Source organism: Kitasatospora sp. NPDC101235, from assembly GCF_044767505.1.
In the GTDB taxonomy this organism is placed as follows: Bacteria; Actinomycetota; Actinomycetes; order Streptomycetales; family Streptomycetaceae; genus Kitasatospora.
Genome location: NZ_JBIWNZ010000014.1, coordinates 57,672 through 168,944 on the forward strand (window position 1 = coordinate 57,672; position 111,273 = coordinate 168,944).

103 protein-coding genes, 1 pseudogene and 1 riboswitch (2 of these 105 running past the window's edge) are annotated in these 111,273 nt (G+C 73.9%); of the genes and pseudogenes, 45 read left to right on the forward strand and 59 right to left on the reverse strand.

Annotated elements, in window-relative coordinates; genetic code table 11:
- From ACIRRH_RS23330 to ACIRRH_RS23350, 5 genes are all read right to left on the reverse strand, one after another.
- Positions 1–145, reverse strand: partial view of an SdrD B-like domain-containing protein gene (locus tag ACIRRH_RS23330; protein ID WP_403070585.1) — the start only. 3,191 nt of this gene lie to the left of the window's left edge; 145 of the gene's 3,336 nt are visible here — the first part of the coding sequence; its start codon is at positions 143–145; its stop codon lies beyond the left edge, outside the window.
- Between the two features lie 173 nt (positions 146–318).
- Positions 319–1,446 carry a LacI family DNA-binding transcriptional regulator gene (locus ACIRRH_RS23335; protein ID WP_403070587.1) on the reverse strand — a complete coding sequence of 376 codons (1,128 nt, stop codon included), beginning with the start codon at positions 1,444–1,446 and terminating at the stop codon, positions 319–321.
- A 29-nt stretch (positions 1,447–1,475) separates the two neighbouring features.
- On the reverse strand, positions 1,476–1,820 hold the full coding sequence (locus tag ACIRRH_RS23340) for a DUF4229 domain-containing protein (protein ID WP_403070590.1): 345 nt from the start codon (positions 1,818–1,820) through the stop codon (positions 1,476–1,478).
- A gap of 113 nt (positions 1,821–1,933) precedes the next feature.
- On the reverse strand, positions 1,934–2,461 hold the full coding sequence (locus ACIRRH_RS23345; RefSeq protein ID WP_403070592.1) for a GNAT family N-acetyltransferase: 528 nt from the start codon (positions 2,459–2,461) through the stop codon (positions 1,934–1,936).
- 76 nt (positions 2,462–2,537) lie between these two features.
- Positions 2,538–3,854 (reverse strand): MFS transporter, encoded by a 1,317-nt coding sequence (locus ACIRRH_RS23350; protein ID WP_403070595.1) that lies wholly within the window; start codon positions 3,852–3,854, stop codon positions 2,538–2,540.
- Positions 3,855–3,974: 120 nt separating this feature from the next.
- On the opposite strand from ACIRRH_RS23350, the gene ACIRRH_RS23355 reads away from it, so the two are divergent.
- Positions 3,975–5,021 (forward strand): GlxA family transcriptional regulator, encoded by a 1,047-nt coding sequence (locus ACIRRH_RS23355; protein ID WP_403070598.1) that lies wholly within the window; start codon positions 3,975–3,977, stop codon positions 5,019–5,021.
- Positions 5,022–5,425: 404 nt separating this feature from the next.
- Here the strand turns inward: ACIRRH_RS23355 and ACIRRH_RS23360 are convergent, their stop codons facing one another.
- A complete protein-coding gene (locus tag ACIRRH_RS23360) occupies positions 5,426–5,899 on the reverse strand; it encodes an ATP-binding protein (RefSeq protein ID WP_403070601.1) in 474 nt (157 codons plus the stop codon).
- A gap of 648 nt (positions 5,900–6,547) precedes the next feature.
- Here ACIRRH_RS23360 and ACIRRH_RS23365 point away from each other — a divergent pair.
- Together ACIRRH_RS23365 and ACIRRH_RS23370 are read left to right on the forward strand one after the other, a co-directional pair.
- Positions 6,548–7,114, forward strand: coding sequence for a sigma-70 family RNA polymerase sigma factor (locus tag ACIRRH_RS23365; RefSeq protein WP_403070604.1), 567 nt, complete (start codon positions 6,548–6,550; stop codon positions 7,112–7,114).
- Positions 7,111–8,319 carry a zf-HC2 domain-containing protein gene (locus tag ACIRRH_RS23370; RefSeq protein WP_403070607.1) on the forward strand — a complete coding sequence of 403 codons (1,209 nt, stop codon included), beginning with the start codon at positions 7,111–7,113 and terminating at the stop codon, positions 8,317–8,319. Before ACIRRH_RS23365 ends, ACIRRH_RS23370 begins: the two co-directional genes overlap by 4 nt.
- Before the next feature lie 11 nt (positions 8,320–8,330).
- On the opposite strand, the gene purU is transcribed toward ACIRRH_RS23370, so the two are convergent.
- Positions 8,331–9,197 carry a formyltetrahydrofolate deformylase gene (purU, locus tag ACIRRH_RS23375; RefSeq protein ID WP_403070610.1) on the reverse strand — a complete coding sequence of 289 codons (867 nt, stop codon included), beginning with the start codon at positions 9,195–9,197 and terminating at the stop codon, positions 8,331–8,333.
- A gap of 169 nt (positions 9,198–9,366) precedes the next feature.
- Positions 9,367–9,882 (reverse strand): hypothetical protein, encoded by a 516-nt coding sequence (locus ACIRRH_RS23380; RefSeq protein ID WP_224284990.1) that lies wholly within the window; start codon positions 9,880–9,882, stop codon positions 9,367–9,369.
- A 174-nt stretch (positions 9,883–10,056) separates the two neighbouring features.
- Between ACIRRH_RS23380 and ACIRRH_RS23385 the strand changes: the two genes are divergently transcribed.
- Complete coding sequence (locus tag ACIRRH_RS23385; RefSeq protein ID WP_403070612.1) at positions 10,057–11,358, forward strand: ABC transporter substrate-binding protein; 1,302 nt, start codon at positions 10,057–10,059, stop codon at positions 11,356–11,358.
- A gap of 75 nt (positions 11,359–11,433) precedes the next feature.
- On the opposite strand, the gene ACIRRH_RS23390 is transcribed toward ACIRRH_RS23385, so the two are convergent.
- A complete protein-coding gene (locus ACIRRH_RS23390) occupies positions 11,434–12,600 on the reverse strand; it encodes a hypothetical protein (protein ID WP_403070614.1) in 1,167 nt (388 codons plus the stop codon).
- A 230-nt stretch (positions 12,601–12,830) separates the two neighbouring features.
- Positions 12,831–14,207 carry a transcriptional regulator gene (locus ACIRRH_RS23395; RefSeq protein ID WP_403070617.1) on the reverse strand — a complete coding sequence of 459 codons (1,377 nt, stop codon included), beginning with the start codon at positions 14,205–14,207 and terminating at the stop codon, positions 12,831–12,833.
- A 306-nt stretch (positions 14,208–14,513) separates the two neighbouring features.
- Here ACIRRH_RS23395 and ACIRRH_RS23400 point away from each other — a divergent pair, with 306 nt between their 5' ends.
- Complete coding sequence (locus ACIRRH_RS23400; protein WP_403070620.1) at positions 14,514–15,227, forward strand: bifunctional DNA primase/polymerase; 714 nt, start codon at positions 14,514–14,516, stop codon at positions 15,225–15,227.
- Between the two features lie 449 nt (positions 15,228–15,676).
- Here the strand turns inward: ACIRRH_RS23400 and ACIRRH_RS23405 are convergent, their stop codons facing one another.
- On the reverse strand, positions 15,677–16,369 hold the full coding sequence (locus ACIRRH_RS23405; RefSeq protein ID WP_403070622.1) for a metal-dependent transcriptional regulator: 693 nt from the start codon (positions 16,367–16,369) through the stop codon (positions 15,677–15,679).
- 220 nt (positions 16,370–16,589) lie between these two features.
- Between ACIRRH_RS23405 and ACIRRH_RS23410 the strand changes: the two genes are divergently transcribed.
- From ACIRRH_RS23410 to ACIRRH_RS23420, 3 genes are all read left to right on the forward strand, one after another.
- Positions 16,590–17,354 carry a sugar isomerase domain-containing protein gene (locus ACIRRH_RS23410; RefSeq protein ID WP_403070625.1) on the forward strand — a complete coding sequence of 255 codons (765 nt, stop codon included), beginning with the start codon at positions 16,590–16,592 and terminating at the stop codon, positions 17,352–17,354.
- Positions 17,355–17,680: 326 nt separating this feature from the next.
- Positions 17,681–18,598 (forward strand): DUF4231 domain-containing protein, encoded by a 918-nt coding sequence (locus ACIRRH_RS23415; RefSeq protein ID WP_403070628.1) that lies wholly within the window; start codon positions 17,681–17,683, stop codon positions 18,596–18,598.
- Positions 18,599–18,621: 23 nt separating this feature from the next.
- Positions 18,622–19,518, forward strand: a complete 897-nt coding sequence (locus ACIRRH_RS23420) for an alpha/beta fold hydrolase (protein ID WP_363390214.1) — start codon at positions 18,622–18,624, stop codon at positions 19,516–19,518.
- On the opposite strand, the gene ACIRRH_RS23425 is transcribed toward ACIRRH_RS23420, so the two are convergent.
- From ACIRRH_RS23425 to ACIRRH_RS23435, 3 genes are read right to left on the reverse strand one after another with little or no spacing between them, the layout of a single operon-like run.
- Positions 19,489–20,451 carry a 2-hydroxyacid dehydrogenase gene (locus tag ACIRRH_RS23425; RefSeq protein WP_403070631.1) on the reverse strand — a complete coding sequence of 321 codons (963 nt, stop codon included), beginning with the start codon at positions 20,449–20,451 and terminating at the stop codon, positions 19,489–19,491. The genes ACIRRH_RS23420 and ACIRRH_RS23425 overlap by 30 nt on opposite strands.
- 30 nt (positions 20,452–20,481) lie before the next feature.
- Complete coding sequence (gene fxsT, locus ACIRRH_RS23430; RefSeq protein WP_403070634.1) at positions 20,482–24,489, reverse strand: FxSxx-COOH system tetratricopeptide repeat protein; 4,008 nt, start codon at positions 24,487–24,489, stop codon at positions 20,482–20,484.
- Positions 24,486–25,958 (reverse strand): TIR-like protein FxsC, encoded by a 1,473-nt coding sequence (locus tag ACIRRH_RS23435; RefSeq protein ID WP_403070636.1) that lies wholly within the window; start codon positions 25,956–25,958, stop codon positions 24,486–24,488. Before ACIRRH_RS23435 ends, fxsT (ACIRRH_RS23430) begins: the two co-directional genes overlap by 4 nt.
- A 197-nt stretch (positions 25,959–26,155) precedes the next feature.
- Here ACIRRH_RS23435 and ACIRRH_RS23440 point away from each other — a divergent pair, with 197 nt between their 5' ends.
- Complete coding sequence (locus ACIRRH_RS23440) at positions 26,156–26,356, forward strand: DUF397 domain-containing protein (RefSeq protein WP_403070639.1); 201 nt, start codon at positions 26,156–26,158, stop codon at positions 26,354–26,356.
- A 284-nt stretch (positions 26,357–26,640) separates the two neighbouring features.
- Entirely contained in the window at positions 26,641–26,835 is a 195-nt protein-coding gene (locus ACIRRH_RS23445) for a DUF397 domain-containing protein (RefSeq protein ID WP_403070642.1), read from the forward strand.
- A gap of 48 nt (positions 26,836–26,883) precedes the next feature.
- Here the strand turns inward: ACIRRH_RS23445 and ACIRRH_RS23450 are convergent.
- Together ACIRRH_RS23450 and ACIRRH_RS23455 are read right to left on the reverse strand one after the other, a co-directional pair.
- A pseudogene (locus ACIRRH_RS23450) lies at positions 26,884–27,006 on the reverse strand (N-acetyltransferase); the annotation flags it as partial.
- Positions 27,007–27,055: 49 nt separating this feature from the next.
- On the reverse strand, positions 27,056–27,694 hold the full coding sequence (locus ACIRRH_RS23455) for an NADPH-dependent F420 reductase (protein ID WP_403070645.1): 639 nt from the start codon (positions 27,692–27,694) through the stop codon (positions 27,056–27,058).
- A gap of 77 nt (positions 27,695–27,771) precedes the next feature.
- Here ACIRRH_RS23455 and ACIRRH_RS23460 point away from each other — a divergent pair, with 77 nt between their 5' ends.
- Both ACIRRH_RS23460 and ACIRRH_RS23465 read left to right on the forward strand, forming a co-directional pair.
- Positions 27,772–28,143: a winged helix-turn-helix transcriptional regulator gene (locus ACIRRH_RS23460; protein WP_403070648.1), complete on the forward strand. Its 372-nt coding sequence runs from the start codon at positions 27,772–27,774 to the stop codon at positions 28,141–28,143.
- A gap of 150 nt (positions 28,144–28,293) precedes the next feature.
- On the forward strand, positions 28,294–28,812 hold the full coding sequence (locus tag ACIRRH_RS23465) for a hypothetical protein (protein WP_403070650.1): 519 nt from the start codon (positions 28,294–28,296) through the stop codon (positions 28,810–28,812).
- 43 nt (positions 28,813–28,855) lie between these two features.
- On the opposite strand, the gene ACIRRH_RS23470 is transcribed toward ACIRRH_RS23465, so the two are convergent.
- The 9 genes from ACIRRH_RS23470 to pdxH all read right to left on the reverse strand — a co-directional run bounded on the left by ACIRRH_RS23470 (position 28,856) and on the right by pdxH (position 41,820).
- Positions 28,856–29,569 (reverse strand): aminoglycoside N(3)-acetyltransferase, encoded by a 714-nt coding sequence (locus tag ACIRRH_RS23470; RefSeq protein WP_403070653.1) that lies wholly within the window; start codon positions 29,567–29,569, stop codon positions 28,856–28,858.
- A 158-nt stretch (positions 29,570–29,727) separates the two neighbouring features.
- On the reverse strand, positions 29,728–32,133 hold the full coding sequence (locus ACIRRH_RS23475) for an FxsB family cyclophane-forming radical SAM/SPASM peptide maturase (protein WP_403070655.1): 2,406 nt from the start codon (positions 32,131–32,133) through the stop codon (positions 29,728–29,730).
- Between the two features lie 56 nt (positions 32,134–32,189).
- Positions 32,190–32,375 (reverse strand): hypothetical protein, encoded by a 186-nt coding sequence (locus ACIRRH_RS23480; RefSeq protein WP_224285014.1) that lies wholly within the window; start codon positions 32,373–32,375, stop codon positions 32,190–32,192.
- Between the two features lie 370 nt (positions 32,376–32,745).
- Positions 32,746–33,813 carry an aKG-HExxH-type peptide beta-hydroxylase gene (locus ACIRRH_RS23485; RefSeq protein WP_403070658.1) on the reverse strand — a complete coding sequence of 356 codons (1,068 nt, stop codon included), beginning with the start codon at positions 33,811–33,813 and terminating at the stop codon, positions 32,746–32,748.
- 147 nt (positions 33,814–33,960) lie between these two features.
- Positions 33,961–35,166 carry an FxsB family cyclophane-forming radical SAM/SPASM peptide maturase gene (locus ACIRRH_RS23490; RefSeq protein ID WP_403070661.1) on the reverse strand — a complete coding sequence of 402 codons (1,206 nt, stop codon included), beginning with the start codon at positions 35,164–35,166 and terminating at the stop codon, positions 33,961–33,963.
- 35 nt (positions 35,167–35,201) lie between these two features.
- Positions 35,202–39,215: an FxSxx-COOH system tetratricopeptide repeat protein gene (gene fxsT / locus ACIRRH_RS23495; RefSeq protein ID WP_403070663.1), complete on the reverse strand. Its 4,014-nt coding sequence runs from the start codon at positions 39,213–39,215 to the stop codon at positions 35,202–35,204.
- Positions 39,205–40,611, reverse strand: a complete 1,407-nt coding sequence (locus ACIRRH_RS23500) for a TIR-like protein FxsC (protein WP_403070666.1) — start codon at positions 40,609–40,611, stop codon at positions 39,205–39,207. The genes fxsT (ACIRRH_RS23495) and ACIRRH_RS23500 overlap by 11 nt, the downstream gene beginning before the upstream one ends.
- 241 nt (positions 40,612–40,852) lie before the next feature.
- Positions 40,853–41,044 (reverse strand): FxSxx-COOH cyclophane-containing RiPP peptide, encoded by a 192-nt coding sequence (fxsA, locus tag ACIRRH_RS23505; RefSeq protein WP_049656076.1) that lies wholly within the window; start codon positions 41,042–41,044, stop codon positions 40,853–40,855.
- A gap of 143 nt (positions 41,045–41,187) precedes the next feature.
- On the reverse strand, positions 41,188–41,820 hold the full coding sequence (pdxH, locus tag ACIRRH_RS23510; RefSeq protein WP_363390327.1) for a pyridoxamine 5'-phosphate oxidase: 633 nt from the start codon (positions 41,818–41,820) through the stop codon (positions 41,188–41,190).
- 417 nt (positions 41,821–42,237) lie between these two features.
- On the opposite strand from pdxH, the gene ACIRRH_RS23515 reads away from it, so the two are divergent.
- Positions 42,238–43,338 (forward strand): citrate synthase 2, encoded by a 1,101-nt coding sequence (locus ACIRRH_RS23515; RefSeq protein WP_363390257.1) that lies wholly within the window; start codon positions 42,238–42,240, stop codon positions 43,336–43,338.
- Positions 43,339–43,490: 152 nt separating this feature from the next.
- Entirely contained in the window at positions 43,491–44,609 is a 1,119-nt protein-coding gene (serC, locus tag ACIRRH_RS23520; protein WP_403070670.1) for a phosphoserine transaminase, read from the forward strand.
- 239 nt (positions 44,610–44,848) lie between these two features.
- On the opposite strand, the gene thpR is transcribed toward serC, so the two are convergent.
- Positions 44,849–45,436, reverse strand: coding sequence for an RNA 2',3'-cyclic phosphodiesterase (gene thpR / locus ACIRRH_RS23525; RefSeq protein ID WP_403070673.1), 588 nt, complete (start codon positions 45,434–45,436; stop codon positions 44,849–44,851).
- 46 nt (positions 45,437–45,482) lie between these two features.
- On the opposite strand from thpR, the gene ACIRRH_RS23530 reads away from it, so the two are divergent.
- Entirely contained in the window at positions 45,483–46,001 is a 519-nt protein-coding gene (locus tag ACIRRH_RS23530) for a GNAT family N-acetyltransferase (protein ID WP_403070676.1), read from the forward strand.
- A 52-nt stretch (positions 46,002–46,053) separates the two neighbouring features.
- Here the strand turns inward: ACIRRH_RS23530 and ACIRRH_RS23535 are convergent, their stop codons facing one another.
- Together ACIRRH_RS23535 and ACIRRH_RS23540 are read right to left on the reverse strand one after the other, a co-directional pair.
- Positions 46,054–47,610: an MFS transporter gene (locus ACIRRH_RS23535; RefSeq protein WP_403070678.1), complete on the reverse strand. Its 1,557-nt coding sequence runs from the start codon at positions 47,608–47,610 to the stop codon at positions 46,054–46,056.
- A 92-nt stretch (positions 47,611–47,702) separates the two neighbouring features.
- A complete protein-coding gene (locus ACIRRH_RS23540) occupies positions 47,703–48,137 on the reverse strand; it encodes a MarR family winged helix-turn-helix transcriptional regulator (RefSeq protein ID WP_030235202.1) in 435 nt (144 codons plus the stop codon).
- Positions 48,138–48,260: 123 nt separating this feature from the next.
- Between ACIRRH_RS23540 and ACIRRH_RS23545 the strand changes: the two genes are divergently transcribed.
- Positions 48,261–48,710 (forward strand): VOC family protein, encoded by a 450-nt coding sequence (locus ACIRRH_RS23545; protein ID WP_363390269.1) that lies wholly within the window; start codon positions 48,261–48,263, stop codon positions 48,708–48,710.
- 303 nt (positions 48,711–49,013) lie between these two features.
- Entirely contained in the window at positions 49,014–49,880 is an 867-nt protein-coding gene (locus ACIRRH_RS23550; RefSeq protein WP_403070681.1) for an MHYT domain-containing protein, read from the forward strand.
- An 85-nt stretch (positions 49,881–49,965) separates the two neighbouring features.
- Here the strand turns inward: ACIRRH_RS23550 and ACIRRH_RS23555 are convergent, their stop codons facing one another.
- A complete protein-coding gene (locus ACIRRH_RS23555; protein WP_403070684.1) occupies positions 49,966–51,684 on the reverse strand; it encodes an enoyl-CoA hydratase-related protein in 1,719 nt (572 codons plus the stop codon).
- A 213-nt stretch (positions 51,685–51,897) separates the two neighbouring features.
- Positions 51,898–52,821 carry a DUF4231 domain-containing protein gene (locus tag ACIRRH_RS23560; protein WP_403070687.1) on the reverse strand — a complete coding sequence of 308 codons (924 nt, stop codon included), beginning with the start codon at positions 52,819–52,821 and terminating at the stop codon, positions 51,898–51,900.
- Positions 52,822–52,952: 131 nt separating this feature from the next.
- Here ACIRRH_RS23560 and ACIRRH_RS23565 point away from each other — a divergent pair, with 131 nt between their 5' ends.
- Complete coding sequence (locus ACIRRH_RS23565) at positions 52,953–53,402, forward strand: VOC family protein (protein WP_403070690.1); 450 nt, start codon at positions 52,953–52,955, stop codon at positions 53,400–53,402.
- An 89-nt stretch (positions 53,403–53,491) separates the two neighbouring features.
- Here ACIRRH_RS23565 and ACIRRH_RS23570 read toward each other — a convergent pair whose 3' ends face one another.
- Positions 53,492–54,952: an NCS2 family permease gene (locus ACIRRH_RS23570; protein ID WP_403070693.1), complete on the reverse strand. Its 1,461-nt coding sequence runs from the start codon at positions 54,950–54,952 to the stop codon at positions 53,492–53,494.
- 176 nt (positions 54,953–55,128) lie between these two features.
- Here ACIRRH_RS23570 and ACIRRH_RS23575 point away from each other — a divergent pair, with 176 nt between their 5' ends.
- The 3 genes from ACIRRH_RS23575 (at position 55,129) to ACIRRH_RS23585 (ending at position 58,258) form a co-directional block, all read left to right on the forward strand.
- A complete protein-coding gene (locus ACIRRH_RS23575; RefSeq protein WP_403070695.1) occupies positions 55,129–55,455 on the forward strand; it encodes a DUF2530 domain-containing protein in 327 nt (108 codons plus the stop codon).
- A gap of 52 nt (positions 55,456–55,507) precedes the next feature.
- Positions 55,508–57,970 carry an HAD-IC family P-type ATPase gene (locus ACIRRH_RS23580; RefSeq protein ID WP_403070698.1) on the forward strand — a complete coding sequence of 821 codons (2,463 nt, stop codon included), beginning with the start codon at positions 55,508–55,510 and terminating at the stop codon, positions 57,968–57,970.
- Positions 57,971–58,048: 78 nt separating this feature from the next.
- Positions 58,049–58,258, forward strand: coding sequence for a hypothetical protein (locus tag ACIRRH_RS23585; protein ID WP_403070701.1), 210 nt, complete (start codon positions 58,049–58,051; stop codon positions 58,256–58,258).
- Between the two features lie 49 nt (positions 58,259–58,307).
- On the opposite strand, the gene ACIRRH_RS23590 is transcribed toward ACIRRH_RS23585, so the two are convergent.
- Both ACIRRH_RS23590 and ACIRRH_RS23595 read right to left on the reverse strand, forming a co-directional pair.
- Positions 58,308–61,604 carry a sacsin N-terminal ATP-binding-like domain-containing protein gene (locus tag ACIRRH_RS23590; RefSeq protein ID WP_403070704.1) on the reverse strand — a complete coding sequence of 1,099 codons (3,297 nt, stop codon included), beginning with the start codon at positions 61,602–61,604 and terminating at the stop codon, positions 58,308–58,310.
- 194 nt (positions 61,605–61,798) lie between these two features.
- A complete protein-coding gene (locus tag ACIRRH_RS23595; RefSeq protein WP_403070937.1) occupies positions 61,799–62,680 on the reverse strand; it encodes a DUF3027 domain-containing protein in 882 nt (293 codons plus the stop codon).
- A 491-nt stretch (positions 62,681–63,171) separates the two neighbouring features.
- Between ACIRRH_RS23595 and ACIRRH_RS23600 the strand changes: the two genes are divergently transcribed.
- From ACIRRH_RS23600 to ACIRRH_RS23615, 4 genes are all read left to right on the forward strand, one after another.
- Positions 63,172–64,584 carry an MFS transporter gene (locus ACIRRH_RS23600; protein ID WP_403070940.1) on the forward strand — a complete coding sequence of 471 codons (1,413 nt, stop codon included), beginning with the start codon at positions 63,172–63,174 and terminating at the stop codon, positions 64,582–64,584.
- A 73-nt stretch (positions 64,585–64,657) separates the two neighbouring features.
- Positions 64,658–65,191, forward strand: coding sequence for a hypothetical protein (locus ACIRRH_RS23605; protein WP_403070707.1), 534 nt, complete (start codon positions 64,658–64,660; stop codon positions 65,189–65,191).
- 10 nt (positions 65,192–65,201) lie between these two features.
- Positions 65,202–65,987, forward strand: a complete 786-nt coding sequence (locus tag ACIRRH_RS23610) for a futalosine hydrolase (protein WP_403070710.1) — start codon at positions 65,202–65,204, stop codon at positions 65,985–65,987.
- Positions 65,972–66,826 (forward strand): 1,4-dihydroxy-6-naphthoate synthase, encoded by an 855-nt coding sequence (locus tag ACIRRH_RS23615; RefSeq protein WP_403070712.1) that lies wholly within the window; start codon positions 65,972–65,974, stop codon positions 66,824–66,826. The genes ACIRRH_RS23610 and ACIRRH_RS23615 overlap by 16 nt, the downstream gene beginning before the upstream one ends.
- A 36-nt stretch (positions 66,827–66,862) precedes the next feature.
- Here ACIRRH_RS23615 and ACIRRH_RS23620 read toward each other — a convergent pair whose 3' ends face one another.
- Positions 66,863–67,246 (reverse strand): cold-shock protein, encoded by a 384-nt coding sequence (locus ACIRRH_RS23620; protein ID WP_188300873.1) that lies wholly within the window; start codon positions 67,244–67,246, stop codon positions 66,863–66,865.
- 476 nt (positions 67,247–67,722) lie between these two features.
- On the opposite strand from ACIRRH_RS23620, the gene ACIRRH_RS23625 reads away from it, so the two are divergent.
- Positions 67,723–67,953 carry a hypothetical protein gene (locus tag ACIRRH_RS23625; RefSeq protein ID WP_360494711.1) on the forward strand — a complete coding sequence of 77 codons (231 nt, stop codon included), beginning with the start codon at positions 67,723–67,725 and terminating at the stop codon, positions 67,951–67,953.
- Between the two features lie 19 nt (positions 67,954–67,972).
- Here the strand turns inward: ACIRRH_RS23625 and ACIRRH_RS23630 are convergent, their stop codons facing one another.
- Positions 67,973–68,605: an HAD family hydrolase gene (locus ACIRRH_RS23630; protein WP_403070717.1), complete on the reverse strand. Its 633-nt coding sequence runs from the start codon at positions 68,603–68,605 to the stop codon at positions 67,973–67,975.
- A gap of 98 nt (positions 68,606–68,703) precedes the next feature.
- Here ACIRRH_RS23630 and ACIRRH_RS23635 point away from each other — a divergent pair, with 98 nt between their 5' ends.
- The 4 genes from ACIRRH_RS23635 (at position 68,704) to ACIRRH_RS23650 (ending at position 72,764) form a co-directional block, all read left to right on the forward strand.
- Positions 68,704–69,747, forward strand: coding sequence for a FecCD family ABC transporter permease (locus ACIRRH_RS23635; RefSeq protein WP_403070720.1), 1,044 nt, complete (start codon positions 68,704–68,706; stop codon positions 69,745–69,747).
- Entirely contained in the window at positions 69,744–70,826 is a 1,083-nt protein-coding gene (locus ACIRRH_RS23640) for a FecCD family ABC transporter permease (protein ID WP_403070721.1), read from the forward strand. The genes ACIRRH_RS23635 and ACIRRH_RS23640 overlap by 4 nt, the downstream gene beginning before the upstream one ends.
- Positions 70,826–71,641, forward strand: coding sequence for an ABC transporter ATP-binding protein (locus tag ACIRRH_RS23645; protein WP_403070724.1), 816 nt, complete (start codon positions 70,826–70,828; stop codon positions 71,639–71,641). The genes ACIRRH_RS23640 and ACIRRH_RS23645 overlap by 1 nt, the downstream gene beginning before the upstream one ends.
- 136 nt (positions 71,642–71,777) lie before the next feature.
- Positions 71,778–72,764: an ABC transporter substrate-binding protein gene (locus ACIRRH_RS23650; RefSeq protein WP_403070727.1), complete on the forward strand. Its 987-nt coding sequence runs from the start codon at positions 71,778–71,780 to the stop codon at positions 72,762–72,764.
- A gap of 8 nt (positions 72,765–72,772) precedes the next feature.
- Here ACIRRH_RS23650 and ACIRRH_RS23655 read toward each other — a convergent pair whose 3' ends face one another.
- A complete protein-coding gene (locus ACIRRH_RS23655) occupies positions 72,773–73,570 on the reverse strand; it encodes a DUF6597 domain-containing transcriptional factor (RefSeq protein WP_403070730.1) in 798 nt (265 codons plus the stop codon).
- 72 nt (positions 73,571–73,642) lie between these two features.
- On the opposite strand from ACIRRH_RS23655, the gene ACIRRH_RS23660 reads away from it, so the two are divergent.
- Positions 73,643–74,230 carry a TIGR03086 family metal-binding protein gene (locus ACIRRH_RS23660; protein WP_403070732.1) on the forward strand — a complete coding sequence of 196 codons (588 nt, stop codon included), beginning with the start codon at positions 73,643–73,645 and terminating at the stop codon, positions 74,228–74,230.
- 63 nt (positions 74,231–74,293) lie between these two features.
- Here ACIRRH_RS23660 and ACIRRH_RS23665 read toward each other — a convergent pair whose 3' ends face one another.
- Positions 74,294–75,169, reverse strand: coding sequence for a LysR family transcriptional regulator (locus ACIRRH_RS23665; protein ID WP_403070733.1), 876 nt, complete (start codon positions 75,167–75,169; stop codon positions 74,294–74,296).
- A gap of 174 nt (positions 75,170–75,343) precedes the next feature.
- Between ACIRRH_RS23665 and ACIRRH_RS23670 the strand changes: the two genes are divergently transcribed.
- A complete protein-coding gene (locus tag ACIRRH_RS23670) occupies positions 75,344–75,712 on the forward strand; it encodes a nuclear transport factor 2 family protein (protein ID WP_403070736.1) in 369 nt (122 codons plus the stop codon).
- 28 nt (positions 75,713–75,740) lie between these two features.
- Here ACIRRH_RS23670 and ACIRRH_RS23675 read toward each other — a convergent pair whose 3' ends face one another.
- The 3 genes from ACIRRH_RS23675 to ACIRRH_RS23685 all read right to left on the reverse strand — a co-directional run bounded on the left by ACIRRH_RS23675 (position 75,741) and on the right by ACIRRH_RS23685 (position 78,497).
- Positions 75,741–76,538: a hypothetical protein gene (locus ACIRRH_RS23675; protein WP_403070739.1), complete on the reverse strand. Its 798-nt coding sequence runs from the start codon at positions 76,536–76,538 to the stop codon at positions 75,741–75,743.
- Positions 76,539–76,712: 174 nt separating this feature from the next.
- Entirely contained in the window at positions 76,713–77,771 is a 1,059-nt protein-coding gene (locus ACIRRH_RS23680; protein WP_403070742.1) for a fatty acid desaturase family protein, read from the reverse strand.
- Between the two features lie 120 nt (positions 77,772–77,891).
- Complete coding sequence (locus ACIRRH_RS23685) at positions 77,892–78,497, reverse strand: TetR/AcrR family transcriptional regulator (protein WP_403070745.1); 606 nt, start codon at positions 78,495–78,497, stop codon at positions 77,892–77,894.
- A 93-nt stretch (positions 78,498–78,590) separates the two neighbouring features.
- On the opposite strand from ACIRRH_RS23685, the gene ACIRRH_RS23690 reads away from it, so the two are divergent.
- Positions 78,591–79,472: an alpha/beta fold hydrolase gene (locus ACIRRH_RS23690; protein WP_403070748.1), complete on the forward strand. Its 882-nt coding sequence runs from the start codon at positions 78,591–78,593 to the stop codon at positions 79,470–79,472.
- Between the two features lie 78 nt (positions 79,473–79,550).
- Here ACIRRH_RS23690 and ACIRRH_RS23695 read toward each other — a convergent pair whose 3' ends face one another.
- Together ACIRRH_RS23695 and ACIRRH_RS23700 are read right to left on the reverse strand one after the other, a co-directional pair.
- Positions 79,551–80,162 carry a TetR/AcrR family transcriptional regulator gene (locus ACIRRH_RS23695; protein ID WP_403070750.1) on the reverse strand — a complete coding sequence of 204 codons (612 nt, stop codon included), beginning with the start codon at positions 80,160–80,162 and terminating at the stop codon, positions 79,551–79,553.
- A gap of 103 nt (positions 80,163–80,265) precedes the next feature.
- Positions 80,266–81,039, reverse strand: a complete 774-nt coding sequence (locus ACIRRH_RS23700; protein ID WP_403070752.1) for an SDR family NAD(P)-dependent oxidoreductase — start codon at positions 81,037–81,039, stop codon at positions 80,266–80,268.
- 122 nt (positions 81,040–81,161) lie between these two features.
- Here ACIRRH_RS23700 and ACIRRH_RS23705 point away from each other — a divergent pair, with 122 nt between their 5' ends.
- The gene (locus ACIRRH_RS23705) at positions 81,162–81,797 is read left to right on the forward strand and encodes an NAD(P)-dependent oxidoreductase (protein WP_403070753.1); all 636 of its coding nucleotides are present in this window, start codon (positions 81,162–81,164) and stop codon (positions 81,795–81,797) included.
- Positions 81,798–81,892: 95 nt separating this feature from the next.
- Here ACIRRH_RS23705 and ACIRRH_RS23710 read toward each other — a convergent pair whose 3' ends face one another.
- Positions 81,893–82,801 (reverse strand): hypothetical protein, encoded by a 909-nt coding sequence (locus ACIRRH_RS23710; protein WP_403070756.1) that lies wholly within the window; start codon positions 82,799–82,801, stop codon positions 81,893–81,895.
- A 183-nt stretch (positions 82,802–82,984) separates the two neighbouring features.
- Here ACIRRH_RS23710 and ACIRRH_RS23715 point away from each other — a divergent pair, with 183 nt between their 5' ends.
- Complete coding sequence (locus ACIRRH_RS23715; RefSeq protein ID WP_403070758.1) at positions 82,985–85,486, forward strand: helicase-associated domain-containing protein; 2,502 nt, start codon at positions 82,985–82,987, stop codon at positions 85,484–85,486.
- Positions 85,487–85,504: 18 nt separating this feature from the next.
- Here the strand turns inward: ACIRRH_RS23715 and ACIRRH_RS23720 are convergent, their stop codons facing one another.
- Positions 85,505–85,759, reverse strand: a complete 255-nt coding sequence (locus tag ACIRRH_RS23720) for a hypothetical protein (protein ID WP_224282763.1) — start codon at positions 85,757–85,759, stop codon at positions 85,505–85,507.
- A 125-nt stretch (positions 85,760–85,884) separates the two neighbouring features.
- Between ACIRRH_RS23720 and ACIRRH_RS23725 the strand changes: the two genes are divergently transcribed.
- Positions 85,885–87,522 (forward strand): DNA repair helicase XPB, encoded by a 1,638-nt coding sequence (locus ACIRRH_RS23725; protein WP_403070761.1) that lies wholly within the window; start codon positions 85,885–85,887, stop codon positions 87,520–87,522.
- Between the two features lie 12 nt (positions 87,523–87,534).
- Here the strand turns inward: ACIRRH_RS23725 and ACIRRH_RS23730 are convergent, their stop codons facing one another.
- Positions 87,535–87,696, reverse strand: a complete 162-nt coding sequence (locus ACIRRH_RS23730; RefSeq protein WP_224282761.1) for a hypothetical protein — start codon at positions 87,694–87,696, stop codon at positions 87,535–87,537.
- Between the two features lie 333 nt (positions 87,697–88,029).
- On the opposite strand from ACIRRH_RS23730, the gene ACIRRH_RS23735 reads away from it, so the two are divergent.
- Complete coding sequence (locus ACIRRH_RS23735) at positions 88,030–90,132, forward strand: HelD family protein (RefSeq protein ID WP_403070765.1); 2,103 nt, start codon at positions 88,030–88,032, stop codon at positions 90,130–90,132.
- 87 nt (positions 90,133–90,219) lie between these two features.
- Here the strand turns inward: ACIRRH_RS23735 and ACIRRH_RS23740 are convergent, their stop codons facing one another.
- The 3 genes from ACIRRH_RS23740 to ACIRRH_RS23750 are packed head-to-tail and all read right to left on the reverse strand — an operon-like array spanning position 90,220 to position 92,299.
- Positions 90,220–90,906 carry a copper homeostasis protein CutC gene (locus tag ACIRRH_RS23740; RefSeq protein WP_403070768.1) on the reverse strand — a complete coding sequence of 229 codons (687 nt, stop codon included), beginning with the start codon at positions 90,904–90,906 and terminating at the stop codon, positions 90,220–90,222.
- A 56-nt stretch (positions 90,907–90,962) separates the two neighbouring features.
- Positions 90,963–91,919 (reverse strand): hypothetical protein, encoded by a 957-nt coding sequence (locus ACIRRH_RS23745; protein WP_403070770.1) that lies wholly within the window; start codon positions 91,917–91,919, stop codon positions 90,963–90,965.
- Complete coding sequence (locus tag ACIRRH_RS23750) at positions 91,916–92,299, reverse strand: PadR family transcriptional regulator (RefSeq protein WP_403070772.1); 384 nt, start codon at positions 92,297–92,299, stop codon at positions 91,916–91,918. The genes ACIRRH_RS23745 and ACIRRH_RS23750 overlap by 4 nt, the downstream gene beginning before the upstream one ends.
- 63 nt (positions 92,300–92,362) lie before the next feature.
- Between ACIRRH_RS23750 and ACIRRH_RS23755 the strand changes: the two genes are divergently transcribed.
- Entirely contained in the window at positions 92,363–92,992 is a 630-nt protein-coding gene (locus ACIRRH_RS23755) for a hypothetical protein (RefSeq protein WP_403070775.1), read from the forward strand.
- 228 nt (positions 92,993–93,220) lie between these two features.
- On the opposite strand, the gene ACIRRH_RS23760 is transcribed toward ACIRRH_RS23755, so the two are convergent.
- The 5 genes from ACIRRH_RS23760 to thrC form a co-directional block, all read right to left on the reverse strand.
- Entirely contained in the window at positions 93,221–93,577 is a 357-nt protein-coding gene (locus ACIRRH_RS23760; protein WP_380768895.1) for a hypothetical protein, read from the reverse strand.
- A gap of 102 nt (positions 93,578–93,679) precedes the next feature.
- Entirely contained in the window at positions 93,680–95,302 is a 1,623-nt protein-coding gene (gene groL, locus ACIRRH_RS23765) for a chaperonin GroEL (RefSeq protein WP_045692318.1), read from the reverse strand.
- A gap of 322 nt (positions 95,303–95,624) precedes the next feature.
- Positions 95,625–95,828 carry a cold-shock protein gene (locus ACIRRH_RS23770; protein WP_030289665.1) on the reverse strand — a complete coding sequence of 68 codons (204 nt, stop codon included), beginning with the start codon at positions 95,826–95,828 and terminating at the stop codon, positions 95,625–95,627.
- Between the two features lie 537 nt (positions 95,829–96,365).
- On the reverse strand, positions 96,366–96,644 hold the full coding sequence (locus ACIRRH_RS23775) for a MoaD/ThiS family protein (RefSeq protein ID WP_403070779.1): 279 nt from the start codon (positions 96,642–96,644) through the stop codon (positions 96,366–96,368).
- 36 nt (positions 96,645–96,680) lie between these two features.
- Entirely contained in the window at positions 96,681–98,003 is a 1,323-nt protein-coding gene (gene thrC, locus ACIRRH_RS23780; protein ID WP_403070782.1) for a threonine synthase, read from the reverse strand.
- Between the two features lie 16 nt (positions 98,004–98,019).
- Positions 98,020–98,155: riboswitch (SAM riboswitch) on the reverse strand.
- Positions 98,156–98,303: 148 nt separating this feature from the next.
- Between thrC and ACIRRH_RS23785 the strand changes: the two genes are divergently transcribed.
- Entirely contained in the window at positions 98,304–99,314 is a 1,011-nt protein-coding gene (locus ACIRRH_RS23785) for a glucosyl-3-phosphoglycerate synthase (RefSeq protein WP_403070784.1), read from the forward strand.
- A gap of 322 nt (positions 99,315–99,636) precedes the next feature.
- On the forward strand, positions 99,637–101,193 hold the full coding sequence (locus ACIRRH_RS23790; RefSeq protein ID WP_403070786.1) for a trehalose-6-phosphate synthase: 1,557 nt from the start codon (positions 99,637–99,639) through the stop codon (positions 101,191–101,193).
- Here the strand turns inward: ACIRRH_RS23790 and otsB are convergent.
- Both otsB and ACIRRH_RS23800 read right to left on the reverse strand, forming a co-directional pair.
- Positions 101,180–102,019: a trehalose-phosphatase gene (otsB, locus tag ACIRRH_RS23795; protein WP_403070789.1), complete on the reverse strand. Its 840-nt coding sequence runs from the start codon at positions 102,017–102,019 to the stop codon at positions 101,180–101,182. The genes ACIRRH_RS23790 and otsB overlap by 14 nt on opposite strands.
- An 86-nt stretch (positions 102,020–102,105) precedes the next feature.
- The gene (locus tag ACIRRH_RS23800; RefSeq protein ID WP_224281334.1) at positions 102,106–102,333 is read right to left on the reverse strand and encodes a DUF3263 domain-containing protein; all 228 of its coding nucleotides are present in this window, start codon (positions 102,331–102,333) and stop codon (positions 102,106–102,108) included.
- 102 nt (positions 102,334–102,435) lie between these two features.
- Here ACIRRH_RS23800 and ACIRRH_RS23805 point away from each other — a divergent pair, with 102 nt between their 5' ends.
- Positions 102,436–102,786, forward strand: coding sequence for a cupin domain-containing protein (locus ACIRRH_RS23805; RefSeq protein ID WP_403070792.1), 351 nt, complete (start codon positions 102,436–102,438; stop codon positions 102,784–102,786).
- 91 nt (positions 102,787–102,877) lie between these two features.
- Here ACIRRH_RS23805 and ACIRRH_RS23810 read toward each other — a convergent pair whose 3' ends face one another.
- Positions 102,878–104,158, reverse strand: coding sequence for an extracellular solute-binding protein (locus ACIRRH_RS23810; RefSeq protein WP_403070795.1), 1,281 nt, complete (start codon positions 104,156–104,158; stop codon positions 102,878–102,880).
- Positions 104,159–104,503: 345 nt separating this feature from the next.
- On the opposite strand from ACIRRH_RS23810, the gene ACIRRH_RS23815 reads away from it, so the two are divergent.
- Positions 104,504–105,451, forward strand: a complete 948-nt coding sequence (locus tag ACIRRH_RS23815; protein ID WP_403070798.1) for an ROK family protein — start codon at positions 104,504–104,506, stop codon at positions 105,449–105,451.
- Positions 105,448–106,629, forward strand: coding sequence for an N-acetylglucosamine-6-phosphate deacetylase (gene nagA / locus ACIRRH_RS23820; protein WP_403070801.1), 1,182 nt, complete (start codon positions 105,448–105,450; stop codon positions 106,627–106,629). Before ACIRRH_RS23815 ends, nagA begins: the two co-directional genes overlap by 4 nt.
- Before the next feature lie 68 nt (positions 106,630–106,697).
- On the opposite strand, the gene ACIRRH_RS23825 is transcribed toward nagA, so the two are convergent.
- Both ACIRRH_RS23825 and ACIRRH_RS23830 read right to left on the reverse strand, forming a co-directional pair.
- Positions 106,698–107,696 (reverse strand): hypothetical protein, encoded by a 999-nt coding sequence (locus ACIRRH_RS23825; RefSeq protein ID WP_403070804.1) that lies wholly within the window; start codon positions 107,694–107,696, stop codon positions 106,698–106,700.
- Between the two features lie 175 nt (positions 107,697–107,871).
- Positions 107,872–109,659 (reverse strand): diguanylate cyclase domain-containing protein, encoded by a 1,788-nt coding sequence (locus ACIRRH_RS23830; protein ID WP_403070806.1) that lies wholly within the window; start codon positions 109,657–109,659, stop codon positions 107,872–107,874.
- A 371-nt stretch (positions 109,660–110,030) separates the two neighbouring features.
- Between ACIRRH_RS23830 and ACIRRH_RS23835 the strand changes: the two genes are divergently transcribed.
- Positions 110,031–110,558: a flavin reductase family protein gene (locus tag ACIRRH_RS23835; protein ID WP_224284412.1), complete on the forward strand. Its 528-nt coding sequence runs from the start codon at positions 110,031–110,033 to the stop codon at positions 110,556–110,558.
- A 7-nt stretch (positions 110,559–110,565) separates the two neighbouring features.
- Here ACIRRH_RS23835 and arfB read toward each other — a convergent pair whose 3' ends face one another.
- The gene (gene arfB, locus ACIRRH_RS23840) at positions 110,566–111,000 is read right to left on the reverse strand and encodes an alternative ribosome rescue aminoacyl-tRNA hydrolase ArfB (protein ID WP_403070809.1); all 435 of its coding nucleotides are present in this window, start codon (positions 110,998–111,000) and stop codon (positions 110,566–110,568) included.
- 111 nt (positions 111,001–111,111) lie between these two features.
- On the opposite strand from arfB, the gene ACIRRH_RS23845 reads away from it, so the two are divergent.
- On the forward strand, positions 111,112–111,273 hold the beginning of the coding sequence (locus ACIRRH_RS23845) for a hypothetical protein (protein WP_403070812.1). It continues 336 nt past the right edge of the window; the window shows 162 of its 498 coding nt (coding positions 1–162); its start codon is at positions 111,112–111,114; its stop codon lies off the right edge, out of view.

Below are 111,273 nucleotides of genomic sequence, written 5' to 3' on the forward strand. Positions count from 1 at the left end.
AGGTGTACCGCAGGCTGTAGGTGACGTGCTCGCCGGGCGCCGGATTCGCCCTGTCCACCGTCTTGGTGAAGCTGACGGCGGCTTCGGCGGTCGGGGCGGTGAGGGTGCCGGTGAGCAGCGTGCCCGCGAAGAGGCCCAGGGCCATGGTTATTCGGCCGGCCCTGGACGGGAGTGAGGGTGTTGATCGGAGCGTCCGCATGCCGAAATCTCACCGTTTGTTAATCCGAATGGAGGCACGGCGCGAGAGAAAATGAGTACTTTTCACCCGATTGGAGCAATCTGGACGAAGGGGTGCCACTCAAGGGTGACGCTACGTAATCAGCGCGCCGGCGCCGTGGAGGAGCGCAGCACCAGCGAGGTGGCCAGCGGCGCGACCGGCGCCACCCGCTCCCCGCGCAGCAGGGCCGCCAGCGCGGCCGCGCCCGCCCGGCCCAGCTCCTCGCCGGGCAGGTCCACGGTGGTCAGCGGCGGGGCGAGCAGTGCGGCCACCGCGACGTTGTCCATGCCGACCACCGACAGGTCCTCCGGCACCCGCAGCCCCATCTCGGCGGCGGCCTGGTAGACCCCGGAGGCGACCACGTCGTCGTCGCAGATCACCGCGCGCGGCCGGTCCGTCCGCTCCAGCAGCCGGCCCGCGACGGTCCGCGCCGCCCGGTGGCCGTCGTTCAGGCTCACACCCAACTCCACGACGTCCAGGTCGAGTTCACGCACGGCCCGTTCGAAGGCGGCCTGCCGGACCCGGAAGGTGTACGCGGAGTGGCTGGAGCGCAGCCGGCCGATCCGGCGGTGGCCGAGCGCGGCCAGGTGCTCGACCGCGGCGCGCATCCCGCCGGCCACGTCGAGCTCGACGGTCGGACGCGCCCGGTCGGTGCCGGGGTCGGCGTCCAGGAAGACGGCGGGGGTGTCGGCGGGCAGCTCGCCGAGCTGGCTGTCGTCCGGGGAGCAGATCAGCAGGCCGTCGAAGCGGCCGGCGGTGGCGGCCTCGGCGAGGGTGGCGCTGCCCCAGCCGGAGCTGACCACGACGGCCAGGCCGTTGCGGCCGGCCTCCTCGTGGACGCCTTCCAGCACCCGGCCGAAGAACGGGCCCTGGAGGTTCGGCACGGCCAGCAGGATCATCCCGCTGCGGCCGAGCCGCAGCTGCCGCCCGGCCGCCTGCGGACGGTAGCCGAGGCTGCGGGCGGCCTCCCGGACCCGCCCCCGGGTGGCCTCGGAGACCCGCCGGCCGGCCTCGGCGCCGGAGAAGACCAGGGAGACGGTGGCCTGGGAGACCCCGGCGAGCCGGGCCACGTCCCGCCCGGTGGGCCGGCGGACGGGAGCCGGCCAGGTGCCGAGCGGCCCCTCGACGAGCGGCCCCTCGGCAGGCGCCCCCTCGGCGGGCGGCTGCTCGTACGACGGCTCGGACGGCTCAGGCGGCTCGGGCGGCTCGGAGTCTCGGGTGGCGGGCACGGCGGCTGCGCTCGTGGGCGGGGCCGGGGTCAGCTCTGGCCGGCGGCAGCCGCGCGGGCGGCGTCGTCGGCGGCGTCCTCCTCGGCGTTCTGCGTGGCGATCCGCTCGGCGGTACGGCTGCGCATCCCGGAGACCTTGCCGCTGATCTGCGCGGACATCTCGTCGCGCTGCTTGCTCAGCAGCGCGTAGCTGAGCGGCGCGGAGGCGAGCGCGGCCAGCAGGAACAGGAAGATCATGCCGGCCTCGCCGCTGACCGGGATGATCTGGAAGTGCCCGAGCAGCAGGGCCACCAGCAGGCAGCCGAGGAAGATGCTGACCCGCAGGGAGGTGTAGCGGAGCGTGGCGTGCGACTTCTCCGGGCCGTTGCTGGTCACTCGACACGTCCTTCTTCGTTGCGCTGGGGCGGGTTCTCCAGTCAAGCATGCCTGACGGCCGGAGCGCGGCACGGGTCACCCGGTCCGGCCCGCCCGGCCCGTCCGGGCGGGTGTCAGCGCAGGTCGAACCACATGGTGATGTCGTCCCGGTCGTCCCCGGGGGCGACCCGGATCGCGGCCGGCACCCGGCCGACCTCCCGGTAGCCGCTGCGGGCGTAGAACTGCTCCAGCCCCAGACCTCCGCGCGCGGTGAGCCGCAGCGACTCCAGGCCCCACTCCCGGGCCACCCGCTCGGCCTCGGCGAGCAGCCGGGCGCCGTGACCACGGCCCTGGAAGTCGGGGTGCACCATGACCCGCTTGAGCATCCGCCAGTGCTCCATCGGGCCGAAGCGCATCGACTCGAAGAACAGCACGCCGACCAGCCGGCCCGTCCCGCTCTCGTGCGCGACCAGCAGCCGGTCCGGACCGTCCGGCTCGACCCCGGCGAACTGGTGGTCGGCGGTGTCCCAGACCTCCTCCTCGGTGACCGGCGCCACGAAGCCGACCGCCCCGCCGGCGTTGGTGACGTCGGCCCACAGCCGGACGATGCCCGTCCGCAGGTCGGGGTCGAGCTTCGGGTCCAGGGTGAAGGTGAGCGCCATGGAGCGGAGCCTAGACCTCCGGTACGACAGTCCTTCCGGAGGGACCGTCATCGCCCTCACCTGCGGGGACCGGCCGTCACGGGAGGGCCGGCACCGCCCGGTCGGCCCGCCCGGTGCGCAGCGCCAGGCAGAGCCCGACCGCGACCGCGCACAGTGCGCCGGCGCCGTACCAGGTGAGGTCGTAGTTGCCGAGCGCGTCACGGGCCAGGCCGGCCAGACCGGCGACGACGGCCGCGCCGATCTGGTGGGCGGCGAGCACCCAGCCGAAGACGATCGGGGCGTCCTCGCCGAAGTGCCGGCGGCACAGCGCGACGGTCGGCGGCACGGTGGCCACCCAGTCCAGGCCGTAGAAGATCACGAAGGCGAGGATCGGCGGCTGGAGCGAGCCGGCCAGCAGCTGCGGCAGCAGGAGCAGGGACAGGCCGCGCAGCCCGTAGTAGACGGTCAGCAGCAGCCGGGAGTCGACCCGGTCGGTGAGCCAGCCGCTGAAGACGGTGCCGAGCACGTCGAACAGGCCGATCAGGGCGAGCAGGCTCGCGGCGGTGGTGACGGGCATGCCGTGGTCGTGCGCGGCCGGGATGAAGTGGGTGCCGACCAGGCCGGCGGTGGTGGCGCCGCAGATCGCGAAGGAGCCGGCCAGCAGCCAGAACGCCCGGGTGCGGGCGGCGTCCCGCAGCACCCGCAGCGAGCGGGCCAGCGCGCGGCCGTCGGTGACCGGTGCGGGAGGGGCCTCGGTCGCGCCGTACGGGAGCAGGCCGAGGTCGGCGGGCCGTTCGCGCATCAGCAGCAGGACCGGGACGGCGACGGCACTGGCGGCGAGCGAGACCACGATCACGGCCGAGCGCCAGCCGTGCTGCTCGACCAGCCAGGCGCCGACCGGCAGGAAGACCAGGTTTCCCGCCGCTCCGGCGGCGGTCAGCACCCCGGTGACCAGGCCCTGGCGGGCCTGGAACCAGCGGCCGGTGATGGTGGTGGCGAAGGCGCCGGCCATCGAGCCGCTGCCGAGGCCGACCAGCACGCCCCAGCAGAGCACCAGCTGCCAGGGCTGGCGCATCAGCATGGTCAGCCCGGCGCCGACCGAGATGGTCAGCAGCGCGCAGACCACCACCAGACGCACCCCGAAACGGTCCATCAGGGCGGCGGCGAAGGGGGCGGTGAGGCCGTAGAGCGTCAGGTTGACGGAGGTGGCGCTGGAGATCGTCCCGAGCGACCAGCCGAACTCGTTGTGCAGGGCGTCCATCATCAGGCTCGGCGTGGAGCGGAAGCCGGCCGAGCCGAGCAGGACGAGCAGGGAGACGGCGGCCACCACCCAGGCGTAGTGCACCCGGGGGCGTGTGGCGGGGGCGGGCGGTTCGGAGAGGGACGTGGGGGCGAGGGCGCTGCGTTCGGTCACGCGGACGAGTGTTCCGGGCTGCCCGGAGCCGGACGAGTGGCCTGAATGACAGCTTTCGCAAGAATCGGGCCACAGGCCGCAGTACCCTGGCCCGGACCCACCGACACCCGAGGGGACGGCATGGCACACCTGGTCGCGGTACTCGCCCTGGAGGGCGTGATCGCCTTCGAACTCGGCATCCCCGCCCGCATCTTCGGCGGCGCCAAGGACCCGGCCGGGCAGCCGCTGTACGAGGTGGCCACCTGCACCCTGGACGGGCGGCCGGTCGCCACCAGCGCCGACTTCAAGGTCATGGTCGACCACGGGACCGAACTGCTGGAGCGGGCGGACACGGTGGTGATCCCGGCCTCCGCCGACTCCAGCCCGGCGGTCGCCGACGCCTGCTTCACCCCCGCGCTGGCCGACGCGCTGGCCCGGATCCGGCCCGGCACCCGGCTGCTGTCGATCTGCACCGGCTCCTTCATCCTGGCCGCCGCCGGGCTGCTGGACGGCCGCCCTGCCACCACCCACTGGCGCTACACCGAGCGCTTCGCCCGGCTGTTCCCCCGGGTGCGGCTCGACCCGGACGTGCTCTACACCGACGACGGCGACATCCTCACCTCCGGCGGGGTGGCCGCCGGGGTGGACCTCTGCCTGCACGTGGTGCGCCGCGACCACGGCAGCGCGGTGGCCAACGCGGTGGCCCGCAACTGCCTGGTGCCGCCGTGGCGCGAGGGCGGCCAGAAGCAGTACGTGGAGGCGCCGAGCCCGGTGGACTCCGGCGGCAGCGGCACCGCCGCGGTGCGCGCCTGGGCGCTGGAGCACCTGGACCGGCCGCTGGCGCTGCGGCAGCTCTCCGACCGGGCGGGGATGAGCGTACGGACCTTCACCCGGCGCTTCCGCGAGGAGACCGGCGCCAGCCCCGGCCAGTGGATCACCACCCAGCGCACCGAGCGGGCCCGCCAGTTGCTGGAGCGCACCGATCTGACGATCGACCAGGTCGCCCGGGAGTCCGGCTTCGGCACCGCGGCCTCGCTGCGGCTGCAACTGCGCGGCCGGCTCGACGTTGCACCGAGTGCCTACCGGCGCACCTTCCGCGCCCTCCCCGAGAGCCGCACCGCTCCGGGGAGCCCCGTCGTCCCCGGGAGCGCCGCCGCCCCCGAAAGCCCTGCCCGGCGCGCTTCCTGAGCAAAGCCTGGCAACCGACCGGCTGGTGGCCGAAACTCGTCGCACCTTGGCGACGCGTTGGATGGCGGCAGGCCGCACGCGCCCCGAGCGCGGTACGGCAGGCCGCCATCCAACCGCGGCGCGCAGGCCCTGAACCCGCGCCACACCCTCCGCACTCGCCGAGGAGCGGCCCGCGACCGGCCGTCCGCGGTCCCCCCTGCTGGCACGAATCCCCTGGACAGCAGCACCACGGCGGTGGACGGACGTCCCCTCGGCGTCCCCTCGCGACGGAGCGCCGCACCCAAGCGTGATCAGTCGGATACGTCACGTCAATGGGTAGTCCGAAATTCGGAATGGTTGCGTCACCTTTCGGCCTGTGACCGGCACCGGTGATCGGCACGGCCCGACGGCCGCCGCGAAAGCCGCTATTGCGCCAAAGCCGCCCAGTCCACGTCGGCCAGCGGATCGGCCGGGCGGGCGTCGCTGCCGATCTCGCACCAGACCCGCTTGCCCGAGCCGTCCGGGTACCAGCCCCAGCGCTCGCAGAGCAGCTCGACCAGCTCCAGGCCGCGCCCGTTGGTCGCGTCCTCGTCCGCGCCCGCGTGCCGCGGGGTCGGGGCGGCCTGGCTCGCGTCGGCGACCTCCACCCGCAGCGGGGTGGCCGACCCGCCCTCCAGCGTGCCGTCGGCCACCGGCAGACAGAGCCGCAGGACGGCCGGACAGCCGGTGTGCACCACAGCGTTGGTGACCAGCTCCGAGACCACCAGCACCACCGTCTCGGCCATCGGCGCATCCGGGTCCACCCCGTGGTTCAGCAGCCGCGAGCGCACCCACCGGCGGGCCCGGCCGACCTCGGCGGGGTCAGCCTGCACCGCCAGCTGTACCTGAAGAACCTGCACCGCTCCACCACCCGCACTCGCAGTTCGGCCATAGTCCCGATCGGGCCGGATCGGCCGGCGGGCCCTCGCACGTCGCCCGGCACCACCCGAGCCGTACCCGGGCGCCCGCCCGGTCCGTCCGCCCGCGCCCACTCGTCCGCGCCGTCTCGTCGGTCGGGCACCGGCCGCGACACGAATACGCCTCAGGATGGGCGGGGGGACGGACCGCAGCAAGCGCTTCGGGCATATTCCGGCGATCGGGCGACAGGGCAGTGCATACTGTCCCGCTCACGCTCGCGAGCCTCGTACCGGCGCTCGGCCGGCACCGGGCCGACCAGCCGGTCCCGCAGTCGGGAACCTACCGCCGCGCGCCACCCGCGCCCCGCCCGCCACTCGCGGACCACCCGTGCGACATGGGTCCGGCGGCCCTCGGACAGCGGCACCGACCGACGGTCCCACCGGCCGGCCGTCGCACCGCCGACGATCCGGCCCGGGGGCGGGAGAGTCCGAGCCGAGTTCCGGGCCGGGAGGCCCGAGCCGGGAGGCGCATCCACAGGGACGCCGGTCCACGAGGAACGGTTCCGTTCTTGCCGGAATCGCCCCCGGCGCCGCCCGGCCGCAAGATACCGTTGGGTACGCCAGCGAACCCGGGCAGGAGGGTGGTTCCCGATGGCCACCCCGGAGCGGACCCCGCGCTGGGACGAGCAGTTGCAGCGCCGCCTCACCCGCGGCGAGGAGACGGCGCTCGGCGAACTCTACGACCGGCTCGCGCCGATGGTGCACGGCCTGGCCGGACGGATACTGGCCGACCAGGCGGCCGCCACCCAGCTCACCCGGGAGGTCTTCGCCCACGTCTGGGAGCACCCTGAGGAATACGACCCCGCCCGGGGCACGCTGCGCTCCTGGCTCGGCGCGCTGACCCACCACCGCGCGGTCGAACGGCTGCGGGCACGGCGGGCCGCCGAACAGGCACCGGGCGCGGAGGCCGAGATCCGTGCCGTGGCCACCGCGGCACGGATGCAGTACGTGGTCGACTCCCTGCCCCAACCCCTGCGTGAGACCATCGCGGTGACCTACTACGACGGCCGCACGTACCGCGAGACGGCCCGACTGCTCGGCATCAGCGAGCAGGCCGCCAAGCAGCGGATGCGGCTCGGTCTGGAGCTGCTGGCCACCGAACTGGCCGACGAACGCACCCGCCAGGACGGCACCGGGGACGGGAACGGGGAGACGTGAGCAGCACTGAGGAGCAGCACGACGCCCTGCGCTCGCTGCTCGGCGCGTGGGCCCTCGGCGCCTGCCCGGCCCGCGAGGCCGGCGAGTTGGAACAGCACCTGCGCGACTGCCGGGAGTGCGCCGAGGAGGCGGCCCGGCTGCGCGAGGCGGCCGGCTGGCTCTCCCTGGACGAGCCGCTGGACCAGCCCGGCTCGCTGCGCCAGCAGGTGCTCGACTGGTGCCTGGCCCGCCGGCCGGCCGAACTGCCCGTCCCCGCCTGGGGCGTGCCGTACACGGCGGAGACCGCCAAGCTCGACGCGCTGCTGCGCGACCTCGGCCCGGAGGAGTGGCAGGAGGTGGCCGAACTGCCGTGGCACGGCGGCACCGAGTGGCTGCGCCCGGCCGAGGTGCTGGGTCACCTGACCGCGGTGGACGGCTTCCTGGCGCTGGCGCTCGGTCTGCCCGATCCGGTGCCGGCCGCCCCGGGCCTGCCCGCCGCGCCGGGCGGGCGGCGGGTGCCGCCGCAGGAGCCGGCCGCCGGGCCGACGGTGCCGCGCGTCCCGCCGCAGGGCGGTCCGTACGGCGCGATCACCGCGCGCACCGCCCGGCTGATCGCGGACCAGGGCTGCCTGGCCCCGCAGTCGGTGCGCTCCCGCTGGCGGCGACAGGCCCACGACCTGGTGCGCAGCGCCGCGCTGGTACCGCAGGGCAACACCCCGGTCGACTACGGCTTCGCGGTGCTGCCGCTGCGCGACGCCTTCGTGGACCGCGCCTTCGAGTGCTTCGTGCACGGCGAGGACGTGGCCCGTGCGGTCGCCTACCCGTACGATCCGCCGGCACCGCAGCACCTGCGGCAGATGGTGGAGCTGGTGGTCCGGCTGCTCCCCCGGGCGCTGGCCCGGCTGCGCGCGGCCCGCCCCGAGCACGCCGGGGCGCCGGGTGCACCGGAGGGCGGGGTGCGGACCGCCCGACGGGTGCGGCTGATGGTCGACGGCCCGGCGGGCGGCGAGTGGCTGATCACCCTGGACGGCGACGACGACCGCACCGACCGCCCCGGCGGGCCGACCGGCGAGGAGCCGGTGGCCTCGATGGTCCTGGACGGCCTGGAGCTGTGCCAGCTGGCCGCCGGGCACCGCGACCCGGACCGGCTGCCGGTCGGCGAGCACGGCGACCGGGCCGCGGTCCGCGAGGTGCTGCACGCACTCCCGCTGCTCTCCCGGCCGTAGCGCCCCGGGGCCTACGCGAAGACGACCGTACGGGTCCCGTCCAGCAGCACCCGGTGCTCGCTGTGCCACTTCACCGCGCGGGCCAGCGCCTGGCACTCGACGTCCCGGCCGAGCGCGACCAGCTGGTCGGGGCTGACGTCGTGGGTGACCCGGGCGACCTCCTGCTCGATGATCGGCCCCTCGTCCAGGTCGGCGGTGACGTAGTGCGCGGTGGCGCCGATCAGCTTCACGCCGCGCGCGTGCGCCTGGTGGTACGGCTTGGCGCCCTTGAAGCTCGGCAGGAAGGAGTGGTGGATGTTGATCACGCGGCCGGACAGCTCGGTGCACAGCTGGTCGGAGAGCACCTGCATGTAGCGGGCCAGCACGACCAGTTCGACGTTCTCCTTGGCGATCAGGTCGAGCAGCTGCTGCTCGGCCTGGGCCTTGGTGTCCCTGGTGACCGGGATGTGGTGGAAGGGGATGCCGTAGCTCTCGGTCAGGTCCTGCAGGTCGGTGTGGTTGGAGACCACCGCGGCGATCTCCACCGGCAGGGCGCCGATCCGGGTGCGGTAGAGCAGGTCGTTCAGGCAGTGCCCGAACTTGCTGACCATGAGCACGATCCGCATCCGCTCCTCGGACGGGTGGATCTGCCAGTCCATCCCGAAGGAGGCGCCGATCGCGGCGAAGCTGGCCCGCAGCTTGTCGACGGTGACCGGCTCGGGGGCGGAGAAGTGCACCCGCATGAAGAAGAGCCCGCTGTCGCCGTCCCCGAACTGCTGGCTGTCGATGATGTTGCAGCCGGTCATGAAGAGGTAACTGGAGACAGCGTGGACGATGCCCTGCTTGTCGGGGCAGGACAGCGTGAGGACGTACTGGGCGCTGGCCGGCTGCTGTTCCACTGGGGGTATCCCGTTCTGAGGTCGTGACGTGCGTGGATGGTCCAGCGTGTCACATTCCGGACGGCCGCCGCCCCGCTGCCCGCACTGCGGGACGGCGGCACCCGGCCGCCGTCCCGGTCGGTGCCCGGCCCCGGACCCGGTTGGTGCCGGGCCCCGGACCCGGCCGGTCTCAGACCTGGGTGAGGATGCGCAGCACGTCCAGCGACTTGGGCGCCGCGTCCGGGTCGTCCCCGTCGCCCAGGGCCAGTGCGACGTGCGCCTCGCGGGCGGCCCGGACGGTCTCCGGCCAGCCGGGGTGGCCGAGGTAGGCGGAGGTCGGCGCGTCCGCACCGACCTCGTGCAGCATCTGCACGGCCCGCAGCACCGCGACGTCCATCAGCGCGGCCTCGGCGGAGTCACGGAAGATCGTTCCGACGTACTTCTCGGCCGACCAGCGGTCCAGCCAGGTGTCCTCGACCAGCCGGTAGACGGCGTCGGTCACGTCGCCGTACCCCTCCCGGCCGGTCAGCCAGGTCTCCTGCTGGAAACCGGGGTCGGACAGCATGTGCAGCGCCGAGCGCAGTCGGGCTCGCCAGCGCCACCAGGGCAGGTCGTTGAGCGGCATGCCGCCCATCGTGCTGGAGCGGTGGCCCGGACGAGAAGGGTTTCGGGCGGACCGGTGCGAAGAATCTGTGCTGGCGGACATGGTGAACGATCGTACGTTCCCTGTCTGTTCGTGCTCCACTCGCGATCTACACGCGTACCGCTCCGGATTTCGGCCGCCGTTTGCCGTCCGTTCGCACTTCGGCCCTCTCGGCTTGTGGCGCCGGGGCTTGGCTTGATCCGGTGCGCCGGAGTGCGCCCCAGAGAGGGAATACCGATGACCAGCCGAAGGGACTCGTTCCAGGGCCGTCCCCAGGTCGTGCGACGCCGCCGCCGACGCCCGATCGCAGCCGCGGTGACCGCCGCGGCCCTGCTCCCCGCCCTCTTCTCGGCCACCGCGTGCGGCGGACCGGCCGATGCCTCCACCAGCGGTGACGACCTGACCGTGATGACCTGGGCCCCGTCCGGCACCGCATCCGCCGACCGCCCGGGCATGACCGCGCTCGCCTCCGCCATCGGCCAGGACGTCAACACCAAGGGCGGACTGAACGGCCACCGGCTGCGAGTGCTCACCTGCAACGAGCACAACACCGCGGACGGTGCCCGCGCCTGCGCCCAGCAGGCGGTGGACGCCAAGGTGGTCGCCGTGATCGGCTCCTACAGCCAGTGGGGCGAGGCGTTCATGCCGGTGCTGGAGCGCGCCGGCATCCCGTTGATCGGCGGCTACGGGCTCTCCCAGCCGGAGTTCTCCAGCCCGCTGTCCTACCCGGTGGACGGCGGCATGCCGGCACTGATCGCGGGCAACGGCCGCCAGCTGGTGGACGCCGGCTGCAAGGCCGTCGCCCTGGTCCGCCCGGACACCCCGGCCGGCGACAACCTGCTCGGCTACCTGGGCACCGCGCTGCGGCCGGCCGGGATCAAGCTGACGGACGTCAAGGCGCCCGAGCAGTCCTCCGACTACACCCCGGTGGTCCGCAAGGCGGTCGGCAAGGACGAGCCGGGCAACTGCGTCACCAGCGCCCTGGCCGCCGAGCCGACCGGCAACCTGCTGGACTCCTACCGGCGGCTGAACCCGAAGAACACCCGGATCGCCTCGGTGATCGGCAGCGTCCAGCAGTCGGTGGTGGACTCCACCGGCGGCGACTCCGGCCCGCTGGGCGGCGTCTACGTCACCAGCTGGTACCCGCCGGAGTCGGCGAAGATCTGGGACGGGCTGCGCGCGGTGGTGCGCTCCGACACCACCGGCGGACGCCCCATCGACGTCTCCGACCCGGGCGTTCAGACCACCTGGGTCGCGTACGAGGTGTTCCGGACGGCGGTGCAGAAGCTGGCGGAGGCCGGCCGACCGGTCACCCCGAAGGCGGTCTCCTCGCTGCTGGACAGCGGCGAGGGCATCGACATCGGGATCACCCCGCCGCTGAACTGGGGCACCACCAACATGCTGCCCAGCAGCGGGTCACCGCGGCTGGTGAACACCTGGGTCACCTACCAGGTGGTCAAGAACGGCCGGATGACCCTGCAGCAGCCGGGCTTCGTGGACATCCGCTGGGCGCTCACCGGGGGCCGGCCGCCGGCCTGAGGCGAACCACCCGGGGCGAGGGGGGGACGGCCGGAAGGCCCGTCCCCCCTCCCGTCGTTCACCGGCCGTCGTCGCTCACAGGTCGCCGTCGCTCCGGTTGGGCAGTCCGGTCTGGGCGGCGATCGCGTTCCAGAGCGTGGCGGCCTGCTTCTTCGCGGTGGTCGCGGTGCCGCTGGCCTGGACGGCGTTCTTGTAGTGCTGGTTGTCCTGCTTCTTCGCGTCGCAGGAGCCCTGCGCGTCCTGCGCCCAGGCCGCGTACTCGTCGTCGGCCTGGGCCGAGGCCGTCCAGGCCGCGTTGAGCTGGTCGACCAGCTGCTGGCCGCCGGGCAGCTTGTCGGTCTTCAGCTGGCCGAGCTTGCCCTGGAGCTCGCGCCGCTTGCCGGCCGCGGCGGTCAGCGCCTGCTGGGACTCGGGCAGCTTGTCGCACTTCTGCACCGAGCCGACCGCGGAGACCACCGAGCTGCGGCTGTCGCTCGCGGTGCCCAGCAGGTCTGACAGCGGCTGCGCCTGGGCCTTGACGTCCGGATCGACGGCCGCGCCGGAGCCGCTCGCGCTCGGCGTGCCGGGGCCGACGGCGGTGGTACTGGCGGCGGCCACCGGGGTGGTCTTCTTGGCGTCCTTGGGCTCGTCGCCGCCGCCGGCCAGGACGGCGACCAGGATGCCGGCCGCCGCGCAGCCCGCCACCACGCCGCCGATGATCAGCTTGTTGGACGGGCGTCCGCCGCGGCCCGAGCCGCCCGCCTGGGTCGCGTCGTACCCCTGGTCGAAACCCTGGCCGTAGTCCTGGCCCTGCTCGGGGGCGTAGCCGTGCTGGTAGTCCTGCGCCGGGTAGGCCGGCTGCGCGGCCGGCGGGTAGGCCTGGTACCCCGGCGCGGGCTGCGGCTGCGGGTAGCCGGGCTGGACCTGCCCCGGGTAGCCGGCCGCCTGGGGGTCGCCGACCGGGTACGGCGGCAGGTGCTGGGTCTCCGGGGCCGGATCGGGCTGCGGGGCGCCGTACCCGGGCTGCGGCGCACCCCACGGGGCGCCCTGGCCGGGCACCGGCTGCGCGGGCATGGCCTGGGTCGGCAGCGCGTGCGCGCCCTCGCCGAGGTACTCCGGCTGCCCGGACGGCTGCCCCACCGGCGGCACGGCCGAGTGGGCCTGCGGCTGGCCCGGCTGCCCCTGCGGCTGGCCGGGCTCGGGGCGGAACAGGTCGTCCAGGTTGAAGTCACCGGAGTTCGGGTACGAGCGGCGCTGACTCAACGCGATTCCTCACCTGTGCAGGACCGCGCGCTGACGGCGGACCACATCTCGTCGGTTCTTGGGAGCATCACAGTTCCTTGGACGTCGCGCCCACGCTACCGGTTCGCCTCACCGGGTGACCACGTGGGCGGGACATCCGTCACGCTCCCTGCACAGACGGTCCGTGGGCCGCCCCGGGCTCGGGCCGCACCCGGCCCCAGGGCGAAGCAGGCCCAGGTGACAGGCAGGCCCTAAGCCGCCTCGGCATCCGCCCGGGCATGGAACTCGCGGACCACCCGCTGCTCCCGGTACGGCTCCAGCCGGCGCCGGAACTCGTCCAGGTACTCCACGCCACGGTTGGAGCGCAGCCCGCTCAGCAGCCGGACCGCCTGGGCACCCGTCTCGCAGGCACGTTCCAGGTCCCGCTGCTGGAGCTGGGCGGTGGCCAGCAGGACGAGGTCCACCGCGCGACGCCGGACCCGGGTCGGCGGGTGCAGGTCGAGCGCCCGGCGGGCGTAGTGCTCGGCCTGGCCGGCCTGCTCCAGGTCCCGGTGGCAGTGGGCCAGCTCGTCCGCGAGGTAGGCGTCGTCGAAGTGGGCGATCCAGTCCGGGTCGTCCTCCGGGCGGCGCTTCTCCATCATCTCCAGCGCCCTGGCCGACACCGTCTCGCAGGAGCGGGCGTCGCCGAGCAGGGCGTGGCCGCGGGCCTCGGCGGCGTAGAACATCGCCATCGCCGTCGGGGTGGCCACCGAGCGGGCGCCTTCCTGTGCGGCGCGGGCGAGTTGGGCGATCTCCCGCGGGTTGCCGAGAGTGGCCGCCAGGTGGCTCATCGAGGCGGCCAGCACGTAGCCGCCGTATCCGCGGTCGTCTGCGGCCTGGGCCAGCCGCAGCGCCTGGATGTAGTAGCGCTGGGCGAGCCCGGGCTGCCCGGTGTCCACCGCCATGTAGCCGGCCAGTTCGGTCAACCTGGCCACCGCGGCGAAGAGTTGGCGCCCGGTCTCCTCCCGGTAGGCGCCGCCGAGCAGGCCGGAGACCACCGAGTTGAGGTAGTGCACCACCACCGGACGCACGTGGCCGCTGCCGAAGCGGTGGTCCAGGTCGACCAGCATCGCGGTGGTCGCCCTGACCGCGGCCACGTCGGTCGGACCGACCCGGGGGCCGCCGGCCCGCGCCACCACCGGGTCCGGCGGGGTGATCAGCCAGTCCCGGCTGGGCTCCACCAGCGCGGAGGCGGCGACCGTCGCCCCGGTCAGGAAGTCCCGCCGGCCGACGTCACTGCGCCACAGCTCGCAGACCTGCTCCAGGGCGGCACCGATGGTCGGCGCGAACTGGAGCCCGATGCCGGAGCTCAGGTTCTTGCCGTCCGCCATGCCGATCTCCTCGACCGACACGCTGCGGCCGAGCTTGCGGCCCAGGGCCTCGGCGATCACGGCCGGCGCCTGCCCGCGCGGCTGCTGCCCGCGCAGCCAGCGGGCGACGGAGGTCTTGTCGTACCGAAGGTCCAGCCCGTGCTCGGCGCCGCAGAGGTTGACCCTCCGGGCCAGGCCGGCGTTGGAGCAGCTGGCCTCCTGGATCAGTTGCTGCAGACGCTCGTTGGGCTGTCGTGCGACGAGTGGTCTCGCGGCCATTGGGCTTCGCCTCCCCACACCCTCCGGTCCCGGCCGGCGGGCGACGATTCTGCTGATCTGTTGCCGACTGTCCGACCGTCCAAGGAATCTGACACCAGGTTAGCGATCAGCAACGCCAGCGGGATACCCACGGTGACGAACCGCACCCCCCTTGCGCCCTGGGAAATGCTCCTGTGCGCCCCCGCTGCGCCTGCCCTCGGCCCCTTCAATTCGGTCGACTAACCGGAACGGGTGACATTGCCGGGATGCACCCAACCGGGCGCCATCGGGCCGTAACCAGCCTCACACACGGTAGTTGAGTACCCCGTGGAAGACATCCCCGACGCCGCGGGCCGGAACGAGAAGGCCGCTCCGCCCCCCTTGCTCGCCGAAGCGATCGGCTACGCCGAGACCCGCCACTGGGAGGTGGCGCCGGGCGCCTGGCTGATCGACGACGGCGACGACGACGTCCGCTGTTCCTGCGGTGACCGGCGCTGCACGATGCCGGGCGCCCACCCGCTGGACCCGGACTGGGCGCGGAAGGCGAGCGCCGGTCCCGACGCGGTGCGGCACTGGTGGACCGAGCGGCCGCAGGCGTCGATCCTGCTGCCCACCGGGCGCTCGTTCGACGCCCTGGACGTCCCGGAGACGGCCGGCTGCCTGGCGCTCGCCCGGATGGAGCGGATGGACCTCCAGCTCGGCCCGGTGGTGGTCCAGCCCGCCGCGTCCGGGCGGATCGGGCGACGGCTGCACTTCCTGGTGCTGCCCGGCGCCGCGGCCAGGCTCCCGGAGATGCTCCGCCGGCTCGGCCGGCCGCCCGGCCGGCTGGACCTGGTCGCCCGCGGCGAGGGGGACTGGACGGTCGCCCCGCCGTCCCGGATCGGATCCCTGGGGTACGCCCAGTGGGCCCGCTCCCCCTCCGCGCTCAACCGCTGGCTGCCGGACGCCGCCGAACTGATCAGCCCGCTCGCGTACGCCTGCGGACGCGAGGCGCGCTCGGTCCGCGCCGCCCGGGCCGCCCGGCCGGCGCCGGTGGGCTGAGCCCGGACCGGCTCCGTCCGGCCCCTGGATCTGCCGCCCTCCGCCGATCGGGTGAGGGCGCGCAATGCGCGACACAACGCGCGCGAGTGACGGGCCTTGTCTCCCACCGGAGACGGGGTCCGTCATACGCATGTCCGGATAAGGCTTCCGTGTACCCGCTGATCAACCGGAGAAGCCCCTCGTACGAGTGACAGCACTCAAGGATTGCCATGATCGGCCGAGGGGAGGATTTGCGATGTGTGGGGACGCCGGCAGGGGCGCTCGGACGGGGAAGCCGGGCGGCGGCGGTGGAGGGGAACGGGAGGGACGGGAGGGAACGGGGAGGCGAGCGGGCCCGCTGCACGGGGTACCTCCCGGCCGAAGGCTGGGGGAGAGCAGCGGGCCCGCTCGGCTGTTCGGAGCCGGCGCCTCGAGTTCGGAGCCGGCGTCCGGGGTGTGGAGCCGGCGGCTCAGGCCTGGGCGACGAAGACGTGCTGGGCGATGTCCTTGCCCAGCTCCGCCGCGTTGTCGCCGGTGCCGACCAGCACACCGGCGACGCCGACGTTGACCTTGACCGTGGAGCCCGGCCGGACACCGGCCCGGCGCAGGGTGCTCATCAGCGCGCTGTCGGTCTGGATCGGCTCGCCGATCCGACGGACCACCACGTCGGCCCCGGCGTCGCCCGGCTTGACGGTGTCCAGCGGGACGAGTCCGGCGTCGAAGCCCTCGCCCTCGGCCTTGGTGTCGCCCAGCTCGTCCAGGCCCGGGATCGGGTTGCCGTACGGGGACTGGGTGGGGTGGCCGAGCATGGCGAGCACCTTGCGCTCGACCGTCTCGCTCATCACGTGCTCCCAGCGGCAGGCCTCCTCGTGCACCTGCTCCCACTCCAGGCCGATCACGTCGACGAGCAGGCACTCGGCGATGCGGTGCTTGCGCATGACGCGCACCGCGAGCCGGCGGCCGTCCTCGGTCAGTTCGAGGTGGCGGTCCCCGGCGACCTGGAGCAGCCCGTCGCGCTCCATCCGGCCGACCGTCTGGCTGACCGTGGGCCCGCTCTGTTCCAGGCGCTCCGCGATCCGGGCGCGCATCGGGACGATGCCCTCCTCCTCCAGCTCCAGGATGGTGCGAAGGTACATCTCAGTGGTGTCGATCAGCCCAGACATCGCCGCTGGCTCCGTTCTTCGGTGTCCTCATCGCCAATTCTGACGTACCGGACCGGCAACCGGGCCCGCCCAGGGGCTCCGGAGAGGCGTTTTGTTCCTGTTGACAACGATGCCGCCGGGGCGCGACCGTGCTCGCCGAAGCTTTCTCCACCGGCGGTCTGGACCACCCGGACCACCCCACCCGGCCGGCTCCCCCACCGGCAGAGAGCGAAGGCACCAGATGAACGACCTGGTCGGCAGGTACTTCGACGCCGCCATCGCCCACCTCCAGCGGGTCCGCGAGGAGGAGGCCGACGCCATCGAGGCCGCCGCCGCGCTGCTGGCGGAGGCGATGACCGAGGGTCGCAGGGTCTTCACCTTCGGTGCCGGGCACTCCGCGCTGCCGGCCCAGGACGTGGTCTACCGGGCCGGCGGGCTGGTCCCGGTGAACCTGCTGAACGTGCCCGGGATGGCCGGGGTGACGGTGATGCCCGCGCCGCTGTCCAGCGCGCTGGAGCGGGTCTCCGGGCTGGCCACCGCCGCCCTGGACCTGACCCCGGCGACCGCCGGGGACCTGCTGTTCGTGATCTCGCTCTCCGGCCGCCAGGTGATGCCGGTCGAGCTGGCCCGGTACGCCCGGGACCGCGGCCTGAAGGTGGTCGGGGTGACCTCATTGGCGTACCCGCGGGAGGTGCCCTCGGCACACCCGACCGGCACCTACCTGAAGGACCACTGCGACGTGGTGCTGGACAGCAAGATCGCGGTCGGCGACGGCGAGCTGACCCACCCGGGTGCCGAGACCACCTTCGGGCCGGTCTCCACCATCGTGACCAGCGCACTGATGCAGGCCGTGGTCGCCTCGGCGGTCGGCCGGCTGGCCGACCGGGCGGCCGCCGGGGAGTGCCCCGCGCCGCCGCTGTTCCGCTCCGGCAACGTCCCGGGCGGCACCGAGTGGAACGCCAAGCAGATGGCCGAGAACGCCGAGCGGGTCTTCTACACCTACTGATGCACCTGCCGGGCCCGCACGCACTGATCCGCACGCACTGACACGCACGCACTGATCCGCACCCGCCGGTCCGCGCTCTCCCGCCCGCACCCGGCGGTCGCCCGCGCGCATCCGCCGCCCGCCGCGCGCCCTCGTCACCCCTCTCGCACGCTGGGTGCCGGATCGAACACGGGGAGTACCGGACAACCACCGGGGCTTCCCGGCCACATCCGGCCGCCCCGGCCGTCACCAGGCGTACCGGCGAGCCGCCCGGGGCAGGAGAGCGGTGCGACCGGAGCGACTGGTGGGGGCCGAACATGGCGTCTGTTGCGGGACGGACCGGGTGGATGCGTGAGCGGGACCTGCTGCCCGGGTTCTTCTGGGCCGCCGACGCGGCCTCGCTGCACGGGCAGCGGCGCTCGGTGCGGCTCTCCGCCTGGGAGCTGGTCCTGCTGGTGCTCGCCGCGGCGACCGGCTCGGCCGACGGCGAGCCCTGGGCCTGGTCGGCGGCGGTGGCCTACCTCGGCGCGATCGCCCTGGCGGTGGTGGTCAGCCGGCAGAACCCGCAGGGCCTCTGGTACGAGGGCCGGGCGGCCGCCGAGTCGGTGAAGACGCTGGCCTGGAAGTACGCCGTCCGGGCCGACGCCTACCAGCCGCCGCCGCGCGCCCTGCCGGACGCCGAGGGCCTGTACCACTTCCAGCTCGCCCGGGTGCTCGGCGCGTTCCGGGACAGCCCGGTGGCCGTCCCGGAGGACGGGGCGGGGATCACCCCGGCGATGCGCGACCTGCGCGAGCAGCCGCTGGCGGTGCGCCGCGAGGTGTACCTGGCCGAGCGGATCCAGCTGCAGCACGACTGGTACCGCGCCAAGGCCCGCCACTGCGCCCGCGCCGGGCACTGGGCCGGGGTGCTGGGTGTGCTGCTGCCCGCGCTCGGCCTGGTGCTCGCCCTGCTGCGGGCGCTCGGCGCGTTCGGCTACGACGCGCTGGGCACGGTCTCGGCGGTGGCCGCCTCGGTCACCGCCTGGGCGCAGCTGCGCCAGTACCGGCCGCTGGCCGCCGCGTACGCCCTGGCCGCCGAGGAGCTGGCGCAGATCCAGCGCCAACTCGCCCAGCTGGACCTGGAGTCGATGGAGGCCGAGGAGATCTGGGCCCGCCTGGCCCGGGACGCCGAGGACGCGATCTCCCGCGAGCACACCACCTGGCAGGCCCGCCGGGAGGTGCGCACCACCACCGACCGGGAGCACGCAACCGACCCGGAGCACTGAGGAGGCCGCAGGTGTCGTTACGGATGGTCAAAACGGCGGACGACCGCGCGCTCGCCGTCGAGTCCCTCGGCGACCCGCGCGGCCGTCCGGTGTTCCTGCTGCACGGCATGCCCGGCAGCCGGGTCGGCCCGCACCCGCGCAGCACGGTGCTGTACCGGCTGGGCGTACGGCTGATCTCGTACGACCGGCCCGGCTACGGCGACTCGACCCGGCTGTTCGGCCGCCGGGTGAGCGCGGCGGCCGCGGACGTGCGGACCATCGCGGACGAGTTCGGGCTGGAGAGCTTCGCGGTGCTCGGCCGCTCCGGCGGCGGCCCGCACGCGCTGGCCTGCGCGGCGCTGCTGCCGGAGCGGGTCAGCCGGGTGGCGGTGCTGGTCGGCCTCGCGCCGCGCAACGCGGCCGGCCTGGACTGGTACGCGGGGATGACCCCGTCCAACGTCCGTGCCTACCGGGAGGCCGAGCGGGGGCACGGCCGGATCGCCGACGCGATGGAGTTCCGCTCCCGGCAGATCAAGGACGACCCGGTCCGGCTGCTGAACGGGCTGCGCACCGAACTCTCCGCCGCCGACCGGGAGGTGGTGGCCGACAGCGGGCTGCGGCGGATGCTCCAGAGCAACTACCGGGAGGCGTTCCGGCACGGCGCGGACGGCTGGATCGACGACGTGCTGGCCTTCACCGCCGACTGGGGGTTCGAGGTCGGGTCGGTCCGGGTGCCGGCCTGGCTCTGGCACGGCGCGGACGACCAGTTCTCGCCGGTCGACCACTCCCGCTGGCTGGCCGACCACATCCCGGACGCCGAGCTGTTCCTGGAGCCCGGCGCCGCGCACTTCGGGGCGTTCCGGGTGATGACCACCGCGCTCGCCTGGGCGGCCGGCTGGGGCGGTCCGGGGTCAGCCCTTCGCCGGCGTCAGGGGCGCTGAGCCGCCGAGCACCGCCAGCACGTTGTCCACCGCCAGGCCGCCCATCGCCTGCCGGGTGCGGACGGTGGCACTGCCCAGGTGCGGGGCCAGCACCGCGCGCTCCTGGGCGAGCAGCGCGGACGGGACGGCCGGCTCGTGCTCGAAGTTGTCCACGGCGGCGGCGAACAGCGCGCCGGACTCCAGCGCGGCGGCCAGCGCCTCCTCGTCCACCACGCCCGCGGTCATGCTGACCACCACCGCGCCACGCGGCAGCAGGGCGAGCCGGCGGGCGTCCAGCAGGTGGCGGGTCTCGGCGGTGAACGGGCAGGTGACGACCAGCACGGTGGAGGTGGCGAGCAGTTCCTCCAGCGGTTTCCAGTCGGCGCCCTCGGCCTGCTCGGCCGGCAGTTCACCGCGGTTGTGGTAGCTGACCGGCATGTCGAAGGCGCGGGCCCGGCGGGCCACCGCCCGGCCGATCCGGCCCATGCCGAGCACGCCCAGCGGGGTGCCGGCCAGCTCCAGGCCGAGCAGGAAGTTCGGCGCCCAGGCCCAGGGCTCGCCGGAGCGCAGCAGCCGCTCGCCCTCGCCGAGCCGGCGGGTGGCGGCCAGCAGCAGCGCCCAGGCCATGTCCGCGGTGGCGGTGGTGAGCACGCCGGGGGTGTTGGTGACCAGCACGCCGCGTTCGGCGCAGGCGGCCACGTCCACGTTGTGGTAGCCGACGGCGTGGTTGGCGACGACGGCCAGCTGCGGGCCGGCCGCGTCGAGGAACTCGTCGTCCACCCGGTCGTCCAGGGTGGTGATCACGGCCCGCCGGCCGCGGGCGGCGTCCAGCAGCTCGGCCCGGTCCATCGTCAGGTCGGAGTCGTGGTAGGTGACGGCGTGGTGCGCGGTGAGCCGTTCGATGACGCCGGGGGCGAGGCGCCGGGTGACCAGGACCGGGGGCGGGGTGTTCATGGTTCGGCAGCGTACCCCGCCCCCTCCCGATCAGACCGGCTGCGGCTCCAGGTCGCGATTGATCCGCTTCCAGCCACGCGCGGAGACCGTGTTGGGGTGCTCCTCGCCGACCTGCCGGATCAGTTCGGAGATGGCCCGCGCCCGCAGCTCGGCGGCCTGGGTGTGCCGCCCGCCCGACCGCAGGGTGATCGCCAGGTTGGCCTCGCAGGCCACCGCGTCCGGGTGCTGGGCGCTGTAGCGGTCGCACAGCCCCTGGTAGGCGGCCCGGCCGAGCCGCTCCGCGCGGTCGATCTGCCCGTCGTCGCCGTAGGCGTTGGCCAGGTTGATCATCGCGTTGAGGGTGTACGGGTGCTCCGGCCCGACCGAGCGGGTCAGCCCCTCGACGGTGAGCCGGCCGCGCTCGATGGCGCCCTGGACGTCGCCGCTGCCCCGCAGGTAGATGCCGAGGTTGTTGGCGCAGGCCAGGGTGAACGGGTGCTCGTCGCCGAACAGCCGCCGGTGGCCCTCGAAGACGGTGGAGCACAGGTCGCGGGCGGCCTCCTTGTCGCCGGAGGCGCTGTGGTCGGCGGCCAGGTTGAGCGCGCAGGCGAGCGCGTCGGGGGCGTCGGCGCCGTAGCGCTCCAGGTAGCGCTCGTAGGTCTCCTTGGTGATCCGGCGGGCCTCGGCGAGCTGGCCGATCCGGCGCAGGGAGACGGCCAGCGACTTGGCGTTGCGCAGGTTCTCCGGGAGGTCCGGGTCGAGCACGTCGCCGAGGTCGGAGGTGACCTCCTGGAGCAGGTCCACCGAGCCGCGGTAGTCGCCGAGTTCGCGCAGGTCGCGGGCCAGGTTGGACTTGGTGGACAGGGTGTAGGGGTGCTTGGGGCCGAGGACGGCGGTGCGCCGGTCGAGGGTCTCCTGGTCGAGTTCGCGGGCCGCCTCGCTGTCGCCGACCAGTCGGTAGTCGATCGCCAGGTTGTTCGCCATGGAGAGCGTGCGCGGGTTGTCGTCGCCGAACAACTCGCGGAACTGGTCGAGGATTTCGCGGTCGAGGTCGAGGGCGGCCTGGAACCGGCCGAGCGCCCGGCGGTCGGCGCCCAGCGAGCCGGCCGTCATCAGGGTGTACGGGTGGTGCTCGCCGAGCAGGGCCCGCTGGCGCTCCAGGGTGTCCTCGTCCAGGGCCAGCGCCTCGGCGTAGTTGCCCTGGGAGCGCAGCACGTTGGCGAGCTGGAAGCGCAGCAGCAGGGTCTGCCGGTCGTCCTCGCCGAGCTTGCCGGTCCACTCCGCGTCCAGGGCGTGGCCGAGGTCGCGGGCGCGGTCGAGTTCGCCGCGCTTCCACAGGTAGCGGACCCGGTCGATGAGCAGCTGGCGGGTGTCCGCCTCGTCGCAGTTGTGCGCCTTGGACGGCGACAGGTGCGGCCAGATCTCGTCGAAGGCGGGCCAGTTGGCCGGGTCGTCGGTGTCGCCGAGGACGGGCCGGGCGCCGGTGAGGATGCGGTGCACCTCGTGGACGGCGATCTCCTGCTCGTCGGCGGTCATCCCGGCCCGGATCACCGCCTGGACGAGCCGGTGCACCTGGAAGCTGTTGCTGCCGGCGTCGACCTTGGCCAGCGCGTACCGGCCGATCGCCTGGATCACCTTGCCCAGCATGAACTTGTCGCTGAGGTCGGCGTCGAACTTCACCAGCGCCCGGATCATCTGGTCGCTGTAGAAGAGGTTCATCGAGATCGGCTCGGGCGCGAAGAACGCGCAGAGCTGGAGCAGCCGGACGGCCGCCGGGGACTGCTGGCGCAGCCGTCCGATCGACACGTTCCAGGTCGCGGCGACCGGGGTCGGGTAGTCGGCCGGGCGGCCGACGGCCAGCGCGCGGGCGGCCTCGGCGTGCAGCTGGGAGACGTAGGTCTCCACCGGGGTGCCGGTGGTGTCCAGCCAGGCGGCGGCCACCTCGACGGCCAGCGGCAGGTCGCCGACCGCCTCGGCGACCCGGTCGGCGTCCGGGCGGGAGAGGCTGCGGGCGCGCCGGCACAGGTGCTCGACGCTCTCGCCGCGGGTGAAGACGTCGACCTCCAGCGCCTCGGCGTGCCCGGTCCAGGCCTGGTTGCGGGAGGTGACCAGGATGTGGCCGGAGCCGCCGGGGAAGAACCGGCGGATCTCGGCGGGCTCGTCGGCGTTGTCGAAGATCAGCAGCCAGCGCGAGGTGGGCACGCCGCGCCGCAGCGCCTCCCGGGCCGCCTCGGCGGCCTCGGTGACCGAGTCGCCGACCCGCAGCCCCAGCCGGCGGGCGAGTTCGGCGAGCGCCGGGGCGACCAGCTCGGTCTGCTCGGCGTCGATCCACCAGACCAGGTCGTAGTCGGACATGAAGCGATGGGCGTACTCCAGCGCCACCTGGGTCTTGCCGACGCCGCCGAGCCCGTACAGGGTCTGCGGGGTGGGCAGCACGGCCGCCATGCCGCCGCGCAGTTGGTTGCGCAGCTGTTCCAGGACGGGGGCGCGCCCGGTGAAGGAGGGGTTGCGCGGCGGGACGTCCCACACCGAGGGCTTGCTGCCGGGGAAGCGCGGTCCGCCGTTGGGCGCGTCGTCCAGCGGCACCTCGCCGCGGCCGAGCGCGCGCAGCAGGCTCAGGATCGACTGGTTCTCGTCCCGGCCGACCAGGTCGACCGGGTTGCGGTTGCTGAACGGCGCGGTCAGCCGGACGTCCCCGACGCGGACCGGCAGCAGCTGGCGCCGGGTGCCGGACGGGTCCGAGCTGACCACCGACTCCCACAGCGCCCGGGCCTGCGGGGAACGCTGGTAGGCCGGCGAGAGCACGGCGACCGTCCGGAACGCGGAGTCGATGCCGCGCTCGGTCTCCTCGCGCGGGTCGGTGCCGGCGCTGAGGTCACGGGGCAGCACCCGGAAGCCGGCCCGGGTGAGGACGGACTCGATCCAGTCCGCCCACATCCGGTCCTCGGGGACGTAGGACAGGTAGAGGTCGGCGGGCACGGACGGGCGGCGGCGGGTGAAGGCGTCCACGTAGCGCAGCCGGACGGTCTCGTCCATCGGCGGCAGGCCGGGCGCCCGGCCGTCGGTGAGCATGGAGGTCAGCCGCTCGCAGGCGGCCAGCATCGAGGTCGGGGTGCCGGTCTGGTCACCGAAGGTCGCGAGGATCTCCTCGTAGGCGTAGAACGGCCGGTACGGGATCTCCACCGAGCCCCAGTACTGGGCGAGTTCCTCGCCGTTCAGGCCGGCCGGCAGGCCGTCGAAGCGGACCCGGGCGAGGGCGCGGCCGGCGTCCGCCTTCTCCTTCTCGCCCTCGTCGATGCGCATCGGGACGGGCAGGATGCGGATGTCGCGCTCGCGGTAGCGGTCGTGGATGTGCTGGGCGATCCGGGAGGCGCCGTCGATGGACTGGTCGCTCAGGGTGAAGCAGACCACCAGGTCGTCGGGCATCTGGACGGTGCAGATCTCGGCGATGTCGGACAGGCCGGTGCGGGAGTCGATCAGCACGTAGTCGTAGCGCTTGGCCATGTCGGCCTTGAGGGCGTCGAAGAACTGCCCGCCGTCGAAGCGGTCGTAGAAGATGTCCCAGTCGAGGTGGGTGACGGCCTCGGAGTAGTCGCGGTTGAACTGGCCCGCGGAGAGGAAGTCCAGGCTGCCGGTGGACGGGAAGTACGGCCAGGTGAGCGAGAGCGCGTGCGGGTGCACCCGGGCGAAGTCCAGGTGCCAGCCCTCGGCGTGCTCCACCGGGCGCAGCGCCTCCTCGCGGTACTCGGCGATCAGGTCCATCATGCCGGTGGTGCCGGCCAGCGAGGCCGGGTCGAGGAACGGGTGGAAGAACTTGGCGAGGCCGGGCGCCTCCAGGTCCCAGTCGACGGTGAGCACGCGGAAACCGTTGGCGGCCAGGATCCAGGCGGTGTTGGCCAGCGCCATGGTGCGGCCGGTGCCGCCCTTGTACGAGTAGAAGGTGATGATCCGGCCGTTGCGGTCCTGATCCGCCGCCTGCCGCTCGGCCTCCCGCTGGGCGGCCGGATCGACGGGGGTGAGCCCGCCGAGGCGGAGGTTCCTGGTGCGGTTGTCAGTCATCGCGGTCCTCGTCCTCCCAAGGGCGCCATCCCGTCATCGGGTTCATCGCCGTCGTCGCGGTACGGGTCGTGCTCGCGGTGCGGGTCGTTGCCGGTGTTCCGACTTCGGCGGTGGGTGCGGCCGTTGCCGTTGGTGTTGCCGGTGCTGCCGTTGTCCTGGTCGCCGCCGTCGGGGTCGTCGAAGGGGTCCGCCTGGGCTCCGTCCGATCCGTACCCGCCTCCTCCGCGCCGGAACGCTTCCCGCAGGCTCGGCCGGGGCGGCGGCGGTTCCTCCGGTTCGGCCCGGGTGCGGCCCTCGAACGCGTACTTGGCCTTCATCGCCGCCCGGGGCAGTGCGTCGTCGAAGTCCTCCAGCGTGTGCAGCCCGGTCGGGCCGGTCGCGCCGAGGAAGCTCGGCCGGCTCGCCCGCCGGGTGATGCGCAGCGTCTCGTCGCTCAGGTCGCCCAGCTCGTCCGCACGATCGGCGCACTCCGGGTCGTCGCCGTTGAACGGCTCCAGGATGCTCACCCAGGCGGCCTCCGAGCGGTCGAAGCGCCGGACCAGCTCGCGCCGTCGCGGGTCGCGCAGCGTCCAGCGGTCGAGCAGCAGCAGGCCGGGCGCCTCGGCGTTGCCCTCGATGATCGACTCGACCTCGTCGTCGAACTCGTGCACGGTCGGCTGGAACCCCAACTGCCGGGCCAGCCGCGCCGCGTGCTGGGCGATCGGCGAGCCGACCGGCTGGTACGGGTGCCAGTCGGTGCGCCGCTCGCCGTAGTAGTCGGGGCTGCGGTCGCCGGGCACCTCGTTCTGGTGGTAGGCGAGTACGGAGATCCGCAGCTGCTTGGTCGGGGCGGTGACGTTGAACGCGCTCGGGAGGCCGTTGAACTCCAGCCGCCGCCCCACCGGGATCACCGTCTCCTCGGCGACCTGGACGATCCGGGCTGCCAGCCGGTGCACGGCCAGCTCGTAGGCGGAGCGGAAGTAGCTGAGCTTCATCAGCGCGTACAGGCCCTCGGTGGCGTACTCGGGCCCGAAACTCGTGTGGTTGAACTGGAGTTCACTGGCCACGTTCGGCAGCCGGTAGCGGCTCATCGGCGCCCACAGCACCGGCACGATGCCGCTGGTGCGCTCGTAGTCGAGGTTCGCCGGGTAGACCGGCCGGCGGGTGAAGGCGTGCCATTCCTGGCCGCACGGAACGCTGTTGAAGTACCTCGGGGAGTAGAGGGGCACGAACACCCGGCACGTCGCCAACTCGTCGGACAGCCGTTCGGCCCACAACTCGCCCTGGTGCATGGACTCGTCCATGAAGCCGACCGCGACCCCGTCCGGGACGGTGGTGAGCTGGAGCACCGCCTCGCAGAGGTCCCGGTACAACTGCCTGACCCAGTGGTTCGGATCGCTCGCGCCCCGCGCACCGGCCTTGGGAGTGTGCGCGTAGGAGAGGAAGAAGTACGGCCGGGCGTCGTCCTCGTCCCAGCCCCGGTCAGTCACACGCGCCTCCCCCGGGCCCGTCGGCAACCTGCCTCCCGCAGCCCCCGTGCGGCGGGGCTTCAGTGTAGGAACGACTGACACCCCAATGGAATAGCACAACGTCTCGCACGAATTGACATGACCGAAACGATGCCGCAGTCCGTGCACTGGGAGCAGTACCCTCGTTCCGGCCGCCGCGCACCACCGGGAGGACATCCGTGGACCACCTCGACTGGCAGAGGTCCAGTACCAGCAGCGACAGGGACGACTGGATCGAGATCGCCTCCGAGGGCGACCACGTCTACATCCGGCAGTCCGACGACCCCACCCTCGTCGTCACCACCACCCGCACCAAGTTCAACGCCTGGGTCCTCGGCGCCAAGGCCGGCGAGTTCGACCACTTCGTCGCGGACGCCTGAGCGGGGTGGGGGGCTCGGCCGCACCGAGCCGCCCCCGAGCCGCCCCACACAAAGGCGCGGGCCCCGTTCAACGAACGGGGCCCGCGTGCGCCTGTCACCGATGGCGCCTGAACTCGCGGACGAGCGCGAGCAGGTTGATCAGAGTGCTGGCCGGAACGTTGCCGAGGGAGACCAGGACCTGGCCGTTCATGACGGCCTCCCCGAGCTGGGCGGAGGGCCCCCGCCGATCGGGACTCGTTGGGTTTGATCCAGCACATCCGCTACAAGGTCCAGGGAAGATAGTCATGCACCAGCTCAACTGGCAGAAGTCCAGCTTCAGCAGCGACCAGGCCAACTGTGTCGAGATCGCTTCCGCCGGCGAGCTGGTCTACATCCGCGAATCCGACGACCCTACCCACATCGTCACCACCACCCGCACCAAGCTCCACGCGTGGATCCGCGGCGCCAAGGCCGGCGAGTTCGACCACTTCACCTTCTGAACCCCATCCCTGCGCCCCGGCGATGGGCCGGGGCGCGGGGGCAACGACTCACGCGTCGGGGTGCGCAGGCAGGGCGATCCAGTCCGACCAGGAGATCCCGCGGCCGAGGAAGCGCGGCTGCTCGAACGGCCAGTCGGCGACGATCCACTGCGGCACCAACGCGTCCAGGGCCGCGCCAGTTCCTGCGTCGGTCCGACGCAGGATCGCGGATCAGGAGAGATCAACCCCCCGCGTACTCCAGCGGCGGCGCGATCGCCTGAGCGTCCGCACCTTCACCCACCCACAGGCCGATCAGGAGTGCGGCCGTCGCCTCCAGCAGGCCCGCCCGGTCGAGCCCTCCTCCGTTGACCGGCACGCAGCCGAGGTCGCGGACAAGGGACCGTACCGCTTCGAGAGCCGGTGCATCGTCACCGCAGATCGGCACCGCGAGGGGGCGTCCGCCGAAGACCGGCGGGGTCAACCGCCACACGCTCTCGTGACAGAGGTTGAATGCCTTGACCACGGACGCGCCGGGCGCTGCGGCCGCGATGCGCTCGGCCGCCGAGGGGCCGCCCCAGGTCTCAAGGACGAAGCCCGGCGCGATCGGGTTGGTGCAGTCGATCAGTGTTCGGCCTCGTACGGTGTCGGCCAGGCCGGACACCACGCCGATCGCCGCTGAGTACGGTATGGCCAGCAGCATCGCGTCTTGGCCGTGCTGGGCCGCGTCCCGCAGAGTCCCCGCCTGTGCGCCGATCTGGTCCGCCAGGGCCGCGGCGCGGCCGGTGTCCCGCCCGCCCACCAGTACGTCGTGGCCGGCACGCGACCATCGTGTACCCAGCACCCGCGCCATGTTGCCCGTACCGGCAATCCCGATCCTCATCAGTCCAGCCTCTCGTAGTGATCCCTGTCGTCGGATTCGGGACGACACTAGGAAGCTGCTCGGGCACCATCTGGTAAGTGACCACTGATCAGGGATTCGTCGCCGACTGTCGTGCCCGGCTCGCTTTCGATCTGCTCGCCAACACCTGGAACGCCGTGGTGGTGTGGACGCTACGCGGGGGCCCCGCGCGGCCCGGTGAGCTGCGCGAGCGGATCGGCGGGATCAGTCCCAAAGTCCTTACGGAGACGCTGCGTCGGCTCCAGTTCGACGGATTGGTGGAGCGCCGCGCGTACGCCGGGTCGCCGCCGCGCGTGGAGTACTCCCTCACCGGGTTGGGGCGGACACTGCTGGAGCCGCTCGAAGCGTTCGGCACCTGGGCCTTCGAACACGGCGAAGACGTGATGGCAGCGCGAGAGCAGGCGGAGGAAGCTGGACACAGTCGCGGTTGACGCCGATGGCAAGCGGGCTCGCCAGCCGATCGGACCAAGTACCTTGGGCGCAACCGGGCGAGCGCCTCGCGCGTCGCCCCATGCGTGACGATGCGTTGGATACCCGCGACACGGCTCGGCCGGGTCCTGGCTGCGGGCACCGTCGGGCCGGTGTTTGCCGCGGTCCTGCTGTGGAATGTCCCGCTGGCCGGGCAGTGGCGGGGAGAGCCCGCGCTCACCCAGCTCCTGCTGCAGTCCCCACCTGGGCCGGATCTCTGGGAGAGCTACCCCGGGGGCGCGTATCTGTCCGAGCCGGGGCTCGACGAAGAGGAGTACCGGAACTTCGTGCTCCACGGTAGCGACATCCTGCGCCACGGCTTCTCGCAGGGCGTCAAGCGGTTCGACTCCCCGACCTGGGCCTGGCTCTACTTCCACCGGCGCGTGGCGGACGACGACAAACCGTGGACCTTCCAGCCGGTCGAGCTCCCCGGCAGCTCGAAGGCGGACGAACAATTCTACTCCTGCCTCGTCTACAGCGACTCGGTGAACGGGTGCGAACGCTGGTACGGCCGACTGCGGTACGGCCAGTACGTGGCCGACATTGCTGTGATCGGTCAGGAACAGGCGCCCCATGCCCTCGAACTTCTCCAGCAGGCCGTGCGCGCCACCGACGACCTCATACCGGAATGACAAAGGCATGGGGGCCTTCCTCGGCGCAGGCAGGGAGCCGGGTTCAGGGGCGGCTGCGGCGGAGGACGGACTCGGCGAGGTCGACGGCCTCCCGGACCGGGACGAGGCGGCAGTCGGCGGTGCCGATCCGGGCGGTGGTGATGCCGTGGGCGGTGCTCAGGACCTCGGCGCCGAGGGGGCCGAAGTGGACGTCGTCCAGGTCGGGGGCCCGGAAGGTGGTCCAGCCCTCGGGGCCGACGCAGCGGTACTCGCGTACGGGGACGTCGGGCATGCGGAGGTCGGCCAGGTGGAAGGCGGTCAGGCGGTCCATCGGGACGCCGATCATCAGCACCCGGGCGTCCAGCTCGTAGAGCCGTCCGAGCGGCGACTCCGGGCCGAGGTGGGAGGTCAGCGGGTGGCGCTCGGTGATCTCCCGCGCGAGCCGGCCCACCGCCGCCCAGGAGGTCTGCGGGTGCAGGCTCCGCAGCGCGCCCGGGTGGGTGCGGATCGCCTCCGACAGCACCCCCACGGAGGGCGACGCCGGGGTGGTCGCCGGATCGAAGCGGGGCATCCGGGCCTGGTAGTCGGCCACCTCCACCGGGGAGAGCCCGGCGGTGGCGGTCTGGTGGATGCGGGAGGTGGCGGAGTTCTCGGGCGTGGCGGTGTAGGCGACCAAGGTGCCGTCGGGGCCCAGGACGTCGAGCAGGGCCTCGACCACACCGGCCGCCCCGCCCGGCACCGGTCCGAGGGCGCGCAGGGACGCCTGGACGTGCAGCACCGTGCCCGGGCGGACCCCGAGGTCGACGAAGTCGCGGACGAGGGGGTGGACGGGGGAGGCGACGGCGACGCTGCCGCCGAGGGGTTCGGTGCGGATGGCGGTTCCCCGGGGTTGAGGGCCCCGGGCGAGGGAGGACCCGGGGCGGCGCGAGTGGGAGGTCAGACCCCGGCCCGTTCCCGCCGTGTCCGGTCGGCCGCCTGCTCGGCGGCGGCGGGCAGCGGCAGGGCGAGCCAGGGTGCGACGGTGGCACGCATGCCGTCGGCGAAGCGCAGGCCGGTCCCGGTCAGGGCCCCGGACGACGCCAGCCGCTCCACGGCCTCGGCGGTGTACCGCCGCCAGAGCGCGAACTGTTCGCGCGCCCGGTCGGCGGCCGTGCCCGGCAGTCCGTCGTACACGAGGGTGCGGGTGCCCCAGTACTCGGTGACGGCCAGGTGGGCGTACGTGCCCTGGAGCAGCCCCTCGAACGGCCGGGGGTCGGGCCGCCAGGGGGCGAAGTACAGCGCGGAGTCGGCGCGGTCGTACAGGTCGGTCAGGTCCAGCACCGCGCCGAGCTTGACGTGCTGGAACTCGTGCGCGAGCAGCAGGGCGAGGGTCGGCGCGGTGGCCGGCCGGGCGATGCCGACGGCGCCGTAGGCCTGCCGGGCCGCCGAGCTGACGTCCCGGCCGGTCGGGCCCGGCCGCAACGGGGTGACCGTCGCCAGGCCGGCCCGGATGCCCTCCGCGTACCCGGGCAGGTCCCGCCCGAGCAGTTCCCAGGCCTCGCGCAACGCGCCGGTCCAGTCGAGCAGTTCGCCCTCGGACAGGCGGTCCGCGACGGGGTGGTCGTGGCAGTCGCGCAGCGGGTCGGCGTCCTCCAGGGCGACCGTCCAGCCGTCGGCGAGCCGGACCCGCCGCAGCGGTTCGTCCACCACGGTGTGCACCGAGCCGTCGGACGCCCGCACCTCGAAGCCGTCGGCCCGTCCGGTGACCACGGCCTCGCCGTCGGGTACGGCGATCCGGCCGAGCGTCGGCAGGTGCAGCCACCCGCCCCGCACGGGCACCGCCACCGCGTCCCCCCGTCCGGCCCGCATCGCGGCCGCCGCGGCGAGCGCGGCCAGCGGGCCGAGCCCGACCGGGAGGTCGCCGGCGAGCCGGCGGGCCGCCCAGGCGCGGGCGTACGGGTGGGCGAGCACGGCGTCCACGGCGGCGGGGGCCGCCACGTCGAGCTCCGCCAGCAGGGCCCACGCCTCGGCCCGTCCTTGTCCGGAGGCGTCCCAGGCGGCGGCCAGCATCGCCCGGGTGAGGGCGAGTTGGGAGCGGCCGAGCGCGGCGATGGTCTCCGCGCTCCCGTATCCGCGCGCGAGCTCGTCGAGTTGCGACGGGGTGAGCGCGCCGGGCAGCAGCGGCTCCGCGCCGGGCGCCGGGGCGGTGGCCCCCTGTGCCGGTACGACCGACGGACTCCCGCTCCCCGCAATGCCGTTGATGAACGTCATGAGATCACCGCAGTAGACGGAGGGATGGTCGAAGCTGCCTCCTCCATCGTCGCTCCGATAGCGGTGGGCGTACAGCCCGCCACCGCAGGAGCGGACCACGGAGCAGGCGCGGCAGGCCTCGCTCAGTCCGGCCAGGCCGGACTGGCGGGCGGCGATGCCGGGGTGGCGGGCGAGGTCGTCGAGGCTGTGCGCGAAGACGTTCATCCCGGTGACGGGCGCGCCGTCGTACGCGGTCTTCAGGCTGTCGGCCTGCTCGAAGGTCCCGTCCGTCTCCAGGACCGCCAGGTCGGAGGGCTCCAGGCCGAGCGACTCGGTGAGGCTGGAGAACCCCCGCAGGGTCCGGTGCACGGACTCGAAGGTCCGTACGGCGAACGGGCGCCCGTCCGTTTCCCACAGCCTGTGGACGGTCAGCAGCCAGTCGGCGTACGGGGTGGCGCCCAGCCCGGCGGGGCGCTTGGGCGGTTCGTCCCAGGTGGCGTGCGGGAGCAGGAAGTCCACGGCGGGCGGGCGGAGTTCGGCCAGCGCCCGGTACACGGCCACCGGGTCGTTCCCGACGTCCATGGTGCACAGCAGCCCGGCGAACAGGTGCCGGTACCCGGGCTCGTTCAGCAGCGCGACGGCCCGCAGCACCTGCGGATGGCTGCTGCGCCCGTCGGCGAACCGCCGGTGGCGGTCGTTGGCGGCCTTGTCGCCGTCCAGCGAGATGCCGACCTTGATGTCCTGCTCCGCGAACAGCGAGCAGAAGTCCCGGCTCAGCAGCACGCCGTTGGTGTGGATGCGCAGGTCGAGCGCGCAGCCGGGCGGGAGCGCCGCCCGGAGCGCCCCGGCGGCGCGGCGCAAGCGGTCCGGGCCGGCGAGCAGGGGTTCTCCCCCGTGCAGGACGACCCGGACGGCGGGCAGCCGGTGGGCGGCCGCGTGCTCGCCGATGCGTTCGGCGGCCTTGGCCAGGATCCCGTCCGCGATGACCTTCGGCCGGGAACGCCAGCTGCTGTCCGCGTGCTCGTAGACGTAGCAGTGGTCGCAGGCCAGATCGCACCTGCTGTGCATCTTGACCACGAACTGCGTCAACGGCAGCGGAGTCGACGTCGTCATGGGACTGTTCGGTTCGGTCTGCTCGGTCTGGGTTCCGCTCGGAGTTCCGGGTGGGATCAGATCGAGGAGTTGAAGGCAGCGACCGGCACGAGGCCGGAATCCACGCTGGGGAGCGCGCGCTGGAGGCGGGCGGCGAGTTCTTCCGCGCCGAGCTCGGCGAGATCGGCGAGGGAGGGGCGTTCCGGCGTCTCCTGATGGTCAGTGAGCTTGCCGGCCGGCCTGGTGCTGGTTACCGGGGTCATGTTCGTTTCCTTAGGCGCGGTTTGGACCTGCCGAGGGTGGGTAAGCCCACCCGGTTGCGACCAATGTAGTGCCCGCGAAGACTCCGCGCGGCACCTTGCGCACTCACGTTGGGCTCCCCAGGCGGCCGACGTCGCATGACAGCACGCTGGACCCCAAGAATTCACCCGTTCAGCGGTCGCGCACTTCGCCGTGGCGCACGCCGAAGCGCGTCGGAACCAGCCCCGGGGCGAGCACCTGGACCAGCGCCGGGGCAGGCGCCGCAGACCTCACCCGGACAGGAACCGGGCCGACCACCTAGGCACACCCCGGGAGTGCCCCGGGAAGCACCCGGGCAAGCGCACCATCCGGCCAAGCATCCGGCGCCCGGATTCATTCCCCCGGCTCGCCGAGCTCCCGGACGGCACGCACCAGCTCCCCGGTGAACTCCATGCCGCTCGACGTCAGTTCACCGCAGGCCAGGAGCGTCTTCCCGGCGGTCAGGGTGTGCGTCCGCCAGCGCACGAACTCCCGGTGCGCACGGGCGGCGTCCCCCGCCCCGGCGGCCGCCTCCGCCCGCCAGAAGTCCGCCACGCCCAGGTGGGCGTACGCCCCCTGGAGCAGTGCCCCGGCCGGGCGCAGGTCCGGCCGCCAGGGGGCGTGGTGGACGGCCTGGCCGTTGGGGCGGTGCAGCGGCACCAGGTCCAGCAGGGCGCCGAGTTGGACGTGCAGGAACTCGTGCACCAGGGCCAGCGCCAGCGACACCGGATCGCCCGGCAGCGAAGCCGCCACCGCACCGTACGCCCGCCGGGCGGCAGCGCTGACCGTCGCCCCACCGGGGGCGGGCAGCAGCGGCACGACGGTGGTCACGCAGGCCGCGACGGCCTGCGCGTGACGGCGGTGGCGGCGCACCAGGATGTCCCAGGCCTCGGCCAACCGCTCCTCCCAGAGCGCGAGTTCACCGTCCGACAGCGGACCGGTCGGCCGGCGCCCGTAGTCCACCCGGCGCGGACCGGCATGGTCGACCGACGGCGCCCAGCGCAGCCCGTCGCACTCCAGCGCGAGGGCCGGGCCCGGAACGGGGCGGAGGAACTCGCCCAGCCCGCCGAGCGGAGCGCCCTCCCCCGCCGTCACGCCGCGCAGGCAGTCGGCCGCCCAGGCGTCCAACTCCGGCCGCAGCAGCACCTCTTCCCACCTCGCACGGTCGTCCCGCTGCAACGCCCGGACCCGGGCGTACGCCTCCCGGTAGCCGTCGTGCTCCGGCGCCGCCCGGCGCAGCGCCAGCAGCAGCAGCGCCCGCTTGCTCAACTGCCCGCCGCGCAGCAGCCGGACGGCCTGCGGCCCGCCGCGCGCGCCCGCGATCGCCCGGAACGTCGCCCGGTCCACGCCGTGCCGGGGCAGCCCGTCCGCCCCGCGCGCGTCCGGCACCCAGGCCGCCACCACCTCACCCGTACCCGCCACCGGTCCTCCTCCTCGTGTGTGCGGCTTCCGGCCCGGTCGGCCGGCCCATCGCCCAACCCGCCGGGTCCGCCCGCAGTCTCCCCGCGCCGGGACGGATCAGCCGGACGGCCGCCGGGCATGACCCGGACGGGTGAGCCGAAGCGGCCCTCAGCTCCCCGCGCGCGCCCGCCCGGCCCCCGGCGCGCCCGGCGCCCCCGCCGCCGTCAGCCCCGCCACCCCCGCCCGCAGGCGCCCCGCGATGTGCCGGATCAGCCGGTCCAGGTCCGCGCAGTACACCGACGGGTGCCCGAAGCCGTCGCCCGCGTACCGGTGCGCGTACAGGCCCCCGCCGCAGACCCGGGCCAGCGGGCAGCCCACGCAGACCGGCCCGAGGCCCGCGAGGCCGCGCTGGCGGGCCCGGAAGGCGGGGTGCGCCGCCGCCTCCGCGAAGCCGTGCCGCCACACGTCCAGGCCGGTCCCCGGGGCGCCCTCGTAGGCCACCTTGAGGCTGTCCGCCTGCTCGACCGCCCCGTCCGTCTCGACCACCACCAGGTCGACGGGCGCCAGCCCGACCGCCTCGCTGGCCGCCCGCCCGCCGAGCAGCAGCACCGCCAGCTCCTCGAACAGCCGCACCCCGGTCTCCCGGCGCGGCGCGCCGTACCAGCGGTCGAACGCGGCGATCAGCCACTGCCCGTACGGCGCGGCCTGCGCGCCCGACGGCGGCGCGTCCGCCACCGGCCTCGGCCCGACGCCCGGCGGCGGCTCCCGCCAGGTCGCGTGCGGCAGCAGCAGGTCGAGCCGGGGCGGCGCGAACTCCAGCAGCGCCTCGTAGGTGGCCACCGGGTCCGACGCCAGGTCGACGACGCACAGCAGGCCGGCGAACAGCTCCCGGTGCCGGTCCGAACCGAGCAGCCGCACCGCCTCGGCGGTGCGCGCCCAGCTGCCCGCGCCGGAGGGCAGCCGGCGGTGCCGGTCGTGGGCGGCCCGGGTGCCGTCCAGCGAGACCCCGACCGCGACCCGGTGGCGGTGCAGCACGTCGAGCAGCGCCGGTTCGTCCAGCAGCCGCAGCCCGTTGGTCTGCACGGTGAACCGCACCCGGGGCCCGACGGCCGCCAACTCGCCGAGCAGCGCGTCCAGATGGGCCGCACCGACGAGCAGCGGCTCGCCGCCGTGCAGCACCACGGACACCTCGTCCAACCCGTGCTCGGCCGCGTGCTCGTCGATCCGCCGGGCGGTGCGGCGGACGGTCGCGAGCTCCATCCGCCGCGGCCGCCCGCGCCAGCTCTGGTCCGCCCCCTCGTACACGTAGCAGTAGTCGCAGGCCAGGTTGCACCGACTGTGGATCTTCAGCAGGAACTGCCGGAACGGCACCATGACCGCGAGCCTAGGGCACTTCCGCTGACCGACCGTCACACGTGGGGCGGCTCCACGTCCGAGTCCAGCCGCGTCCCGGCCCGCACCGCGATCGTCGTCGGGTGCTCCTCCCCCAGGGTGACCCGGGCCCGCCGGATGCAGTCCGCCCGCAGGTCCGCGGCCCGCTCGGCGTACCCGAGGGCGGCCAGCGACAGCGAGAGGTTGGAGTTGATGCCGATGGAGTCGTAGTGGTCCTGGCCGAGGGCCTCGGTCATCAGCGGCGCGGCCTCCAGCTCCAGGTCGAGCGCGGCCTGGAGCTCCCCGGCCAGTGACAGGTCGTTGGCGTGGTTCATCATCGCGATCGGGATGTAGAGGTGGTGCGCGCCGAGGACGGTGCGGAACTGCGCCAGCGTGCGGCCGGACAGCTCGCGCGCCTCCGTGGTGCGCCCCGCCAGCCGCAGGTACACCGAGAGGTTGTTGGCGCCGGCCAGCGTCACCGGGTGGTTCTCGCCCAGGTAGTCGCGGTACCGCGCCAGCGCCCGTTCGGCCAGCGGGATCGCCCGCCCGGTGTCCCCGAGCGCGTTGAGGTCGCTGGCCAGGTTGGTGGCGGCGGCCAGGGTGTCGGGGTGCTCGGCGCCGTTGATGTCCAGGTAGCGCTGGTAGATGTCCTCGTCGATCTCCAGGGCCTCGTGGTACCGGCCGGCCCGGCGCAGCGCCACGGCCAGGTTCTTGCGGGCGCGCAGGGTGTCGGTGTGGCTGTCGCCGATGGTCTGCTGGTAGATCCGGACGGTCTCCTCCAGCAGGTCCAGGGCCTCCCGCAGCCGCCCGGTCTCGCGCAGGTCGCGGGCGTAGTTGGAGGCCGAGGAGAGCGCGTAGAGGCTGTGCGCGCCGAGCGCGTCGCGCTGCTGGAGGTAGTTGCTGCGGTGCCGCTCCAGGGCGGCCCGTCGGTCACCGGCCAGGTAGTCGGAGACGGCGAGGTTGTTGGTGATCATCAGGGTCCGCGGGTGGTCCGGGCCGAGGGTGCGCCGGGCGGCGTCCAGGGTGCGGCGGTCCAGCGCCCGGGCCTCGTCGTAGCGGCCGAGGAAGCGCAGGTCGGCGCCGAGGCTGTTGGCGACGGCGAGGGTGTGCGAGTGCTCCGGGCCCAGGGTCGCGGTGAAGCGCTCCAGGATGTCCCGGTCCATCTCGTACGCCTCCTGGAGGGCGCCCTGGGAGCGGCGGATGTTGCTCAGCTGGGTGCGCAGCATGAGCGTCTGGGCGTCGTTGTCGACGTCGAAGCCGGGCCCGCCGTAGCCGTCCTGGCGCCAGTGCTCCAGGGTCCGCCCGGCCAGTTCCCGGCCGGACTCGTGCAGGCTGCGCTTCCACTGGTAGCGGACCGAGTCGATGATCCACTGCCGGACGTCCTCGTCGGCGCTGTCGAGCGCCCCGGACGGCCAGAGGTGGGGCAGGAGTTCGGCGTACTCGGCCCAGTTCACGGGCACGTCCGGGTCGCCGGGGTTGGCGGTGGCGAGCGCGGCGTGGACGACGCCGCGCAGTTCCGCCCGCCGCTCCTCCTCGACCTGGTCCCGCAGCACCGCCTGGACCAGCCGGTGCACGGTGATGGTCTCGCTGCCCTGGTCGGTGCGGGCGAGCCCGAACCGGTTGATGGCGCGCAGGAACTCGCCTATCGCGAGCTTGTCGCGGGGCGCGCGCGGGGGCAGCCGCAGGGCGCGGGTGACGGCCCGGCTGTAGAGCAGCCGCATCGGGATGGCGTCCGGGCCGAAGAAGGCGCAGATCTCCAGGATCTGGGCGGCCGGGGCGTTCATCCGGCGCAGTTCCTCGACCGAGATGCGCCAGGTCGCGGCGGCCGAGTGCGGGTAGTCGGCGGCGCGCAGCCGGGTGCGTTCGAGCATCTCGGTGAGCTCTTCGTCGAGCAGTTCGAGGTAGGTGGCGATCGGCATCGACGTCTCCTGGAGCCAGACGGCGGCCTGGCCGACGGCGAGCGGCAGGTCGCCGAGGCGGTGCGCGACCTGGTCGGCGTCCTCCGACGAGAGGCCGCCGTTGAAGCGGCGCAGCAGCCGGACGCTCTCCTCGCGGAGGAAGACGTCGACCTCCACCAGGCCGGCGTGCCGGGCCCAGCCCTGGTTGCGGGAGGTGATCAGCACGTGCCCGCCGGGGGAGCCGGCCGGCTGCCAGGGGGCGAGCTCCTCGGGGGTGCCGGCGTTGTCGAAGACGAGCAGCCAGCGGCGGTACGGCTGGCCGCGGCGCAGCGCGTCGAGCACGGCGGCGGCGGTGTGCGCGACGTCGTCGCTGGTGGGCACGCCGAGCCGGGGCGCGAGTTCGGCGAGCTTCTGCGGGATGTTGGCGGGTTCCTCGGCGGGCACCCACCAGACCACGTCGTAGGCGGCCTTGAAGCGGTGCGCGTACTCGGCGGCGATCTGGGACTTGCCGGCGCCGCCGAAGCCGTAGAGCACCTGGCTGAGCACGGCGGCGGGACCGCCGGTGAAACGGTTGCGGAGCAGTTCCAGCAGCTTGCCGCGGCCGATGAAGGCGGCGTTGCGCGAGGGCGCCTCCTGGACCTGCGGGGCGGTGCCGGGGAACCGCGTGGGGGTCGCGAACTCTCCGCTGTCGGTGTCGGGTTGGCGGCTGCTGCCGGGCGGCGGGCCGAGTTCGGCGTAGAGCTGGGACTCGGCGCCGACCGCGGAGGAGCGGACCAGGTCGGGCACGGGCTGCCCGGCGAAGGGGCGGGGCACCGGCTCGTCCGGGTCCTGGAGCCGGAAGGCGACCAACGCCGGCGAGCCGGAGGCCAGTTCGCGCCCCTGGAGGAGCTGCCAGACCTCGGCGGCGCGGGGCAGCGCGGTGTACTCGGGCGAGAGCAGCGCGAGCAGCCGGCCCTGACCGTCGACGGGCCCGGCGACCTCCGGCGGCCGGGGACCGGCGTACGGCTCGGCGGCGTTGTGCAGGGAGGTCTGGTAGCCGAAGCGGGTGAGCGTCCCGGCGGCCCACTCGGCCCACATCCGGTCCTCGGGCGCGTAGCTGACGAACACCTGGCGCGGCACCGCGCGGGCGGAGCGCAGGTAGGCGCCGTAGAGCCGGCGGCGGGTCTCGGCGGTGAGCGGGCGCAGGGTGCGGACCCGGCCGTCGGTGATCCAGCCGGCCAGCCGTTCGAAGGCGTTGAGCAGGCTGCGGGCCTCCTGCGGCCGGTCGGCGACGGTGGCGGGCACCTCCTCGTAGGCGTAGAAGGGCTTGTACGGCACCTCGACGTCGGCCCAGTAGCCCGCCCGGCGGTCGCCGGCCAGCCAGCGGCCGAGGTAGGGGGCGAAGGCCTCGCGGGCGTAGTCGCGGCCGGCCTCCAGGCGCTCCTGCTCGGCGTCCTCGACCCGCATCGGCACCGGCAGGACCCGGATCGCCCGCTCCTCGGCCTCGGCGATGGCGCGGGCGGCGTCGACGCCGCCGCGGATGTTCTGGGCGCTGAAGGTGAAGCAGTCCACCACGGTGTCGGGCATCAGGACGGTGCAGATGCCGGAGGTGTCGCTGACGCCGGTGCGGCTGTCGATGAGCACGTAGTCGTAGCCGCGGGCCCAGCGTTCGCGCAGCTCGCGCAGGAACTCGCCGCCGCGGATGTCCCGGCCGTGGTAGAAGCTGCGCCAGTTGAAGCTGGTGACGGCGGCGGCGTAGGCGGCGTTCTGCCGGCCGGCGGGCAGGAAGTCGAGCCGGCCGCCGGGCGGCAGGTCGAGGGCGAGGCCGCAGACGTAGCCGTCCAGCCGCCCGGGCTCGTCCAGCCAGGCGGCCGGGGACTGCCCGACCGGCCCGGCGGCGGAGGGCAGCGCCTGCCTGACGTAGGAGCGCAGCAGGTCGATCAGGCCGTCGGTGGAGTGCAGTTCCGGGTCGACCAGCAGCGGGTGGTAGTAGCGGTGGAGGCCGGGCGCCTCCAGGTCCCAGTCGACGACCAGGACGCGCAGGCCACGGCTGGCGAGGATCCAGCCGACGTTGGCGAGCGCCATGGTGCGGCCGGTGCCGCCCTTGAAGGAGTAGAACGTGACGACCGATCCCGGTCCGCCGCGCTCCAGCTCTGCGCCGGGCTCAGTGGTCATCGTTCTTCTCCCCCCTCAGCGGGACAGCGGTGTCCTTGCCCCGGCTCTGGTGCGGCAGGTCCGTGGAACCCGGGAGGCCCCGGTCGACGCGCGCGGGTCCCCGGAGGGGCCCCGGAGGGCCGGCCGGGATGGCCAGCCCGGGCATCGCCGGGCCGGCGTCCGGGCCGCCGCCCGGGCCGAAGCCGAAGGCGTCGCCGCCATCGTCTCCCCAATCCAGGTTGTCGTCCATGAGCTTGTTCTGAGCGACCGTCACCATGATGGTGAGGTCGGTGTCGAAGCTCTCCCGGCTCACTTTGACCCGGAACAAGTGCTCCAGGTCGCTCCGGCGCAGCCAGTTGCGCCGGAACACGTCGCGCACGCCCGCCCAGAGCGCATCGCGCCCCGGCCCGTCGGCCGGGTCGTCGCTGCCGGTGGGCACCATCACGCCGGTGACCGGGTGGTTCTGTTCGTCGTAGGCGCGCAGCGCCGACCGGTAGCGCTCGCCACCCGCCACCCACGGGTCCACCAGCAGGATGCTGACCTGGCTGTCCTCCCGGGCCTGGTCGAGCTTGTCGGCGAGGGCGGCGTCGATCTCCTCCAGCGTGGTGGTGTGCCCGGCGCCGGTGATCACCTGCTGGGCGCGGGCCGCCAGGGACGGCTGGGTGGGCGGGTGGTACGGCGCCCAGTGCCACGGCTTGGCGCCGTACCAGCCGCCCGTGTACGAGCCTCCCTCGGCGGCGGCCTCCGAGGCGCGCCCGGCCGCGATGAACAGCCGCACCATCCCGGGGGTGGACGCCACGGGCGGCGGCGCCGGGGGCGGGAAGTAGCCGCGCACGGCGCCGAGGTCGAACTCGGGCAGCTCGCCGAGCCGGCGCGCGGCCGCGTCCCGGACCCGCTCCGCGACCACCCGGACGACCTGTTCGTACGCCCCGCCCTGCGCGGTGCGCAGCAGGGCCCGCAGGCCGTACCGGGCGTAGGCCTCGCCCATGTCCGGCTGGGCCCACTGGATCTTGTTCACCTCGTCGGCCAGCCCGCCCGGCTCGACGGGTTCCCAGAGCACCGGGATGAGCGCCGAGATGAGCTCCCCGGTGTCCTCGTGGTGCCGGCGGACCCGGCCGCGGAAGGCGGTCCACTCCTTGCCGCAGTAGAGGCTGGCGAAGTAGGCCGGGGAGTAGAGCGCGATCATGGTGCGGCTGCGGCCGAGCATCGTGGCCAGCTTCTCGGCCCAGTCGTCGCCCAGGCGCAGTTGCTCGGTGTCCCGGTAGGCCAGTTCGTCGACGCGCACGCCCGTGCCGACCAGTCGGCCGAGTTCGTCCCGCAGGTCGTTGAAGAACTGGTTGACGAAGACGTCCTCGGCCTCGAAGTCACGACGCGCGTAGCTGAAGAAGAAGTACGGCCGGTGCTGTTCCTGCTCCATCACCTGTTCCCCCCGTGCCCGACGGTCCGCGACGGCGCTGGTTTCATACCCCAGCATGTCGTGAACTCCACCGCCCACGCTGGCGAGTTGGCGGATTCGGCTGCCTCGTGGGGTTTAGCCGGTGGTCAGGCGCACCAACCCCGGCCGGGGGCGCTCCGGCGCTCGGGGGCGCGCCGACGGGGGCGCGGGCGCCTGCCGGATCGGCGCGCCGGGCCAGGGAGCGCGGGCGCCGGGCGGCGCGCTACCGGTCGAGCGCCGACTGGAAGGCGGCGAGCGGCTCCGCGCCGGGGGTCAGGGCGTCCGCGACCACCCGGCGCAGCAGGTCGCCGAGGACGGTATCGGGCAGGGCGTCGAGTTCGTCGAGCGGCAGGGCGGCGACGTCGACCAGGTCAGAGCCGAGTCCAGCGGCGGTTTCCGCACCGGTGACGCCCATCAGTCCCTCACTCGATCGTGTCGGCACAGCGGGCTGCCGGCCGCAAGTGCATCGACCCAGGTCCGCGACGGGCATCCTACACCCGAGGTGTGACGGTCCATCAGCTCGGCGCGGGCGTGGCGCGGGCCCGTGGGCCGAACGGATCACGGGCAGAGCCGCTCCACCCGCCACCCCGTCGGGCCGGACGGGTCGACGACGTAGCGGAGCCGGTCGTGCAGCCGGTTCTCCCGGCCCTGCCAGAACTCGACGCTCTGCGGGACCACCCGGTACCCGCCCCAGAACGGCGGGACGGGCACGCCCTCGCCCTCCGGGTAGCGGCGCTCCAGCTCGGCGTAGCGCCGTTCGAGGACCTCCCGGCCGCCGACCGGGCTGGACTGCTCGCTGGCCCAGGCGCCCAGCTGGGAGCCGTGCGGGCGGGTGCGGAAGTAGGCGGCGGTCTCGTCCCGGCCGACCTTCTCCACCCGGCCCTGGACGATCACCTGGCGGGCCAGCGCGATCCACGGGAACAGCAGTCCCGCGTACGGGTTGGCGGCCAGCTCGGAGCCCTTGCGGGAGCCGTAGTTGGTGAAGAACACGAAGCCGCGCAGGTCGTAGCCCTTGAGCAGGACGGTGCGCGAGCTGGGCCGCCCCTCGGCGTCGGCGGTGGAGAGCACCATCGCGTTGGGCTCCACCACCCCGGCTTCGTCCGCCTCGTGGAACCAGCGGGTGAACTGGCCGATCGGCTCGGGCGCGAGCTGCTCCTCGACCAGGCCCTCGTGACTGTAGTGCTTGCGCATCACGGTGAGGTCCGGGCCGGGACGGGCCTCCTCGGCCAGGGTCCGGTTGGCGGGGCTCGGGGGCGTCGGCTTGGCGCGATCCGGGGTCTGCACGCCAACATCATCCCGTACGACAAGCAACGGGCACCGCTACCTCCGGACAAACCTCCGTGGGAGATACGGCGACCCGCCACCGCTTGACCGCCCACTCTGCGGGTAATTGTCCTGAACCAGGCGTTTGGTTCCAGGCGTTCCCGGGCACCACCGTGCCCCCGGCGGGAAAGTCAAGCGGGCCCACGGCAAACATCACCACGGTGGTGTATGGCGCAATGCACCCCGTGCCTGTCACCCTGGCACCGAGTGCCAAACACCATTCGGTCACTGGCGCGCCGCCCCACCACGGCGGAGCGCCGATCGCAGAACTGAAGGAGCCGTCGCATGTCCGATTTCGTACCCGGGCTTGAGGGAGTCGTCGCGTTCGAGAGCGAGATCGCCGAACCCGACCGTGAGGGCGGCGCCCTGCGGTACCGCGGTGTCGACATCGACGACCTGGTGGGCAACGTCTCCTTCGGCCACGTCTGGGGCCTGCTGGTGGACGGCAAGTTCAACCCCGGCCTGCCGGCCGCCGAGCCGTTCCCGATCCCGGTGCACTCCGGCGACATCCGGGTCGACGTGCAGTCGGCGCTCGCCATGCTCGCCCCGGTCTGGGGCCTCAAGCCGCTGCTGGACATCGACGCCGAGCAGGCCCGCGACGACCTCGCCCGGGCCGCCGTGATGGCGCTCTCCTACGTCGCCCAGTCGGCCCGCGGCCAGGGCCTGCCGATGGTCCCGCAGAGCGAGATCGACAAGGCCGAGACGGTCGTCGAGCGGTTCATGATCCGCTGGCGCGGCGAGCCGGACCCGAAGCACGTCAAGGCCGTCGACGCCTACTGGACCTCGGCCGCCGAGCACGGCATGAACGCCTCCACCTTCACCGCCCGGGTCATCGCCTCCACCGGCGCCGACGTCGCGGCCGCCCTCTCCGGCGCGGTCGGCGCGATGTCCGGCCCGCTGCACGGCGGCGCGCCGTCCCGCGTGCTCGGCATGATCGAGGAGATCGAGCGCACCGGCGACGCCACCGCCTGGGTCAAGAACGCCCTGGACAAGGGCGAGCGCCTGATGGGCTTCGGCCACCGCGTCTACCGCGCCGAGGACCCGCGCGCCCGGGTGCTGCGCCGCACCGCCAAGGAGCTCGGCGCACCGCGCTTCGAGGTCGCCGAGGCCCTGGAGAAGGCCGCGCTGGAGGAGCTGCACAACCGCCGCCCCGACCGCGTACTGGCCACCAACGTCGAGTTCTGGGCCGCCATCATGCTGGACTTCGCCGAGGTCCCGGCGCACATGTTCACCTCGATGTTCACCTGCGCGCGCACCGCCGGCTGGTCGGCGCACATCCTGGAGCAGAAGCGCACGGGCCGGCTCGTGCGCCCCTCCGCGCGCTACATCGGCCCCGGCCCGCGCCGCCCCGAGGAGATCGAGGGCTGGGACGCCATCACCCACTGACGGATACCGGACGAGCGTCCGGACAGTGCCCCTGAGCAGCGGGTCCGGCTCCGGCCGGGCCCGCTCTCCGGCATCTCGGGGCAACCGGGACCACAGTCTCAGCGGGCGGACTGCCGTACCCCCGCCGAGCCCGCGGCCGGTAGGCTGCGCGCGTGGCTCAGATCCAGATCCCCGCTGACATCAAGCCCGCAGACGGCCGTTTCGGCTGCGGACCGTCCAAAGTGCGCCCCGAGGCCCTGAGTGCCCTCGCCGCCACCCAGACCTCCCTGCTCGGCACCTCGCACCGCCAGGCCCCGGTCAAGAACCTGGTCAAGCGCGTGCGTGAGGGCGTGAGCAGCCTGTTCTCGCTGCCGGACGGCTACCAGGTCGTCCTCGGCAACGGCGGCTCCACCGCCTTCTGGGACATCGCCGCCTTCGGCCTGGTGCGGGAGAAGTCCCAGCACCTGGACTTCGGCGAGTTCTCCTCGAAGTTCGCCTCCTCGGTCAAGGCCGCGCCGTGGCTCGGCGAGCCGACCGTGATCAAGACCGCCCCGGGCACCCACCCGCTGCCGGTCGCCGAGGCCGGCGTGGACGTCTACGGGCTCACCCACAACGAGACCTCGACCGGCGTCGCGATGCCGATCAGGCGCCCGGCCGGCGCGGACGAGGGCTCGCTGGTCCTGGTGGACGCCACCTCGGGCGCCGGCGGCCTGCCGGTGGACGTCACCGAGACGGACGTCTACTACTTCGCCCCGCAGAAGTCCTTCGCTTCCGAGGGCGGCCTGTGGCTGGCCACCTTCTCCCCGGCCGCCCTGGAGCGCGCCGCCGAGATCGCCGGCTCCGGCCGCTACATCCCGCCGTTCTTCTCGCTGCCGACGGCCATCGACAACTCGTCGAAGGACCAGACCTACAACACCCCGTCGCTCTCCACCCTCTTCCTGCTGGCCGACCAGCTGGAGTGGCTGAACGGCAACGGCGGGCTGGACTGGGCGGTCGCCCGCACCGCCGACTCCTCGTCCCGGCTGTACTCCTGGGCCGAGAAGTCCTCCTTCGCCACCCCCTTCGTGGCGAACCCGGAGGAGCGCTCCCAGGTGGTCGGCACCATCGACTTCGACGAGTCGGTGGACGCCGCCGCGGTCGCCAAGGCACTGCGTGCCAACGGCATCGTGGACACCGAGCCGTACCGCAAGCTGGGCCGCAACCAGCTGCGCATCGCGATGTTCCCGGCGATCGACCCGGCGGACGTCGAGGCGCTCACCCGCTGCATCGACTACGTGGTCGAGCAGCTCTGACCCGGTCCCCGACGACACGGCCGAGGGCCACCGCCGACGGGCGGTGGCCCTCTCGCCGTTCCGGGGCAGGGGCCCGACCGGCTAGCGGCCGACCAACGAGCTGATCAGCACGACGACCAGCATCAGCACCAGGGTGCCGGAGACGATGCGCATACGAGTCTTGGGATCCACGGTCAACGAGCGTACCTCCGGCTCACCCCGGACTCCGCCCGGGCCCTGCCCCGGGCCTCCCGGGGGCCTCAGCCCCAGTCCGCCAGCTCCCAGGAGCGCAGCGACTCGTAGTGGGCGAAGCCGCCGTCCAGGTCGCTCTTCATCAGGTGCAGCTCGGCGGCCTCCCACTCCGGTCCCCGGTACTCCGCCAGTGCCGCCGCCAGCGCGTCCAGCTCGGCCGCGGCGACCCGCAGGACGGCCCGCCGGTAGCCGCGGTGGGAGCCGGCCCGGGCCAGGGTGACGTGCGGGTGGAAGGCGAAGTCGTCGGTCTCCCCGGTGACCTCGACGGTGGCCTCGGCGACCGCCTCCGCAAGCCGGCGCAGCGCCCAGGTCTGGCCCTCGACCCCGGCCCAGAGCACCCGGTCGCCGAACCGGCCGGAGCCCGCGATCCGCAGTCGGTGCACCGGGTGCACCTCGGCGACGGCGGCCAGGCCCGTCTCCAGCTCCGGCAGCCGCTCGGCCGGCACCTGGCCGAGGAACGCCAGGGTGAGGTGCCAGCCCTCGGCGGTGGTCCAGCGCAGCCGGTCCGCCCCGGGCAGCCCGCGCACCGGCGCGACCGCGTCGGCGAGCCCCTGCAGTGCCGCGACCGGCGGGATGACCGCCACGAACAGCCTCATGAGCCAATCTTCCCTCGGCGGGCCGCTTGGAGTAGAACGTCTGTCCATGAAGATCCGCAACGGGGGTCCCACGGACGTCCCCGACATCCTCGCCCTGCTCGACGGCGCCGTGGCCTGGCTGGCCGGCCAGGACCGCACCGGCCAGTGGGGCGACCAGCCGTTCAGCACCATCCAGGCCCGGGTCGACCAGGTCTCCTCGTACGCCGCCGAGCCCTTCCTGATCCGCCTCGCCGTGGACGACGACGGCCGCACGGTCGGCTGCTGCGTGCTCTCCGAGGACCGCGGCCGGTGGATCCCCGCCGTGGACGAGCGCGAGCTGTACGTCCGCAACCTGGTCACCGACCGCAGCCGCAAGGGCTCGGGCATCGGCGCGGCGCTGATCGCCGACGCGATCGAGGAGACCCGTCGGCGCGGTATCGGCCTGCTGCGGGTGGACTGCTACGGCGGCGCGGACCGCAAGCTGGTCGCCCGGTACCGGGCGCTCGGCTTCACCGAGACCGAGAGCTTCGAGGTCGAGCAGCCGACCGGCATCTGGCCGGGCCAGGTGCTGGCCATCCGCCTCTGACGCAACGCCGGAAACCCCCGGAGTCGGGACTCCGGGGGTTTCCCGCGATCGGTCAGCAGGCAGTGGCCAGCTCGGTCTTGCGCGCCGGACCGGTCCGCGGCACGAAGGCCACCACCCGGCCGCCGCGGCCCGGGTGCAGGTCGAACCGCACCCGCAGGTCCGCGCTGCGGGCCAGCACCAGGCCGACCACGCCGGCCGCCGCCGCGGACACCAGCCCACAGGCCAGCAGGCCGAGCCGGGGCCCGTACGAGGCGGTCACCCAGCCGACGATCGGGGCGCCGATCGGCGTGCCGCCGGTGAAGACCAGCACCAGCAGGCCCATCACCCGGCCGCGCATCTCCGGGTCGGTGGCCAGCTGGAGCGAGGAGTTGACCGAGGTGTTGAAGCTCAGCCCGAAGACCCCGACCAGCATCAGCAGCAGCGCGAAGGTCCAGTAGTCGGGCGCGAACGCGGCGACCACCTCCAGCGCGCCGAAGGCCAGCGCCGCGCCGACCAGCCGGCGCAGCCGCGGCGCGCCCCGGCGGGCGGCGAGCAGCGCACCCGTCAGCGAGCCGATCGCCATCGCGGTGTTCAGCAGGCCGTACTGGCCCGCGCCCACCTTGAAGGTGTCGTACGCGAAGCCGGAGAGCAGCGTCGGGAAGTTGAAGCCGAAGGTGCCGATGAACCCGGCCAGCACCATCGGCCAGAGCAGTTCGGGCCGCTCCCTGACGTACCGCAGACCCTCGCGCAGCTGCCCCTTCTCGCGGGCGATCGGCTCGGTCGGGCGCAGTTCGGCCTCCCGCATCGCGAGCAGCCCGCCGATCACGGCGGCGAAGGACAGCGCGTTGACGGCGAACGCCCAGCCGCTGCCGACCGCGGCGATCAGCAGACCCGCGACGGCGGGGCCGACCAGCCGGGCGGTCTGGAAGTTGGCGGCGTTCAGGCTGACGGCGTTGGCGAGGTCCTTGGGCCCGACCATCTCGGAGACGAAGGCCTGCCGGGTCGGGTTGTCCACCACGGTGACCAGGCCGAGCAGCAGCGCGAAGGCGTACACGTAGTACGGCGTCACCACGCCGCCGATGGTCAGCGCCGCGAGGCCGGCGGCCAGCAGGCCCATCGCGCCCTGGGTGAAGACCAGCAGCCGGCGCTTGGGCATCCGGTCCGCGAGCACGCCGCCGAACAGGCCGAGCAGCAGCATCGGCAGGAACTGCATGGCGGTGGTGATGCCGACCGCGAGCGGGCTGCCGGTGAGGCTCAGCACCAGCCAGTCCTGGGCGATCCGCTGCATCCAGGTTCCGGTGTTGGACACCACCTGGCCGGCGAAGTAGTAGCGGTAGTTGCGAACGCGCAGTGAGGAGAACATCCCCCCGGGCCGGGTGAAATCGGCACCTGTGGGAGATGAGGCCGAGTGGGTTCGGCCCTGAGCGGCGGAGTCCGCCGCGGTGCGTTCGTCGGGGTCGTCGTCGCCGTTGCCGGGCAGCCCGCTGGGGGCGGGGGCCTGGGCGTCGGCGGCCGCGGGGCTGTCCGCGGCGGGGTCGGTGGTCGGGTCGTCGAGTCGGGTACGGATGGCGGCGGCGCTGGCTGCGGCCGGCGGTGTCACGGTGGTCTCCCCTCGTGGCGCGACGGCCATGGCGGTGGCCGTCGCGCTCCTGGTGTCGGTGGTCGGTCCTGCGGTGATGCAGTGCTCCTTGTCCTTCCGGCGGCTTGCCGGATTCGGTGTGCCTAGAGGTGTGCGAGCTTGTAGAGCACGGGCGCGGCCTCCCTGAGGACGGCCCACTCCTCCTCGTCGAGCCCCTGGGCGAGCTCGGCGAGCCAGACGTTCCGGCGTCGACGACTCTCCGCGAGGATCGTCTCGGCCTGCTCGGTGCTGCTGACGACCACCTGGCGGCGGTCCTCGGGGTGCGGCTCGCGCCGCACCAGCCCCTTCTCCTCCAGCATCGCGACGATCCTGGTCATCGAAGGAGGCTGCACGTGCTCCTTCCGGGCGAGCTCACCCGGCGTCGCCTTCCCGCACCGGGCGAGGGTGCCCAGCACTCCCATCTCGGTGGGACTCAGCGACTCCTCCACCCGCTGGTGTTTGAGTCGTCGGGAGAGGCGCATCGTGGACGACCGCAGCTGACTGATCGCTGCGAGGTCCTGCTCGGACATCTCGGGCATCTCTTTAGCTTACGTCATTACTCTCGCTAAGGAAAATGGGATCCGCCGCCGCGCCGGAGGGTCGCCCCGGTGCCATATTGGTCATGGGCCCCAGCTCTCGACTCCCAGAAGGGCCGACCTGCCATGTCCGACCTCGCCACCGAGCAGTCCGAACGGTCCGAACGGCCGCAGCCGTCCGAGCGGTCCACGCAGAACGGGCCCGGCGACACCGGCTTCGCCCGGCTCGCCATGGTGACCATCGACTGCGCCGACCCGGTCGCGCTGGCCTCGTTCTACGGCGAGCTGCTGGGGTGGGAGACCAGGCACACGGACGAGAACTTCGCGATCCTGGACAACCCCGAGGGCGGCAGCCCGCTGGGCTTCGGGCGGGTGACCGGGTACCGGCCGGAGCCGTGGACGGAACCGGACGGCAGCAAGCACTTCCACCTCGACTTCTACGTCGACGACCTGGACGAGGCCACCGCGAAGGCCCTCGCGCTCGGCGCCACCGAGCCCGCCTACCAGCACGGCCGCACCCTGCGGGTGCTGATCGACCCGGCCGGCCACCCGTTCGGGCTAGCCCCCCTGGAGTAGCCGCCACACGGGTCGGGCGCCCCCACCCAAGGCCTGGGGACGGTGCGCAGACGGTGTCAGGGGTTGGTGCCGGGATCATGCAGGCCACGTAAAGACCCATCCTGACCTGGGACTTCACGAAAAACGCGAACATTGTGCGACCGCCGGGCAGTGGCTACTCTCCCCGATTGTCAGGGGCACCACATGCCAGGCTCCTCCCCGCGGGACCGCGTTCCCGCTCCGGTGCCCGTTGCCGCGCGCCTTCCCCGGCCAGCTGCGTCCGCCCGCGCCCCGGTGCCCTCAACCCTCGTCCAGGGAGCTCTATTGGGTGAGATCCACCATGCCGACCACGGCTGGGTGACACCGGCGGTCTCGTACTTCGTCGCCTGCCTCGGCGCCTTCGTCGCCCTGCGCAGCGCCCGCTGGGCACTCGTCTCCCAGGGCCGCACCCGGGCCGTCTGGCTGCTGTTCGCCTCGACCTCGCTCGGGGCCGGGATCTGGTCCATGCACTTCATCGCGATGCTCGGCTTCTCCGTGACCGGCGCCGAGATCAGCTACCGGCCCGGGCTCACCGTGCTCAGCCTGCTGGTCGCCGTCACCGTGGTCGGCGTCGGGCTCTTCACCGTCGGGTACTGGCGGCACCGCGCCCTGGCACTGCTGGTCGGCGGGCTGACCACCGGCCTCGGGGTCGCCGCGATGCACTACCTGGGCATGGCCGCGATGGTCCTGCCCGGCCGGCTCGGCTACGACCTGCCCACCGTGGCGGCCTCGGTGGCGATCGCCGTGGTCGCGGCCACGGCCGCGCTCTGGGCCGCGCTGAACATCCGGGGCACGCTCGCCGTGCTCTCCGCGGCGCCGGTGATGGGCGTGGCGGTCTGCGCGATGCACTACACCGGCATGGCGGCGCTCTCCGTCCACCTGGACTCCTCACGCTCCACCGAGGACGGCGTGATGGCACTCCAGTTCGTCTTCCCGCTCGGCGTCGGGCTCGGCTGCTACGTCTTCTTCGGCTCCCTGGCCTTCGCCGTCTCGCCGAGCCGGCCCACCTCCCGGCCCCTGCTGGCCGGTCCGGCCGCCCCGCTGCCCCCGCGCGCCCCCGGGGCCGCGTGGGCCGCGCGCACCCCGGGCGGCCCGGACGGCCAGCCGGCCCCGCAGCGGCGGACACCGCCGGGCGGGGCGACCCGGCGCTGAGGCCGGGTACGGGAGCGGGGCCCGAGCGGGCGTCCGGCCGGGCCCCCCACCCCGGCCGGGCGTCGCCCGAGCCCGCCCCCTGCCGCTACGGCTGCCCGGGCCGCCCGAGCAGCCCCGCCACGTGCTCCGGAGTGGCCACCGGGCAGACCTTGTGCACGAAGTCCCGCCGCAGCGCGTGGTACGGCTCGCCCGCCCGGTAGAAGTTGGCGTGCATCCGGCGCAGCTCCTGCGCCCGGTACTCGGCCAGCGGCTTTGCCTCCTCGTCGGCCGCGCGGCGGCGTTTCTTGTCCACCAGCCTCCCGGTGAGCTCCGGCGAGGCGGCGATCCGGGCCGCCTCGCGGGCCACCCAGCGGCGGAACCCGGCCGCGTCCCCGCCGACCGCGCGGTCCACCAGGCCGATCCGGCGGGCGTGTTCGGCGCCGACCGGCAGCGCCTCGGAGGTCAGCCGCTCGGCCTGCTCGGCACCGACCCGGCGGGGCAGGGTGTACGTCCAGTACTCGGAGCCGTACAGGCCCATCAGCCGGTAGTGCGGGTTGAGCACCGCCGACTCGCGGCACCACACCTCGTCGGCGGCGAGCGCCGCCATCAGCCCGCCGGCCGCCGCGTTCCCGGCCAGCGCCGCCACCGTCACCTTGTCCGTCGTGGTCAGCACCGCCTCGACGAAGTCGTCCATCGCGTTGATGTTCTCCCAGGACTCCAGCGCCGGGAAGGCCGCGCCCTGGATGACGTTGAGCTGGATCCCGTTGGAGTAGAAGTCCCGGGGCGCGCCGAGCACCAGCACCGAGGTCGGCCGCTCGGCCGCCTCCCGGTAGGCGGCGAGCAGCCGGCGGCACTGCTCGGTGCTCATCGCCCCGCCCGCGTAGGCGAATTCGAGGAAGCCGACGTCGCCGTCCTCGTGGTAGCGCAGCTCCGACCAGGTCTCCCGACGGCCCGCCCGCTCCGGGCTCACCGGCACCTCGGGGACCCGGTACAGCTCGTCGGCGAGCACCGTGGCGGCCGGCAGCTTGAAGGTGACCGGCCCGCCGGGAGTGCGGCGCGGGCGCAGCTGCGGTATCCACACCGCGCCGTCCACCGTGGCCCGGCAGATCGCGCCGTCCCGGGTGGCCAGCACCGCACCGGGCACCGGGCCGCGCAGCTCGTCCTCGGGGTGGCCGCCGTGCAGGAAGAACTCCCGCCCGTACAGCTCGTCCAGCACGCCGGGCTGGGAGTCGGCGGCGCGCAGCTTGCGCAGCACGGTGGCGGTGTCGTCCTGCTCCCAGTCGATCCGGCGCGCGTCCTGACGCAGGAAGGGCCGCAGTTCGCCGTGCACGTCCGGCCGGGCGTAGTCCAGCGGCTCGGGGGTGAACAGCCCGCCCTCGTACCGCTGGACGGCCAGCAGGACGGCCTCGACGGCGGCGTCGGCGAGCTCGCCCCGGTACAGCTCGCTCTTGCCGCAGGCGGGGACGGGGAACTCGACGGACGCCCAGATGTCGCCGGCGTCCATCTCCGCGACGGCCTGCAGCACGGTGACACCCCAGCGCTCCGCACCCCCGGTGATCGCCCAGTCGAGCGAGGAGGGGCCGCGGTCGCCCTTGGGCCCCGGATGCACGATCAGGACCGTCCGGGTGGACCAGATGTCCTGCGGGACGGCCTTGGTCAGCATCGGGCAGACGACCAGCTCGGGGTCGGTGCGGACCACCGCCGCCCTCATCTGCTCGTCACCCAGGGCGAGTTGGACCGCGACCTGGTGGCCGCGCTCGCGCAGCTCGGTGTGGACGCGCTGGGTCAGGCTGTTGAACGCGCTGGCGATCAGGAGAATGCGCAAGGAGGGCCTCCGGCGGGAACTGGGGTCGCGCGCAGGCGATGAAACCAGGGCATGGACACGTAATGATTACGGTCCGTGCCTGGGCGCCCTACTCTCACGCACCCCGCACACCTGTGCCCCGCGTTTCGCCGGATCTCCCCAAGTCCCCGTTCCGGTGGCGTACCCTCTGCCGCCGCGCCCCGACCCCGTCCCGCTCGGCGCGCGACGCCCGGCTCAGCGCGGGAACGCCCGGCGGGCCCGCCAGGTGGTGTGCTCCCGGGAGACCGCGTCCTCCGCGTCGGCGGCCAGCCGGGCCCAGCGCGCCTCGGCGTCCGGCGCCCGCAGGTCGAGGTCGGACAGCTGGTTGCCGACGTTCTCCAACTCGCGCGCGGCCAGCTGGTAGGCGGCGGCCAGCGGGCCGAGCTGCTTGAGCTGCGTCCAGGCGATGATCGCCGCGGCCGCGGCCGAGGTGGCGCCGAAGACGTGCACCGGCAGCGCACCGGTCGCCTGGGCGACGGCCGCGGCGGCGCCGACGATGATCAGCACCGCGATGCCGAGCCCCCAGGAGACCGCCTGGGAGTCACAGGCCTCGGCCCGGGAGCGATACCAGGTGCGCTGGCCCTCGACCCGGGTGCGCAGGTAGAAGGTGCGCCGGGCGGTCAGGCTCTCAGCACGCTGCCGGCGCATCTCCGGGGTGATCTCGGCGACGCTGCCGGGCGGCACGATCTCCGGGTCCTCGAAGGCCCGCAGCACGTCCTCGACCTGGAGCAGGTAGCCGCGGTCGACGTCCGCGGACTCGGCCGCACCGTCGAACGGCCGGGCCCGGACGGTGTACTTCCAGGCCAGCGTCTTGACCGACTCGGCCGCCGCCCGGGCCTGGTACCAGCGGCCCTGCGGGTTGCTGCGGCGCAGCCGGGACCAGAAGTAGCCGGCCACCAGGAACGCGGCCACCGAGAACAGCGGCCAGATGTCGAAGTCACCCTTGTCGTCCGGGCCGGGGAACGACCCGATCACAGCGGCGATCACCAGCATCGCGATCAGTCCGCGGTACCAGCGCAGCGTCTCGCGCTGGCCGTCCAGCGAGGCCTTGTCCGCCGTCCAGAACAGCTCCGGCAGCAGCTGCGCCTCGACACCCCCCGGCGGATCCTGTTGCACCATCGGTCGAGTCCCCTCCCCCTACTCCGTCCACCCAGTATTCCCACCGCCAACTCGCCTACACAGGCACCTTTTTGACAGCTTCCGACGGCCGGTCATTGCCCGGCCGGACGGTAACCGATATAAACGGTTACATGCCGCTGCACTGGAAGCTCGTCATCGACTGCGCCGACCCGCACCGCCAGGCCGCCTTCTGGGCCGCCGCCCTGGAGTACACGCTGGAGGACCACAGCGCGCTGATCACCCGGCTGCTCGCCGCCGGCGCGGTCGGCCCGGAGGCCCTCACCGAGGTGGACGGCCACCCGGCCTGGCGCTCCCTGGCGGCCGTCCGCCACCCCGAGGACCCGTTCGACCCGGCCTCGGACACCGGCCTCGGCCGCCGTGTCCTGTTCCAGGCCGTCCCCGAGCCCAGGCAGGGCAAGAACCGCCTGCACCTCGACGTCCACCCCGGCCCGGGCGAGCGCGAGGCCACCGTCGCCCGCCTCGAAGGCCTCGGCGCCACCGTCGTCCGGCACGTCAGGGAGCCCGGCGGCCAGTGGACCGTCATGCAGGACCCCGAGGGCAACGAGTTCTGCGTCCACTGACCGCGGGGATCGCCGCGCAAGCCCCCGCCGAAACGCCGCGGCCCCGCCCTCCCGAGCGGGAGGACGGGGCCGCGGGGGGCCGTACGGCGTCAGAGCAGGCCGAGGGCCGGCATCAGGTAGTAGAAGGCGAACACCGCCGCCACCGCGTACATGGGGGCGGGGACCTCGCGGCCGCGGCCGGCGGCCAGGCGCAGCACGCAGAAGGCGATGAAGCCCACGCCGATGCCGTTGGTGATGCTGTAGGTGAACGGCATCATCACGATGGTCAGGAAGGCCGGGATCGCGATCGTGTAGTCGGCCCAGTCGATCTCCTTGACCGAGTTGGCCAGGATCAGGAAGCCGACGGCGATCAGGGCCGGGGTCGCGGCCTGGGCCGGGACCATGGTCGCGAGCGGGGTGAAGAAGAGCGCCAGCGCGAAGAGCAGGCCGGTGACGATCGAGGCGAAGCCGGTCCGGGCGCCCTCGCCGACTCCGGCGGTGGACTCGACGAAGCAGGTGTTGGCGGAGGCCGAGGTGGCGCCGCCGGCCGCGGTGGCGATGCCGTCGACCATCAGGACCTTGTTGATGCCGGGCAGGTCGCCCTTCTCGTCCAGCAGGTGGGCCTCGTCGGCCACGCCGAGGATGGTGCCCATCGCGTCGAAGAAGCACGACATCAGCACGGTGAAGACGAACAGCACGCCGGTCAGCACGCCGACCTTCTCGAAGCCGCCGAACAGGCTGACCTTGCCGATCAGCCCGAAGTCCGGCTCGGAGACCGGGTTGCCCGGCCAGATCGGGACGGTGAGGCCCCACTTGAGCGCCGGGACGTCGGCCACCTTGTCGATGATCACGGCGAGCGCGGTGGAGACCGCGATGCTGATCAGGATGGCGCCGGGCACCTTGCGGATCAGCAGGACCAGGGTGAGCGTCAGGCCGATCACGAAGATCAGCACCGGGAAGCCGAGCAGGTGCCCGTTGCTGCCGAGTTGGAGCGGGACGCTGGTCTTGGCGGCGTCCGGGATGCGGCTGACGAAGCCGGAGTCGACCAGACCGACCAGGCTGATGAACAGACCGATACCGATCGCGATGGCCTTGCGCAGGCCGAGCGGGACGGCGTTCATGACCCGCTCGCGCAGACCGGTGGCGACCAGCAGCATGATCGCGAAACCGGCCAGCACGACCATGCCCATGGCGTCCGGCCAGGTCATCTTGGGGGCGAGCTGGAGCGCCACGATGGTGTTGACGCCGAGGCCGGCGGCCAGACCGATCGGGACGTTGCCGATGACGCCCATCAGCAGGGTGGTGAGACCCGCGGTGAGGGCGGTGGCGGTGACCAGCTGGGCGCTGTTCAGGTGCGCCCCGGTGATGTCCGTGCCGCTGGCCAGGATGATCGGGTTCAGCACCAGGATGTACGCCATGGTGAAGAAGGTGGCGACACCGCCGCGGATCTCGCGCGACAGGGTCGAGCCTCGCTCGCTGATCCGGAAGAAGCGGTCGACGGCGCTCGTGGGGGGCTGCGGTGCGGCGTCGGCGGGTTCGGGCGACTCGGTGGTCGGCTGGACCACAGGCATGCGTGCGTCCTCTGTGGGGGAGCTGAGGAGAGGGAGGGGGACGCCCGGGGCGTCGGTGGCCGGGCGCAGATCCTTAAGTATGGTTTCCCGATCGCACACGCGCTATCTTCGCGCGTAGAGCCTGCACGGGGTCACAGCGCCCGCAAAGCCGCCCACCGCACCGTACGCTAGGCCCCATGCCCAAGACGCCACTGCACCCCTCGCCCCCTCCGCTGGAGGCCAACGACGTCGCCATCGTCGGCGGCGGCACGGTGCTGTGGTTCATCGCCTTCCTCGCCCTGCTCCCCTTCCAGGGCACCCTCTCGGCGCACGGCCACGGCACCTGGCCCTGGATCTGCCTCTCCGGCGGCCTGCTCGGCCTGCTCGGCGTCTGGTACTGCCGCGCCCGGCGGGCCGCCATCGCCCGCAGCCGCGCCGCCGAGGCGGCCGAGCACACCGACGAACACACCGCCGAACGCACGGCCCGGGGCAACGGCCGGAACCCGGCCACCCAGTCGGACTGAATAGTCCTTTAGTAGCACGCATCGGTCATAAGGCACCCGTAGAGTCGGTGCCATGACGCAGCCTGCCCAGCCAGCGGAAGAGCGGCCGACCGACGGAAACCACCCGGACGGAGCACACCCCCTCGGCCTGCTGCCCGGCCGGCGCGGCGGCCTGAGCACCGCCGAAGTGGCCGAACGGGTCGCCAAGGGCCAGGTCAACGACGTCCCGGTCCGGTCCAGCCGGTCCACCCAGGAGATCGTCCGGGCCAACGTCTTCACCCGCTTCAACGCGATCATCGGCGTGATGTTCGGGATCATCCTGATCGTCGGTCCGATCCAGGACGGCCTGTTCGGCCTGGTCATCGTGGCCAACACGGCGATCGGCATCATCCAGGAGCTGCGCGCCAAGAAGACCCTGGACAGCCTGGCCCTGATCGGCGAGGCCCGCCCGCAGGTCCGCCGGGACGGCGTCGTCCAGCAGATCGGCGTCTCCGAGATCGTCCTCGACGACACCGTGCTGCTCGGCATCGGCGACAAGGTGATCGTGGACGGCGAGGTCACCGAGGCGGACGGCCTGGAGATCGACGAGTCGCTGCTCACCGGCGAACCCGACCCGGTCCTCAAGCAGCCCGGCGACCACGTGATGTCCGGCAGCTTCGTGGTCGCCGGCGCGGGCGCGTTCACCGCCACCAAGGTCGGCCGCGAGGCCTACGCGGCCCAGCTCGCCGAGGAGGCCAGCAAGTTCACCCTGGTGAAGTCGGAGCTGCGCACCGGCATCGACAGCATCCTGCGGTTCATCACCTACCTGCTGATCCCCACCGCCCTCGGCCTGATCATCAGCCAGCTGGCCGTCGAGGGCCGGGACTGGCGCGAGGCCGTGCGGCGCATGGTGGCCGGCATCGTGCCGATGGTCCCCGAGGGACTGGTGCTGCTGACCTCCGTCGCCTTCGCGATCGGCGTGGTCCGGCTCGGCCGCAAGCAGTGCCTGGTCCAGGAGCTCCCGGCGATCGAGGGCCTGGCCCGGGTGGACACCGTCTGCCTGGACAAGACCGGCACCCTCACCGAGGGCGGCATGGACGTGGTCGACCTGCGGGTGCTCTCGAACGGGGAGCCCGCCGCCGTCGACAAGGACACCATCAAGCACGCACTGGCCGTGATGGCCGGCGCCGACGCCCGCCCCAACCCGTCCATGCAGGCCGTCATCGACGCGTACGGGCGCGGCGACGACGACGCGGAGGGCATGCCGAAGAGCGGCTGGCGGGTGATCGAGGCGATGCCCTTCTCCTCCGCCCGCAAGTGGAGCGGCGTGCAGCTGCTGGAGCCGCAGGGCGGCGAGGCCAGCTGGCTGCTCGGCGCCCCCGACGTCCTGCTGCCCGCCGGGCACCCGGCGCTGGCCGAGGTGGACGAGCTGGGCGCCCGGGGCCTGCGGGTGCTGCTGCTGGGCCGCACCCCCGTCCCGCTGGACTCCCCCGACCCGGCGGCCGACCTGACCCCGCTCGCCCTGGTGGTGCTCCAGCAGCGGCTGCGCTCGGACGCCGCCGAGACCCTGCGCTACTTCGAGGGCCAGCAGGTCCGGGCCAAGGTCATCTCCGGCGACGCGGCGGTCTCGGTCGGCGCGGTGGCCGGCCACCTGGGCCTGCCCGGCGCCGACCACCCGCTGGACGCCCGCACCCTGCCCGCCGACCCGCAGGAACTCGCCGAGACCGCCGACCGGACCAGCGTCTTCGGCCGGGTCACCCCGCAGCAGAAGCGCCAACTGGTCGGGGCGCTGCAGTCCCGCGGCCACACCGTGGCGATGACCGGCGACGGCGTCAACGACGTGCTCGCGCTCAAGGACGCCGACATCGGCGTGGCGATGGGCACCGGCTCCGACGCCACCAAGGCGGTCGCCCAGATCGTGCTGCTGAACGACTCCTTCGCCACGCTGCCGTCGGTGGTCGCCGAGGGCCGCCGGGTGATCGGCAACATCGAGCGGGTCGCCTCACTCTTCCTGGTGAAGACGGTCTACTCGGTCCTGCTGGCACTCCTGGTGATCTTCACCCACTCGCCGTACCCCTTCCTGCCCCGGCACTCCACCGTGCTGTCCTCGCTGACCATCGGCGTGCCGGCCTTCTTCCTCGCGCTCGCCCCCAACAACGAGCGGGCCCGCACCGGCTTCGTCAAGCGCGTGCTGCGGCTGGCGATCCCCGGCGGCGCCATCGCCGGCACCGGTACCTTCGTCGCCTACACGCTCGCCCGCACCAACCACGCGACCGACCTCAAGGCCGACACCAGCGTGGCCACCCTGACGCTGTTCCTGATCGCCATCTGGGTCCTCGCCATCGTCGCCCGCCCGTACACCTGGTGGCGCCTGCTGCTGATCGGCGCCATGGGCGGCGCCTTCGCCCTGGTCCTGCTGGTCCCCTCGCTGAAGAGCTTCTTCGACCTCTCCCTGGTCGGCTTCCGCGACCCGCTGACGGGCGTCGCCATCGCCGTGGTCTGCGGCATCGCCCTGGAGATCACCTGGCTCGTCATGAAGCGCCGCGGCCTGGAGTGACGCGCCCGGCAACCGGGCACACCGCAACGTGACAAACCCCCGCGCGCAACCGATGATGGCCCCGGAAGGGGGTGCCGGGTGGCGCGCAGGGGTGGGGAGTTGGAGGCGTTCATCGCCTTCCTGGGCGGGTTGCTGGCGGCCGGGTCGGCCGCCCTGGCGATGGCGGTCGTCGGCGTGGCCGTCCGGCCGACGCCCGCACTGCGGACCGCCGCGCTGGTGACGCTCGGCGCGATCTGGCTGACCGCCACCACCACCGTCTACTGGCGGCTGCGGGCACGCACCCGCTGAGCCCGGCAGGCACGCACCCGCCGGGTCCGGCCGGTGCGCGCCGCCGCGCTCAGCCCTCGAAGTCGCGGGCGGCCGAGAGCTCGTAGGCGCGGTCGGGCTCGCTGAGGGCGGCCAGCACCTCGAAGCGGCGGTGCCACTGTCCGACCGACCAGGCCAGCCCGGCGGCGAGGCCCTCCGGGGTGGCCGCGTGCAGCAGGCCGGGCACCGGCGGGACCTCGAACTCGTCGTCCTCGTCGCCGGCCTCGGCCAGCTCCGGGTCGTACGGCGGCTCCGGGGTGTCCGCCCCGGTGTCCCAGCGCCAGTCCACCGCCGCCTCGCCGCCGTCCGGCCCGACGACCAGCAGCTCCTCGTGCTCCTCGTAGGCGACCGGGCAGCCGGGCAGCAGCTCCCGCACCACCGCCGGAACCCGGTGCAGCACGCCCTCGGAGAGCACCCGGCCGCCCGCCACCTCGCTGGCCAGCGACACGTGCAGCCGCTCGGCGAGGTCGGCGGCCAGCGCCGGGGCGACGGGCAGCAGCGGGTACGGGTGCAGCAGCTGGACCAGGTCGGGGGCGTCGGCGACGACCGCCTCGGTGGCGTCCACCACCACGGTGTGGGCCGGCCGGCGCCCGGTGGCCGGGTCCAGTGGCGGCAGCGCCCGCACCACGTCCAGCGGCTCGATCCGCTCCCGGTCCACCCGGGCCAGCGCGGTGTGGATGCCGTGCAGCTGGCGGTGGCCGACCTCGGCGGCCGGGTCGGTCATCCGGTCCAGCACCTCGTCCGGCCCGTGCGGCTCGGCGAGCAGCGCGGCCAGCGTGGTGCGCACCCCGAGCGCGTGCAGGAACTGGTCGTCCAGGGTGGTGCGGGCCTCGTCGTACAGGCCGCGCAGCAGCGGGTCGGCCCCGGCGGCGCGCAGACCGGCCGGCTCGCGGCCCGCCAGCACCGGGTGGTCGCGCAGCCACCACGCGGTGTACGGCGGCAGGTCGGCGTACGAGCCGTCCGGCAGCAGGGTGCGCACCGGATCGACCACGGCGTCCCGGTAGGGCGGGCGGGCCAGCGCGGCGAGCGCCTGCGGCCAGGCGTCGTCGTCCACCAGGTCGAGGTCGCGCACGGCCAGCAGCTCGGCGGCCACCGGCGGGACGCCGACCGCCTCGTCGGCCTGCAGCGCCTCCAGCGCGTCCTCGGCCCACTCGGCGAGTCCGTCCGGCGCCTCGTCCAGCAGGCCGGTGGGGTGGCCGCCGGCCGCGCGGTCGGCCGGGACGGTGGGGTCGAGCCGCTCCAGGTCGTCCGGGTCGAGCACCACGTCCTCGGCGCGCACCAGGACGAAGTCGGCCAGCACGCCGACGGCGGCGAGCACCTCCGGCCCCCAGCGCTCCAGCAGTTCGTCGTCCACCCAGCCGGCGTCCTCCTCGCGGGCGAGCGCGGCGAACGGGCTTCCGGGCAGCACGAGTTCGCCGGCGCGGGCGGGCTCGCCCTCGTCATCGAGCAGCGCCAGCCGGGCCAGCCAGGGGTGGGCGCCCGGCTCCGGGGCGGCGGCCTTCACCAACGCCAGGACGGCGTCGGCGAGTTCGAGAGCCGCGTCCAGGTCGTCCTCGGCCAGCTCGTAGGAGCGGGCGACGGCGGCCCGCACCTCGGGAGTGTCCAGCACCCCGGCCGGGGTGGCGGTGCCGGCGCCGAGCCTGGCCAGCAGCGGGTGGGCGGCCTCGGGGTGGGCCAGCCGCAGGTCGAGCGCGGCGAGCGCGCCCGCGAGCGACTCGGGGTAGCCGGGGAAGGCCGCCCAGTCGGCGTCCTCGGAGGGCAGCAGGACGCGCCGCGGCCCGGTGACCGTCCGCCCGTCCGCGAGCGGAACGGGCAGCGCGCCGAGCGCCTCCGGATCGGCGGCGCCGAGCGCCGCGTACAGGTTGCGCCACCAGGCGGGCTCGCGGTCCAGGCCGCCGAGCTGGTCCACCACCTCGGCCAGCGGCACCCGGCGCACGTTCAGCACCCGCAGCTCGGTGCGGCGCTCCAGGCCGGCCGGCAGCAGCCCGGGGAAGATCGGCGCGAGCGCCTCGACGACCGAGCCGTCCGCGCCCTCCAGCAGCGTCGCGTCCCGGGGCCGCAGGGCGGGCGTGCCCTCCTCGACCGGCGCCGGGTGCGGCAGGAACGGCGTGCCGGGCAGCCGGGAGAGCACCGCGGCGCGCAGCGCGTTGTCCAGCGCGCCCCGGCCGAGCGGGGCCGGGACGAGCCGGAGCGAGCCGAGGTCGGCGCCGCGGGCGCGCAGCAGCTCGGCGTAGCTGTCGGCGGCGCGCTCGGTGAGGAAGTCGGCCAGCGGACCGGGGGCGACGTGCCGGCGGGTGGAGTCCAGCGGGTAGGAGGCGATCAGCAGCGCGGGCAGGCCGACCGGCTCGTCGCTGGGGGTGGGCGCGTGCAGCACGGAGGCGGATCCGGGCCGCTGCGGGGCGCCGTCCGGGCCGACCGGGACGGCCCAGGTGACCGTCCAGTACGGGCGGGCGCGCTCCTCGGTGGGCCGGTCGACCAGCAGTTCGGCGCAGAGCGTGCCGGAGGCGCCGGCGGTCTGCCAGACCGTATGCCGCAGCCGGCCGCCCGTGTCGTCGGTGACGGTGACCTCGGTGACCCCGTCCGGGCCGGTCTCGGCGGCGGCCCGGGTGAGCGTCCGGGTGCCGTCCGGGGTCTCCACCACGACCTCGCGCAGGCCGGGCAGGGTGAGCAGCAGCGCGTCGTCGATCCCGTCCAGCAGGCGGCGGGTCAGGTCCTCGGCGGCGGCGTCCCGCAGCGGCAGCACGACCACCGTGTCGTAGTCCGCCGGGGCCGGACCCTCGGCCGCGAACGGCAGCCGCAGCAGCGGCACGTGGCCGTCCCGGCGGCGCAGCTCGTCGGCCAGCTCGGGCTGCGCCCCGGCCAGCGCCCGGGCCTCGCCGAGCGACCAGCGCACCCCGCCGGTGGCGCTCAGCACGGCGGGCTCGTCGGTGACCGCGAGGACGGCGGCGAAGCCGACCCCGAACCGGCCGACGGCGGGCTCCTCACCGCGCTTGGAGGAGGCGCGCAGGGTGGACAGCGACTCGACGGCGGCCGCGTCCAGCGGGGCACCGGTGTTGGCGGCGGCGAGCACGCCGTCGGCGAGGGTCAGCCGCAGCCGGCCGGGGCCGTGGCCGGCCCGGACCGCGGCGTCGGCCGCGTTCTGCGCCAACTCGACCACCAAGCGGTCCCGGTAGCCGCCGAGCGCCAGCTCCTCCTCGGCGTTGGCGTCCTCCCGGAACCGGGCCGGCGAGGCGGCCCAGGCGTCCAGCACCCGCCGGCGCAGCGCGGCGCTGCCGAAGGGGTCCGCGAGGTGCTCGTCCGTGCCGCTGCCGATGATCCGAGGTTCCACTGGACCTGCCGCCTTCCGCTGCCCTGTTCGTCGTAGGGCATTCTTCCCTGCCCCACTGACTGCTCCCGACCACGGACCGTCGCCCACGGCCCGACGGGCGGCCGCGAAGGGGCCCGGAAAGCACCGCGGCCCGCGCCGGTCGGTCACCGGGCGGGCCGCGGAAGCCTGGGGCCTGAAGACGGGCCCCCCGGGGCTCAGGAGTGGCCGAGCTCCTCGGCCGGGGCGTCGGGTTCGACGGAGCCGGAGGCGCGGTCCGGGTGCAGCGGGAGCGGCTCGACCACCAGCTCGTCCAGGATCAGCTCGGACGGCGCCGGCGGAGCCGGGATGACGGCCGCCTCGGAGTGTCCGCCGCAGCCGTACGCGAAGGAGACGATCTGGCCGTCGGCCGGGCCGAACTCGTTGCCGCACACGCCGAAGGCCTGCCCGAGCGAGCCGCCGATCGGGATCAGGAAGCCGCAGCTCGCGCACGAGGCCGGGGCGGCCTGCGCCATCGCGGTCTGCGAGCCGTGGGACTTCTCCCAGCGCTCGGCGGCCAGGTGCATGCCGAGCCGGGAGAGCACCCGGCTGCGGCCGAGGCCCAGCTCCTCGGCGACGGCGTTGATCCGGGCGCGGGCCGGGGCGGGCTGGACGTGCGGGTCGGTGACGACCAGGTCCTCGTCGTCCGCCAGGGCGACCGCGGAGTTCGGCGCGGGCTCGTCCTCGCCGCTCCAGCCGGGCTCCAGCCGAAGGTCGTCGGCGCCGGTGGGCAGCAGGTCGCCCGGGCCCATGTCGCCGGGGCGCAGCCGGTCGCTCCACGGCACCCACTCGGGGGCGAGGACCGCGTCGTCGCCGGGCAGCAGCACGACCTCGTCCAGGGTGACGTTCTTGGCGCGCGGCGCACGGGCGACGGTGACCGCCCAGTGCCAGCCGCGGTAGGCCGCGTCCAAGCACTCGAAGGTGTGGGTGACGACGCGGTCGGCGTCCGCCTGGACGCCGAGGTGCGGCCCGACGGCCTCCGCCCCGACGGCCTCCTCGGCTGCCCGGCGGGCGAGTTCGACGGCCTCGGCACAGAGCCGGTCGGGGGTACGGCTTCGCATCGCAGCACTCACGGCGTCGATTCTCTCCCAGTTCTTCTGTCGCCCACGGCGTGTTGCCTGTTCCGTCGCGGCTTGGTGTCCCTCGTCCATTCTGCGCGACCGGGAGCCCCCTCGGGTACCGTCCGCGCCGCTCGACCGGCCTGCCGGCGCCCCGGCGCCCCGGCGGGTCGACCCTGGGCAGGCTACCCGCCGGTCGGTGCCCCGGCACAGTCCGGGGCGGACACGGCCGTTCCGGGGCCGCGCCGAACGGAGTCCGGTCCCGCGTCGGCTCGGCGATTCTGGGGCAGGATGGGCTTGTGGCGGACCATGACCCGTCGCAGCACGTACTGCGCGCCCCGCAGGCCGGCAGCCCCGACCGGACGGACGCCGTGCTGCGACAGCAGCCTCCGGTCCCCGGCGCGGACGAACCGCAGCCGGCGGACGCCCCCGAGGCGTCCGCGGCCCCCGTGGACCTGCACAAGGCCGTGGCCCTCGACGCCCCCGACCGGGCCCTGCCGGAGCCGGACGAGGAGGAGGCCCCCGAGCCCCGCCGGCACTTCCTGATCCGCACCGCCTCCGCCGCCGGCTCCCGCACCGGCAAGGTGGTGCACGGCACCGGCCGACGGATCCGCCGGGCCACCTCCGCCGAGGGCGCTGGCGAGTCCGGTCTCGCGAAGCTGATCGAGCTGCACGCGCTCAACTCCTTCGGCGACATGCTGATCACCGTCGCGCTGGCCTCCACCATCTTCTTCTCGGTGCCGACCGGCGAGGCCCGCGGCCGGGTCGCGCTCTACCTGCTGATCACGATGGCCCCGTTCGCCCTCCTGGCCCCGGTGATCGGCCCGCTGCTGGACCGCCTTCCGCATGGCCGCCGGGCGGCCATGGCGATGGCCATGCTGGCCCGCGCGGTGCTGGCCTGGACGATGGCCGGGGTGATCGTCGGCGGCGGCATCGCGCTCTACCCGGCGGCGCTCGGCGTGCTGGTCGCGTCCAAGGCGTACGGCGTGGTGCGCAGCGTGGTGGTGCCCCGGCTGCTGCCGAGCCGGCTGTCCCTGGTGAAGGCGAACTCCCGGGTCACCCTGGCCGGGCTGCTGGCCACCGGCGTGGCGGCCGGGGTGGGCGGGCTGCTGCACCTGATCGGGCCCGGCTGGCCGCTGCGCGGCGCCTTCCTGGTGTTCGTGGTCGGCACCCTGATGGCCTTCCACCTGCCACCCGCGGTGGACTCCGCCAAGGGCGAGCAGCGCGCCGTCCTGCACGGCGAGGTGCACGACGAGGTGCACGACGAGGGCTCGCACCTGGTCCACCGCAGGCCGCCGACGGTCAAGGCCTCGCTGCGCACGGTCGGCCCCTCGGTGATCCTGGCGCTGCGGGCGATGTCGGCGATGAAGTGGCTGGTCGGCTTCCTGGTGATGTTCCTGGCCTTCCTGCTGCGGGAGGAGCCGATCGGCGGGCTGCAGCCGACGGCGGCGCTCGGCCTGGTGGCACTGGCCGCCGGGACGGGCAACGCGCTGGGCTCGGTGCTCGGCTCCTGGCTGCGCACCCGGGGCCCGGAGGCGACGGTCACCGCGATGCTGCTGATGGCGACCTGCGCGACGGCGTCGGCGGCCCTCTGGTACGGCGTGGTGACGGTGGTTCTGGTCGCCGGGGTGGCCGGGATGGCGGCCTCGCTGGGCAAGCTCTCGCTGGACGCCCTGATCCAGCGGGACGTCCCGGAGACGGTGCGGACCTCGGCGTTCGCCCGTTCGGAGACCCTGATGCAGTTGTCCTGGGTGGCCGGCGGCGCGGTCGGCATCCTGCTGCCGCTGAACGGGAAGGTGGGCCTGTCGATCGCCGCCGGGGTGGTCGGCCTGGTGCTGCTGTGGACGCTGCACTCGCTCTTCCGGGTGGGCCTGCGGCGGCACCCGACGGCACCCAGGGTGGCCTGACCGGAGCGGGCCTGCAACACGCGGTGCCGACCCCCGCGTCGCGTGAACGACCAGGCCCGGTAGATTCTGACGTATGAGCCTCAATTCCCGTGCCATCGCCGCCCTCGGCGCCGTCGTCGTGGTCGGCGCCGCCACGGTGGGCACCTCCGTCGCCATCGCCGCCGGCCAGACCGAGCACATCTCCCACCAGGCCACGCTCACGGTCGGCAACTCCTCGGTCGTCGCGCAGCCGCTGTGCTGGAACGGCGGCAGCCCGCTCACCGAGGACCAGCAGCAGCAGTGCCAGGAGGACGCGACCAAGGCCCTGAAGGCCGGCACGCTGCCCTCCTCGGACGTCGTGGGGAGCGACCGGGTCGGCGTCGGTGTCTCGCCGAACGTGGCCGACACGGGCTGGTGGGCCTTCACCAACGGCGGCTCGGCCAACCAGGGCGGCCGTTACAGCATGTTCTCGGCCTCCAAGGGCCAGACCTGGTCCGGCGCCCAGGCGGCGGGCAAGCTGCTGAACTCCAGCGGCAAGACCGTGGTGACCGTGGTCGAGGGCGACCCGAACCAGGAGGCCCCGATCGCCGTCTGGTACTTCCAGCTGAACAGCAAGGACAACAGCTGACGGTCCCGCGATGACCGCGCACGCCGTCACCGACGGCCAGGGCGAGCAGTCGGGCCCCGCACGGGCCCGGCTGCTCGTCGTCGTCGCGGTGGCCGCCGAGGCCGAGGCCGTGCTGCGCGGCCTGCCCGGCGGGGCCACCGCGCTGCCGCTGCCCGGCGGCACTCTGCACCGGGCCGAACAGGTGCCGGTGGACGTGCTGGCCGCCGGGGTCGGCCCGGCCGCCTCCGCTGCCGCCGCCTCCGCCGCGCTGGCGGCCCACCCGTACGCCCTGGCCGTCTCGGCCGGGATCGCCGGCGGCTTCGCCCCGCACGCCCCGGTCGGCGCCACCGTGCTGGCCGACGCGATCGTGGCCGCCGACCTCGGTGCCGAGACCCCCGAGGGCTTCGCCGACGTCACCGAGCTGGGCTTCGGCACCGTCCGGCACACCCCGCCGCCGGCGGCCGTCGCGCTGGCCGCGCAGGCACTGGGCGGCCCGGGCCTCGCCGTCGGCCCGGTGCTGACCGTCTCCACCGTCACCGGCAGCGCCCGGCGGGCCGCCGAGCTGGCCGCCCGCCACCCGGGCGCCGCGGCCGAGGCGATGGAGGGCTTCGGCGTGGCCGAGGCCGCCGCCCGGTACGGCGTGCCGGCCCTCGAACTGCGCACCGTGTCCAATCCGGTGGGCCCGCGCGACCGGGCCGCCTGGCGGATCGGAGAGGCGCTGGCCGCCCTGGAGCGGGCCTTCGCCGCGCTGCCCGTCCACGAACTGGCTGCCTGGCCACGAAACGATCGAGGAGGCCGGCCGTGGCTGAACGGCTGAGCATCGCGTACTCGCCCTGCCCGAACGACACCTTCGTCTTCCACGCCTGGGCGCACGGCCTGGTGCCCGGGGCGGACGCCCCCGAGGTGACCTTCGCCGACATCGACGTCACCAACGGCCTCGCCGAGCGCGGCGAGCTGGACGTGCTGAAGATCAGCTACGGCGCGCTGCCCTGGGTCCTGGAGCAGTACGCCCTGCTGCCCTGCGGCGGCGCGCTGGGCCGCGGCTGCGGCCCGCTGGTGCTCACCCTGCCGGGTGTGGGCTCCCCCGCCGACCTCGCCGGGAAGACCGTCGCGGTGCCCTCCGAGCGCTCCACCGCCTACCTGCTGTTCCGGCTCTGGGCGGCGAAGGCGGTGCCGGGCGGCTTCGGCGAGATCGTCGTCCTGCCGTTCCACGAGATCATGCCCGCCGTCCGGGACGGCCGGGTGGACGCCGGTCTGGTGATCCACGAGGCCCGCTTCACGTACCGGCAGTACGGCCTGCACAGCCTGGCCGACATGGGCGAGGCCTGGGAGCAGGAGACCGGTCTGCCGATCCCGCTGGGCGCGATCGTCGCCAGGCGCTCGCTCGGCGCCGAGCGGCTGCGGGCGATCGGCGACGCGATCCGCGCCTCCGTGCGGCAGGCCTGGGCGGACCCGGCGGCGAGCCGCGAGTACGTGCTGGCGCACGCCCAGGAGATGGACCTGGACGTCGCCGAGCAGCACATCGGGCTGTACGTCACCGAGTTCACCGAGGACCTCGGCGAGGAGGGCTACGCGGCCGTCCGCGCGCTGCTCACCCGGGCCGCCGCGGAGGGGCTGGTGCCTCCGCTCGACCCGGGTGCGCTCACGTTCGGGTGATCCCTCCCGACTTCGGGTGATCCCTCTCCCGACGCCTCAGACGTCGAACTGGTCGGCCACCGCGCGCAGCAGGCCGGCCAGCTTCTGGCCGGTCGGCTTGGCGGGGTAGCGCCCGCGCTGGAGGCCGGGCAGCACCGCGTCCAGCGTGGTGATCAGGTCCTGGACGATCGGCGCCATGTCGTCGGCGCTCCGGCGCTGGGCGGCGGCCACCGAGGGCAGCGCGTCCAGCAGCTGCACGGCCATCGCCTGGTCCCCGCGGTGCCCGGCGACCACGCCGAACTCGACCCGCTGGCCCGGCTTCAGCGACGTGACACCGTCGGGCAGCGCCTTGGTGTGGACGAAGACGTCGCCGCCGTCGTCGCGCGACAGGAAGCCGAAGCCCTTCGTCTCGTTGAACCACTTGACCTGGCCGGTGGGCATCTCGAACAGTCCTCGAATGGGTGTGAGGGATCCCGGCCCTGGCCGGGGATCACTGGGTGGTGGGGAAAAGGCGGCCGACCTCGGCTCGGCGCCCGTGGGCGCTCATGGTCGGCACGCGGTCAGGAAGCAGACTAACGGTCCGTCACTGCCTCATCCGCGTTCCGCGAGGGATCCGCGTTCCGAGGCCCGTTCGGGGCGGCGGCGGGAACGGGATCTCGCGGTCACGGGCAACCCGGCACTGGCACGGCCGGGGCGCGGCTCCGCGCGGTCCATCGGCTCACACCCCCCGGGTCTGAGGACGCGGGGCGCACCTGTAGCGCCCCTCGGCACCCCGTGCATACCCCCGCTCAACAGGGATCAAAACGTTCAGCTGCCGGGAAACTGCGCAACGTGACCGGGCCGCTCCGGTGGGCCTCCCCGGCGGCCGCTCTGCCAGACTGGGGGCAGTTCCGACCGGCCCGTAGGAGTGAGCAGACGTGAGCAGCCAGAGCGCCGACCCCGGCGACGTGTACGTCAAGGCCGGGGCGATCGTCTTCGGTCTCGGCGCACTCGCCACCCTGGTCACCTTCGTCCCGCTGTTCCTGCACCTGACGCCGCTGCCGACGGCCGCGTACTGGCTGAGCATGCTGATGCCGGCCGGCTTCCTGGCCGCGCTGACCGGGCTGCTGCTGAACGCGCGGGCCCAGCGCCGCCGGGTCGGGCCCTGAGGGCCGCCGCGGCCGTGGTCTAGCCGCGCTCGGCCAGGTGCCCGGCGAGCCAGTCCGGGAAGCCTGTGAGGTCCGCCAGCACCACGTCCGCGCCCGCCTCGCGCAGCTCCTCCGCGCTGTACGGGCCGGTGGGCACGCAGACCGCGACGGCGTCCGCGTGCCGGGCGCCCCGGATGTCGCCGAGGTGGTCGCCGACGTAGACGCTCGCGCCGTGCTCGCGCAGCGCCTCGCCCTTGGTCTCCGCCCACAGGTCGCCGATCACGGCGTCCACGGCCAGCCCGGCGTGCTCCAGGTGGAGGCGGGCGTTCGGCTCGTACTTGCCGGTGATCACCGCGACCCGGCCGCCGTGGGCGCGGACCGCCTCGACGGCGGCGTGCGCGCCGGGCAGGGCCACGGTCGGGGCGAAGGCGTGGTCACGGTAGAGCTCGCGGTAGCGGTCGGCGACGCGCTCCGCCTCGTCCTCCGGGAACCAGTTGCGGATCTCGTCCAGCAATGGCGGGCCCAGCCGGGTGACCACCAGGTCGGCGTCGACGTAGGTGCCGGTCTCGGCGGAGAGCGCCAGGTAGGTGGCTCGGACACCCGGCCGGGTGTCCAGCAGCGTCATGTCGAGGTCGAAGCCGACGGTGAGCTGAGCGGGTGGCGTCGCGGGCATGCCGCCAGGCTACCCAACAGGTGCCGCGGCCACGAGGCAATTTGCCCGGGCTTCGCAGCTGAACTTAGGTTTACCTGAGTTGTCTGCGGAGAGGGCCCATGACCGACACCAGCGCACCGCCCGGTGCGCCCCGCGCGCCGTACCGCGCGCCGCGGCGCCGAATACTGTGGCTCGCCGCCGCACTCGCCGTCCTGGCCGCCGCGGTGCTGCTGAGCCTGGCGGTCGGCAGCCGGACCATCCCGTTCGGCGACACGCTCGACGCCCTGCTGCACGGCGGCGACACCGCCGACGCCGTGGTGATCCGCGAGCTGCGGGTGCCGCGCACCGTCGTCGGGCTGGCCGTCGGCGCGGCGCTCGGACTGGCCGGGGCCGTCATGCAGGGCCTGACCCGCAACCCGATCGCCGACCCCGGCATCCTCGGCGTCTCCCAGGGCGCGGCGGCCGGCGTGGTGGTCGCCATCTCCGGCTTCGGCGTCTCCACCCTCACCGGGTACGTCTGGTTCGGCTTCGTCGGCGCGGTGGTCGCCACCGTGCTGGTGTACGGGCTCGCCGGGCGCGGCCGGGGCGGGGCCACGCCGGTCAAGCTGGCGCTGGCCGGCTCGGCGACGTCCGCCTTCATCGCCTCGCTCAACACCCTGGTGCTGACCACCGACGCGGCCACCATGGACCAGTTCCGCTTCTGGCACGTCGGCTCGCTCTCCGGACGGACCTCGGACGTGGCCTGGCAGCTGCTGCCGTTCCTGGCCGTCGGCACGGTGCTGGTGGTCGCGGTGGCACGCGGACTGGATGCGCTCGCGCTCGGCGACGACACCGCGAAGGGGCTGGGCGCCAGGACCGGCCTGGTCCGGGCCGTCGGCGCGCTCGGCGCGACCGTCCTGACCGGCTCGGCGGTCGCGGCGGCCGGCCCGGTCGCCTTCGTCGGCCTCGCCGTTCCGCATGCGGCCCGCGCGGTGGCCGGCGCCGACCACCGCTGGATCCTCGCCTTCTCCGCCGTCCTCGGCCCGGCGCTGCTCCTGCTCGCCGACACCCTCGGCCGGGTCCTGTTCCCCCCGTCCGAGGTCCCGGCGGGCGTCATGACGGCCCTGGTCGGCGTCCCGGTGCTGGTGGCCCTGGTCCGCCGCCGGAAGGTGGTGGCGGCATGAGTTCCGTCCCCGGCACGGGTTCCGTCCCCGGCACGGGTTCCGTCTCCCTGCGGGGCTACTCCGTCGTCCGGGCCGGGCGGGCGTCGTTCCTGGTGCACCGGCGCTCGGTCGCCGTCACCGTCGGGCTGCTGGTGGCGCTGGCGGCGACGGTGGTGGCCTCGCTCTGCCTGGGCGAGTCCACCGTCCCGCCGGGCGAGGTGGTCAAGGTGGTGCTCGGGCAGCCGAGTCCGCACGAGCTGGTGGTCGGCGAGTTCCGGCTGCCCCGGGTGGCGGTCGGGCTGCTGGTCGGCCTGGCACTCGGGCTGGCCGGGGCACTGATCCAGACCGTCGCCCGCAATCCGCTGGCCAGCCCCGACGTGGTGGGCGTGACCTGGGGCGCGACCGCGACCGTGGTCGGCCTGATGGCGTACGGCGTGGTCGGCTCGACCGGTCAGGCCCCGTACGCGGCGGTGGCCGGCGGCCTGGTGGCCGGGCTGCTGGTGTACGCGCTGGCCTGGCGGCGCGGCCTGCACGCGCAGCGCTTCGTGCTGATCGGCATCGGGATCAGCGTCGCGCTGTCGTCCCTCACCTCCGTCTTCCTCACCAAGGGCGACGGCTTCCAGGCCCAGGCCGCCAAGGTCTGGATGACCGGCAGCCTGAACGGCGCCGGCTACGACCAGGCCGGCTGGCTCGCCCGGGTGCTGCTCGCCGCCCTGCCGGTCGCACTGTGGGCGGCCCGCGCCCAGCGGTCGATCTCCTTCGACGACGCCACCGCCGTCGGCCTCGGCCTGCGCCTGGACCGGATCCGCCTCGGCATGGCGCTGCTGGGCATCGTGCTGGCCTCGTGCGCGGCCGGGGCCGCCGGGCCGGTGGACTTCGTCGCGCTGATGGCCCCGCAGATCGCGCTGCGGCTGGCCCGCTCGGCGCAGGTCCCGCTGTTCTGCTCGGCGCTGACCGGCGCGCTGGTGGTGGTCCTCGCCGACCTGATCGCCCGGCGGCTGCTGGCCCCGACCGAGCTGCCGGTGGGCGTGGTGACCGGCATGGTCGGCGCGCCGTACCTGATGTGGCTGCTGATCCGATCCCGCCGTGGAGGTTCCTGATGTCCGCTCACCGTCTGGAGGCCCGGGGCCTCACCCTGGCCTACGAGGCGCGCACGGTCGTCGAGGACCTGGACGTGGCCGTCCCGGACGGGCGGGTGACGGTGATCGTCGGCCCGAACGCGTGCGGCAAGTCGACCCTGCTGCGGGCCCTCGGCCGGCTGCTGAAGCCGGTCCGGGGCGCGGTGCTGCTGGACGGCGAGGAGCTGGCGCGGATCCCGACCAAGCGGATCGCCCAGCGGCTCGGCCTGCTGCCGCAGTCGCCGACCGCCCCCGAGGGCATCTCGGTGGCGGACCTGGTCGCGCGCGGCCGCCAGCCGCACCAGAGCTGGTGGCAGCAGTGGTCGCCGGAGGACGAGGCGGCGGTCGCGGAGGCGCTGGAGCGCACCTCCACCGCCGAGCTGGCCGAGCGGAGCATGGACGAGCTGTCCGGCGGCCAGCGCCAGCGCGCCTGGATCGCGATGGCGCTCGCCCAGGGCACCGACATCCTGCTGCTGGACGAGCCGACCACCTACCTGGACATCGCGCACCAGGTGGAGGTGCTGGACCTGGTCCGCCGGCTGAACGTCGAGCGCGGCCGGACCGTCGTCGCGGTGCTGCACGACCTCAACCAGGCCGCCCGGTACGCGGACCACCTGGTGGCGATGCGGGACGGCCGGGTGGTGGCGCAGGGCCCGCCCGGGGACGTGGTGACGGCCGAGCTGGTGCGGCAGGTGTTCGGGCTGGACTCGGTGGTGGTGCCGGACCCGGTGACCGGCACGCCGCTGGTCGTGCCGGGTGCCCCGTGGGCGGCGCGGGAGGCGGCGGCGCGGGCCTGAGGGGGCGCGGGCCCGCGGGGGCTGGGAGCGCGCTCGGCGGCGCTCCCCCGCCTGACGGAACTCACACTTAACGGAACTTTAGCCACCATTTCGGACATAATCGACGGCACCCAGCCCCGCCGCCAGAGGACCACCGATGCCCCGGATCTCCCGCCGCACCCTCCTCGCCGGTCTCGGTGGAGCCGCGCTCACGGCGGCCACCGGCTGCACCGACAGGCGGCCGGCCCCGGCGGCCGCGGACGGCCCCGCCACCGGCGCCTCGCCGTCCCCGGCCCCGCTGCCGCCGGTGACGGTGAACGCCGCCACCGGCCCGGTGGTGGTGCCGGGCGCGCCGATGCGGGTGATCGTGCTGGACACCGACGTGCTCGACTCCGCGCTGACCCTCGGCATCACCCCGGTCGGCGCCGCGCTCCCGGCCCGCGACACCCGCTACCCCGAGTACTGGCCGGCCTCCCGGACGACCGGGATCCGGCTGGTCGGCCCGGCCGGCGCGCCCGACCTGCCGACCGTACGGGCGCTGCGGCCGGACCTGATCCTCTCCAACCAGGCCCGCGACGGCGACCGCTACGAGCAGCTGCGGGAGATCGCCCCGACCGTGCTCACCCAGACCACCGGGGCGCCCTGGAAGGCCGACTTCCAGCTGCACGCCCAGGCGCTGAACCGGGAGGCGGCCGGGGCGGCCTTCGCCGGCGCGTACCAGAAGCACGCCGGGCAGGTGGCCCAGGCCCTGGCGGCGGCGAGGCTGTCGGGGCGCAGGGTGAGCCTGGTGCGGTTCGTGGAGGGCGGCGGCATCCGGGTGTTCGGCCGGCAGAGCTTCCCCGGGACGGTGCTCGCCGACGCCCAGGTGGGCCGGCCGGACGCGCAGAACGTCGACCAGTCGGACGTCGAGGTCCCGCCGGACCAGCTCGCCAGGGCCGACGGCGACCTGCTGCTGTACGCGACGTACGGCGATCCGGAGCGGTCGGGCGCCAACGCCGTGCTGGCGAGCCCGGGCTGGCAGGCGCTGGCGGCGGTGAAGGGGCACCGGGCGTTCCCGGTGGACGACCAGTTGTGGTTCCAGGGGATCGGGTACACCGGGGCCAACTACGTGCTGGACGAGCTGCAACGCTTCCTGGGCGCGTAGGGCCCGGCTCAGCGCGTCCCGGCGTAGCGGGCCGGGGAGACGCCGACGGCGGCGGTGAAGTCCCGGGTGAGGTGGGCCTGGTCCGCGTAGCCCAGCTCGACGGCGAGCGCGGCCAGATCCAACTCGCCGTCGGTACGGGCGCGCTCGGCGGCCTCGTGGAGGCGGGCGCGGCGCAGCACCCACTTCGGGGAGGCGCCGACGTACTCGGCGAACAGGCGCTGGAGGCGGCGGACGGTCAGGCCCAGCTCGACGGCCAGCTCGTCCACCCGGCACAGGTCCGGCGTGCCGGTGATCCGGTCCACCATGGCGGCGACCTCGGCGGCGACCGGGTCGGGCGCGGGCAGCCGGGGGCGCAGGAAGGCGTCGACGAGGGCGGCGGGGCTGCCGGGCGCCCCGAGGATCTCCGCGGTGAGCCGGTCGGCCGCGGGCCCGAAGTACTCGGCGGCGGGCACGGACCGGTCGGCCAGCCCGCTCACCGGGTGCCCGGCGAACGAGCGGAAGGCGCCGGGGCGGAACCGCACGCCCAGCACGTGCCCGGCACCCTCCAGGCGGCGGACGAAGAGCGAGCGGTCCACCCCGTACACGCGCGCCCGCGGGGCCTCGAAGACCAGGTGGACGTTGGGGTGGGCGAGCACCTTCTGCTCGTACGGCGGCAGCCCGTGCAGGTCCCAGCGGACCAGCCAGTAGTACTCGACGAACCGCGCCACGGCGGGGTCGGGCGCGAGCCGGTCCACGGTGATCAGCTCGGCCGCCCGGGCGGGGTGGAGCACACCGCGGCCGAGGTCGGGAGGGTCCGGGGAGTCCATGACGGCCAGGCTAGGGCCCGGGCGTCGCGTTTCTTCAAGACCGACCGGTGCGCCCCGGCCAGAATCGGCACCATGAACGCCCACCCGATGCACCCGTTCCTGGCCCGTGCCGCCTCCGCCGCGGCCGGTGTCGCCGCCACCGTTCCGGCCGGCCTGCCGCTGGACGCGCCGACGCCCTGCGCGGAGTTCGACACCCGCGCGCTGATCAACCACTGGGTGCTCTACAGCTCGCACGGCCTGGAGCACCGGGCCCGGCGGGTCGAGCTGCCCGAGGAGCTGAGCTCGCGGGACTTCGCCGCCGAGGCCGACTGGAGCTCCGCGTACGCGGCCCAGCTGAAGCGCGCGGTCGCGGCCTGGGCCGACCCGGCGGCCTGGGAGGGGGACGTCGACCTCGGCGGCGCCCCGGTGCCGGCGGTCGGGATCGCCCGGATGCTGATCCTGGAGCTGCTGCTGCACGGCTGGGACGTGGCCCGGGCGACCGGCGGGCGGATCGAGGTCGACGAGGAACTCGCGCTGCTGGCCGGGGAGATCGTGGCGGAGAACGCCGAGCTGTACCGGCAGTACGCGGGCTTCGCCGAGTCGGTGGCACTGCCGCAGGACGCCTCCGCGTGGGACCGCGCACTGGCCGCCTCGGGGCGCGATCCGCACTGGAAGGCCTGAGCCGCCGGCACCGGGCCCGTTCGCCCGCGTGGCGTTCACGCCTCCGCACGAGCCGTCCGACGGTCACTCGAAGCTGAGCGCCGCCCTGAGCCTGGCCCGCAACAGCCGTACGGCCGGGGACGGTTGGTCACGGCGGGCGACCAGGCCGAGCCGGGCGTGCGCGGCGGCGTCGGCCAGGGGGACGGCCCGCAGCCCGGCGCCCGCGGCCGAGGAGGCGCTGAGGACGGCCACACCCGCGCCGCGCTCGGCGAGCCGGAGCAGCGCGACCGGGGAGCTGGCCTCGATGTCCACCCGCGGGTCGAGGCCGAGCCGGCGGCAGGAGTCCTGGTAGGCGGCGCGGATCCCGGTGCCCGGGGACAGGCAGAGGATCTTCTCGCCCCACAGGTCGGCGAGTCGCAGCTGCGCCCGGTCGAGGGGGTGCCCGGCGGGCACGACGGCGGCGATCGGCTCGTCGACGGCGACGGTGGCCTCCAGGCCCGGGCAGACCTCGCCCGCGTAGCCGATCAGGGCCAGGTCGAGGGAGCCGGCCAGCACCTGCGCCTGGAGGTCCGCGGAGTGCCCCTCGTGCAGGCTGAGTTCGATGCCGGGGTGGCTGCGGCCGAGGTCGGCGACGGTGTCCAGGAACGGCGGGATCGAGCAGCCCGTGATCATGCCGAGCCGGACCCGGCCGCGGACGGCGTCGGCGAACTCGGCGGCGGTGTGCCGGATGGCGTCGAGGGTGGCCAGGGCGTTCTTCGCCAGCGGCAGGACCGCCTCGCCGGCCGGGGTGAGACGCACCTGCCGGCCGGCCCGGTCGAGCAGCTGCTGGCCCAGTTCGCGCTCCAGTTTGGCCACCTGGGTACTGATGCCGGACTGGCTCACGTGCAGCCGGGCAGCGGCGGCGGTGAAGGTGCCCTCGTCGACCACGGCGGCGAAGTAGCGCAGCTGGTGCATCTCCATGACCGGTGACGATATTCGACCGGCACGCCGTCCACCCGGCCGATCGGCCCGCCGGATGAACGACTGCGGCCCGCCGGTCACACGGCGGCGCACCCTTCTTCCATCACTGACAGAGATGGAAGGCATCTGATTCATCTGTTGGACCGATTGCGGAGCGGTCGGGAGGATGGACGCATGACGACGACGAAGAGTGCGCGCGAGCTTGCCGAGACCTACTTCGCCGCCTGGGAGGCGGGCGAGTTCGAGACCATCCGCGAACTGCTGGCCGACGACGTCGACTTCGTCGGGGCGCTGGGGACGGCCTCCGGGGTGGAGGAGGCGCTGGCCGGGCTGAAGGGGCTCGGGCAGGTGCTGGAGAGGATCGACGTGAAGGTCCGGGTGGCCGAGGGCGACGAGGTGATCACCTGGTTCGAGCTGTGCACGACCATCGCCCCACCGGCGCCGACGGCGAACTGGATGCACGTCGAGAACGGCAGGATCGCCCGGATCCGGGTCACCTTCGACCCCCGCGGCCTGCTGGCCGGCATCGAGAAGAAGGCCTGAGGGCGGGGGCCGGCCACCGGCAGCGGTCCTACCCGCCCTGCTTCTGCACGTACCTGGTCGTGAAGCCCAGGACCGCCACGTACCGGCCCTCGGCGGGCCCCGTGATCTCGCTCGGCCGCACGGGCTGCCAGGTCAGGTACTCGGACCGCTGCCCCTCGTCGTTCCGGTAGCGCCGGCTGCCGTACTTCTCGTACCAGTAGTCCTCGCCGGAGGTCAGGAGTTCGGGGCCCGGCGGCCGGGCGACACTCACGGCCAGCACCGTCCGCACCGCCTCGCCCGTCGACAGCTCGAACTCCACGGACGGGGTGATCGGCCTGGCCGCCGCCTCCGCGACCTCCTCCGGGGTCGGGTCGGCGGGCGGCTGGTGGGCGTACTGGTCGGCCGCGACCAGGCCCTCCCACCGCTGCGAGCTCCGCCAGCCCTGGTCGGCCAGGTAGCGGTCCAGGTCGGCGAGCCGGGAGCGGACGTCGCTCCCGTCGAAGGCCAGGTACACGTTCACGGTCCGCTCGCAGGCCGCCGGCAGCCACTTGCCCCGGATCCACAGGTCGCCGCGGTAGTCGGCCCGGCACACGTCGACCGTCGACCTCCCCAACACCTGGGCCCACGGAAGCAGTTCGGGCAGCCGGTCGACCCGGCCGGCCATCCGCTCCTCGGCCGCCCGGCGGGCCTCCCCGGTCTCCGGGGCCTGCGCCAGCCCCGGGACGTCCGGCGGGGCCGGAATGGCCGTGGCGCGGTAGTGCCGCCACCCCGCCCAGCCGCCGAACACGACCGCCACCCCCAGGACCGCGATCAGCACCCATCGCAGCCAGAACCGAACCACACCCACCCCCCGGTCTCCGCCCACCCCGCCCACCCCGCCCGGGGCATCGTACGGGCGTGAACGCGGTGCCGGACGGGCGGTGCCGGTGAAGAGCCGTCCCGCACGGGAGGTCGGCGGATCCGACTTCCCGTGCGGGACACCGGCGTTCAGGCCTGTCCACCGCCCTGCGGGGCGTGACGGTCACCCACCGGAGCGGATCGGCTCGCCCGTCCGGTGCAGGTGGGCGAAGATCTCCCGGTAGGAGCGGAACAGGCCCGCCTCGCAGTACGGAACGCCCTTCTCCGCGCAGAACTCCCGGGTGATCCGGGCGGCCCGCCCGAGCGCCGGGGTCGGCATGCTGGGGAACAGGTGGTGCTCCACCTGGTAGTTGAGGCCGCCCATCACCGAGTCGATGACCATTCCGCCCCGGACGTTGCGCGAGGTGAGCACCTGGCGGCGCAGGAAGTCGAGCTTCATCTCCGGCGTCACCATCAGCATGCCCTTGTGGTTCGGGGCGAAGACACAGCCCAGGTAGACACCGATCAGCGCCTGGTGCACGGCGAGGAAGGCGACCGCCTTGCCCGCCGGGAGCGCGGCGAACACCAGGCCGAGGTAGGCCGCGAAGTGGACCACCAGCAGCACGCCCTCCAGCACCGGGCGCTTCATCACGGGGCTGCGCAGCGCACGGAAGCTGTTGAAGCTGAGGTTGAGGCCCTCCAGCAGGAGCAGCGGGACGAACAGGTACGCCTGCCGGCGGCCGATGAACCGGGCGAGGCCGCTCGCCTGCCGGGCCTGCCGCTTGGACCACACCAGGAGTTCGGGGGCGACGTCCGGGTCCCGCTCCTCGTGGTTCGGGTTGGCGTGGTGGCGGGTGTGCTTGTTCATCCACCAGCCGTAGCTCATGCCCATCAGCAGGTTGGCGGCGATCCGGCCGCCGATCTCGCTCGGCACTCGCCGGTCGAAGACCTGCCGGTGCGCCAGGTCGTGGGAGAGCAGGCCGATCTGGGCGAAGACGACGGACATCGCCGCCGCCAGGCCCAGCTGCCACCAGGTGTCGCCCAGCGCGAACAGGGCGTACCAGCCGCCGAGGAAGGCGGCGAGCACCAGGCCCGCACGGACGGCGTAGTAGCCGGGGCGCCGGTCGAGCAGACCCTCGGCAGCTATCCGGCGGGTCAACTGGGCGAAGTCGCTGCCGCCGCTCCCCGGCCGGGGGGAGGGGGCTTCGGGCGCTTCGGTCGTCATCACGGGCTGCGCGGGCATGCCCAGAGTCTGGCGCGGCCGGCCCGCCCGCAGAACGGGGAAAGCACCCGTCCCGTACGGGTGTTAACCCCCCTGCCGCGAGGGGCGCGGCCCGCTGCGGCGACCGGCGGCGCGGGGCCGTCAGCCCGCCGCCGGCCGCCCGAACAGCTCGTCCAGGTGGTACGTGAGGACCGCGAGCGCCTGCTCGCCGGTGCGCTGGCCGCCCAGGACGCTGGAGCCGAGCCCGTTGACCATCGCCAGCAGCCCGGCCGCGACCGCCTCGACGTCCCGCTCCGGCCCGATCTCCCCGGCCTGCTGCGCCGCGCGGAGCTGCTTGGCGAGGAAGCCCTCCAGCACCACCGGCGGCTGCGCGGCCTGCTTCTCCAGCACCTCGGGGTCGCCGAGCACCAGCGTGTAGTACGCCGCGTACGTCCTGGTGATCCGGCGGCTCTCGGCGTCCGTCGGCAGGATGCAGGACAGGATCGCCGTCACCACCTCCCGGGGGGCCCGCGCCTGGCCGATCCACCGCTCCATCCGGGCCTGGAGCTGGGTGCCGAGCCTCGCCAGGGCGTCCAGCAGCAGGCCTTCCTTGGTCGTGAAGTAGTACTGCACGAGCCGCAGTGAGACCCCGGCCTCCGTCGCGACCGCCCGCATGCTGGCGGACTGCAGGCCCTGGGTGTCGGCGATGCGCAGCAGGGCCTCGGCGATCTGCCGCCGGCGCTCCTCGTGGTCGACCTTCGCGGTCATTCCGGCCTCCGTAGCTGGACCCGACGGTCGGGCCCGACGGTCGGGCCCGCTTCACTTGGTACACCCGTATCATGCATGTGATACACATGTACCATGCGAATCAGCGAGTTCACGAACGGCAAGGCCGAAGCCCGCTTCCGCGCCGCGTACGAGCGCGCGCTGACCGAACTCCGGCCGGAGCCGTGGACGGCGCTCGACGTCCCCACCGGCTACGGCACCACCCGCGTGTACCGCACCGGCCGCACCGATCCCGCCGGGGGGCGGCCGATCGTGCTGCTGCCCGGCTCCGGCGGCAACGCGCTGATGTGGCACCGTCACCTCGACGCCCTCGCCGCCCGGCACCCCGTGATCGCCGTGGACACCGTCGGCGAACCGGGCGCCAGCGTGCAGAGCACCCCCATCGCGGACGGCCGCGACGCCGCCGACTGGCTGGAGGAGCTGCTCACCGCCCTCGACCTGCCCGCCGCCCACCTGGTCGGCTGCTCCTACGGCGGCTGGATCGCCCTCAACCACCAGATCCACCACCCCGGCCGGGCCGCCGCCCTCACCCTGGTCGAAACGGCGGGCCTGGCCGACCTGGACCGCCGCTTCTACACCTGGCTCATCCTCGGCGGCCTCGCCGCCATGGCCCCGCGCCCGCTGCGCCCCCGGCTGGCCCGGATGGTCGGCAACAGCGCCGTCCTGGAGACCGAGCTGATGGCGCTGCTCCGCGCCTCGACGGGCTTCCGCCGCCGGCTGCCCCCGGCCGCCACCCTCACCGACGAGGAGCTCGGCCGGCTCACCGCCCCCGCCCTCTTCCTCCTCGGCGAGCGCAGCGCCCTGCACGACGCCCGGGCCGTCGCCGACCGCCTGCACCGGCTGGTGCCGGCCGCCCGGGTCGAGATCGTCCCCGGCGCCGGGCACTCGCTGCCCACCGACGACCCGGCGGCGGTGACCGCCGGCATCCTCGACACGGCCGCGCGGCAGGCCGGTTGACCGCAGCGGCCGTCGGCCGACCGGGACGGCACCGGCGCTCTCCCCCTGTTGCCGAGGCCCGCGGCCGGCACTGCGCCGCTACGGCCGCTCCGCCGGCCCGCCGAGGGCGGCGCGGACCAGACGGGTGACCGCCGGGGTGGCGGCGGTCAGATCGCCGCCGCCGTCCGGCGCCCCCGCCTCCGTCGCCAGCGCGTCGTAGGTCTCGAAGGCGGTGAGGACGAAGAGCAGGCCGGCCGCGTCCGGCGGGGCGCAGGGCAGGCGGCCGGAGAGGACCGCCGCGCCCTCGCGGCGGCGGGCGTCGCGGTCGGCGATGACCCGGCCGACCTCCTCGTCGAGCGCGGCGAGGGCCCGCAGGCGGCGGGTGCAGACCCGGTCGACCGCCCAGAAGCCGCCCATCACCTCGACGAAGCGGTCCACCGCCGCCCAGGGGTCGGCCAGGGTGAAGGCCTCGGCGAGCCGGGCCATGCCGCCCTGTGCGGCAAGGGCGTCGCAGACCGCCTCCAGCAGGCCCGCCTTGGAGCCGAACTGGTAGTAGACGGTCGCCCGGGCGACGTCCGCACGGCGGGCGACCGCGTCCAGCGAGACCCCGCCGGTCTCGGCCAGGTGCGCGCGGGCGGCCGCGACGATCCGGGCGCGGGTCTCGTCGACCTCTGCCTGCCGCTGTCCCATCCGGTAGGACCGGGGGCTCATCCCGCTCGCCTCCACTCGTTCCGCGCGAACTGGCAGTATCGCCGATCGGTTCACCGCGCCCGGCCCGGCCCCGGGCGTTCGACGGGGCAGCCGGCCCCGCCGCTCAGAGCATGATCCGCCCGCCGCTGACGTCCAGGGTCTGCCCGGTGATCCAGGAGGACGCGCCGGAGGCCAGGAAGAGCGTGGCCGAGGCGACGTCCCCCGGCTCGCCGAGGCGGCCCAGCGGGTACGCGGCGGCGACCTTGGCCTGCACCTCGGGCGGCATCTGCGCGGCGGTCCGCTCGGTGCGGACGGCGCCCGGCGCGATGGCGTTGACCCGCACGCCCTCACCGGCGACCTCCTGGGCGAGGTGCCGGGTGAACATCAGCACACCCGCCTTGGCCGTGGCGTACGCGGCGGACGCACCGCTGGGCAGCCGGCCCGCCGTGGAGGCCATGGTGACGATCGAACCGCTGCCGCGGGCCAGCAGGCCGGGCAGGAAGGCCTGGACGGTGAGGAAGGTGGCGGTGAGGTTGCCGTCCAGCACGGCCCGCCAGTGCTCCTCGGTCTCGCGGGCGGTCGGCACCGGGTAGCCGTCGCCGCCGGCGAAGGCGGCCAGGACGTCGACCGGGCCGAGGTCCCGCTCGATCCGGGCGGCGGCGGAGCCGAGCGCCGTCGCGTCCGTGCAGTCGGCGACCAGCCCGAGCGCCCGGACCCCCTCCGCCCGCACCTGCTCGGCCACCTCCGTCAGCGCCGCCTCGTCGCGGCCGAGGACGGCGACGGCCGCACCCTGCCGGCCGAAGGCGCGGGCGGTCTCCGCGCCGATGCCACGGCTGCCGCCGGCGATAACGACCACCCGGCCGTCCAGGTCGGGGTACCGAACCTGCCGAACTCCCATGCCCCATCACTCCTTTGGACTTGCTCTCACGGTGTGCTGTGGTTCACTTGATTTCATTCATACAGCCCGTCTGAATGAATGCCAAGCACCGTCCAAGTCCCGGCACTCCCAAGGAGGAACCGATGAGGATCGCAGTCGTGGGCGCCACCGGACGCACCGGCCGCCTGGTGGTCGACCTCGCACTGACGGCCGGACACACCGTCACCGCCGTCGCCCGCGACCCCGCCCGGCTACCGCGCTTCGCGCACGGCGCCCCGCTCACCGCCCGGGCCGACGTCAGCCGGCCCGGCTCCCTGCACGGACCGCTGAACGGCCAGGACGCCGTCGTCGCCACCCTCGGCACCACCGGCCGCCGGGCCACCACCGTTTTCTCCGACGGCGCCCGGGAGCTGACCGCTGCCATGCGGGCCGGCGGCGCCCGGCACCTGGTGACGATGAGTTCGGCCGGCCTGGACACCGGTCGACTCCCCTTCGCCCAGCGGGTGGTGACCAGGCTGGTGGTCGACCGGCTGTACCGGGAGATCCACCACGACCTGGCCCGGATGGAGGCGGTGCTCGCCGGGTCCGACACCGCCTGGACGGTCGTCCGGGTGCCGATGCTCAAGGACGGACCGCCGTCCGCGGGCCCCCAGGTCTCGTACGACCGGCCGCTTCCCCGCGCCGGCACCGCCACCCGCGCCACCGTCGCCGAGTGGATCGTCGGCCACCTCGGCGACCCGGAGACCTTCCGCCGCCTCGTCCACCTCGCCGACGACTGACGCGGCCACCACGCGGCACGCGCACCGTCGCGGACAGCTCCGGCCACCGGGCCGCGAACAGCCGTCACGGGAAAGGCCGTCGGAACGGCCCCGGCTCAGTCCTGCTGCGGCGGGCGGCGGCGCATGGCGAGCAACAGCAGGACCACCGCCGACAGCACCGCGGACACCCGCAGCACGTTCGGGGCCGCCGACCAGCTGATCTGACCCAGCGGCGAGCCCGACTGGAGGCCGCCACCCTGGCCGCCGGCCTGCTTGGCCTGCTGCATGGCGTAGAGGGTGGTCGCGCTCATCGTGATCAGCGGGATGCCGAGGATCACGAACTTGCGCATCAGTTCGGAGATCTGACGGGACAGGTAGCCGAGGCCCCAGCCCGCCAGCATGGCCGGGAAGAAGCCGGAGACCGCTCCGCCGACCAGCAGGCCGCAGGAGAGCAGGATCAGCGGGGAGGGCTTGTGGGCGGGCGCGCCCTTCTCCGCCTCCTTGCCCTTGGCCCTACCCCCGGCCTTCCCGGACGGGGCCTTGGGCGGCGCGGCGGGTGCGGCAGGCGCGGCAGGGGCCGGCTTGAGCCAGCCCCAGCGCGGCTTCTTCTTCGGGTCCGCGGACTTCGCCGCCTCCGCCGCGGGCTCGGCCGCCGTCACGGCATCCTCGGCGGTGCGCTGCTCGGGGATCGGCTTCGGTGCGGGCTGCAGCCCGTCCGAGAAGTCGAAGAGCGTCATCGTCCACGGGCCGGTGCTCGACACCGTCGGCGGCGGGAGCGCGTCCGACCGCCCCTCGGCGGCGGCCACGTCCGGCAGGTCCAGCGACACGGACGGGATGCCGGCCGCGCTCGGCGCCGGCGGGTCGTACACGCTGTCGGGGTCGGGACCGGGGACGGGCGCGGACGGAGCCTGCGGAGCGCCGCCCGAAACGGCCTCACCCGGGCCGGCCCCCGAGGCGTCGCCCGAGCCACCGACCGAACGCTGGCTCCACGGCCCGCTCTTGCGCCACCACTCGCCGTCCGTCATCACCGACCACCCCGCCTTGCCCGTACCGGCCGCCCACCGAACCGCCCTCGGCGTGACGCTACCTACCCCGCCCCCGCCCACGCGAGTCCACCCGCCGGGCCCGGCGGTACGAGTACCCCGGGACGGCGATACGGCGCTGCGCAGGCCACCCCGCCGTCCCCGCGCCCGACTAACCTAGGTCGAATGACCACACAGCAGGGCCCTCAACGCCGGGGCAGGTCCGCCACCGGCCCGCGCACCCTCGCCGAGGAGCTGCGCGCCCGTCCCGACGACGCGCTCGCCGCCCTGCTCCGCTCCCGCCCCGACCTGCTGAACCCCGTCCCCGGCGACCTCACCCAGCTGTCCGCCCGGCTCTCCTCGCGCGCCTCCGCGCTGCGCGCCCTGGAGCGGCTCGACCGCTTCACCCTCCAGGTCGCCGAGGCGCTGGCCACCACCCCGGACGGCACCTCGCTGAGCACCGTCCGCACCCTGCTGACCGGCCCGTCGAAGGTCAAGCCGCACCCCGGCGCGACCCCGCTCACCCCGGCCGACCGGTCCGCCGTCGCCGCCGCCCTGCCCCGCGCGATCGCCACCCTGCGCGACCGGGCACTGCTCTGGGGCCCCGACAACGGGCTGCGGCTGGTCCTCGCCGTCCGCGAGGCGCTCGCCCCGACCGCCGGCAACCCGGGCCGCACCGGCCTCGGCCCCACCCTCGCCGACGCCACCGTCGGCATGTCCCCGGCCCGGCTGCAGCAACTGCTCGCCTCGGCCGGGCAGCCCGCCACCCCGGACCCGGTCAGCGCCGTCGCCGCGCTCACCGCGCTGCTCACCGACCGCGCCCGTTGCACCGCGCTGCTCGACACCGCGCCCGAGGCCGCGCTGCGGCTGCTGGAGCGGCTGGTCTGGGGCCCGCCCACCGGCACCGTCCCGGACGCCACCCGCCCGGTGACCGCCGAGGACGCCCACAGTCCGGTCGAGTGGCTGCTCGCCCGCGGCCTGCTGCTGCCCACCAGCCCCGGCAGCGTCGTCCTGCCCCGCGAGCTCGCCCTGCACCTGCGCGGCGGCCGCACTCACCGCACCGTCGAGCCCGTGCAGCCCGAGCCCGCACCCGCCGCCGCCCCGCGCGATCCCCAGGCCGTGGACGGCGCCGCGGCCGGACAGGCACACACCGCGGTCAAGACCGTCGAGGAGCTGCTGGACGGCTGGGGCCTCACCCCGCCGCCGACCCTGCGCGCCGGTGGCCTCGGCGTCCGCGACCTCAAGCGCACCGCCCAGGCCCTGGAGAGCACCGAGCAGCAGACCGCCTTCTGGCTCGAACTCGCCTACACCGCGGGGCTGCTGGCCCCCGACGGCGAGGTGGACGAACGCTGGGCACCCACCCCGGGGTACGACGCCTGGCTGCACCTGGACACCGCCGAGCGCTGGTCCGTGCTGGCCACCGCCTGGCTCGCCGCCACCCGCGTCGCCGCCCTCACCGGCACCCCGGACGGCCGGGGCAAGCCGCGCGCCGCCCTCGGCCCCGAACTCGACCGCACCCTCGCCCCGTCCGTCCGCCGCGCCGTCCTCGCCCTGCTCGCCGAACTCCCGCCCGGCACCCCGGCCACCGCCGGGGAACTGCTCCCCACCCTGCGCTGGCAGCGCCCGCTGCGCGGCGGCCCCACCGGCCCGGACGGCCGCGAGCTGCGCGACGAACTCACCGCGTGGACCCTCGACGAGGCCGAACTCCTCGGCATCACCGGCCGCGGCGCCCTGGCCGCCCCCGCCCGCGCCCTGCTCACCGCCGAGTCCGACCCGGCCGAGGTGCTCGCCCCGCTGCTCCCGCAGCCGCTGGACCACGTGATCCTCCAGCCGGACCTCACCGCGATCGCCCCCGGCCCGCTGCTCACCCCGCTCGCCCAAGCCCTCGCCCTGTGCGCCGACATCGAGTCCAAGGGCGGCGCCACCGTCTACCGCTTCACCCCGGCCTCGGTGCGCCGCGCCCTCGACGCCGGCCGCACCGCCACCGACCTGCGGGCCTTCCTGGAGCAGCACAGCCGCACGCCCGTCCCGCAGCCGCTCGCCTACCTGATCGACGACGTCGCCCGCCGGCACGGCATCCTGCGGGTCGGCGCCGCCTCCTCCTACCTGCGCTGCGACGACCCGTCCCTGCTCGGCGAGGTGCTCGCCGACCGCCGCTCCGCCGACCTGCGGCTACGGCTGCTCGCCCCCACCGTCCTCGCCTCCCAGGCCGCCCCGGACGTCCTGCTCGCCGCCCTGCGCACCATGGGCTACGCCCCGGCCGCCGAGTCCGCCGAGGGCGACGTGCTGATCACCCGCCCGGACAGCCACCGCACCCCGCCCCGCACGGCACCGGTGCCCGTCCCCGACGGGCCGCCCAGCCCCGACGACACCCTGCTCGCGGCCGCCATCAAGGCCATCCGGGCCGGGGACCGCGCCGCCACCGCCAGCCGCCGCGAGCCCTCCCCCGACCCGCGTCACCTCCCCCGCACCGCCGCCGCCGAGACCCTCGCCGCCCTCCAGACGGCCGTCCTGCTCGGCGAGCGCATGTGGATCGGCTACCTCAACGCCGAGGGCATCGCCAGCCAGCGGATCATCGACCCGGTCAAGGTCGAAGGCGGCTTCGTCACCGCCTTCGACCACCATGCCGAAGAACTCCGCACCTTCGCCCTGCACCGCATCACCGGCGTCGCGGAACTCGACGAGTGACCTGAGGTGTCCGAGGCCTCAGTGCCCCTGCTGCGCCTCCTTCATCTTGTCCTGGACGGCCTTGTCCGCCAGGCTGCCGATCTGCCCCTGCCCGACCGGCATCGACCCCCCGGTGACGGTCTCCGCCAGCAGGAACCCGGGCGCCGCGAGCAGGCCGCCGGGCCCCTCGCCGATGCCCGCGAGGGCGTGGGCCGAACCGGCCGAGGAGGCGGTGGCCGCGAAGGCCGAGCCCATCAGGGCGAGGGCGGTGAGAACACGCTTCGACTTCTTCATGGCCCGCTCAACGAGCGAGTACGCACCGTGGTCACTCGAAGCAGCCTCCCGCGTCCCCTCCGGAATGCGCGACACTGGAGGGTCTGCGTCAATCCACCCTGTCAGCCAGTGGAGGGCTCCCCCGCGTGAACGACGGACCGCTCATCGTCCAGAGCGACAAAACTCTTCTCCTGGAGATCGACCACCCCAAGGCCGCCGACTGCCGTCGCGTCATCGCGCCGTTCGCCGAGCTGGAGCGGGCGCCCGAGCACGTGCACACGTACCGGGTGACACCGCTCGGCCTGTGGAACGCGCGGGCGGCCGGGCACGACGCCGAGCAGGTGGTGGACGCCCTGGTGACGTACTCGCGCTACCCGGTGCCGCACGCGCTGCTGGTGGACGTGGCGGACACCATGGGCCGGTACGGGCGGCTCCAGCTGGTCAAGCACCCGACCCACGGGCTGGTGCTCACCACCACCGACCGGCCGGTGCTGGAGGAGGTGCTGCGCTCCAAGAAGGTCGTCCCGCTGGTCGGTGCCCGGGTCGACCCGGACACCGTCGTGGTGCACCCCTCCGAGCGCGGCCAGATCAAGCAGGTGCTGCTCAAACTCGGCTGGCCCGCCGAGGACCACGCCGGCTACGTGGACGGCGAGGCGCACCCGATCCACCTGGAGGAGGACGGCTGGCAGCTGCGCCCGTACCAGGCACAGGCCGTCGAGGGCTTCTGGCACGGCGGCTCGGGCGTGGTCGTGCTGCCCTGCGGCGCCGGCAAGACGCTGGTCGGCGCGGCCGCGATGGCGCACGCCAAGTCGACCACGCTGATCCTGGTCACCAACACCGTCTCCGCCCGCCAGTGGAAGCACGAGCTGGTCAAGCGCACCTCGCTCACCGAGGACGAGATCGGCGAGTACAGCGGGACGAAGAAGGAGATCCGCCCGGTCACCATCGCCACCTACCAGGTGATGACCACCAAGCGGAAGGGCGTCTACGCCCACCTGGAGCTGTTCGACGCCCGCAACTGGGGCCTGGTCGTCTACGACGAGGTGCACCTGCTGCCCGCGCCGGTGTTCAAGTTCACCGCCGACCTCCAGGCCCGCCGCCGGCTCGGCCTGACCGCGACGCTGGTGCGCGAGGACGGCCGCGAGGGCGACGTGTTCAGCCTGATCGGCCCCAAGCGCTTCGACGCGCCGTGGAAGGAGATCGAGGCACAGGGCTACATCGCGCCCGCCGACTGCTGCGAGGTGCGGGTCACCCTGACCGACTCGGAGCGGCTCGCCTACGCGACCGCCGAGCCGGAGGAGCGCTACCGCTTCTGCGCCACCACGGCGACCAAGCGGCGGGTGGTGGAGGCGCTGGTCAAGAAGCACGAGAAGGACCAGACGCTGATCATCGGCCAGTACATCGACCAGCTGGACGAGCTCGGCGAGGCCCTGGACGCCCCGGTGATCAAGGGCGAGACCAGCAACGCCCAGCGCGAGAAGCTCTTCGACGCCTTCCGGAACAAGGAGATCAGCGTCCTGGTGGTCTCCAAGGTCGCGAACTTCTCGATCGACCTGCCCGAGGCCACCGTGGCCATCCAGGTCTCCGGGACCTTCGGCTCCCGCCAGGAGGAGGCCCAGCGCCTCGGCCGGGTGCTGCGCCCCAAGGCGGACGGCCACGCGGCCCACTTCTACTCGGTGGTCGCCCGGGACACCGTGGACCAGGACTTCGCCGCCCACCGACAGCGCTTCCTGGCCGAGCAGGGCTACGCGTACCGGATCATCGACGCGGACGACGTGCTGTAGACGGACCCGGGCTCAGTACCGGACACCGTCGCGCCCGAGGAAGATCACGCGCGCGGCGGTGTCCAGGGCGATGCCGACGTTGCGGACGGCGGTGGTCAGCGGGTTGCGGTGGCGCCCGGAGGCGGCGGTGGCGCCGGCCGGGCCGGATCGGGGGGTGTGGTTCGTGGTGCTCATGTTTCAACGGTAGGCACCCGACCGGCCGCCGGCATCACTCCAAAGGCCGTATCCGCAGGTGCGCGGGTCGTCCCCCGGGTGTACGGCGGCCCCGACGCCCCGCAGGGAGGAACCCCGAGACCCGCCGGGAGGAACCCTGAGACCCGCCGGGCTGGAACCGCCGGGCGGACGGGTCTAAGATCGTCCGTCTGCCCCCTCCCGAACCGTGGTACCTGCTGAAGTCCCGCAGGCAGCCGGGGGAGGTACCGACCGCTCGGCAACCGGTCGGCCGTACCCACCGTGAGCTCCAACGATCCGCTGCGCCCGCCACCGGGGCAGCCGGGAAGGTTCGCTGTGCCCGCCACCTCCACCACCGACCCCCTCCAGCGCGAACGCGAGCACCTGGCCGCGTCCCGGGCCGCGCTGCGAGCCATGCGCGAGGACGTCGAGTCGCTCGACATCCGCGACGTGACCGGCACCTGGGTCACCGCGCTCGTGCTCCAGAGCCAGATCGAGGCCAGGATCGCCGCACTGGCCGACCTCTCGCACACCCCGCTGTTCTTCGGCCGCCTCGACTACCTGCACGCGATCAGCGAGGAGCTCAGCGAAAAGGAAGGCGCCGCGCGAAGCGCGCCGAGCAAGGGTGGTGGTGGGCGACGGGCGGGCGGGGGAGAGAACTTCTACATCGGCCGCCGGCACGTCCACGACGCCGACGGCGACCCGATGGTGATCGACTGGCGCGCGCCGGTCTCCCAGCCGTTCTACCGGGCCAGCCGCACCGAGCCGATGGACGTCGAACGCCGCCGCCGCTTCGGCTACACCGGCGGCGAACTCACCGCCTACGAGGACGAACACCTCACCGACCCGGCCGAGACGGAGCAGGCCTCCGCCCTGCTGGCCGCCGAGATCGAGAAGCCCCGCGTCGGCCCGATGCGCGACATCGTCGCCACCATCCAGCCCGAACAGGACGAGATCGTCCGCTCCGACGTCACGGGCACCATCTGCGTCCAGGGGGCGCCCGGCACCGGGAAGACCGCCGTCGGCCTGCACCGTGTCGCCTACCTGCTGTACGCGCACCGCGAGCGCCTCGCTCGTACCGGCACCCTCGTGATCGGGCCGAACAACGCCTTCCTCTCCTACATCGAGCAGGTGCTCCCGGCCCTCGGCGAGCTGGACGTCGCCCAGGCCACCGTGCAGCAGCTGGTCGGGCACGTCGAGGTGAGGGGCGAGGACACCCCGAAGGCGGCCCGGCTGAAGGGCGACGCCCGGATGGCCGAGGTGCTGCGCCGGGCGGTGCGGTCGGGCATCACCCTGCCCACCGAGCCCTGCGTGGTCGTCCGCGGCTCCCGTCGCTGGCGTGTTCCGGTGTACGAACTGGTCGAGATCATCGAGGAGTTGAAGGGCCGCGAGGTCCGCTACGGCGCCGCCCGGGATGCCCTGCCGCAGCGCATCGCGCACGCCGTGCTGCTGAAGATGGAGCAGGGCGGCGAGGCCCCGGACGACCGGGTGCAGGACGCGGTGGCCCGCAACAGCGCGGTCAAGGCGGTGGTCAAGGAGTGCTGGCCGGCCGTCGACCCGGCGAAGCTGGTCCTGCGACTGCTCTCCGAGCCGGAGTTCCTGGCCGAGTGCGCCGAGGGCGTGCTGACGCCCGAGGAGCAGCAGGCGGTGCTGTGGCCCAAGCCCGGCCGCTCGGTGAAGACCGCCCGCTGGACGGCGGCCGACGCCGTCCTGGTGGACGAGGCGACCGACCTGGTGCAGCGCACCCCCTCGCTCGGGCACGTGGTGCTGGACGAGGCGCAGGACCTCTCCCCGATGCAGTACCGCGCGGTCGGCCGCCGCTGCACCACCGGCTCGGCGACCGTCCTCGGCGACCTCGCCCAGGGCACCACCCCGTGGGCGACGGCGAGCTGGCCGGAGGCGCTGCGCCACCTGGGCAAGCCGGAGGCGCACATCGAGGAGCTGACCAAGGGCTTCCGGGTGCCGGAGGAGGTCATCGCGTACGCCTCCCGGCTGCTCCCGGCGATCGCCCCGGGCCTGGCCCCGGCCTCCTCGGTCCGTGAGGCGCCCGGCTCGCTGACGATCCGCCAGGTCGTGAACGGGGACGGCACTGAGGCGGTCCTGGCGGCCTGCCGGGAGGCGCTGGAACACGAGGGCTCGACCGGCCTGATCGCCGCCGACGCCCGCATCCCGCAGCTCGCCGAGGCGCTCACCGCGGCCGGCCTGCCGTACCTCTCCCCCGGCACCGAGACCAGCGCCGAGGCCCGGCTGACCCTCGTCCCGGCCTCGCTGGCCAAGGGTCTGGAGTACGACTACGTGGTGCTGGACGAGCCGGCCGCGGTGATCGCCGGGGAGCCGGACGAGCGGACCGGCCTGCGCCGCCTGTACGTGGCGCTGACCCGCGCCGTCTCCGGGCTGACGGTGCTGCACGCCGAGCCGCTGCCGGAGCAGCTCCGCTGACGACGCGGAAGGGGGCCGGGTCGCGAACGCCCCGGCCCCCTTCCCGCACGACGGGCACGGCTCGCCCGGCTGTCGGCGCTTCCACGCTCAGCCGTCGATCAGCGCCCGCCACTCGGCGACCTTGGCCGCGTCCACCGGCGTCCGCCAGCCGTCGACCCGCACCGCGCCGCCGACGTGGAAGGCGTCGAAGCCCTCCGCCCGCAGCTCCTTGAGGTGTTCGGCCCGCAGGCCGCCGCCGATCAGGATCCGCTGCCGGTACCCGGGCTCGCCGGCCCGGGCCAGCTCGGCCGACAGCACTTCGCGCCCGGCGTCCACCCCGGCGGCCGCGCCGGAGGTGAGGAAGGTGTCCAGGCCGGGCAGCCCGGCGACGGCGGCCCGCAGGGCGGCCCGCTCGGCACTGTGGTCGATCGCCCGGTGGAAGGTCCAGCGGCAGCCGGCGATCGCCCCGGCGACGGCCGTGGTGGCGGCCAGGTCGACGGCGCCGTCGGCGTCGAGGAAGCCGAGGACGAACTCCTCGGCCCCCTCGGCCCGCAGCGCGGCGGCCCGGACACACAGCTCGTCCACGTCGCCGGGGGCGAAGCCGTCCCGGATCCGCAGCATGACCCGCAGCGGGATGCCGACGGCGGCCCGGATCCGGCCGAAGTCCTCGGCGGACGGGGTGAGCCCGTCGGCGGCCATGTCGGTGACCAGTTCGAGCCGGTCGGCGCCGCCCGACTCGGCGGCCTGGGCGTCCTGGGGCGTCAGCGCGATGACTTCGAAAATTGGTCTAGACATGTCCGACAGCCTGCCACATCCGCCGACCCCCGGCGACCTCCAGGGGACTGTTCACGTCACGCCCGCCCGTGGACCGCCGCGACCTCCTCCCGCCGCCCGAACCGGTGCACCGCCAGCGCCACCAGCGCCAGCACGACCACCGTCGACACCGCCGTCGGCAGCAGGTGCGAGACCCCGCCGGACCCGCGCCAGATGTTGAACAGGCAGCCGGGCCCGGTCAGCACCAGCACCGCCACCCCCACGGCCGTCGGCACGACCCGCCCGCGCAGCCCGGCGAAGGTCAGCAGCAGCGGGGCGATCAGCATCACCACGAACCACTGCAGGTCCAGCGGGAAGGTGGTGTCGTCCCAACTCTGGGCCGCCGCCAGCAGCCCGCCCACGAGCATCGAGGCCGACACCAGGGCGCCCGTGCGCCAGGTCGGCCGGGGCAGCAGGTCGGTCGGCGCCGCGACCAGCAGCAGCGCGGCCGCCACGAACGGCAGCGAGGCCATCCCGATGTAGCCGCTCCACCACGCGTCGAAGGAAGAGTGCCACAGGGCCTCGGCCAGGTCGTACAGCCCCACGGCACCCAGGATCAGCGCACTGCCCCGCACCGCCGTCCACCGGCCCAGGAGCGCCGCCACCGCGAGCAGCGCGGCGGCCACCGGCTGGCAGAACGCCGAGAAGCAGGCGCCGTACGAGTCGTCCCAGGAGAGCCAGGTGGCGATCCGGTAGGCGGTGGTCACCCAGGCCACCAGCGTGGCGCCGGCCGCCGCCCCGGCGAGCATCGGGGCGAGCACCGCCAGCAGCCGCCCGGCCGCCGAGGCGCCGGTCAGCCCGAGCCGCACCCGCAGCCCGTACGCCGCCAGGCCGAGGACCTCCCGGGCGACCGCCAGCCGGCCGCCGGCCGCCGTCGTGTCGGCGAACACCTCGGCCAGCTCCTCGCCGCGCTCGCACCGGTACCGCGCCGGGTAGAGCTGGAGCGCGGCCCGCAGCGCCACCGAGGGCGCCGTGCCGATCGCCGGTGTGCTCATGAAAGGCCTCCACCCGTCGCGGGCCGCACCTGCGACCCGGTCCCGCCCGGCAGCATCGACCGGATCCTGGCCAGCCGGCGCTCGGCCTCGGCGGCCACGGACCGCAGCCGCTCGGCCTCGGCGGCCAGCGCGCTGCGGCCGGCGCCGGTCAGCGCGTAGGTGCGCCGGGCGCGACCGTCCACCACCTCCTCGGCGGCGACCTCGATCAGGCCCTGGCCCAGCAGCCGGTCGAGCGCGCCGTAGAGCGTGCCGGTGCGCATCTTGACCCGACCGTCCGAGATCAGGGCGATCTCCTGAATGAGCGCGTAGCCGTGCCTGGGGGCGTCGGCCAGCGCGGTGAGCAGCAGCAGCGTCGGCTCCTGCATGGAGCGTTCTGTCATGCCACCACATATATCGCCCAACGGCATATACCGTCCACCTGAATCGCTGGACAGAATGGACCCATGACGATCCCCGAAGACCTGCTCGCCGCCTGGACCGCCCTGCTGCACCGCTGCGGGGCCGCCGTCGACCCCGAGCCGTACGGCCGGGAGCTGCTGCGCCGCTGGTCGGAGCCGCAGCGCCGCTACCACACCGTCGCGCACCTGCGCGCCGTGCTGCGGCACGTCGACGAGCTGGCCGGGCACGCCGCCGACCCGGAGGCCGTCCGCCTCGCGGCCTGGTTCCACGACGCCGTCTACCGCCCCGACCGCACCGAGAACGAGGAGCGCAGCGCCGCCCTGGCCGTCCGCGCGCTGACCGCCGCCGGACTGCCCGCCGAGCGGGTCGCCGAGGTGAAGCGCCTCGTGCTGCTCACCGTCGGCCACGACCCCGCCCCCGGCGACCGCAACGGCGAGGTGCTCTGCGACGCGGACCTCGCCGTCCTCGGCGGCACCCCCGAGGCGTACGCCGCGTACGCGGCCGCCGTCCGCGAGGAGTACGGCTTCGTCCCCGCGCCGGACTTCAGGGCCGGCCGGGCCGCCGTCCTGCGCCACCTGCTCGCCCTGCCCGCGCTCTACCGCACCCCCGCCGCCCGCGAGCGCTTCACAGCGGCCGCCCGCACCAACCTGACGGCCGAACTCGACGCCCTCTGACGACCGTCAGCGCCACCGTGCGATCGCCCGGTCCGTGGCGGCCATCCCCGCCGTCACCGACGGGAGGCGCCCCATGACCGCCCACCACGCGTCCTGGTCGGCCCCCGTGACCTCCACCACCCACCACAAGCCCGAGACCGCAGCAGCCGCCCACCACACGCCACACCCAGCGCCCCATGCGCGCACCGTATCCACCGCCGCGCCGGCCCCGGGGAGCGTCCCCACCGGCTAGTCCAGCTTGCCCACCGGCGCCACGACCGCGCCCCGCTTGCCGCACACCCAGTGCGGCTCCGGCCCCAGCTCGGGCTCCACGCTCAGCGCGTGGGGGTCCCCGTCCGCCGCGCAGTCGGTGCACAGCGGCCAGCGTCCGTACGCCTCCAGCAGCGCGTCCTGGACGTCCTGGGCGACCAGCCCGAGCACGTACTCGGTGCCGTCCGGCCACTGCTCCAGCCACCAGCGGCGGTGTGTGACGGCCTGCTCCACCAGCGAGACGACGGCGGCGTCCGCCACGTCCCGCGCGGTGAGGTCGGCCAGGATCATTGCCCGCGCGTTGTGCAGGGCGGTCTCGATGTCGTCAGCAGCCATCCGTCCATTCTCCGTCGACACGTCCGAACGCCGAAACGCCGTGTGGGCGGCCCCCGAAGGGAACCGCCCACACGGACGAGGAATCAACCGATCCGATCAGGATCAGAAGTCCATGTCACCGCCCGGCATGCCGCCGCCGGCGGCCGCGGCGGCCTTCTCCGGCTTGTCGGCGATGACGGCCTCGGTGGTGAGGAACAGCGCCGCGATGGAGGCGGCGTTCTGCAGCGCGGAGCGGGTGACCTTGGCCGGGTCGATGATGCCCGCGGCGACCAGGTCGACGTACTCGTTGGTGGCGGCGTTCAGGCCGTGACCGGCGGGGAGGTTGCGCACCTTCTCCACCACGACGCCACCCTCCAGGCCGGCGTTGGTCGCGATCTGCTTGATCGGGGCCTCCAGCGCGACCTTGACGATGTTGGCACCGGTGGCCTCGTCGCCGTCCAGCTCCAGCTTGTCGAACGCGACACCGGCCTGCAGCAGGGCGACGCCACCACCGGCGACGATGCCCTCCTCGACGGCGGCCTTGGCGTTGCGGACGGCGTCCTCGATGCGGTGCTTGCGCTCCTTGAGCTCCACCTCGGTGGCCGCGCCGGCCTTGATGACGGCCACGCCGCCGGCCAGCTTGGCGAGGCGCTCCTGGAGCTTCTCGCGGTCGTAGTCCGAGTCGCTGTTCTCGATCTCGGCGCGGATCTGGTTCACGCGGCCCGCGACCTGCTCGCTGTCGCCGCCACCGTCGACGATGGTGGTCTCGTCCTTGGTGATGACCACCTTGCGGGCGGTGCCCAGCAGGTCGATGCCGGCGTTCTCCAGCTTGAGGCCGACCTCCTCGGAGATCACGGTGCCACCGGTGAGGATGGCGATGTCGCCGAGCATGGCCTTGCGGCGGTCACCGAAGCCCGGGGCCTTGACGGCGACGGACTTGAAGGTGCCACGGATCTTGTTCACGACCAGGGTCGACAGGGCCTCGCCCTCGACGTCCTCGGCGATGATGACCAGCGGCTTGCCGCTCTGCATGACCTTCTCCAGCAGCGGGAGCAGGTCCTTGACCGAGCCGATCTTGGAGTTGGCGATGAGGATGTACGGGTCCTCGAAGGTCGCCTCCATGCGCTCCAGGTCGGTGGCGAAGTAGGCGGAGATGTAGCCCTTGTCGAAGCGCATGCCCTCGGTGAGCTCAAGCTCCAGGCCGAAGGTGTTGCTCTCCTCGACGGTGATGACGCCTTCCTTGCCGACCTTGTCCATGGCCTCGGCGATCAGCTCGCCGATCTGGGTGTCGGCGGCGGAGATGGAGGCGGTGGAGGCGATCTGCTCCTTGGTCTCCACGTCCTTGGCCTGGGCGAGCAGCTGGTCGGAGACGGCCGCGACGGCCTTCTCGATGCCGCGCTTCAGGGCCATCGGGTTGGCGCCGGCGGCGACGTTGCGCAGACCCTCGCGAACCAGGGCCTGGGCGAGCACGGTGGCGGTGGTGGTGCCGTCACCCGCGACGTCGTCCGTCTTCTTGGCGACCTCCTTGACGAGCTCCGCACCGATCTTCTCGTACGGGTCCTCGAGCTCGATCTCCTTGGCGATGGAGACACCGTCGTTGGTGATCGTGGGGGCGCCCCACTTCTTCTCCAGCACGACGTTGCGACCCTTGGGGCCGAGCGTGACCTTCACTGCGTCGGCGAGCTGGTTCATGCCACGCTCAAGGCCGCGGCGAGCTTCCTCATCAAAGGCGATGATCTTGGCCATCTGAAGTGGTCCTCCGGGACACGGTCGACTGCTCGGACCAAGGGGTGCCCGCGACGGACGGCCCTGGTGTGCGGGGGTCCATTCCCCTACCGCTCCCGGGGGCCTCACCGACCCGGTCCGCTGTCACTCTCACGCTGTGAGTGCTAACGCAATGATTAGCACTCACCGTGGTCGAGTGCAAGCCCAATCGACAACCCGCGAGCCGCCGCCGGGGCCGCCCGGGAACGCCGACGGGCCCGTACGACACGTGTCGTACGGGCCCGTCGAGAAGCGAGTGGTCACCAGCCGAGGGCCGCGCCGAGCTCCTGGGGTCGGAAGGAGGTCAGACCGCCGCGCGAACCATGTCCGCCTGCGGGCCCTTCTGTCCCTGGGAAATCTCGAACTCGACCCGCTGGCCCTCCTCGAGGGTGCGGTAGCCGTCCATCTGGATCGCGCTGTAGTGGACGAAGACGTCCGCACCACCGTCGACCGCGATGAAGCCGTAGCCCTTCTCCGCGTTGAACCACTTGACGGTGCCCTGAGCCATTCCGAACTCCCCTAGTGCTGTGCTGGCCCTTCACGTGCCCGCAGGTCGCGGGCCCGGGTTGGTTAGAAGGCCGGCCCGGGGAACCCCCCCTGGGCGCAGCCGTGCACGCCGCAACCCTCCGCGCGGAGCGCCGAGCGGCTTCCGGTGAGCGGGTGATTGCGTCGACCGCCGCTGAATGTATCCGGATCGAAGCCCTCTGCAACAGGGCCAGCCGCCGGTAATTCCACCGCGGCGTCAACGGACAGGACGGGCTGAATCGGGAAAATCTCGGCATTCCACGCCGGACATAGCGGACGAATTACCCAAATCACCGCGGTAATTCTGACATCTGCCTGACATGTTTCACGGGCCGCCGCCAGCGGCGGGAGATCCCCGGGCCGAGCTCTGCGGAGGCCGAAAGGGAAACCCTGTTCCCAGCCGAGCCACACTCTACTCCGACTCGACCCGGAAATATTCCCGCCGGAATGCAGGCGGTCGCCCACGCATACGGAGAGCGGAATTCCGTACGCGCGGGCGACCGCGGGTTCTCCGGACGGCTCAGCAGCCGCCGGCCACCGCCGGGATGATCGAGATGCCGGCGCCGTCCTTCACCTCGGTCGCCAGGCCCTCGGCGAAGCGCACGTCGTCGTCGTTCACGTAGACGTTCACGAAGCGGCGCAGCTTGCCGGTGTCGTCCAGGATGCGGGCCGAGATGCCCGCGTGGTTCTTCTCCAGGTCGGCGATGACCTCGGCCAGGGTGGCACCCTCGGCGGCCACCTCGGAGGCGCCGCCGGTGTAGGTGCGCAGGATGGTGGGGATGCGGACGTTGGCGCTCATGACTCTCCTTGCGGGGGCGGGGTCTGTCGGGGTGGTTCAGAGGGACGCGAGGCCGGCGTCGCGGAACGAGTCCAGCGTCGGGCGGATGACGGCGGTCATCCCGGCGTCGGAGACGGCGTCCAGGGTCTTCAGGCCGTCGCCGGTGTTGATCGCGACGGTCTCCTTGGCCGGGTCCAGCTGCCCGGTCTCGACCAGCTTCTTCAGCACGCCGACGGTCACCCCGCCCGCGGTCTCGGCGAAGACGCCCTCGGTCCGCGCCAGCAGCCGGATCGCCGCCACGACCTCGGCGTCCGTGACGTCCTCCACCGCGCCACCGGTCCGGCGGGCGATGTCCAGCACGTACGGGCCGTCGGCCGGGTTGCCGATCGCCAGCGACTTGGCGATGGTGTCCGGCTTGACCGGCTTGATCACGTCCCGGCCGGCCTTGAACGCGGCCGACACCGGCGAGCAGCCCTCGGCCTGGGCGCCGAAGATCCGGTACGGCCGGTCCTCGACCAGGCCGAGCCTGATCAGCTCCTGGAGACCCTTGTCGATCTTGGTCAGCTGCGAGCCCGAGGCGATCGGGATCACGATCTGCTCCGGCAGCCGCCAGCCGAGCTGCTCGCAGATCTCGTACGCCAGCGTCTTGGAACCCTCGCCGTAGTACGGCCGCAGGTTCACGTTGACGAAGCCCCAGCCCTCGCCGGCCGGGTCGCCGATCAGCTCCGAGCAGAAGCGGTTCACGTCGTCGTAGTTGCCCTCGATGCCGACCAGCTCGCCGCCGTACACCCCGGCCATGACGACCTTGCCCTGCTCCAGGTCGTGCGGGATGAACACGCAGGACCGGAACCCGGCCCGGGCCGCCGCCGCCCCCACCGCGCCGGCCAGGTTGCCGGTCGAGGAGCAGGACAGCGTGGTGTACCCGAACGCCCGGGCCGCCTCGATCGCGCACGCGACCACCCGGTCCTTGAACGAGTGCGTCGGGTTGCCGGAGTCGTCCTTGATGTGCAGCTGGGCGGTGAAACCGAGCTCCCGGCCCAGGTTGTCCGCCTTGACCAGCGGGGTCCACCCCGGGTTCAGGTTGGGCTTCGAGGCCACGTCGGCCGGAACCGGCAGCAGCGGCGCGTAGCGCCAGATGGACGCCGGACCGGCCTCGATCCGCTTGCGCAGCTCCTCGGCGCCCTCGCTGCCGAACTCGTAGGCGATCTCCAGCGGGCCGAAGCACTCCAGGCAGGCGAAGCTGGGACCGAGCGGGAAGCGGGTGCCGCACTCCCGACAGGACAGCGCGGCGGCGGGGCCGAGGTCGACGGGTGGGAGTCCCCCCGGCCGAAGGCTGGGGGCGGGTGCGGCGCCGGAAGGGGTCGTCTCGGTGATAGCCATGACGGCGAGGCCTCTCTCCTCATCTTCCCCGTGGCGCGGTCGCGACACGGGCCGGAATTGGCACCTGTCCCGCCGGGGCCTGTCGACGACAGCCGCGCGAGAAGGTTGCCGGGACGTCAACGGGCCGTTCCCTCAGTCCCTCTGGATGAGCTTGTGAAATTGTGGTGGTGCTCAACGGCGACCCCGGCGTGCAAAGGTCCGACCGCTGTACGAAGACTGTATCCGAAGGCGTCAAACCCGAACGGGACCGTCCGCCACGCGAGATGACCCGTCCCACCCCACCCCGCCGAGGAGACCTCCGTGCCCGCCGAACCGACTCCCGAGCTCCTCCCGCAGGTGGCGTCCTGGCTGCGCCGCCGCTCCTGGAGCGCGGCCGACCGGCCGGTCCACACCCTCCTCGCCGCCAAGGAACGCACCGGCCGCACCGTCAGCGTGGTCCTGCCCGCCCTGGACGAGGAGGCCACCGTCGGCGACATCGTCCGCACCATCCGCCGCGAGCTGATGGAACGCCTCCCGCTCGTCGACGAACTCGTCGTCGTGGACTCCGGCTCCACCGACGCCACCGCCGCCGTCGCCGCCGAGGCCGGCGCCCGGGTCGAGCACCGCGACGCCATCCTGCCCCGGCTGCCCGCCGTCCCCGGCAAGGGCGAGGTGCTCTGGCGCTCGCTGCTGGTCACCCAGGGCGACATCGTCTGCTTCATCGACGCCGACCTGCGCGAGTTCGACCCCGCCTTCGTCTCCGGCATCGTCGGCCCGCTGCTGACCGACGACTCCATCCAGCTGGTCAAGGCCATGTACGACCGCCCGCTGGAGTCGGAGGGCGCCGTCCTGCCCGCCGGCGGCGGCCGGGTCACCGAACTCGTCGCCCGCCCCCTGCTCAACCTCCACTGGCCGGAACTCGCCGGCTTCGTCCAACCCCTCGGCGGCGAGTACGCGGCCCGCCGCTCACTGCTCGAACGACTGCCCTTCCCCACCGGCTACGGCGTCGAACTCGGCCTCCTGGTCGACGCGTTGGAGCTGGTCGGCCTGGACGCCCTCGCCCAGGTGGACGTCGGCGTCCGGCACCACCGCCACCAGGACGGCCAGGCCCTCGGCCGGATGGCCGCCACCATCTACCGGACCGCCCTGGAACGCCTCGACCGCACCCACCGCCTCAAGGCCTCAGCCGACCTCGTCCACCCCCACCTCACCCAGTTCACCCGGAACCCGGAGACCCACGCCTTCACCGCCCACACCCACCCGGTGACGGCCCTGGAACGCCCTCCGATGCACACCGTTCCCGAATACGTGAAGCGCCGCACTGACGGGTGACAGACCCGAGCAGTGCGGCCGCTGCGATTCCGCCGGTTACCCCGGCGGTTGGTTTGCGATGTCCGCCAACCGGCAACATCCCAACCGTGACTCCTCCCCCTCTCGACGAGGAGGCTTCCCACTCGACCCCTGCGGAGCCTCGTGACTCCTCCCCCACGCGAACGCGGGGGCTTCTCACTTGGGTCCGTCAGACCCTCATGACAGCCAAGCCCTGACCGCTGCATATCGCAGGTCTCCGACTGTACGGCTGCGCCGCGCTCCGCTCCGCCGTAGGCTCGGAATCCACCCCAACGGGTGAACGGGCAGACCCAGAAGAGGATTCATGGCCGATTCATCGACCAACCGTTCGAGCGCGACCGGCACCGCCCCCGTCCTGGTTGCCTCCAACCGGGGACCGGTGTCCTTCAGCACCGCCGACGACGGCACGCTGACCCTGCGCCGCGGCGGCGGCGGTCTGGTCTCCGGCCTCTCCGCCATCGAGGACCCGAACGCCGTCTGGGTCTGCGCCGCCCTCAACGACTCCGACCGCAGGGCCGCGGCCGGGGCGCCCCACGGCCGCCTGGACCTGGCCGGCCACGAGGTCGGCGGCCAGGCCGTACGGATGCTGGACATAGACCCGCAGACCTTCTCCCGCGCCTACAACGGCGTCGCCAACTCCACCCTCTGGTTCGTCCACCACCTGCTCTACGCGACCCCCACCGCACCCGCCTTCGACGCCGGCTTCCGCACCGAGTGGGCCGCCTACCAGGCCTACAACGAGGCCTTCGCCGAAGCCCTGGCCGCCGAAGCCGCCCCGAACGCCGCCGTCCTCGTCCAGGACTACCACCTCTCCCTGGTCCCGGCCCTGCTCCGCGAAGCCCGTCCCGACCTGCGGATCGGCCACTTCTCGCACACCCCCTGGGCCCCGCCCGAGTACTACCGGCTGCTGCCCGACGACGTCGCCCGGGCCGTCCTCACCGGCATCCTGGGCGCCGACCGGGCCTGCTTCCTGACCCACCGCTGGGCCCGTGCCTTCGCCGCCTGCTGCGAAGACCTCCTTGAGGCGACCGTCGACCACGACGCGCTCACCGTCACCTTCGACGGCCGCACCACCCTCCCCCAGCCTTCGGCCGGGGGGACCCCCACTCGGCGAACCACACTCCCCCAGCCTTCGGCCGGGGGGACCCCCACTCGGCGAACCACACGCCTGGGCGTCCACGCCCTCGGCGCCGACGCCGACTTCCTGCGCGAGCGCGCCCACCGCCCCGACGTCGACGAACGCCTCGCCGCCCTCCGCGAGGCCGTCGGCGACCGCCGCACCATCGTCCGGGTCGACCGCACCGAGCTGAGCAAGAACATCGTCCGTGGCCTCCAGGCCTACCGGCACCTGCTCCGCACCCGCCCCGAGTGGCACGACCGGGTGGTGCACATCGCCTTCGCCTACCCGTCCCGCACCGACCTGGCCGAGTACCGGAACTACACCGCGGCCGTCCGGGACCTCGCGGCCGCCATCAACGACGAGTTCGCCACCCCCACCTGGCAGCCGCTGATCCTGCACGTCGACGACGACTTCCCGCGCTCCCTCGCCGCCTACCGCCTGGCCGACGTCGCCCTGGTCAATCCCATCCGCGACGGCATGAACCTGGTCGCCAAGGAAGTCCCCGTGGTCTCCGACCACGGCTGCGCACTCGTCCTCTCCCGCGAGGCCGGCGCCCACGCCGAACTCAAGGACGACGCCCTCACCGTCAACCCCTACGACGTCATCGCCACCGCCGACGCCCTGCACGCCGGCCTCACCATGAGCCCGGAGGAGCGCGCCGACCGCACCAAGCGCCTGACCGCGGCGGCCACCGCGCTCCCCCCGCAGCAGTGGTTCCTGGACCAGCTCAACGCGCTGTGAGCGCCTCCCCCAAGGCCCCCAGCAGCTCCACCACACCCTCCGGCCCGGCGACCACCAGGTCCGCCCGGTCGGCCAGGTCCCGCACCGGCGCGTCCCCCACCGCGCCGGCGCACACCAGCACCCCGGCCACGCCTTCGCCGCGCAGCTTCTCCACCGCGGCGAAGGCCGCCACATCCCCCAGATCGTCCCCCGCGTAGAGCACCGAACGAGCCCCCCGCTCCCGCAGGAACCCGGTCAGCGCCGCCCCCTTGTCCACCCCCGGCGGCCGCAGCTCCAGCACCAGCCGCCCGGGCTCCACCACCAACCCGTGCTCGGCCGCCAGCTCCCCCACCGGCGCCCGCAGCAGCTCCAACGCCTCCTCCGGCGCCGCCGTCCGCCGGGTGTGCACGGCCACCGACCGCCCCTTGTCCTCCACCCACGTCCCCTCGGGCGCCCCCACCCGCTCCAGCACCCCCGGCAACACCGCCCGCACCCGAGCGACACCCGGATGCACCTCCGGAGCCGAAAGCTCCCCGTCCTCCCACCGCTCGGCCCCGTAGTGCCCCAGCACCACCACCCCCGGCAGCCCCGCGAACCCCCCGTACTCCACCGCCAACCCGGCCGGCCGGCCCGTCACCACCACCACGGCCCCCACCACCGGCGCCAGCCGCCGCAACGCCCCCACCACCCCCGGATGCGCCCTCGCCTGCCCCGGATCCGCCACGATCGGCGCCAACGTCCCGTCGAAGTCCAACCCGATCACGGCATCCCCGGGCGCCGCCAGAATGGCCCGCACCCCGTCCCGCCCCGCCTCGGTCCCCGGCACGAACATCTCTTCAAAGCCCATACCGAAGCCCCTACCCCGGAGCGTCCCCCTCCGCACTCGCCACCCCCCGCAGCCGCCCCCTCCCCTGGCCTCCCGAGCGCCCCCGGTCAACGAGCCGCCCGCCGGGCCTCCCGCACGCGCCGCAACCGGTTCACCAGAACCGGCGCGTGAGCCAACGCCTCCTCCCGGTCCAGCAAGGCGTTCAGCACCTGGTAGTACCGGGTGGAGGAGAGCCCCAGCTCCTCCCGGATCGCCCGCTCCTTGGCCCCCGACGTACGCCACTGCCGCCCCTCCAGCGCCAGCACCGCCCGGTCCCGCTCACTCAGCTCGCCCACCGGAAGCACCTCCGTCCACCGCTACGGAGTGTCATTCTCCCGCGTGACCCCGACACACACTGCTCGCCCCACCGTGCCGCCACCCCCACTAACGTCACCCCCATGACCACGCCCAGCTTCGCCATGCACATCCCCACCGCCGACCTCGAACCCGACCCGCTCGACCCGTCCCAGATCGTCTCCGGCACCCCCGAGGTCACCGGCAAGGTGCTGTCCGAGTCCTCCGACGGCCGCCACCTGCGCGGCCTCTGGCAGATCACCCCCGGCGTGGTCACCGACGTCGAGGCCGACGAGATGTTCGTGGTGCTCAGCGGCCGGGCCACCATCGAGATCGAGGGCGGCCCGACCCTGGAGGTCGGCCCCGGCGACTGCGCGGTCCTGCGCGAGGGCGACCGCACCACCTGGACGGTCCACGAGACCCTCCGCAAGGCCTACGCCATCACGCTCCCCTGACCGGCGACCGGCGCCCCCGCCGGGGCTGAGGCCCACCGCGAACCCCCAGCCCCGGCACCGGAACCGTCCCCAGCCCCGGCCCGACCCGGTCCTACTTACGGACCTCCGCCGCTTCCTTCACCGCCGCATCCTGCAACCCCCCGAGCACCTGCTTCGGATCCCCCGTCACCGCCTGCCCGATCCCGGCCTTGATCCGGTTGCTGACCTCGCCCCAGGCCGGGTCCCCGAACGGGTAGAAGCTCGCGTTGGTCAGCCCGACCGCGAACTGCTTGAGGTCCTCGTGCTTCGGGTCCGACGACATCTGGCCGAACGCGTCCTGAGTGACCGGCAGGAGGTTGTACTGCTCGTCGAACTTCAGCTGGTTGTCCTTGTCGTAGACGAACGACAGGAACTTCTTGATCTCGTTCTTGTGCCCGTTCGCCTTGAACGCCATCATCCAGTCCGCGACCCCGAGGCTCCCGGTCCGCCCCACCCCGTCCTTCTTCGGGATCGGCGCCGTCCCGAAGTCGATCTTCCCGGCGGCCGCCATCCGCAGCAGCGTCGGATGCCCGTTCAGCATCGCGACCTTCCCCGCGGCGAAGTCCTGGAACACCGGGGTGCGGTTCATCGTGCCCGGGTTCGGGTACGTCAGCCCGGTGCTCACCAGGTTGCTCTTCAGCCAGCCGAAGGTCGCCTGGTTCTGGGCGCTGTCGATGGTGTAGTTGCCGACGTCGTCGGAGATGCTGCCGCCACCGCTCAGCGTCCAGAGCATCGACTCGGCCGGCGCCTCCTCCGGCCCCAGCGGCAGCCCGTACGGGGTCACCCCCGGCACCTTGGCCTTGATCTTCTCCGCGTCCTGCCGCAGCTCGTTCCAGGTGGCCGGCGGCTGCGTGATCCCGGCCTGCCGGAACACCGCCTTGTTGTAGAAGAGGACACGCGACGAGGACACGAACGGAATCCCGTACTGCGTCCCGAGCACCTGCCCGGCGTGCGCGAAGTTCTCCAGGAACCTGGCCTGGGTCTCCACCGAGAGCACGTCGGAGGCCGGGTACAGCCGGTCCGCCGCGACCTGGTCCGCGAAGCCGCCGGTCTGGAGCAGGTCCGGCGACTTGCCGGCCGCGACCATGTCCTCGACCTTCTTGCCGATCTCGGTCCAGCTGTCCACCTCGACGCTGACCCTGATCCCGGGGTTGGCCGCCTCGAAGGCCCTGGCGACCGTGTCCCAGTAGTGCTGGGAGTTGGTCTCGGGGCTCTCCCCGTAGTCGGCCGCGACCAGCTTGAGGGTGACCGGCCCGTCGTCCTGCCCGCCACAGGCACTGGCCGCGGTGAGGACCAGTGCTCCGGCCAGTGCTCCGCCGAGCACACGGGTGGGAACGTGGACGCGCCTGTTCAACGCGGGTACCGCCTTCGGGGGATGAACGGGGATGAACGGGGGTGAATGCCGGCCGGAACGGGGGAATCCGGCGGGGGGAGGCGCAACACTGCCAAACCCGCCGAGCACTGGTCCACACCACTGACCGGGCTCGCCCCAGTAGTTATCGAAGTGCTCGGAGTCATTGCACAATGCGCAACAAAACCCCCGCCCCCGCCCCTCGCACTCCGGTCCGCGCCCACCCTCGCACCCCGGCGCAAAGCCCCGCACACCCCCGCAGCTGCGACAAAGCTCACCCCGTATGGACCAGACCAATCCGACAACTGGACTAGACCTCTTCTACCCGCCCAAGGGAAACTGTCCTCCGTGAAGCACGTCATCGCACTCGATGTAGGCGGCACCGGCATGAAGGCCGCGCTGCTCGCCCAGGACGGCTCCGTGCTGTTCGAGGCACGCCGACCGACCGGGCGGGAGCACGGCACGGACGCCGTCGTCGCCGCCATCCTCGACTTCGCCACCGACCTGGCGGACGAGGGCCGCAGCCGCTTCGGCGTCGCCCCGCTCGCGGCCGGTGTCGCCGTCCCGGGCACGATCGACGAGAAGAACGGCATCGCGGTCTTCTCCGCCAACCTCGGCTGGCGCGAGCTCCCGCTGCGGGGGCTCCTCGGCGAGCGCCTGGCCGGACCGGACGGCGGCGCGATGCCGGTGGCCCTCGGCCACGACGTGCGTTCCGGCGGTCTGGCCGAGGGCCGGCTCGGAGCCGGCCGCGGCGTCGACCGCTTCCTGTTCATCGCCCTCGGCACCGGCATCGCCGGCGCCATCGGCATCGACGGCCGGATCGAGGCCGGCGCGCACGGCTACGGCGGCGAGATCGGCCACGTCGTGGTCCGCCCCGGCGGCCCCCAGTGCGGCTGCGGCGCCCGCGGCTGCCTGGAGACGCTGGCCTCCGCCTCCGCCGTCTCCCGCGCCTGGGCCGAGGCCAGCGGCGACCCCGACGCCGACGCGGCATCCTGCGCCGCCGCGGTGGACGCCGGGGACGACCGCGCCCTCGCGGTCTGGCAGCGGGCCGTCGACGCCCTGGCGGACGGCATCGTCCTGGCCCAGAGCCTGCTCGACCCGTCCACGGTGATCGTCGGCGGCGGGCTGGCCGAGGCCGGTGACACGCTCTTCGATCCGCTGCGCGCGGCGGTCACCGAGCGCCTGACCTTCCAGATGCCCCCGAAGGTCGTACCCGCGATGCTCAAAGACACCGCCGCGTCCCTGGGCGCGGGCCTGCTCGCCTGGGACCTGCTCTCCTTGGAGGTGACCGCGTGACCACCGCGGACCGTGACCGTACTGCCCTGGCCGGCGCCCGACTGGTCCTGCCCGGTGGCGTCGTCGAGGGCGACCGCCTCGCCGTCGAGGGCGAGCGCATCGCCGGCCTCGGTGGCGACACCGAGCCCGGCGATCTCGACCTGACCGGGTACACCGTCGTGCCCGGCTTCGTCGACCTGCACGTCCACGGCGGCGGTGGCGCCTCGTACGCCTCCGGCATCGCGGAGGAGGCACTGCTGGCCGCCCGCACCCACCTGGAGCACGGCACCACCACCACGGTGGCCTCCACCGTCACCGGCGAGATCGACGAGGTCGCCCGCCAGGCGCACGTCCTGTCCGAACTCGTCGAGGACGGCGTCCTGGCCGGCATCCACTTCGAGGGCCCCTTCATCTCCCCGGGCCGCTGCGGCGCCCACCGCCCCGACCTGCTGCGCGACCCCGACCCGTCGCTGGTGCGCAAGCTGGTCGACGCCGCCCGCGGCCACGCCAGGATGGTCACCCTGGCCCCCGAGCTGCCCGGCGGCCTGGACTCGGTGCGGATGCTCGCCGACCTCGGCGTGATCGCCGCCGTCGGCCACACCGACTCCGACTACACCACCACCCTGGAGGCGATCGAGGCCGGCGCCACCGTCGCCACCCACCTGTTCAACGCCATGCCCGGCATCGCCCACCGCGCCCCCGGCCCGATCGTGGCACTGCTGGAGGACGAGCGGGTCACCGTCGAGCTGATCAACGACGGCGTGCACCTGCACCCCTCCGTCCTCGACCTCGCCTACGGCACCGCCGGCGCGAACCGGGTCGCCCTGATCACCGACGCGATGGGCGCGGCCGGCATGGGCGACGGCCTCTACCCGCTCGGCCCGCTCCAGGTCGAGGTCAAGGACGGCGTGGCCCGGCTGGTCGAGGGCGGCGCGATCGCCGGCTCCACCCTCACCCTGGACGTGGCGTTCAAGCGCTCGGTCACCGTCAACGGGCTGAGCCTGAACCAGACCGTCGAGTCGCTGTCCGCCACCCCGGCCCGGCTGCTCGGCCTGAGCGACTCGATCGGCTCGCTGGAGACCGGCAAGCTCGCCGACCTGGTCGTGCTCGACTCCGACACCTTCGACCTGGTCGCCGTCATGCGCCGCGGCCGCTGGGTCCTGGGCGGCGACACGTTCTCCGCCGTCGAACCCGCCTGAGCAACGCCGACGGCCGCCCTCCCCCTGCGGGGACGGGCGGCCGTGGTGTGGCCGGAGGGCGGGCGGGCTCAGCCGCCCGGCTCGATGGTGATCTGGTCGATCAGGACCGGACCGGAGGGCACCGTGAAGGTCACCGAGTTCGGCCCGGCCTGGAACTGCGGGAGTATCCAGGTGCTGAACCAGGCGGACGTCTGGTCCTTGGGGGGCGCGCCGTAGATCTTGTAGGTCACCCCGCTCGGCCAGTCCTTGCCGTTCACCGCGGCCGCGCCCTTGAAGTCCGCGCCCGAGTAGTTGTAGTGCACGGTCAGCTTGTACGTCCCGGCCGTGGCGATCTCACCGGTCCAGGTCACCGAACCGCCCGGCTGGAGCGTCAGGTAGCTGCCGTCGGCGGACTTGGCGCCCTTGACGCCGTTGCCGGACGGAGCGTTCTGCCCCTGGAGCTGGCCCGCGTCCACGGTCGTCGGGCCGGAGATGGCGGTCGCGCTCGCCGAGGGGGCGGCGCTCGCGGTGGTGGCCGTCGGCACCGGGGTGGTGGGGGCCGGCGGGGCAGCACTCGTGGTGCCGCCCTTGGCGTTCTTGTCGCCATCCGGGTCCCCGGTGGAGAGCGCTATGCCGGCACCGATCGCTATCGCCGCGACCACGGCCACCGCGCCGATCACCGCGCCCCGGCTGCGGCCGCTGCTGCGGGGCTCCTCCCCCGGCTGCGGCCGGGAGTGCTCCGCGTAGCGGGTCTGCTGGGTGGGCGCGGCACCGTACTCGGGCTGCTGCGGCAGGCCGGGCTGACCGCCGTACGGGGCCTGCGGCTGACCGCCCGGGTACCCCTGCGGCGGCATGCCCTGCTGGCCGTACGGCTGCTGCTGTTGCGGCGCCCGCTGCGGATAGCCGTACTGTGCGCGCCCGACCTCCATCGGGCGGTTGTACGACGTACGCGGGACCCCCTGCTGCGGCTCGGCCGGCTCCCCGGTGGAACCGTCGGCCGGGCGGTAGAGGTAGCCGAACGGGTCGTCGTCCTGCGGGGCACCGCCCCCCTGGCCCTCGGGCACTCCGTTGCTGCCGGCGGTCGTCACGGTGGTCTGCTCCCCCATCCGGTGCGCCGCCGGCTGCGGGCGGCGCAGATCATGGACGCTGTCGTACCGGGAACCCTACCTGTCGTTTGTGACGGCGGGGAAAGACCCCTTGACAACTCACGGGTAACCCGGACCGGCCAGGGCCGGACCGGGCCCGCGGCGGCCGTCCGCCGGCTCAGCCCGCGCGCCGGTGCGAACGCTCGCCGCGCGCCCCGCGCACCGCCCCGCCCCTGGCCCGCTTCTCGTCGTACATCCGCTCGTCCGCGGTGTGCAGCACCTCCTCGATGCTCATCCCGCAACCGGCCCAGCCGACGCCGAGGCTCACCCCCACCCGCATCGCCCGTCCGTCGATCCGCATCGGCGGGATGATGGCGCCCCGCAGCCGGTGGGCGAGGTCCTTGGCCTCCTCGCGGCCGATCCCGTCGGCCAGCACCACGAACTCGTCGCCGCCGAGCCGGGCCACCGTGTCGCCGTCCCGGACGGCCTGGCTCAGCCGCCGGGCCACCTCGACCAGCACCGCGTCGCCCGCGTTGTGGCCGAACCGGTCGTTGATCGACTTGAAGCCGTCCAGGTCGCAGAAGAGCACCGCGAGCCCCTTGTCCACCGCCGCCGCGCCGCCGGAGCGGAACGGCGCCGACCAGGCGTCGCCGCCCGGCCCGTACTCGGCCGGGACCACCGCGTGCACGTGCTCCCCGAAGCCCGGGCCGAGCCCGCCCGGCAGGCCCTCGGGCAGCCCGTAGCCGTGCACCGGCCCGGCGTACGGGTCGGCGCCCTCCAGCCCGTCGTGCGCCGTGTGCGCACTGTAGGAGTCGGCCGGGTAGCCGTACGGCTGCGGGTAGGCCGCCTCCACCTGGCCGGCGGCGGCGCCGACCGGCTGCGGCTGGGCGCAGAGCCGGCGGGCCAGCCGGGCCTTGAGCTCGGCACCGTTCGGCAGCCCGGTGAGCGCGTCGTGGCTGGCCCGGTGGGCGAGCTGGAACTCGTGCCGCTTGCGGTCCTCGATGTCCTCGACGTGGGTGAGCAGGAAGCTCGGGCCCTCGGCCGCGTCCGCGACGATCGAGTTGCGCAGGCAGACCCACTGGTAGCCGCCGTCCCGCCGGGACAGCCGCAGCTCCGCGCGGCCGCTCTCGGCGCTGGTGCGTTCCAGCAGCGCCCGGTCCTCGGGGTGCACGAGGTCGGCGAAGCTCTGCTGGCGCAGCACCGCCCGGGGCCGGCCGAGCAGTCGGCAGAGCGCGTCGTTGACCCTGGTCAGCTGGCCGCGCCCGACGCCGTGCAGCTCGGTGATCGCCATCCCGCTGGGCGCGTACTCGAAGGCCTGGCGGAAGCTCTCCTCGCTGGCGCGCAGCGCCTGCTGCTCCTTCTCCAGGCGGGCCAGCGCGCGCTGCATCTCGGCCCGCAGCCGGGCGTTGCCGATCGCGATGGAGGCCTGCAGCGAGAACATCTCCAGCGCCTCGCGGGTCCACGCCCCGGGCCGCTTGCCGCTGCGCGGGCGGTCCACCGAGAGAACGCCCAGGAGGTCGCCGCCGGCGCTGTACATCGGGGCGAGCAGCCCGTCGGCGGGGTGCCAGTCGTTGGCGTACACCGGCAGCGGGCCGTCCCCGATCCAGCGCGGGATGTCGCTGGCGACGGCCCAGCCGCGGTCGTAGGGCAGGAAGCGCAGGGTGCCCCAGTGGTCGCTGACGCCGAGCAGCCGGTCCCAGGACTCCCGGGAACCGACCTGGCCGAGCAGCACGGAGGGGCCGCCCATCGGGCTCTCCTCCAGCTCCCAGACGGCCGCCACCACGAGGTCGCCGTCCGGCCGGACCAGGCTGACCGCGGCGGCGTCGAAGCCGAGCCCGTGCACCGCGCCCTCGACGACGGCCTGGAGGGTGCCAGCGAGGCTGCGGGCAGCGTTGAGGTCCGCCACGACCCGGTGCAAGGTGCGGAGGGTCGCGAGACGGACGTACGGCTCCGACTCGGCTTCCATGCGGGGGCTCCCCGGCTGCTTCGGATAGTTCTTGATTGGTTATCGTCCGATTGCCAGAAGAACTGAATCACAGGGAGCACAGCGCTCGGCACGCTCGGTCAGCAATAGGCCGCCACTTGTGACTTAAATCACACGACACTAATGCGCCCTTAATCAGTTCATCTGCCCCATAGCGGGACATAAAGCGCTATCGGAACATTTCTGGTGGTCGACCGCATTGGCCCCGGACTGAAGCCGACTGCGCCCGCCGGTCCGACGGCTTCACTCCTGAGGGTGAGTTCGGCCACCGGGCGCAACCCTTCGGCCGGACCGGCAGTCCTACGACCAAGGCCCGATGCCGTTTCTCCCGGGTGACGACTACCGTGCGGTACGTGTACCCGTCCCCGCAGCCCGAAGCTGCCCCCCACGCCACGCCCGACGAGTTCCGGGCTGCCCTCTCCCAGCTCGCCGCCGGCGTGAGCCTGGTGACCGTCCACGACCCGGAGGACGGGGAGGACGTCGGCATGACCGCCACGTCCTTCCTCTCGGTGTCGCTGGAGCCGCCGCTGGTGCTGATCTCGGTCCGCGAGGACTCCCGGATGGACGAGGTGCTCTCCCGGGTGGACACCTGGGCGGTCTCGGTGCTGGCCGAGGGGCAGAAGACGCTCGGCTCCCGGTTCGCCATGAAGGGCCGGCTCAGCGACCGGCTGCTGTTCGCGGACACCGCGCACCACCGCGGACCGCGCACCGGCGCCCCGCTGATCGCCGGCGCACTGGCCACCGTCGAGTGCCGCACCGAGCAGCGGATACCCGCCGGTGACCACACCCTGCTGCTCGGCCGCGTCCTGGAGGCCGCGGTGCCCGACCCGGGCGGCCGCCCGCTGCTCTACTTCCGCGGCGGCTACCGCACCCTCGGCTAGGGCGTGTCTACTCGCCGCCCCGCGGCGACCGGCGGCCCTGCTTCAGCTCGGAGCGGTGCCGCTTGTTGAACAGCCGCCGCTCGACCATCCCCCGGCTCGGCCTGGTCGCCCGCCGGGCCTTCGGCGGCGGCGCGCACGCCTCGGTCAGCAGCGCCGACAGCCGGGCCGCGGCCGCCTCCCGGTTGCGCCACTGCGAGCGGAACTCCGAGGCCTGGACCACCAGCACCCGGCCGTCGACCAGCCGCCCGGCCAGCCGCTCCAGCGCACGCTCGCGCCACACCTCGGGCAGCGCCGTGGTCGAGGCCAGGTCGAAGCGCAGCTCGGCCTTGGAGTCGGAGGTGTTGACGTGCTGGCCGCCGGGGCCGGAGGAACGCGAGAAGCGCCAGACGAGCTCGGCGTCGGGGACGACCACCGACCCCCGCACGCGGATGGGCTCGGACATGCGTCCATCATCCCGCGCGGGGCCCGTACGGTCACCCGGTTATCCGATACCCGCCCGCTCGCCTCCGGGCGCTCCGGACCCGGTTACCGGAGCACGCCCCGAGCCCCGACAATGGCGTACGTGATCGAGCTCGGCTACTCCCTCTCCAACCGCTTCCCCGACCCCCCGCAGACGGACTACCGCACCGCGTCCGTGCACGCCCTGCGGTACGACCTGTTCTGCGGCGACGTCTACCTTGACGGCGAGGGCGCGGAGCTGTCCACCGCCTGGGGC

Bases quoted from the DNA above. Each gene is read 5' to 3' on its own strand.
- ACIRRH_RS23345 (WP_403070592.1), bottom strand. From the start codon at position 2,461: ATGGCGCTCACCTTCACCCTGGACCCGAAGCTCGACCCCGACCTGCGG.
- ACIRRH_RS23355 (WP_403070598.1), top strand. From the start codon at position 3,975: ATGGCACACCTGGTCGCGGTACTCGCCCTGGAGGGCGTGATCGCCTTC.
- ACIRRH_RS23365 (WP_403070604.1), top strand. From the start codon at position 6,548: ATGGCCACCCCGGAGCGGACCCCGCGCTGGGACGAGCAGTTGCAGCGC.
- ACIRRH_RS23380 (WP_224284990.1), bottom strand. From the start codon at position 9,882: ATGTCCGCCAGCACAGATTCTTCGCACCGGTCCGCCCGAAACCCTTCT.
- ACIRRH_RS23385 (WP_403070612.1), top strand. From the start codon at position 10,057: ATGACCAGCCGAAGGGACTCGTTCCAGGGCCGTCCCCAGGTCGTGCGA.
- ACIRRH_RS23395 (WP_403070617.1), bottom strand. From the start codon at position 14,207: ATGGCCGCGAGACCACTCGTCGCACGACAGCCCAACGAGCGTCTGCAG.
- ACIRRH_RS23405 (WP_403070622.1), bottom strand. From the start codon at position 16,369: ATGTCTGGGCTGATCGACACCACTGAGATGTACCTTCGCACCATCCTG.
- ACIRRH_RS23410 (WP_403070625.1), top strand. From the start codon at position 16,590: ATGAACGACCTGGTCGGCAGGTACTTCGACGCCGCCATCGCCCACCTC.
- ACIRRH_RS23415 (WP_403070628.1), top strand. From the start codon at position 17,681: ATGCGTGAGCGGGACCTGCTGCCCGGGTTCTTCTGGGCCGCCGACGCG.
- ACIRRH_RS23420 (WP_363390214.1), top strand. From the start codon at position 18,622: ATGGTCAAAACGGCGGACGACCGCGCGCTCGCCGTCGAGTCCCTCGGC.
- ACIRRH_RS23425 (WP_403070631.1), bottom strand. From the start codon at position 20,451: ATGAACACCCCGCCCCCGGTCCTGGTCACCCGGCGCCTCGCCCCCGGC.
- fxsT (WP_403070634.1), bottom strand. From the start codon at position 24,489: ATGACTGACAACCGCACCAGGAACCTCCGCCTCGGCGGGCTCACCCCC.
- ACIRRH_RS23445 (WP_403070642.1), top strand. From the start codon at position 26,641: ATGCACCAGCTCAACTGGCAGAAGTCCAGCTTCAGCAGCGACCAGGCC.
- ACIRRH_RS23455 (WP_403070645.1), bottom strand. From the start codon at position 27,694: ATGAGGATCGGGATTGCCGGTACGGGCAACATGGCGCGGGTGCTGGGT.
- ACIRRH_RS23475 (WP_403070655.1), bottom strand. From the start codon at position 32,133: ATGACGACGTCGACTCCGCTGCCGTTGACGCAGTTCGTGGTCAAGATG.
- ACIRRH_RS23480 (WP_224285014.1), bottom strand. From the start codon at position 32,375: ATGACCCCGGTAACCAGCACCAGGCCGGCCGGCAAGCTCACTGACCAT.
- ACIRRH_RS23490 (WP_403070661.1), bottom strand. From the start codon at position 35,166: ATGGTGCCGTTCCGGCAGTTCCTGCTGAAGATCCACAGTCGGTGCAAC.
- fxsT (WP_403070663.1), bottom strand. From the start codon at position 39,215: ATGACCACTGAGCCCGGCGCAGAGCTGGAGCGCGGCGGACCGGGATCG.
- ACIRRH_RS23500 (WP_403070666.1), bottom strand. From the start codon at position 40,611: ATGGAGCAGGAACAGCACCGGCCGTACTTCTTCTTCAGCTACGCGCGT.
- fxsA (WP_049656076.1), bottom strand. From the start codon at position 41,044: ATGGGCGTCACCGGTGCGGAAACCGCCGCTGGACTCGGCTCTGACCTG.
- pdxH (WP_363390327.1), bottom strand. From the start codon at position 41,820: ATGCGCAAGCACTACAGTCACGAGGGCCTGGTCGAGGAGCAGCTCGCG.
- ACIRRH_RS23515 (WP_363390257.1), top strand. From the start codon at position 42,238: ATGTCCGATTTCGTACCCGGGCTTGAGGGAGTCGTCGCGTTCGAGAGC.
- thpR (WP_403070673.1), bottom strand. From the start codon at position 45,436: ATGAGGCTGTTCGTGGCGGTCATCCCGCCGGTCGCGGCACTGCAGGGG.
- ACIRRH_RS23530 (WP_403070676.1), top strand. From the start codon at position 45,483: ATGAAGATCCGCAACGGGGGTCCCACGGACGTCCCCGACATCCTCGCC.
- ACIRRH_RS23535 (WP_403070678.1), bottom strand. From the start codon at position 47,610: ATGGCCGTCGCGCCACGAGGGGAGACCACCGTGACACCGCCGGCCGCA.
- ACIRRH_RS23540 (WP_030235202.1), bottom strand. From the start codon at position 48,137: ATGCCCGAGATGTCCGAGCAGGACCTCGCAGCGATCAGTCAGCTGCGG.
- ACIRRH_RS23545 (WP_363390269.1), top strand. From the start codon at position 48,261: ATGTCCGACCTCGCCACCGAGCAGTCCGAACGGTCCGAACGGCCGCAG.
- ACIRRH_RS23560 (WP_403070687.1), bottom strand. From the start codon at position 52,821: ATGGTGCAACAGGATCCGCCGGGGGGTGTCGAGGCGCAGCTGCTGCCG.
- ACIRRH_RS23565 (WP_403070690.1), top strand. From the start codon at position 52,953: ATGCCGCTGCACTGGAAGCTCGTCATCGACTGCGCCGACCCGCACCGC.
- ACIRRH_RS23570 (WP_403070693.1), bottom strand. From the start codon at position 54,952: ATGCCTGTGGTCCAGCCGACCACCGAGTCGCCCGAACCCGCCGACGCC.
- ACIRRH_RS23575 (WP_403070695.1), top strand. From the start codon at position 55,129: ATGCCCAAGACGCCACTGCACCCCTCGCCCCCTCCGCTGGAGGCCAAC.
- ACIRRH_RS23580 (WP_403070698.1), top strand. From the start codon at position 55,508: ATGACGCAGCCTGCCCAGCCAGCGGAAGAGCGGCCGACCGACGGAAAC.
- ACIRRH_RS23595 (WP_403070937.1), bottom strand. From the start codon at position 62,680: ATGCGAAGCCGTACCCCCGACCGGCTCTGTGCCGAGGCCGTCGAACTC.
- ACIRRH_RS23605 (WP_403070707.1), top strand. From the start codon at position 64,658: ATGAGCCTCAATTCCCGTGCCATCGCCGCCCTCGGCGCCGTCGTCGTG.
- ACIRRH_RS23610 (WP_403070710.1), top strand. From the start codon at position 65,202: ATGACCGCGCACGCCGTCACCGACGGCCAGGGCGAGCAGTCGGGCCCC.
- ACIRRH_RS23620 (WP_188300873.1), bottom strand. From the start codon at position 67,246: ATGCCCACCGGCCAGGTCAAGTGGTTCAACGAGACGAAGGGCTTCGGC.
- ACIRRH_RS23630 (WP_403070717.1), bottom strand. From the start codon at position 68,605: ATGCCCGCGACGCCACCCGCTCAGCTCACCGTCGGCTTCGACCTCGAC.
- ACIRRH_RS23635 (WP_403070720.1), top strand. From the start codon at position 68,704: ATGACCGACACCAGCGCACCGCCCGGTGCGCCCCGCGCGCCGTACCGC.
- ACIRRH_RS23640 (WP_403070721.1), top strand. From the start codon at position 69,744: ATGAGTTCCGTCCCCGGCACGGGTTCCGTCCCCGGCACGGGTTCCGTC.
- ACIRRH_RS23645 (WP_403070724.1), top strand. From the start codon at position 70,826: ATGTCCGCTCACCGTCTGGAGGCCCGGGGCCTCACCCTGGCCTACGAG.
- ACIRRH_RS23650 (WP_403070727.1), top strand. From the start codon at position 71,778: ATGCCCCGGATCTCCCGCCGCACCCTCCTCGCCGGTCTCGGTGGAGCC.
- ACIRRH_RS23655 (WP_403070730.1), bottom strand. From the start codon at position 73,570: ATGGACTCCCCGGACCCTCCCGACCTCGGCCGCGGTGTGCTCCACCCC.
- ACIRRH_RS23660 (WP_403070732.1), top strand. From the start codon at position 73,643: ATGAACGCCCACCCGATGCACCCGTTCCTGGCCCGTGCCGCCTCCGCC.
- ACIRRH_RS23665 (WP_403070733.1), bottom strand. From the start codon at position 75,169: ATGGAGATGCACCAGCTGCGCTACTTCGCCGCCGTGGTCGACGAGGGC.
- ACIRRH_RS23670 (WP_403070736.1), top strand. From the start codon at position 75,344: ATGACGACGACGAAGAGTGCGCGCGAGCTTGCCGAGACCTACTTCGCC.
- ACIRRH_RS23680 (WP_403070742.1), bottom strand. From the start codon at position 77,771: ATGCCCGCGCAGCCCGTGATGACGACCGAAGCGCCCGAAGCCCCCTCC.
- ACIRRH_RS23685 (WP_403070745.1), bottom strand. From the start codon at position 78,497: ATGACCGCGAAGGTCGACCACGAGGAGCGCCGGCGGCAGATCGCCGAG.
- ACIRRH_RS23690 (WP_403070748.1), top strand. From the start codon at position 78,591: ATGCGAATCAGCGAGTTCACGAACGGCAAGGCCGAAGCCCGCTTCCGC.
- ACIRRH_RS23695 (WP_403070750.1), bottom strand. From the start codon at position 80,162: ATGAGCCCCCGGTCCTACCGGATGGGACAGCGGCAGGCAGAGGTCGAC.
- ACIRRH_RS23700 (WP_403070752.1), bottom strand. From the start codon at position 81,039: ATGGGAGTTCGGCAGGTTCGGTACCCCGACCTGGACGGCCGGGTGGTC.
- ACIRRH_RS23705 (WP_403070753.1), top strand. From the start codon at position 81,162: ATGAGGATCGCAGTCGTGGGCGCCACCGGACGCACCGGCCGCCTGGTG.
- ACIRRH_RS23710 (WP_403070756.1), bottom strand. From the start codon at position 82,801: ATGACGGACGGCGAGTGGTGGCGCAAGAGCGGGCCGTGGAGCCAGCGT.
- ACIRRH_RS23715 (WP_403070758.1), top strand. From the start codon at position 82,985: ATGACCACACAGCAGGGCCCTCAACGCCGGGGCAGGTCCGCCACCGGC.
- ACIRRH_RS23720 (WP_224282763.1), bottom strand. From the start codon at position 85,759: ATGAAGAAGTCGAAGCGTGTTCTCACCGCCCTCGCCCTGATGGGCTCG.
- ACIRRH_RS23730 (WP_224282761.1), bottom strand. From the start codon at position 87,696: ATGAGCACCACGAACCACACCCCCCGATCCGGCCCGGCCGGCGCCACC.
- ACIRRH_RS23740 (WP_403070768.1), bottom strand. From the start codon at position 90,906: ATGTCTAGACCAATTTTCGAAGTCATCGCGCTGACGCCCCAGGACGCC.
- ACIRRH_RS23745 (WP_403070770.1), bottom strand. From the start codon at position 91,919: ATGAGCACACCGGCGATCGGCACGGCGCCCTCGGTGGCGCTGCGGGCC.
- ACIRRH_RS23750 (WP_403070772.1), bottom strand. From the start codon at position 92,299: ATGACAGAACGCTCCATGCAGGAGCCGACGCTGCTGCTGCTCACCGCG.
- ACIRRH_RS23755 (WP_403070775.1), top strand. From the start codon at position 92,363: ATGACGATCCCCGAAGACCTGCTCGCCGCCTGGACCGCCCTGCTGCAC.
- ACIRRH_RS23760 (WP_380768895.1), bottom strand. From the start codon at position 93,577: ATGGCTGCTGACGACATCGAGACCGCCCTGCACAACGCGCGGGCAATG.
- groL (WP_045692318.1), bottom strand. From the start codon at position 95,302: ATGGCCAAGATCATCGCCTTTGATGAGGAAGCTCGCCGCGGCCTTGAG.
- ACIRRH_RS23770 (WP_030289665.1), bottom strand. From the start codon at position 95,828: ATGGCTCAGGGCACCGTCAAGTGGTTCAACGCGGAGAAGGGCTACGGC.
- ACIRRH_RS23775 (WP_403070779.1), bottom strand. From the start codon at position 96,644: ATGAGCGCCAACGTCCGCATCCCCACCATCCTGCGCACCTACACCGGC.
- thrC (WP_403070782.1), bottom strand. From the start codon at position 98,003: ATGGCTATCACCGAGACGACCCCTTCCGGCGCCGCACCCGCCCCCAGC.
- ACIRRH_RS23790 (WP_403070786.1), top strand. From the start codon at position 99,637: ATGGCCGATTCATCGACCAACCGTTCGAGCGCGACCGGCACCGCCCCC.
- otsB (WP_403070789.1), bottom strand. From the start codon at position 102,019: ATGGGCTTTGAAGAGATGTTCGTGCCGGGGACCGAGGCGGGGCGGGAC.
- ACIRRH_RS23805 (WP_403070792.1), top strand. From the start codon at position 102,436: ATGACCACGCCCAGCTTCGCCATGCACATCCCCACCGCCGACCTCGAA.
- ACIRRH_RS23830 (WP_403070806.1), bottom strand. From the start codon at position 109,659: ATGGAAGCCGAGTCGGAGCCGTACGTCCGTCTCGCGACCCTCCGCACC.
- arfB (WP_403070809.1), bottom strand. From the start codon at position 111,000: ATGTCCGAGCCCATCCGCGTGCGGGGGTCGGTGGTCGTCCCCGACGCC.